95 protein-coding genes and 3 pseudogenes (1 of these 98 running past the window's edge) are annotated in these 113193 nt (G+C 61.8%); 36 read left to right on the top strand and 62 right to left on the bottom strand.

Features of this window, described 5'->3' with window-relative positions; all coding sequences use genetic code 11:
• Window positions 1–277 precede the first annotated feature (277 nt).
• From CQ002_RS13035 to ubiE, 9 genes are read right to left on the bottom strand one after another with little or no spacing between them, the layout of a single operon-like run.
• Complete coding sequence (locus CQ002_RS13035) at window positions 278–985, bottom strand: 16S rRNA (uracil(1498)-N(3))-methyltransferase (protein ID WP_069021397.1); 708 nt, start codon at window positions 983–985, stop codon at window positions 278–280.
• Window positions 982–1770: a twin-arginine translocase subunit TatC gene (tatC, locus tag CQ002_RS13030; RefSeq protein WP_034105958.1), complete on the bottom strand. Its 789-nt coding sequence runs from the start codon at window positions 1768–1770 to the stop codon at window positions 982–984. The genes CQ002_RS13035 and tatC overlap by 4 nt, the downstream gene beginning before the upstream one ends.
• Window positions 1767–2162, bottom strand: coding sequence for a Sec-independent protein translocase protein TatB (gene tatB, locus CQ002_RS13025; RefSeq protein WP_105161521.1), 396 nt, complete (start codon window positions 2160–2162; stop codon window positions 1767–1769). The genes tatC and tatB overlap by 4 nt, the downstream gene beginning before the upstream one ends.
• Window positions 2163–2172: 10 nt before the next feature.
• A complete protein-coding gene (locus CQ002_RS13020; RefSeq protein WP_034105955.1) occupies window positions 2173–2451 on the bottom strand; it encodes a twin-arginine translocase TatA/TatE family subunit in 279 nt (92 codons plus the stop codon).
• 26 nt (window positions 2452–2477) lie between these two features.
• Window positions 2478–2810: a phosphoribosyl-ATP diphosphatase gene (locus tag CQ002_RS13015; RefSeq protein WP_003209299.1), complete on the bottom strand. Its 333-nt coding sequence runs from the start codon at window positions 2808–2810 to the stop codon at window positions 2478–2480.
• A 2-nt stretch (window positions 2811–2812) separates the two neighbouring features.
• Window positions 2813–3205, bottom strand: coding sequence for a phosphoribosyl-AMP cyclohydrolase (gene hisI, locus CQ002_RS13010; RefSeq protein ID WP_012721796.1), 393 nt, complete (start codon window positions 3203–3205; stop codon window positions 2813–2815).
• A gap of 41 nt (window positions 3206–3246) precedes the next feature.
• Complete coding sequence (gene ubiB / locus CQ002_RS13005) at window positions 3247–4851, bottom strand: ubiquinone biosynthesis regulatory protein kinase UbiB (RefSeq protein WP_034105953.1); 1605 nt, start codon at window positions 4849–4851, stop codon at window positions 3247–3249.
• Window positions 4848–5471 carry an SCP2 domain-containing protein gene (locus CQ002_RS13000; protein ID WP_034105952.1) on the bottom strand — a complete coding sequence of 208 codons (624 nt, stop codon included), beginning with the start codon at window positions 5469–5471 and terminating at the stop codon, window positions 4848–4850. The genes ubiB and CQ002_RS13000 overlap by 4 nt, the downstream gene beginning before the upstream one ends.
• Window positions 5471–6241: a bifunctional demethylmenaquinone methyltransferase/2-methoxy-6-polyprenyl-1,4-benzoquinol methylase UbiE gene (gene ubiE / locus CQ002_RS12995; protein WP_003171186.1), complete on the bottom strand. Its 771-nt coding sequence runs from the start codon at window positions 6239–6241 to the stop codon at window positions 5471–5473. Before ubiE ends, CQ002_RS13000 begins: the two co-directional genes overlap by 1 nt.
• 144 nt (window positions 6242–6385) lie before the next feature.
• Between ubiE and CQ002_RS12990 the strand changes: the two genes are divergently transcribed.
• From CQ002_RS12990 to CQ002_RS12980, 3 genes are all read left to right on the top strand, one after another.
• Window positions 6386–6661 carry a polyhydroxyalkanoic acid system family protein gene (locus CQ002_RS12990; RefSeq protein WP_016979171.1) on the top strand — a complete coding sequence of 92 codons (276 nt, stop codon included), beginning with the start codon at window positions 6386–6388 and terminating at the stop codon, window positions 6659–6661.
• Window positions 6662–6766: 105 nt separating this feature from the next.
• Window positions 6767–7189 (top strand): phasin family protein, encoded by a 423-nt coding sequence (locus CQ002_RS12985; protein WP_034105950.1) that lies wholly within the window; start codon window positions 6767–6769, stop codon window positions 7187–7189.
• A gap of 12 nt (window positions 7190–7201) precedes the next feature.
• Window positions 7202–8176 carry a phasin family protein gene (locus CQ002_RS12980; protein ID WP_098465614.1) on the top strand — a complete coding sequence of 325 codons (975 nt, stop codon included), beginning with the start codon at window positions 7202–7204 and terminating at the stop codon, window positions 8174–8176.
• Window positions 8177–8263: 87 nt separating this feature from the next.
• On the opposite strand, the gene CQ002_RS12975 is transcribed toward CQ002_RS12980, so the two are convergent.
• The 6 genes from CQ002_RS12975 to CQ002_RS12950 all read right to left on the bottom strand — a co-directional run bounded on the left by CQ002_RS12975 (window position 8264) and on the right by CQ002_RS12950 (window position 14777).
• A complete protein-coding gene (locus tag CQ002_RS12975) occupies window positions 8264–8785 on the bottom strand; it encodes a fimbrial protein (RefSeq protein WP_034105948.1) in 522 nt (173 codons plus the stop codon).
• A gap of 19 nt (window positions 8786–8804) precedes the next feature.
• Window positions 8805–9764: a fimbrial protein gene (locus CQ002_RS12970; protein WP_034105947.1), complete on the bottom strand. Its 960-nt coding sequence runs from the start codon at window positions 9762–9764 to the stop codon at window positions 8805–8807.
• 58 nt (window positions 9765–9822) lie between these two features.
• Window positions 9823–12390 carry a fimbria/pilus outer membrane usher protein gene (locus CQ002_RS12965; RefSeq protein ID WP_105161522.1) on the bottom strand — a complete coding sequence of 856 codons (2568 nt, stop codon included), beginning with the start codon at window positions 12388–12390 and terminating at the stop codon, window positions 9823–9825.
• A 161-nt stretch (window positions 12391–12551) separates the two neighbouring features.
• Window positions 12552–13280, bottom strand: a complete 729-nt coding sequence (locus CQ002_RS12960; RefSeq protein WP_105161523.1) for a molecular chaperone — start codon at window positions 13278–13280, stop codon at window positions 12552–12554.
• A 47-nt stretch (window positions 13281–13327) separates the two neighbouring features.
• Entirely contained in the window at window positions 13328–14101 is a 774-nt protein-coding gene (locus CQ002_RS12955) for a molecular chaperone (protein ID WP_105161524.1), read from the bottom strand.
• A 94-nt stretch (window positions 14102–14195) separates the two neighbouring features.
• The gene (locus tag CQ002_RS12950; protein ID WP_034105939.1) at window positions 14196–14777 is read right to left on the bottom strand and encodes a fimbrial protein; all 582 of its coding nucleotides are present in this window, start codon (window positions 14775–14777) and stop codon (window positions 14196–14198) included.
• 314 nt (window positions 14778–15091) lie between these two features.
• Between CQ002_RS12950 and CQ002_RS12945 the strand changes: the two genes are divergently transcribed.
• Window positions 15092–15781 carry a response regulator transcription factor gene (locus tag CQ002_RS12945; protein WP_234010380.1) on the top strand — a complete coding sequence of 230 codons (690 nt, stop codon included), beginning with the start codon at window positions 15092–15094 and terminating at the stop codon, window positions 15779–15781.
• A gap of 39 nt (window positions 15782–15820) precedes the next feature.
• On the opposite strand, the gene CQ002_RS12940 is transcribed toward CQ002_RS12945, so the two are convergent.
• The 10 genes from CQ002_RS12940 to CQ002_RS12895 all read right to left on the bottom strand — a co-directional run bounded on the left by CQ002_RS12940 (window position 15821) and on the right by CQ002_RS12895 (window position 28632).
• The gene (locus CQ002_RS12940; RefSeq protein WP_034105937.1) at window positions 15821–16441 is read right to left on the bottom strand and encodes a TetR/AcrR family transcriptional regulator; all 621 of its coding nucleotides are present in this window, start codon (window positions 16439–16441) and stop codon (window positions 15821–15823) included.
• 27 nt (window positions 16442–16468) lie between these two features.
• Entirely contained in the window at window positions 16469–18151 is a 1683-nt protein-coding gene (gene phaC / locus CQ002_RS12935) for a class II poly(R)-hydroxyalkanoic acid synthase (RefSeq protein WP_034105934.1), read from the bottom strand.
• Between the two features lie 88 nt (window positions 18152–18239).
• On the bottom strand, window positions 18240–19085 hold the full coding sequence (gene phaZ / locus CQ002_RS12930) for a poly(3-hydroxyalkanoate) depolymerase (protein WP_025858688.1): 846 nt from the start codon (window positions 19083–19085) through the stop codon (window positions 18240–18242).
• A 98-nt stretch (window positions 19086–19183) separates the two neighbouring features.
• On the bottom strand, window positions 19184–20863 hold the full coding sequence (phaC, locus tag CQ002_RS12925; RefSeq protein ID WP_034105931.1) for a class II poly(R)-hydroxyalkanoic acid synthase: 1680 nt from the start codon (window positions 20861–20863) through the stop codon (window positions 19184–19186).
• A 249-nt stretch (window positions 20864–21112) separates the two neighbouring features.
• On the bottom strand, window positions 21113–21490 hold the full coding sequence (locus tag CQ002_RS12920) for a gamma-butyrobetaine hydroxylase-like domain-containing protein (RefSeq protein WP_034105929.1): 378 nt from the start codon (window positions 21488–21490) through the stop codon (window positions 21113–21115).
• A 131-nt stretch (window positions 21491–21621) separates the two neighbouring features.
• The gene (gene hslU, locus CQ002_RS12915; RefSeq protein WP_105161525.1) at window positions 21622–22959 is read right to left on the bottom strand and encodes an ATP-dependent protease ATPase subunit HslU; all 1338 of its coding nucleotides are present in this window, start codon (window positions 22957–22959) and stop codon (window positions 21622–21624) included.
• Between the two features lie 37 nt (window positions 22960–22996).
• On the bottom strand, window positions 22997–23527 hold the full coding sequence (gene hslV / locus CQ002_RS12910; RefSeq protein WP_003171209.1) for an ATP-dependent protease subunit HslV: 531 nt from the start codon (window positions 23525–23527) through the stop codon (window positions 22997–22999).
• A gap of 257 nt (window positions 23528–23784) precedes the next feature.
• Window positions 23785–24486, bottom strand: coding sequence for an SPOR domain-containing protein (locus CQ002_RS12905; protein WP_034105926.1), 702 nt, complete (start codon window positions 24484–24486; stop codon window positions 23785–23787).
• 1 nt (window position 24487) lies between these two features.
• Window positions 24488–26224: an arginine--tRNA ligase gene (gene argS / locus CQ002_RS12900; RefSeq protein WP_034105924.1), complete on the bottom strand. Its 1737-nt coding sequence runs from the start codon at window positions 26222–26224 to the stop codon at window positions 24488–24490.
• 188 nt (window positions 26225–26412) lie between these two features.
• Entirely contained in the window at window positions 26413–28632 is a 2220-nt protein-coding gene (locus tag CQ002_RS12895) for a primosomal protein N' (protein ID WP_034105922.1), read from the bottom strand.
• Window positions 28633–28847: 215 nt separating this feature from the next.
• On the opposite strand from CQ002_RS12895, the gene rpmE reads away from it, so the two are divergent.
• The 3 genes from rpmE (at window position 28848) to CQ002_RS12880 (ending at window position 31352) form a co-directional block, all read left to right on the top strand.
• Window positions 28848–29081: a 50S ribosomal protein L31 gene (rpmE, locus tag CQ002_RS12890; protein ID WP_005784030.1), complete on the top strand. Its 234-nt coding sequence runs from the start codon at window positions 28848–28850 to the stop codon at window positions 29079–29081.
• Window positions 29082–29095: 14 nt separating this feature from the next.
• Window positions 29096–29902 (top strand): thermonuclease family protein, encoded by an 807-nt coding sequence (locus CQ002_RS12885; RefSeq protein WP_105161526.1) that lies wholly within the window; start codon window positions 29096–29098, stop codon window positions 29900–29902.
• 181 nt (window positions 29903–30083) lie between these two features.
• Window positions 30084–31352 (top strand): malic enzyme-like NAD(P)-binding protein, encoded by a 1269-nt coding sequence (locus CQ002_RS12880; RefSeq protein ID WP_016979185.1) that lies wholly within the window; start codon window positions 30084–30086, stop codon window positions 31350–31352.
• Window positions 31353–31484: 132 nt separating this feature from the next.
• On the opposite strand, the gene CQ002_RS12875 is transcribed toward CQ002_RS12880, so the two are convergent.
• Window positions 31485–33944, bottom strand: coding sequence for a penicillin-binding protein 1A (locus tag CQ002_RS12875; RefSeq protein ID WP_371919452.1), 2460 nt, complete (start codon window positions 33942–33944; stop codon window positions 31485–31487).
• Between the two features lie 221 nt (window positions 33945–34165).
• Here CQ002_RS12875 and pilM point away from each other — a divergent pair, with 221 nt between their 5' ends.
• From pilM to hemE, 10 genes and pseudogenes are all read left to right on the top strand, one after another.
• Entirely contained in the window at window positions 34166–34819 is a 654-nt protein-coding gene (gene pilM, locus CQ002_RS12870) for a type IV pilus biogenesis protein PilM (protein WP_034105914.1), read from the top strand.
• Window positions 34816–35370 carry a PilN domain-containing protein gene (locus CQ002_RS12865; RefSeq protein WP_034105912.1) on the top strand — a complete coding sequence of 185 codons (555 nt, stop codon included), beginning with the start codon at window positions 34816–34818 and terminating at the stop codon, window positions 35368–35370. Before pilM ends, CQ002_RS12865 begins: the two co-directional genes overlap by 4 nt.
• Window positions 35367–36338: a pilus assembly protein PilP gene (locus tag CQ002_RS12860; protein WP_105161528.1), complete on the top strand. Its 972-nt coding sequence runs from the start codon at window positions 35367–35369 to the stop codon at window positions 36336–36338. Before CQ002_RS12865 ends, CQ002_RS12860 begins: the two co-directional genes overlap by 4 nt.
• A gap of 141 nt (window positions 36339–36479) precedes the next feature.
• Window positions 36480–37733 (top strand): annotated as a pseudogene (locus CQ002_RS12855) (type IV pilus secretin PilQ); the annotation flags it as partial.
• Between the two features lie 4 nt (window positions 37734–37737).
• Window positions 37738–38256 carry a shikimate kinase AroK gene (gene aroK, locus CQ002_RS12850; protein ID WP_034105907.1) on the top strand — a complete coding sequence of 173 codons (519 nt, stop codon included), beginning with the start codon at window positions 37738–37740 and terminating at the stop codon, window positions 38254–38256.
• A 125-nt stretch (window positions 38257–38381) separates the two neighbouring features.
• Window positions 38382–39482 carry a 3-dehydroquinate synthase gene (aroB, locus tag CQ002_RS12845; protein WP_105161530.1) on the top strand — a complete coding sequence of 367 codons (1101 nt, stop codon included), beginning with the start codon at window positions 38382–38384 and terminating at the stop codon, window positions 39480–39482.
• A 10-nt stretch (window positions 39483–39492) separates the two neighbouring features.
• Complete coding sequence (locus CQ002_RS12840) at window positions 39493–41052, top strand: SPOR domain-containing protein (protein ID WP_034105902.1); 1560 nt, start codon at window positions 39493–39495, stop codon at window positions 41050–41052.
• Window positions 41053–41401: 349 nt separating this feature from the next.
• The gene (gene gltB, locus CQ002_RS12830; RefSeq protein ID WP_034105896.1) at window positions 41402–45847 is read left to right on the top strand and encodes a glutamate synthase large subunit; all 4446 of its coding nucleotides are present in this window, start codon (window positions 41402–41404) and stop codon (window positions 45845–45847) included.
• A gap of 32 nt (window positions 45848–45879) precedes the next feature.
• Window positions 45880–47298, top strand: coding sequence for an FAD-dependent oxidoreductase (locus tag CQ002_RS12825; RefSeq protein WP_034105894.1), 1419 nt, complete (start codon window positions 45880–45882; stop codon window positions 47296–47298).
• Window positions 47299–47540: 242 nt separating this feature from the next.
• Complete coding sequence (gene hemE / locus CQ002_RS12815; protein ID WP_034105892.1) at window positions 47541–48608, top strand: uroporphyrinogen decarboxylase; 1068 nt, start codon at window positions 47541–47543, stop codon at window positions 48606–48608.
• Window positions 48609–48750: 142 nt separating this feature from the next.
• On the opposite strand, the gene CQ002_RS12810 is transcribed toward hemE, so the two are convergent.
• Window positions 48751–49965, bottom strand: coding sequence for an MFS transporter (locus CQ002_RS12810; RefSeq protein ID WP_371919451.1), 1215 nt, complete (start codon window positions 49963–49965; stop codon window positions 48751–48753).
• 184 nt (window positions 49966–50149) lie between these two features.
• Here CQ002_RS12810 and CQ002_RS12805 point away from each other — a divergent pair, with 184 nt between their 5' ends.
• Window positions 50150–51043 (top strand): LysR family transcriptional regulator, encoded by an 894-nt coding sequence (locus tag CQ002_RS12805; protein WP_034105888.1) that lies wholly within the window; start codon window positions 50150–50152, stop codon window positions 51041–51043.
• A gap of 152 nt (window positions 51044–51195) precedes the next feature.
• Here the strand turns inward: CQ002_RS12805 and CQ002_RS12795 are convergent, their stop codons facing one another.
• The 20 genes from CQ002_RS12795 to CQ002_RS12700 are packed head-to-tail and all read right to left on the bottom strand — an operon-like array spanning window position 51196 to window position 68561.
• Complete coding sequence (locus CQ002_RS12795) at window positions 51196–51645, bottom strand: hypothetical protein (RefSeq protein ID WP_034105886.1); 450 nt, start codon at window positions 51643–51645, stop codon at window positions 51196–51198.
• A gap of 26 nt (window positions 51646–51671) precedes the next feature.
• Window positions 51672–52898 (bottom strand): beta-ketoacyl-ACP synthase, encoded by a 1227-nt coding sequence (locus CQ002_RS12790; protein WP_034105884.1) that lies wholly within the window; start codon window positions 52896–52898, stop codon window positions 51672–51674.
• Complete coding sequence (fabG, locus tag CQ002_RS12785) at window positions 52898–53626, bottom strand: 3-oxoacyl-ACP reductase FabG (protein ID WP_105161533.1); 729 nt, start codon at window positions 53624–53626, stop codon at window positions 52898–52900. The genes CQ002_RS12790 and fabG overlap by 1 nt, the downstream gene beginning before the upstream one ends.
• The gene (locus tag CQ002_RS12780) at window positions 53623–54084 is read right to left on the bottom strand and encodes a hotdog family protein (RefSeq protein WP_034105880.1); all 462 of its coding nucleotides are present in this window, start codon (window positions 54082–54084) and stop codon (window positions 53623–53625) included. The genes fabG and CQ002_RS12780 overlap by 4 nt, the downstream gene beginning before the upstream one ends.
• On the bottom strand, window positions 54081–55247 hold the full coding sequence (locus CQ002_RS12775; RefSeq protein ID WP_034105878.1) for a beta-ketoacyl-[acyl-carrier-protein] synthase family protein: 1167 nt from the start codon (window positions 55245–55247) through the stop codon (window positions 54081–54083). The genes CQ002_RS12780 and CQ002_RS12775 overlap by 4 nt, the downstream gene beginning before the upstream one ends.
• Window positions 55244–55726, bottom strand: a complete 483-nt coding sequence (locus tag CQ002_RS12770; protein ID WP_105161534.1) for a hypothetical protein — start codon at window positions 55724–55726, stop codon at window positions 55244–55246. The genes CQ002_RS12775 and CQ002_RS12770 overlap by 4 nt, the downstream gene beginning before the upstream one ends.
• Window positions 55723–56457 (bottom strand): class I SAM-dependent methyltransferase, encoded by a 735-nt coding sequence (locus CQ002_RS12765; RefSeq protein WP_105161535.1) that lies wholly within the window; start codon window positions 56455–56457, stop codon window positions 55723–55725. Before CQ002_RS12765 ends, CQ002_RS12770 begins: the two co-directional genes overlap by 4 nt.
• Entirely contained in the window at window positions 56454–57701 is a 1248-nt protein-coding gene (locus CQ002_RS12760) for an NAD(P)/FAD-dependent oxidoreductase (RefSeq protein ID WP_105161536.1), read from the bottom strand. Before CQ002_RS12760 ends, CQ002_RS12765 begins: the two co-directional genes overlap by 4 nt.
• Window positions 57702–57734: 33 nt before the next feature.
• Window positions 57735–60047: an MMPL family transporter gene (locus CQ002_RS12755; RefSeq protein WP_098465628.1), complete on the bottom strand. Its 2313-nt coding sequence runs from the start codon at window positions 60045–60047 to the stop codon at window positions 57735–57737.
• The gene (locus tag CQ002_RS12750) at window positions 60037–60735 is read right to left on the bottom strand and encodes an outer membrane lipoprotein carrier protein LolA (protein WP_105161537.1); all 699 of its coding nucleotides are present in this window, start codon (window positions 60733–60735) and stop codon (window positions 60037–60039) included. Before CQ002_RS12750 ends, CQ002_RS12755 begins: the two co-directional genes overlap by 11 nt.
• Window positions 60732–61157: a thioesterase family protein gene (locus CQ002_RS12745; RefSeq protein WP_105161538.1), complete on the bottom strand. Its 426-nt coding sequence runs from the start codon at window positions 61155–61157 to the stop codon at window positions 60732–60734. The genes CQ002_RS12750 and CQ002_RS12745 overlap by 4 nt, the downstream gene beginning before the upstream one ends.
• Window positions 61150–62691 carry a histidine ammonia-lyase gene (gene hutH / locus CQ002_RS12740; RefSeq protein WP_034105865.1) on the bottom strand — a complete coding sequence of 514 codons (1542 nt, stop codon included), beginning with the start codon at window positions 62689–62691 and terminating at the stop codon, window positions 61150–61152. Before hutH ends, CQ002_RS12745 begins: the two co-directional genes overlap by 8 nt.
• A complete protein-coding gene (locus CQ002_RS12735; RefSeq protein WP_034105863.1) occupies window positions 62675–63610 on the bottom strand; it encodes a glycosyl transferase in 936 nt (311 codons plus the stop codon). Before CQ002_RS12735 ends, hutH begins: the two co-directional genes overlap by 17 nt.
• Complete coding sequence (locus tag CQ002_RS12730) at window positions 63607–64341, bottom strand: glycosyltransferase family 2 protein (RefSeq protein ID WP_069021345.1); 735 nt, start codon at window positions 64339–64341, stop codon at window positions 63607–63609. The genes CQ002_RS12735 and CQ002_RS12730 overlap by 4 nt, the downstream gene beginning before the upstream one ends.
• On the bottom strand, window positions 64334–66004 hold the full coding sequence (locus CQ002_RS12725) for an acyl-CoA synthetase family protein (RefSeq protein WP_105161539.1): 1671 nt from the start codon (window positions 66002–66004) through the stop codon (window positions 64334–64336). The genes CQ002_RS12730 and CQ002_RS12725 overlap by 8 nt, the downstream gene beginning before the upstream one ends.
• Window positions 66001–66546 (bottom strand): membrane protein, encoded by a 546-nt coding sequence (locus CQ002_RS12720; protein WP_034105857.1) that lies wholly within the window; start codon window positions 66544–66546, stop codon window positions 66001–66003. Before CQ002_RS12720 ends, CQ002_RS12725 begins: the two co-directional genes overlap by 4 nt.
• Window positions 66543–66797 (bottom strand): acyl carrier protein, encoded by a 255-nt coding sequence (locus CQ002_RS12715; RefSeq protein WP_034105855.1) that lies wholly within the window; start codon window positions 66795–66797, stop codon window positions 66543–66545. Before CQ002_RS12715 ends, CQ002_RS12720 begins: the two co-directional genes overlap by 4 nt.
• 9 nt (window positions 66798–66806) lie before the next feature.
• Window positions 66807–67076 (bottom strand): phosphopantetheine-binding protein, encoded by a 270-nt coding sequence (locus tag CQ002_RS12710; RefSeq protein WP_034105852.1) that lies wholly within the window; start codon window positions 67074–67076, stop codon window positions 66807–66809.
• A complete protein-coding gene (locus CQ002_RS12705; RefSeq protein ID WP_069021341.1) occupies window positions 67054–67866 on the bottom strand; it encodes a 1-acyl-sn-glycerol-3-phosphate acyltransferase in 813 nt (270 codons plus the stop codon). The genes CQ002_RS12710 and CQ002_RS12705 overlap by 23 nt, the downstream gene beginning before the upstream one ends.
• Complete coding sequence (locus CQ002_RS12700; protein ID WP_034105848.1) at window positions 67842–68561, bottom strand: beta-ketoacyl synthase chain length factor; 720 nt, start codon at window positions 68559–68561, stop codon at window positions 67842–67844. Before CQ002_RS12700 ends, CQ002_RS12705 begins: the two co-directional genes overlap by 25 nt.
• A gap of 347 nt (window positions 68562–68908) precedes the next feature.
• On the opposite strand from CQ002_RS12700, the gene CQ002_RS12695 reads away from it, so the two are divergent.
• Window positions 68909–69679, top strand: a complete 771-nt coding sequence (locus CQ002_RS12695) for a ParA family protein (protein WP_010213709.1) — start codon at window positions 68909–68911, stop codon at window positions 69677–69679.
• 245 nt (window positions 69680–69924) lie between these two features.
• On the opposite strand, the gene trxC is transcribed toward CQ002_RS12695, so the two are convergent.
• A complete protein-coding gene (trxC, locus tag CQ002_RS12690; protein ID WP_105161540.1) occupies window positions 69925–70359 on the bottom strand; it encodes a thioredoxin TrxC in 435 nt (144 codons plus the stop codon).
• A gap of 236 nt (window positions 70360–70595) precedes the next feature.
• On the opposite strand from trxC, the gene CQ002_RS12685 reads away from it, so the two are divergent.
• Window positions 70596–70883 carry a type II toxin-antitoxin system HigB family toxin gene (locus tag CQ002_RS12685; RefSeq protein ID WP_105161541.1) on the top strand — a complete coding sequence of 96 codons (288 nt, stop codon included), beginning with the start codon at window positions 70596–70598 and terminating at the stop codon, window positions 70881–70883.
• Between the two features lie 8 nt (window positions 70884–70891).
• Window positions 70892–71293: a type II toxin-antitoxin system HigA family antitoxin gene (locus tag CQ002_RS12680; RefSeq protein WP_069078677.1), complete on the top strand. Its 402-nt coding sequence runs from the start codon at window positions 70892–70894 to the stop codon at window positions 71291–71293.
• A 40-nt stretch (window positions 71294–71333) separates the two neighbouring features.
• Here the strand turns inward: CQ002_RS12680 and selO are convergent, their stop codons facing one another.
• The 5 genes and pseudogenes from selO to CQ002_RS28830 form a co-directional block, all read right to left on the bottom strand.
• A complete protein-coding gene (selO, locus tag CQ002_RS12675) occupies window positions 71334–72797 on the bottom strand; it encodes a protein adenylyltransferase SelO (protein ID WP_105161542.1) in 1464 nt (487 codons plus the stop codon).
• 48 nt (window positions 72798–72845) lie between these two features.
• On the bottom strand, window positions 72846–76184 hold the full coding sequence (mscK, locus tag CQ002_RS12670) for a mechanosensitive channel MscK (RefSeq protein ID WP_034105845.1): 3339 nt from the start codon (window positions 76182–76184) through the stop codon (window positions 72846–72848).
• A gap of 49 nt (window positions 76185–76233) precedes the next feature.
• Window positions 76234–77976 carry a potassium/proton antiporter gene (locus CQ002_RS12665; protein WP_105161543.1) on the bottom strand — a complete coding sequence of 581 codons (1743 nt, stop codon included), beginning with the start codon at window positions 77974–77976 and terminating at the stop codon, window positions 76234–76236.
• A gap of 217 nt (window positions 77977–78193) precedes the next feature.
• Window positions 78194–78793: pseudogene (locus CQ002_RS28835) on the bottom strand (methyl-accepting chemotaxis protein); the annotation flags it as partial.
• A 303-nt stretch (window positions 78794–79096) separates the two neighbouring features.
• Window positions 79097–79753, bottom strand: a pseudogene (locus CQ002_RS28830) (MCP four helix bundle domain-containing protein); the annotation flags it as partial.
• A gap of 343 nt (window positions 79754–80096) precedes the next feature.
• Between CQ002_RS28830 and CQ002_RS12655 the strand changes: the two are divergent.
• Window positions 80097–80327 carry a hypothetical protein gene (locus tag CQ002_RS12655; RefSeq protein WP_003209413.1) on the top strand — a complete coding sequence of 77 codons (231 nt, stop codon included), beginning with the start codon at window positions 80097–80099 and terminating at the stop codon, window positions 80325–80327.
• On the top strand, window positions 80324–80620 hold the full coding sequence (locus CQ002_RS12650; protein ID WP_034105842.1) for a cell division protein ZapA: 297 nt from the start codon (window positions 80324–80326) through the stop codon (window positions 80618–80620). The genes CQ002_RS12655 and CQ002_RS12650 overlap by 4 nt, the downstream gene beginning before the upstream one ends.
• 57 nt (window positions 80621–80677) lie before the next feature.
• On the opposite strand, the gene CQ002_RS12645 is transcribed toward CQ002_RS12650, so the two are convergent.
• The 4 genes from CQ002_RS12645 to putA form a co-directional block, all read right to left on the bottom strand.
• The gene (locus CQ002_RS12645) at window positions 80678–81055 is read right to left on the bottom strand and encodes a hypothetical protein (RefSeq protein WP_034105840.1); all 378 of its coding nucleotides are present in this window, start codon (window positions 81053–81055) and stop codon (window positions 80678–80680) included.
• Window positions 81056–81224: 169 nt separating this feature from the next.
• Window positions 81225–83027, bottom strand: a complete 1803-nt coding sequence (locus tag CQ002_RS12640; protein WP_105161545.1) for an acyl-CoA dehydrogenase — start codon at window positions 83025–83027, stop codon at window positions 81225–81227.
• Window positions 83028–83201: 174 nt separating this feature from the next.
• On the bottom strand, window positions 83202–83417 hold the full coding sequence (locus CQ002_RS12635) for a hypothetical protein (protein WP_034105835.1): 216 nt from the start codon (window positions 83415–83417) through the stop codon (window positions 83202–83204).
• Between the two features lie 214 nt (window positions 83418–83631).
• Window positions 83632–87585, bottom strand: a complete 3954-nt coding sequence (putA, locus tag CQ002_RS12630; protein WP_105161546.1) for a trifunctional transcriptional regulator/proline dehydrogenase/L-glutamate gamma-semialdehyde dehydrogenase — start codon at window positions 87583–87585, stop codon at window positions 83632–83634.
• A gap of 81 nt (window positions 87586–87666) precedes the next feature.
• On the opposite strand from putA, the gene CQ002_RS28155 reads away from it, so the two are divergent.
• The 4 genes from CQ002_RS28155 (at window position 87667) to CQ002_RS12615 (ending at window position 92435) form a co-directional block, all read left to right on the top strand.
• A complete protein-coding gene (locus tag CQ002_RS28155) occupies window positions 87667–87924 on the top strand; it encodes a hypothetical protein (RefSeq protein WP_146117465.1) in 258 nt (85 codons plus the stop codon).
• A 121-nt stretch (window positions 87925–88045) separates the two neighbouring features.
• The gene (gene putP / locus CQ002_RS12625) at window positions 88046–89530 is read left to right on the top strand and encodes a sodium/proline symporter PutP (RefSeq protein ID WP_034105830.1); all 1485 of its coding nucleotides are present in this window, start codon (window positions 88046–88048) and stop codon (window positions 89528–89530) included.
• A 203-nt stretch (window positions 89531–89733) separates the two neighbouring features.
• On the top strand, window positions 89734–91710 hold the full coding sequence (locus tag CQ002_RS12620) for a type VI secretion system tip protein VgrG (protein WP_105161547.1): 1977 nt from the start codon (window positions 89734–89736) through the stop codon (window positions 91708–91710).
• A gap of 35 nt (window positions 91711–91745) precedes the next feature.
• On the top strand, window positions 91746–92435 hold the full coding sequence (locus CQ002_RS12615) for a DUF4123 domain-containing protein (RefSeq protein ID WP_105161548.1): 690 nt from the start codon (window positions 91746–91748) through the stop codon (window positions 92433–92435).
• Here the strand turns inward: CQ002_RS12615 and CQ002_RS12610 are convergent.
• Complete coding sequence (locus CQ002_RS12610; protein ID WP_105161549.1) at window positions 92421–93698, bottom strand: O-acetylhomoserine aminocarboxypropyltransferase/cysteine synthase family protein; 1278 nt, start codon at window positions 93696–93698, stop codon at window positions 92421–92423. The two genes, CQ002_RS12615 and CQ002_RS12610, sit on opposite strands and share 15 nt — an antisense overlap.
• 252 nt (window positions 93699–93950) lie before the next feature.
• Here CQ002_RS12610 and CQ002_RS12605 point away from each other — a divergent pair, with 252 nt between their 5' ends.
• Window positions 93951–94787: a 23S rRNA (adenine(2030)-N(6))-methyltransferase RlmJ gene (locus CQ002_RS12605; protein WP_034105821.1), complete on the top strand. Its 837-nt coding sequence runs from the start codon at window positions 93951–93953 to the stop codon at window positions 94785–94787.
• Between the two features lie 95 nt (window positions 94788–94882).
• On the opposite strand, the gene msrA is transcribed toward CQ002_RS12605, so the two are convergent.
• The 4 genes from msrA to aceE form a co-directional block, all read right to left on the bottom strand.
• The gene (gene msrA, locus CQ002_RS12600) at window positions 94883–95530 is read right to left on the bottom strand and encodes a peptide-methionine (S)-S-oxide reductase MsrA (protein WP_034105819.1); all 648 of its coding nucleotides are present in this window, start codon (window positions 95528–95530) and stop codon (window positions 94883–94885) included.
• Between the two features lie 72 nt (window positions 95531–95602).
• Window positions 95603–98296: a bifunctional diguanylate cyclase/phosphodiesterase gene (locus CQ002_RS12595; RefSeq protein WP_034105817.1), complete on the bottom strand. Its 2694-nt coding sequence runs from the start codon at window positions 98294–98296 to the stop codon at window positions 95603–95605.
• 315 nt (window positions 98297–98611) lie between these two features.
• Window positions 98612–100258 (bottom strand): dihydrolipoyllysine-residue acetyltransferase, encoded by a 1647-nt coding sequence (aceF, locus tag CQ002_RS12590; RefSeq protein WP_034105815.1) that lies wholly within the window; start codon window positions 100256–100258, stop codon window positions 98612–98614.
• A gap of 11 nt (window positions 100259–100269) precedes the next feature.
• Window positions 100270–102915 (bottom strand): pyruvate dehydrogenase (acetyl-transferring), homodimeric type, encoded by a 2646-nt coding sequence (gene aceE / locus CQ002_RS12585; protein ID WP_034105812.1) that lies wholly within the window; start codon window positions 102913–102915, stop codon window positions 100270–100272.
• 383 nt (window positions 102916–103298) lie between these two features.
• On the opposite strand from aceE, the gene glnE reads away from it, so the two are divergent.
• The 8 genes in view from glnE to CQ002_RS12545 are tightly spaced (at most 54 nt apart) and all read left to right on the top strand, a layout consistent with a single transcriptional unit that may run on beyond the window.
• Window positions 103299–106238, top strand: coding sequence for a bifunctional [glutamate--ammonia ligase]-adenylyl-L-tyrosine phosphorylase/[glutamate--ammonia-ligase] adenylyltransferase (gene glnE / locus CQ002_RS12580; RefSeq protein ID WP_034105811.1), 2940 nt, complete (start codon window positions 103299–103301; stop codon window positions 106236–106238).
• Window positions 106239–106292: 54 nt separating this feature from the next.
• Entirely contained in the window at window positions 106293–107327 is a 1035-nt protein-coding gene (gene waaF, locus CQ002_RS12575; protein ID WP_034105809.1) for a lipopolysaccharide heptosyltransferase II, read from the top strand.
• Between the two features lies 1 nt (window position 107328).
• Window positions 107329–108390 (top strand): lipopolysaccharide heptosyltransferase I, encoded by a 1062-nt coding sequence (gene waaC / locus CQ002_RS12570; protein WP_034105807.1) that lies wholly within the window; start codon window positions 107329–107331, stop codon window positions 108388–108390.
• A complete protein-coding gene (locus CQ002_RS12565) occupies window positions 108390–109514 on the top strand; it encodes a glycosyltransferase family 4 protein (protein ID WP_034105804.1) in 1125 nt (374 codons plus the stop codon). Before waaC ends, CQ002_RS12565 begins: the two co-directional genes overlap by 1 nt.
• The gene (gene rfaP / locus CQ002_RS12560; protein WP_034105802.1) at window positions 109511–110317 is read left to right on the top strand and encodes a lipopolysaccharide core heptose(I) kinase RfaP; all 807 of its coding nucleotides are present in this window, start codon (window positions 109511–109513) and stop codon (window positions 110315–110317) included. The genes CQ002_RS12565 and rfaP overlap by 4 nt, the downstream gene beginning before the upstream one ends.
• Window positions 110317–111051, top strand: a complete 735-nt coding sequence (locus CQ002_RS12555; protein ID WP_034105800.1) for a lipopolysaccharide kinase InaA family protein — start codon at window positions 110317–110319, stop codon at window positions 111049–111051. The genes rfaP and CQ002_RS12555 overlap by 1 nt, the downstream gene beginning before the upstream one ends.
• Entirely contained in the window at window positions 111048–111800 is a 753-nt protein-coding gene (locus CQ002_RS12550) for a lipopolysaccharide kinase InaA family protein (RefSeq protein ID WP_069021305.1), read from the top strand. Before CQ002_RS12555 ends, CQ002_RS12550 begins: the two co-directional genes overlap by 4 nt.
• Window positions 111800–113193, top strand: the 5' portion of a protein-coding gene (locus tag CQ002_RS12545) for a lipopolysaccharide kinase InaA family protein (protein ID WP_105161550.1). Its footprint extends 43 nt past the window's final position; the window shows 1394 of its 1437 coding nt (coding positions 1–1394); its start codon is at window positions 111800–111802; the stop codon falls past the right edge of the window. Before CQ002_RS12550 ends, CQ002_RS12545 begins: the two co-directional genes overlap by 1 nt.

Genomic DNA, 113193 nt, shown 5'->3' with positions numbered 1-113193 from the left:
GCCCCAACACTCGGCACCTCGCCTAGGCTCGGTGTGCCCGTAATCCGACAGTGATTTGGGGGGCCGCCGCCACGCGCCCTCCATGGCGCGGGGCGGCTAAACCGGCATCCCTGCCGGTTTACCCCCCAAATCCCTGTCGAATTCCGGCCAGCGTGTTTGATGGGGCGCCTGAGATCAGGATCAAGAGCAAGAGCGGCTCGCTTCGCATCGTGGTTAGGGGGTGACAGCGTTGTGTAGATACCTGTGCTTAACGCCGGCTCCTGCAGGGGAGGTGGTGTTAGAACAGTCTCGCGAGCAGGGCGGTGACGGCGGTTTCGACGCGCAGGATGCGTGCACCGAGCTGCACGGGCTGTAATCCGGCTTTGGCCAGCAGGTCGACTTCGTAGGGGATCCAGCCGCCTTCCGGGCCGATTGCCAGTGTCACTGGCTCCTCCAGCCCACGTGGGCACGCGGGGTAATCGCCCGGGTGGCCGACCAGGCCCAGGGTGCCTTCGGTCATGGCCGGCAGGCGGTCTTCGACGAACGGTTTGAAGCGTTTTTCGATGACGATCTCGGGCAGAACCGTGTCCCGCGCTTGTTCAAGGCCGAGGATCAGTTGCTCGCGAATCGCCTCGGGCTCCAGGAACGGGGTTTGCCAGAAGCTCTTTTCGACCCGGTAGCTGTTGACCAGTACGACCTTGGGCACACCCATGGCGGCCACAGTCTGCAGCACCCGACGCAGCATTTTCGGGCGCGGCAGGGCCAGCAGCAGCGTCAGCGGCAGCTTGGCGGGCGGGGGCTGGTCGAAACTCACCTGCAGTTCGGCTTCACGGGCTTCCAGGCGCACGAGTTGCGCATTGCCCATCAACCCGCCGATGCGGCCGACGCGCAGGCTGTCGCCGACGGCCGCGCGGTGGACTTCCTGCATGTGCACCAGGCGCCTATCGCGCAGCACCACGCGGTCGGCCGCGATAAAGTCGGCCTCTTCCAGCAGCAGCAGGTTCACGGCTGGGTCGCTGGCGGCTGGTCGTCGTCGGGCTGGTCATCCGGGTGTTCGCCGCGCTTGCTGATCAAGCCGCTGAACAGGATGCCAATCTCGAACAGCATCCACATCGGCACAGCCAGCAATGTCTGGGAGAAGATGTCCGGCGGCGTGAGGATCATGCCGACCACGAAGCAGCCGATGATCACGTACGGACGGATCTTCTTCAGGTACTTCACGTCGACCACGCCGATCCATACCAGCAGTACCACGGCCACCGGGATCTCGAAGGCAACGCCAAAGGCGAAGAACAGCGTCATCACGAAGTCGAGGTAGCTGGTGATGTCTGTCATCATTTCCACCCCGGCCGGGGTGGCGGCGGCGAAGAACTTGAAGATCAGCGGGAACACCAGGAAGTAGGCGAACGCCATGCCGGTGTAGAACAGCAGGATGCTCGACACCAGCAACGGCACGGCGATGCGCTTCTCATGCTTGTACAGGCCCGGTGCGATAAAGCCCCATATCTGGTGCAGGATCACCGGGATCGCCAGGAACAGCGAGACCATCATGGTCAGCTTCAACGGCGTGAGGAAGGGCGATGACACATCGGTGGCGATCATCGTCGCGCCCGCTGGCAGATACTGGCGCAGTGGCGTCGAGACGAACGTATAGATCTGCTGGGTGAAGGCAAACAACCCGGCAAAGATGATGAAGATGGCCGCTACGCAACGCAGCAGGCGGGTACGCAGCTCGGTGAGGTGCGAGACCAGTGGCATATGCTGGTCGTTTTCCGGTTTATCAGCGCTCATGGGGCTCGCGGCGGCAATGTAGGGTCATGGGGCGCGGGCGACGCGGCAGGCGTCGGCGCAGGCTCGGTTGGCGCGGTTGGTGCCACGGGTGCTGCTTCAGTCGCGCCAGGCACGGCCACAGGCGCCGCCGGCTTGGCGGGCTCCTGCACGGGCGACAGGATCTTCCGTGCTTCCTGCTCCAACGACAGAATGTGTTCGTTGTGCAGTTGCCGGCGGATCTCGTCGGCACCGATTTCCCGTTCAACTTCCTGTTTGATGGCGTTGAAACTGCGTTTCAGGCGCCCGATCCATAGGCCGGCCGTGCGCGCGGCACCGGGCAGGCGTTCCGGCCCCAGTACCAGCAGGGCCACAAGGCCGACGAGGAGCAGTTCAGAGAAGCTGATACCAAACATTAGTCAGTGCTCACGAGTCTTTGCGGGTCGGCTCTTCGACTTTCTCAGCCTGTACGTCGAAGGTACGACGCTCGGTGATCGGCTGGGTGGCCTGGGGGTGCACAGGCTGCGCCGGCGGTACCGGGTTGGCGGCAGGTTCGGCGGGTTTTTCATCGTCGTTCATGGCTTTGCGGAAGCCCTTGATCGATTCGCCCACGTCAGTGCCCAGGTTCTTGAGTTTCTTGGTGCCGAACACCAGTACCACCACCACCAGAATGACGATCCAGTGTTTCCAGTCAAAAATGCCCATGCTGCAAATCCTCTAGTCTTAGTTATTCAGGCGGACGGGCGCGAGGCCTTCTCGGCATGCCCTGACAAGCCGAAGCGACGGTCCAGTTCATCCAGCACTGCCTGCGGATGCTGCCCCAGTTGGGCGAGCATGACCAGGCTATGGAACCATAGGTCGGCGGTTTCGTAGATGACATCGCTGCAGTCGCCGCTGATTTGCGCGTCCTTGGCGGCGATGATGGTCTCGACGGATTCTTCGCCGAGTTTTTCCAGGATCTTGTTCAAGCCCTTGTGGTACAGGCTGGCGACATAGGAGCTGTCGGCGTCCGCGCCTTTGCGGTCTTCGAGCACCTGTGCCACGCGGTTGAGGGTATCGCTCATGTCTAGTGTCCTGCCGAGTAGATGGCGTGCGGGTCTTTGAGCACCGGTTCCACAACCTTCCATTCGCCATTCTCGAATACGCGATAGAAGCAGCTGTGTCGGCCGGTGTGGCAAGCGATGTCGCCGATCTGCTCGACCTTGAGGATCACCACGTCGGCGTCGCAGTCGATGCGCATCTCGTGCAGGGTCTGCACGTGCCCGGACTCTTCGCCCTTGCGCCACAGTTTGCCACGCGAGCGTGACCAGTAGATGGCGCGCTGCTCAGTGGCGGTGAGGCTCAGGGCCTCGCGGTTCATCCAGGCCATCATCAACACGCGCCCGGTCTTGTAGTCCTGGGCAATGGCCGGCACCAGGCCGTCACTGTCCCACTTGATCTCGTCCAGCCAGTCTTTCATGTTCGGCTCCGGCAATTTGCGACAGTGTATAACCGGATTGGCTATCGACGCACGATCAGATAAACACCCACGGCGACCATGATACCGGCCGGCCAGTGGCCCAGTTGGTTCAGCGGGCCACCGATGGCCAGCATCACCCCTCCGACCAGGTGAGCAGCACCCAGCAGGCGCAGGAACCAGTCGTCTTTGGGCTTTTTCCAAGGCGGCGCCGGGTCCTTGGCGTGGGGCTGGGACATGCGCTCCAACAGGTCTCGGGTCATGTTGGCCAGGTGCGGCAGTTGTTCCATCTGGCTATGCAGGTTGCCCAGCACGGTTTTCGGGCTCATCCGCTCGCGCATCCAGCGTTCCAGGAACGGCTGCGCGGTGTTCCACAGGTCGAGGTCCGGGTACAGCTGACGGCCCAGGCCTTCGATGTTGAGCAAGGTTTTTTGCAGCAATACCAACTGCGGCTGCACTTCCATGTTGAACCGCCGCGCGGTCTGGAACAGGCGCATCAGCACCTGGCCAAAGGAAATATCTTTTAACGGTTTTTCGAAGATCGGCTCGCACACGGTGCGGATCGCCGCTTCGAATTCATTGAGCTTGGTTTCCGCCGGCACCCAGCCCGAATCGATGTGCAACTGCGCCACGCGGCGGTAGTCGCGCTTGAAGAAGGCGAACAGGTTGCGCGCCAGGTAGTCCTGGTCTTCCGGCGTCAGGCTGCCGACGATGCCGCAGTCGATCGCGATGTACTGCGGGCTCCACGGGTTGACGGTGCTGACGAAAATGTTGCCCGGGTGCATGTCGGCGTGGAAGAAACTGTCGCGAAATACCTGGGTAAAGAAGATCTCCACACCGCGCTCGGCGAGCATCTTCATGTCGGTGCGCTGGTCGGCCAGGGTCGCGAGGTCGGTGACCTGCACGCCGTAGATGCGCTCCATCACCAGTACTTTCGGACGGCACCAGTCCCAATACACTTGCGGCACGTACAGCAGTGGCGAGCCTTCGAAGTTGCGCTTGAGCTGGCTGGCATTCGCTGCTTCGCGCAGCAGGTCGAGTTCGTCGTAGATGGTTTTTTCGTAGTCGGCCACTACGTCCACCGGGTGCAGCAACCGTGCATCGGCAGAAAATCGCTCGGCGGCGCGGGCGAGGATGAACAGCCATGCCAGGTCCTGGCCGATGATCGGCTTGAGGCCGGGGCGGATCACCTTCACCACCACTTCTTCGCCAGTCTTGAGCTGCGCCGCGTGCACCTGTGCGACCGATGCCGAGGCCAGCGGGTCGACGTCGAAGCGGCTGAATACTTCGCTGATCTTCTTGCCCAGCTGTTCTTCAATGAGCTTCATCGACTGCTGGGAATCGAACGGTGGCACGCGATCCTGCAGCAGCATCAGCTCATCGGCGATGTCCTCGGGCAGCAGGTCGCGGCGTGTCGAGAGGATCTGCCCGAACTTGATGAAGATCGGCCCCAGGTCCTGCAGCGCCAGGCGCAGGCGCGCGCCACGGCTCAACGCCAGCTGTTTGCGCGGGAACCAGCGCCACGGCAGTACGTAACGTACCGCGAGCAGGAACCAAGGCAGGGGCAGGGCGAACAGCAGGTCATCGAGACGGTAGCGGATTACGACGCGCTGGATACGAAACAGACGGCGGACGGCGAGCAGCTTCATGCGTTATCGCTTGGATCAAGGGAACGGCTCAGGCGCTCGAAGCGTGCCTCGAGGCGTTCCAGGTCGATTTTGGCCTTGTCGAGTTCACGAAAGCGCGCTTGCGCTTCCCGCTGCCCGACCAGGGTGCGCGATTCTTCGCTCAGGTATTCGGCGAGGTTCTGGTTGAGGCTGGCGAACCCCTGCTGGTACCAGCGCGAGCGGCTGCGCAGGTGCCCGCTGATCAACTGGGTGGCCACCGGGCCGACCCAACGGGACAGCTCGTATTCCCAGTCCAGTTCCAGGTCTTGCAGCACGGCGGCCAGGTCCATCAGCACCGAACTGTCGCCTTCCAGTTCCACTTCGGCACCGTGCAGGATGGCAGTCTTGTTGCGGCTCAGGGCCAGGTGCAACAGGCTCGAAGCCGGCGCACGCAGGGTGCAGTCGGCTTCAGCGGCCCAGTCGCCCGCGAGCAGCAGGCCTTCATCGCTGGGCAGGATAAACAGCTGCAAGGCGGGGCTGCGGCAGTCGACGGCAATGATCTTGCCGTTGAGGTGCGCCAGCCGCGCCAGGGCTGTGCTGTCCAGGCGCAATACACGGTTGAGGCCGTGTTCAACGCTGGCGAGAAGACCTTTGAGCAACATCAGGGCTTGATGCCGCGGTGCAGGGCGACGATGCCCGAGGTCATGTTGTGGTAGGTCACGCGGTCGAAACCGGCTTCTACCATCATTGACTTCAGGGTTTCCTGGTCGGGGTGCATGCGGATCGACTCGGCCAGGTAGCGGTAGCTCTCGGCGTCATTGGTGATCAGCTTGCCCATCAATGGCATGAACGCGAAGGAGTAAGTGTCGTAGACCTTGGACATCAGCGCGTTGGTCGGCTTGGAGAACTCCAGCACCAACAAGCGGCCACCCGGCTTGAGGACGCGCAGCATCGAGCGGATCGCGTCTTCCTTGTGGGTCACGTTGCGCAGGCCGAAGGCGATGGTCACGCAGTCGAAGTGGTTGTCGGGAAACGGCAGCTTTTCAGCGTCGGCCTGCACGAACTCGATGTTGCCGGCCACGCCTTTGTCGAGCAGGCGGTCACGGCCGACCTTGAGCATCGAACCGTTGATGTCCGCGAGGACCACCTGGCCGGTCGGGCCGACAAGCTTGGAGAACTTGGCTGCCAGGTCGCCCGTGCCGCCGGCGATATCGAGTACGCGGTTGCCGGTGCGAACACCCGACAGCTCGATGGTGAACCGCTTCCACAGGCGGTGCATGCCGCCCGAGAGCACGTCGTTCATCAGGTCGTACTTGGCCGCTACGGAATGGAACACCTCAGCGACTTTTTCCGCTTTCTGGCTTTCCGGGACGTTCTTGAAGCCGAAGTGAGTGGTGGGTTCGGCATCGCTGCCTTTGCGCTGATCAGTCATATCGCTGTCACCAAAAGAGAATGCGGGACATGATAATCCCCAAGGCTTGCTTTGTCTTGGCAAGGCTGAAGGTAAGATGGGTGGTCACCGAGACCTTTTGCCGCATCGAAGGTATTCACATCCGTATAAAGAGGAGTCATTGCAATGGCCCGTATAACCGTTGAGCGTGCACATTCCCTGGGTAAAGAAGGGGCACGCGCAAAGGCCGACAAGTTGGCGCACAAACTCAAGGAGCAATATGGCCTGGAGCCGTCGTGGTCCGGTGATACCTTGAACCTCAAGCGTTCGGGGGTTAAAGGCACGGTCGTCGTCGCCGATGATTCGCTGCGCATTGATGTGGAACTGGGGCTGTTGATGTCGGCCATGAGTGGCACCATCAAGTCCGAAATCGAAAAAGCCCTGGATAAGGCATTGGCCTGATCCAAGTGTTCTTAGGGTGCCGATTCTAATTTTCCAGCCTACTTTGTGCCCAAGCCCTCAACTCCTGTGGGCCGTTCCTCCCCCCTATTCTGTGTGAGGTGCACCATGGCTAAAGTTATCCTGAAGAAAAAAATCGACGCCCAGACCACGACCTTGAGCGACGTTAAATCCTACGCCCGCAAGATCTGGCTGGCAGGACTGGGTGCCTACGCCAAGGTTGGAAGCGAGGGCAGCGATTACTTCAAAGAGCTGGTTAAGACTGGTCAACATGTTGAAAGTAAAGGCAAAAAAGTTGCAGTTGAACAACTTGAGGCCGCCAACAGTCAGATTGATCAAGTCAAGAGTAATGTCTCCTCTGTCAAAGGCCTGGTAGAAGTTCAGCTGGATAAAGTTGAAAAAGCTTTTGATACTCGTGTTGCCAGTGCCTTGAATCGAATCGGCATTGCGTCTAAACATGACGTTGAGACACTCTCTGCTAAGCTCGAAGAGCTGACGACATTGCTAGAACGTGTCGCGCGTAAACACTAAGGAGACATCGGGATGGCTGTTAAAAAGACTACTCAGAAAGAAGGCAGCTCGTGGGTCGGGGAAGTTGAAAAATATTCCCGTAAGATCTGGCTTGCTGGTTTAGGCGTGTACTCGAAGGTTAGCAGTGACGGCGGCAAGTACTTCGAGACTTTGGTCAAGGACGGCGAGAAGGCCGAGAAGTTGACCAAAACCACCGTGGGTAAAAAAGTTGAAGCGGCCAAGGCAACTGCCGGTTCCGCCAAGTCGAGTATTTCTGACACGTGGGGCAAGTTGGAAGAGACGTTCGACAAGCGCCTTAACAGTGCCATTTCGCGACTGGGCGTGCCGAGCAAGGCCGAGCTGAAAACGCTGCACAGCAAGGTCGATACCCTGACCAAGCAAATTGAAAAACTCACCGGCGCAAAAGTGGCTCCGGCGAAAACCGCAGCGGCCAAACCTGCTGCCAAGCCAGCCGCTAAAACCGCAGCGGCCAAACCTGCTGCAAAAACTGCCGCCAAGCCTCTGGTAAAAGCTGCCGCCAAGCCGGCTGCCAAACCTGCGGCCAAGGCGCCCGCCAAAGCGGCTGCCAAACCCGCCGCCAAGCCGGCCGCTAAAACGGCAGCGGCCAAACCCGCCGCCAAGCCGGCTGCCAAACCTGTAGCCGCTAAAGCTGCTGCCAAGCCTGCTGCTAAACCTGCAGCCAAGGCCGCCGCTAAACCCGCCGCCAAACCAGCGGCCAAAACCGCCGCCGCCAAACCCGCTGCCAAACCGGCGGCTGCGAAACCTGCAGCCAAGCCGGCCGCTGCCAAGCCTGCGGCAAAACCAGCCGCCGCGAAGAAACCCGCAGTGGCGAAAAAACCAGCAGCAGCCAAGCCTGCCGCTGCGGCAAAGCCTGCTACTGCTGCGGCGCCAACCACCTCGACAGCCAACTCGGTATCCGCACCGACTCCAGCTGCCGTGAACCCGACTGTAACGCCGGCAACCCCGACGCCATCCAGTCAGTCCTGATTGTCCAGGACCTGAGAAAATGCCCGGCCTGCAAAGGTCGGGCATTTTTTTTGCCTGCGCGCCGCCTGGCTGCTGCCTCAGGCCCTGTCAGTTGTAAGTGATCGAAACGGTAACGGCGCTGGCCAGGGTGCCGGCTGTGACGGTTGCACCGGTCTTGAAGTACGTTGCCCTGAGCGGCATCACGGCCTTGTTGCTGCTGGTCGCGATCGTACGGCTGCGTTGGGCGACAGTACCGTTTGCGGGGATGTCTGCAATGCCACGGTGCGACAGCCAGAGGCCCGTTCCCGCAGAGGTCCCCGTGTTGCTGAACATCGCGCCGTTGCCCACCGCGGGCGTACCCGTGAACAGGAAAATCACGTTACGAATATCCGACTCGCAATCGGCGGAAATGTCGAAGTCGAGCCCTCCCGCCGCGACGGCTGAGTCGAAGTCGGAAACCTTGACCGGCGGCAGTGTCACGCTACGGTTCGCGTCACCGGCGGCCAGGTTGCACGTGCCGGCGTTGACCTGGCCAACAAAGCGCAAGGTGCCCGTGGTGGCGGCCTGCGCGGCGTTACCAGCCAGGCCCGCGGTGATGGCCAGAAGAAGGGTAAGAGGTCGGATGTTCATCAGTCAGTCCTTGTTTTTTTCAGTTGTAGGTGATGTTGACAGTGGCGGTGCTGGCCAGCGTGCCTTGGCTGACCGTGCCGTTCCTGTGATAGGCGGCACCGAGGGGCAATACCGCACGATTGCCGGATACAACCAGCGTGCGTGTGTTGCCGTTGCCACCGGGGGTAATGGTCTGGCCAATGCCATTGATGCGTGAATACAGCCACAGCGCTATGCCGCCGGCAGTGCCGGTATTGGCAAAGAGCAGGTCATTGCCGGGCGCGGGGGCACCGGTGAATTGAAAGGTGACGTTGGAGGCATCGCTGCAATTGGCGGTCAGCTCGAAATGGTGTTCGCCCGCGTACACCGAGTCTCTTAGCGCGCTGGCTTGTATGGGGGGCAGTGTGAGGGTGCGGTTGACGTCGCCGGTCGCCAGGTTGCACGTGGCGGCGGGCCTGACGAAGCGTATGGCGTTGTTGATGTTCAGCCGGAAGATGCCTGCGGGTGGGCCGATATTGCGCATGCTGTGGCTCCAGATGGTGCCGGCAGGCACTACCCCGTCCGTGACCGGCCCGATTTTGATGAACCTCGCTTCTGCATTCGTGAAGATGGGATGCCTTCCGACAGGCAGTACGGTTTCACCGCTTGTGAACGCATAGAGGCTGGTCGATGGGCGGGCATCGGTGATCGTGATAAGGATGCCTACGCCTGGTGCTTCGGTGCGCCAGGCGTAGGGGGGCGTCGGTGTCTGCATCCCGTTGTAACGCCCGTAAATCGAGACCAGGGTACTGGTGGCGCAATTCATGAAGCGTCCGGGTACAACGCCGCTGAAGGCGGTGCGGGTGATCTCAGCGCCCACGGGAAGGCTGTCGGGTACGGTGATCGTGGCGGGCAGCCTGAGCTCATGGGTAGAGTTCATGTAACTGTCGCACGCCGCTTGAACAGTGCCCGGCAGGCTCAGCACGAGCAGTGCCGAAAGAAGTGTGGTGGACTGTTTCATCTTTATTCCTGCAATAAGAAATAGGGCGACAGCAGGCGCGTGGCGCGCCTGTGTCACATCAACCGCTCGTAGGGGTTACGCACGTGCCTGCGTCCAAGTGGCGCAAACGCGGGCTGCCATCAGCCAGCGACTGCGAATCCAGGCCGTATTGCAGCCGGCAGGAGGCGCTGGCATCCGCCCCCCACTTGACGGTTAATCGTCCCTGCGTGCGGGCGACGCGTACAAAGGCTTTGCCGCCCTGTCCGACAATGCCGACGCTGGCGCCGTCTTCGTCGAATACATCCGAACCGAACGGCAGGGCACCGCCGTCCTCGCGCAATGCCGTGATCAAGATGGCCTGGCCGCTGACGGTATCGAAGTGCAGTTTCACCACCGAGCCTGCGCGGGGCGCGACGTTCTGCGCGGCGGTCTTGAGCTCGACGTCCACCGACAAGTCCTTGGGGTCCAACTCGACCACGTTCTGGCGATACGGTGTGAGGTGCGGCACGATCGCATAACCATTCCCGCCGACTTGGGCGCCGTGGTTGCCGTTGATCCGCGCCCCCTGTGCATCCGATGCCTGGACGATGCCCAGGGTGTCGCCCAGCTCTGGGGCGAAGGTCACGCCGCCGGCGTGGACGACGACACCGCCGGTCATGCCGAAGGACGCCGCACGGTGCGAGTTGCTCTGCCCATAGCCGGCAGACAGCACGCCGTGGCTGGCCTGATACTTCATGTCGGCACTCGTGGCATTACCGCTACCTTGCGTGCGTGTACCGCCGACCCCATAGGTGAATTCGCTGCGTTCACCCAGGCTGCCGCCCAGGTTCACGCGCTCGCCACTGCTTTGATTGCCGCGATACGCTGCGCTGGTCAGGGTGGGCGCGCGTGCACCGCTGCCCAGCGGGAAGCTCAGGGACAGCTCCACTTGTTTGTCGACCCGATCGCTCAGCAAGTCCTTGGTGCGTTGTGCGCTTACGGTGTAGTGCAGGCCCTTCCAACTGCTGGTGTAACCCGTGGTAAAGGTCAGGTTGCCGCTTTTGCGGTTCCAGTAGTTTTGCGAGGAGCCCGTCAGGTACACCGAACCGTTGCCCAGGCTTTGGTTGAGGCTGATGTCCATCCGGTCCCGCAGGCGCGAGACGTTGTCCAGGTTGAGCCCGTCGATCGCGAGGCCGCGAACCCGTGCGGCGTCGGCCACGCTCAGGAAACCCTCCGTGGAGTAACGATAGGCACCCAGGGCAAAGTGAGTGCCGGTGTCGGTGAAGTTCTTGCTGTAGCGCAATTGGACGCTTCGTCCCTCACGGGCTTCGTGACCGGAAAGCTTTGCGCTCGAATTGGTCAGGTCGAGCGACAGCGCGCCCAACGGGGTATTGAACGCCGCGCCCACTAACTGCGACTGGTAGTCCTCGCCCACTACCGCGCCGGTGTAGCCGGTCAGCAGGTTGCTGAGGCCATGCTGGTAGGTCGCTTGCATCAACGTGGGAGGGTGACGCAGGCCAATCTCGTCCAATTGGCCGACACTCAGGGCATAGCGGCTATAGCCCGCGCGCAGGAGGTTGGCGTTGGCGGCGAACGGCACAATGAACTCTCGTTGGCGACCATCGGCCTCGGTGACCGTGACTGTCAGGTCGCCGCCATAGCCGGTGGGAAACAGGTCGTTGAGCACAAACGGGCCGGGGGCGACAGACACTTCATCCAGCAGTACGCCGCGTTGGCGTACAGTCACCCGGGCATTGGTCTCGGCAATACCCCGTACAACGGGCGCAAAACCGGTCTGGGAATCCGGCAGCATCCGGTCATCGCTGAACAGGCTGGCGCCGCGCAGGCGCACGCTGTCGAACAGTTCACCTGGGGTAAAGATCTCGCCGACCACCAACTGTGAGCGCAGTGGGCTCAGTTCGCGCTGTACGTAAGTGCTGCTGCTTTGGTATCCCGAACCGATCGCGGTGCGGCTGAAGCTACCATTGTGGCGCCAGTGCCACTCGCCCAGGTTGAGGCCGCTGTTCACCCCCAGGTAATGGGAGTTGATGGAGCGACCATTGGCCTGTGCCGCAAAGGTATTGGCGTTGTAGCGCACAAAGGCGGCATCGACTCCGCTGTCCCAGTGTTTGGGGTCCACGTATCCCCGTGCCTGGCGTGCCAGGTAGACCTGTGGAACCTGCAGCGTCAGGCGGTTTTCGCCAGGGTCGAATTGGCTGTGGCTGCCTGGCAGGTAACTCGCGACGTCTTCGCACGCTGCAAACGGCGCGGCGGCTGGCTGGTCGACTTCAGCAGGTTGATTCAGCGGTGCGTCCAAGTCGATGCCAAACCTGACCAGTGCTTCACGCTCAAGGCACATTTGCGCCGAGTCCCGGCCTTCGACCGCCACGAAGGACAAGGTCTCGCGCCCGATCCATTGGCCATTGAGGTAGACGTCGACACGGTAACTGCCGGGCAGCACGACGTTGCCTTGGCTGAACCTGGAAACATCAACCTGGTTGCCATTCGCACCGTTCGGAAAAAAGGCAGGGTTGAACTCGACATTCTCGACACCGTGGGCGGTCATGGCAGTGGCGCCACTGAGCAGCAACAGGCAACGCGCCGTTCGCACCCAACGATGGCCTGGTAATGACCGGATTCTTACGCTGGCGCGCATGTTCAAACTCATGTTTACCATTCCCAAAATAGGCACTGTCTGAATCCGGGCATAGGGAAGCCCTGCCCGGGTAAACGGGCATCAAACAACCGTGTTCATTGAAGTGAGTGATGGAGCCGGCATTGCCTGCAAAGGTGTTGGCCGGGTGCCGCGCAGGTCGCGTCTCTAGGCCGTCATGACGAGACCTTGGCGCTGTGTGCAGTCTTTACCCCGAAGTCGTCGAGCGTCTGGAACTCGACAGTGGCCGCACTGCCCGGTGGCGCCTTGAGATCGGGCAGTTCAAAGCGGTTGCGTGCACCGGGGGCCACCATGTTTTGCGCGCCAGATTTGGCAGCCTTGCGGGCGTGGCGTTGCTGCGACTCCAGCACGTCGATCTGCTCGAAGGTCACGTGATAAGGCGTGGGGTTGTAAACCTCCAGGATTTGGCCTTGCTCGCTGGCTGCGCGACGCCACTGCAGTTTGCCCGGCGCGTCTTCGACGCCGTAAGGCAGGTTGGGTGGGCGGAAGAACAGCTTGATGCGCGAGCGGAAAGCCAACTGCAATTGATTGCCTTGTTGGCCGCCCTGGGGTTGTGCGGGCACTTCCAGCAGGTTGAACCAAAACAGGCTTTCCTGTTCCGTCGGCAACTGCTCGCCGGTGTACGCAAGGCGCACGACCTGTTGTTTGCCAGGCTCCATGCGAAAGATGGGCGGCGTAGCCACGAAGGGAATGCCCGCCAGGTCCGGCGTGGAGTGCTCGTCACCGCTGTCCAGCCAGGCCTGGATCAGCACCGGTGCCTGGTTTTTGCTTTCAAGCCGGACCGTCACCTCCTTATCGTTCTGCGGGTAGATAATCCGGGTGTTGTTGATGACAACGCTCGCGTGTGCCAAGGCTGTACCCGATAACACGGCGACCAGTGCCATGCACTTGATCGATCGATGCGACAGTGAGAGTGCGTTCATGGGAAAGGTCATCTCGCGGCCGAAGAGGTAAGCATTGCCGAATGGCGCACGCGGGCACCGTAGTCGCTGACGGTGGTGAATTCGACCTTGGGTACGCCGTTGGGGCGATCGCGCAGCTGCGGCAGCGCAAACAGCTTCACCGCGCCAGCCGGCATCAACAGGCCATCGTTGGCCTCCTTGTTTGGCGCTTTGCTGAACCGTTTGCCGTCGCTCAGCAAGTCCACCGTCGTGACGGAAATATGGTACGGCGTGGGGTTGGTCGCTTGCAGCGCGTAACCCTGGCCATGGGGCACCAACTGCCATTGCAGTTTGGCCGGGGCGCTGCCTACCGGGTAGGGCAATGCACGCGGGCGCAGGAACACACGCAAGCGGGTGCGGAATGCCAGTTCCAGGTTGTTTTGCTCGGCATTGGCTGAGCGTGGTGGGACCTCCAGCACGTTCAACCAGTACAGGCTTTCGTGGTCAGTGGGCAGCTGTTCACCGACATAGCGCAGGCGCAAGGCCTGTTGCTGATGAGGCTCAATGCGAAAGATCGGCGGCGAAAGGGTAAACGGCGTTTGTGCCGTCTGCGGTGTCGAGTCCAGTTCGCCCGTGTCCAGCCAGGTTTGCACCAGCGCCGGTCGGTCGCCTTTATTTTCCAGGCGTACGACGACTTCTTGCTGTTCGGCGGGAAAGATTACGCGGGTGCCGTAAATGATCACCCCTGCGCGGGCCGGTGTCGCTTGCAGCGAGAGCAACCCCAGCGCACAGGTGGCAAGCGCGAGGCAGGCCATTCTCTTCATAGTGTCGCAAGTCTCTTCTAATCAGGGGTGGGACCTGCCCGGATGCGGCAGGTCCGTTGCATGTGCGGCCCGCTTGCGCAGGCCCGAATGCCCCTTAGTCGGCGTACACGACCATAAAGCCGACGCGCGTCTTGACTGCTCCTTCCGTCGCGGCACCGCTGGCGTACATCTGCGCAGCCAGGGGAATGATTGCCTGGTTATCGGCGATCACCACACCTTCCGATTTTTCGGTGTAGACGTTGATCGGCGAGCCGTTGCGGTTAGTCACTTCAACCTGGACGTTCTTGGCGTTGGTGGTGTCGGAGGGGTCATCGTAGCCATCGATGTTCAAGCGACCGGTCGCCACGTCAATGGCCGGGCTGGTAGGGTCGAACGCAACCATGGCGGTACGCCCGTTGGTGCAACTGCCTTCGCCTGGCGCGCCGATGCGAATGGTGAAGCCGGTGAGGTTGGCGCGGTCACCCGGGTTCGCCAGGCGCGCAGCGGAGACGCCACCCAGGTTGACGTCCTTGACCACCGCACCTGTGCCGGGCGCAGAGCCTTCAATGGTGCAGGTCACATCGTTGACCAGTCCGGTGAAGTTAATCGTGCCGTCATTGGCGGCGTGTGCGGTGTGCGATACAGCGGCGGCCAAGGCGGTAGCGGCCGCAAGGGCGGAGAGAGCGTTGAATTTCATAGTAGTCCCGATAGTGAATTGTCCGTGACCCGCCGTTTGAAGTTGCCAGTTGGCGGAGGTCTTAATGTGGGCCGGAACGTTAAGGCTCACTATAGAAATGCCACTAGATTTGCCTCGTGATTATTTGAAAAGAGTCTATTTGATTAAAATTAATTGTATTGACCGGCTGGGTAGGACGCGTCTGTAAGACGCTACTGAAAGATAAGGACTAATTTTTTTCCTGTGTTGAATCCAGGGTACCGCTGGGATATACCGAGCTCGTAATGAATAGAGAATGCTTGTGATGAGCGGTACTCACCTGTGCGGGTTTACGGATGCCTATTTCTTCCAATATGCACACCCTCATGTTGCTTGATGATCATGAGATGGTTAGACAGGGGATCGAATTAGGGCTGGAACAAGAGGCTGACCTCGAAGTCATCGGCTCTTTCGGCACGGGCAGGGAATTGCTGGAGGCGCTGGCCCGGCGACCGGTGGATATCGTCGTCATGGACTTCAGCCTGGGGCCGTCCGACCTCGACGGCCTGGGCCTGCTCCAGACCCTGGGCCGACGTTTCGCGCAGTGCAAGCCTATCGTCGTGACGTCGCACTACACGCCCGCAGCGGTTTCACTGGCGCTGAAGGCGGGATGTTGGGGGGTGTTGGGCAAGACCCAAACGTTGACAGAGTTAATCACGGCAATACGAATGGTGGCCCAAGGCTGTATTTATTTGCAGCCTTGTATGCTGTCGGCACTTCAGGGTATGCAGCCCACTTGCGATATGGCGAACACGCGCGCGAAGAGGGAACCCTGTGCTTCAACTCCAGCAACTACCTGCCTCACGCCCAAGGAACAGGAAGTGTTGCGCTGCTTTCTGGACGGGATGTCCGTCAGTTCAATTGCGGCAAAGTTTTCACGCAGTGCAAGTACGATCAGCACCCACAAGCAATCGGCTTATCGAAAGTTGGGTATCAAGAGCGATAGCGAACTGTTCAAATTCACCCGGCAGTTTGGAGCGTCGTGACGGGAGGTCGCTGTAGGCGTTACCCGCCGGCGTCGAGCGTCAATTAGTGTTGTCCAGATAACGCAGCGCCCACCGCTCCGTCGCCTGCCGCGCGGGCGGTAACAGATGCGGCGCTACCAGCATCATGATCTGGTACACCACCACCTGCACCTCGCCTTCGCGGTCGAGAATCCGCTGGTAATCGAGGGAAAACAGCAGGGTCAGGGTGATCTGTTCCACCAGTTGCCCCAGTGCCTGGGTATCGCTGACCAATTGCCCATCGGCTTTCAATCGCGCCAGCAAGGAGGCGAGCGTGCGCTTGAGCGCGGTCAGCAGGTTGCGAATCCCCTTGGCCAGCTTCGGCAGGCGCCCTGCCAGGTTTGACAGGTCCTGGAACAAAAACCGGTAATGCGCCATGCGCTCGACGATCAGGTGCAGGAACAGCCAGTAATCCTGGGCTTCCAGTTGCGCATCCGCTGGCGGGTCGAGCAGGGGCGCCAGTTCATTCTGGAAGCGCTCGAACAGCCCCAGTACCAGTGGCTCCTTGCCATGGAAGTGATAGTAGAGGTTGCCGGGACTGATCCCCATTTCATTGGCCACCTCCATGGTCGACACGTTGGGTTCGCCCTTCTGGTTGAACAACTGCAGGGCACATTCAAGGATACGGTCGCGCGTCTTCATCCAGTCTTCTTAATGGGATCGTTGAGCTCAGCGCACCCGCACATAGGTGCCTGGTGCTGCTTCCATCGGTGGGTAGTTCTGGTTGCCCAGGGCGGTAAGGGTTTCGCGTTGCACGCCCGAGCGCTGTTGCACCCACGCCAGCCACTGCGGCCACCAACTGCCTTCGACGTGATTGGCATCGTAGTACCAGGCCCGTGGGTCGCTGCTCAGCTTGAGGTTCTCGACATAGTTGGCCTTGGGGTTGCCCGGCGGGTTGAGGATGCTCTGGATATGCCCGCTGTTGGACAGCACGAAGCGCCTTTCGCCCCCCAGCAATTGGGTGGAGCGATACACCGCGTCCCACGGCGTGATGTGGTCGTTGATCCCGGCCACGCTGAAGCTGTCCACGTTGACCTTCTGCAAATCAATGGGCGTACCGCAGACTTCCAGGCCGCCGGGGTGGCTCAATGGGTTGTGCTTGAAGAAGTCCAGCAGGTCGCCATGCAGCGCGGCGGGCAGGCGCGTGTTGTCGTTGTTCCAGTACAGGATGTCGAAGGCCGGCGGCTCCTTGCCCAGCAGGTAGTTGTTGATCCAGTAGTTCCAGATCAGGTCATTGGGGCGCATCCAGGCGAACACCTTGGCCATGTCGCGGCCATCCAGCACGCCTTGCTGGTAGGAACGGCGCTTGGCGGCTTCCAGGGCTTGTTCGTCGACGAACAACGTGGCGGGGCTGTCGATCTGGCTGTCCAGCAAGCTCACCAGGTAACTGGCGCTGGAGATCCGCCGCAGTTGGCGCTTGGCTTGCAGGTGGCCTTGCAGGGCGGCGATGGTCAGGCCGCCAGCGCAGGCGCCCATGAGGTTGACCTCGCGGGCGCCGGTGATGGCCCGGCAGACATTGAGGGCTTCTTCCAGCGCCGCAACGTAGGTGGACAGGCCCCATTCGCGATGCCTCACATCCGGGTTGCGCCAGCTGACCATGAAGGTCTGCAGGCCGTTTTTGAGGGCGTACTGCACAAAGCTGTTGGCCGGGCTCAGGTCGAAGATGTAGTACTTGTTGATCTGCGGCGGCACGATCAGCAGCGGCTTGGCGTACTGTTTTTCGCTCATGGGCTTGTACTGGATCAGCTCCAGCAGCTCATTGCGAAACACCACTGAGCCAGGCGTCGTCGCGACCGTCTTGCCCACCTCGAAGGCGTGCTTGCTGACCTGGCGCGGCAGGCCGTTGTTGTGCAGCAAATCCTCGAACAGGTTGCTGGCGCCGCGTACCACGCTGTTGCCGCCGGAGTTGAGCAGTTCCTTGATCGCCAAGGGGTTGAGCAAGGTATTGGAGGGGGATACGGCATCATTGAGCAGGGCGAAGGCAAAATGGGCACGGGCGCGATCATCGGCACTCATTGAGCTGTCATCGATCCAGTGCCGCGTTTGTTTCTGCCAGCTCAAATAGGCTTGCAGGCTGCGGCGGTACAGCGGGTTGAGGGCCCAGGTGGGGTCGGTGAAGCGACTATCGTGGGGGTTGGGTGCATGCACCGTCTCACCCAGCAGCACGCGGCCCAACTGGCCACCCAGGGCCAAGGCGTGGCGGGCAGTGTGCAGGGGGTTGCGCAAACCGTGGGCGGCGACGCTGCGTAGGGTCGACAGCAAATCTCGACCGCGCAGGCCGGTAATCGCATTTTGCGCATTGATGAACGCGGCAGGGGTGGGCGCCGGGTTCGTCACGGGTCTTTCTCGCATGAGCCAACACTCCTTCGTCAAGCCATCAACAGGCACGCCAATTCAGAACCATAGTCGGTTCTCGGCAAGTTGCGCGGCGGTGTGGTCCCTACACCGCAGGTCGTGGGTGAATCACGGCCCGCAAGCGCTCCTCCTCGAGAAATTTCATGATGATCGGTGCAACGGCTTCGGCCCGGGTGATCAGGAACAGGTGGCCGTCATCGATGATGTGCAGCTGTGCGTTGGGGATGCGCCAGGCGAGCATGCGCATATTGATCAGCGGGATCAGTGGGTCGTCGTCCCCCGCCAATACCAGCGTGGGTTGGCGGATCTTGTGCAGCCAATGAATGCTGGTCCAGCCCAGCCCCGCGAACAATTGCCAGTAATAGCCCAACTTGCCCGCCGAGCGCACTTTGCTCGCGTGTTCGGCGGCCAGTTTCGAATCGCGGCGGAACGAGCCGCCGTAAATCATCGGCGCGATCCGCACCACATGGGACGGTTGGATATAGCGGCGAGGGCTGGCCATCAGCCATAACACCTTGGGCTTGCCCGGCACCATGACCGCACCCGCCGCCGTGGCTGCGAGGATCAGTTTTTTACAACGCTCCGGGTAGTCGTAGGCAAACTGCTGCGCCAACGCGCCCCCCCAGGACACCCCCACCGCATTCACCTGGCCATAGTCCAGGTAATCGAGCATACGAGCGGTGAGCTTGGCCAGGCCGGGAAAGCGGTATGGCCGGTTCGGTGTCGACGAACCACCCACGCCGGGCACATCGAAGGCGATCACTTCAAGGTCCGGGTCCAGCGCCTGGACGAACGGAAACACCAGCTCAAGGTTGGCGCCGATGCCGTTGAAGATCAGCAACGGCGTCAAGTGAGGCTTGCCCGGGCGTACCGCCGTGCGGATGGTCTGGCCATCCAGGTCGATGGTACGGAAGATGAACGGTTGCGGCATGCTCAAGCCCTGTGAAGTGGTGCAGCCGGAGTGAGACCAGTGTGGGAGCACGCCCGCTCACACAGTTGATCCCATTTCAATCAAAAAAATGTCTGTTGTTATCGTTCATGGACATAAGTCCCCGGCGCCGCTTCCGCTGCGGCGTACGTTTTGTTACCTAATGTGGTAGGCGCTTTCTTCAATTTGCCCGCCCGCTCCGCCTGCCACGCCTGCCAGTGCAGCCACCACGAATCCGTGTGCTTGGTCGCATTCTCCTGCCACTCAAGCGGTTTGCCCGCCAGGCTGTCGCTGGTCTGGTAGCGTGCCTTGGGGTTGCCCGGCGGGTTGAGGATGCTCTGGATGTGCCCGCTGCTGGACAGTACAAACTCCACCTTGCCACCAAACAACTGCGCTGACTTGTAGCAGGATTGCCACGGCGTGATGTGGTCGTTGGTGCCGGCCAATGAGTAGATATCGGCGGTGACTTGCTTGAGGTCGATGGGGGTGCCGCACACTTCCAGGGCATTGGCACGCACCAGCGGGTTGTTTTTGAACAACTCGATCAGGTCGCCGTGGAAGGCGGCCGGCAAGCGCGTGGTGTCGTTGTTCCAGAACAGGATGTCGAACACCGGGGGCTCGTTGCCCAGCAGGTAGTTATTGACCCAGTAGTTCCAGATCAAGTCGTTGGGGCGCATCCAGGCAAACACCTTGGCCATGTCGCGACCTTCGAGCACGCCCGCCTGGTAGGAATGGCGCTTGGCCGCTTCCAGGGTCTGCTCGTCGACGAACAGCGCCACCTGGGTGTCCAGGGTGGTGTCCAGCACACTCACCAGCAGGGTCAGGGCGTTGACCTTTTTCTCCCCCAGCGCCGCGTAGTGGCCCAGCAGAGCGGTGCAGGTGATGCCGCCGGAGCAAGCGCCGAGCATGTTCACATCTTTGCTGCCGGTAATCGCCGTGACCACGTCGACCGCTTCCTTGAGCGCTTCGATATAAGTCGACAGGCCCCATTCGCGCTGGGCCTTGGTCGGGTTGCGCCAACTGACGATGAATGTCTGCTGGCCATTGCGCAGGCAGAAGCGCGCCAGGCTCTTCTCCGGGCTCAGGTCGAATACGTAGAATTTGTTGATCTGTGGCGGCACCACCAGCAGTGGGCGTTCGTGCACTTGCTCGGTGATCGGCTTGTACTGGATCAGCTCCAGCACGTCGTTGCGAAACACCACCGCGCCTTCGGTAGTACCCAGGGTCTTGCCCACTTCAAAGGCGCCCATGTTGACCTGGCTCGGCATGCCGCCGTTGTGCACCATGTCCTTGGCCAAGTGTGACAGGCCATCGAGCAGGCTCTTGCCGCCGGTCTCAAAGAAACGTTTGACCGCCGCCGGGTTGGCCGCGCTGTTGGTGGGGGCCATGGCCTCGGTCATCAGGTTGATCACGAAGTGGCCACGGCTGATGTCCTGTTCCGACAGGTTGCTGTCGCCGATCCAGTCGTGCAGTTCCTTGCGCCACGCCAGGTAGGTTTGCAGGTAGCGCTTGTAGAGCGGGTTCTGGCTCCAGGCCGGGTCGTTGAAGCGACGGTCATCGCCGTCCGGCACCAGCGCGGATTTGCCGAACATTACATTCTTCAGTTCGACGCCAAAGTGGGCGACGTGCTTGACGCTGTGCAACGGTTGCTTGATGGCTTGGGTCAGCACCATCTTCGCCGAGGCGAGTAAATCCTTTTTGCGTAACGCGATGATCGGGTTGAGCCCCAGGGTGTTTTCCGAGGCCTGGCGTTTCAAGTCATCGTTATTCTTGTTACTCATCTACGACGCTCCATTGTCCGAAAGACGAGTACCGGGTACCGCTGCGCACCAAGTTTCGATACACAACACAAGCCTGGTACTGCGACTCGGGTGACCGTTGATACCGCATCGTCAAATGCAGGGAACTTGCCAGTTCCATTGGTTACCCGAGTTTAATTTTTTTCGCAAGCGGGCCAATCGTTGACCACGAGAGAGGGCATTCAAGCAGATGAAATTAGAAAATGCCCTCTAAAGAGCGAGAGGCCTGGACTAGAGCATTAGCCGCACGACCGACTCACTCGGATCGCGAGTCTTGCCGGCTGCTTTGAGCTCCGCCAGGTAATCAGCCCACAGGGCGTCCTGACGCACGGCCAACTGATAGAGGTAGTCCCAGGTGAACAGTCCGCTGTCATGCCCGTCGTCGAAGGTCAATTTCAGTGCGTACTGGCCGGCCGGTTCAACCTGGGTCAACCGCACGTTGAGCTTGCCGAATTGCAGGATGGGTTTGCCGTGGCCCTGGACCTCGGCGGACGGCGAGTGGGTGCGCAGCAGTTCGGCGGGAAGTTGGTACACCTCGTCGGGCCCGTAGGTAAGGCCGAGGGTGTTGGAGGTTTTGTGCAGGTTTACAGCGGTGGGGAATTTGGACATTGATAATAATCCTGAAGAAACCGGCTCAAAAATGTGGGAGCTGGCTTGCCTGCGATAGCGGTGTTGAATTCACCCTAGCTATTGCCGTCAAGCCAGCTCCCACATTAAAGCAAAGCGGTCCTGTGTGAGGCTTACAGGATATAACGAGACAGATCTTCGTTCTGCGCCAATTCGCCCAAGTGGCTGTTGACGTAGTCAGCGTCGATCTTGATCACTTCGCCATTTTGCGCCCCGGCCAGGTCGCCAGCACTGAAGGACACTTCCTCCAGCAAACGCTCCAGCAGGGTGTGCAGGCGACGCGCACCGATGTTTTCGGTCTTCTCGTTGACCTGCCAGGCGATCTCCGCCAGGCGCTTGATGCCGTCCGGTTGGAATTCGATGCCCAAGCCTTCGGTTTTCAACAGCTCACGGTACTGCTCGGTGAGCGAGGCATGCGGTTCGCTGAGAATGCGCTCGAAGTCGCCTGGGGTGAGCGCCTTGAGCTCCACGCGAATCGGCAGGCGGCCTTGCAGCTCCGGCACCAGGTCGCTTGGCTTGCTCAGGTGGAACGCACCGGAGGCGATAAACAGGATGTGGTCGGTCTTGACCATGCCCAGCTTGGTGTTCACGGTGCAGCCTTCGATCAGCGGCAGCAAATCGCGCTGTACGCCCTCACGGGACACGTCGACGCCACCGGAGCTGCCGCGCTTGGCCACCTTGTCGATCTCGTCGATAAACACGATGCCGTGCTGCTCGACCGCTTCCAGTGCCTTGGCCTTGAGTTCTTCCTCGTTGACCAGGCGCCCGGCTTCTTCGTCGCGCACCAGTTTCAGCGCTTCCTTCACCTTGAGCTTGCGGCTTTTCTTCTTGCCCTTGCCCATGTTGGCGAACAGGTTCTGCAGCTGGCTGGTCATTTCTTCCATGCCAGGCGGTGCGGAAATATCGACGCCGGAGACTTCGGCGACTTCGATCTCGATTTCCTTGTCGTCCAACTGGCCTTCACGCAGGCGCTTGCGGAACAGCTGGCGGGTGTTGGAGTCCGAGGCCGGCGCGGCGTCTTCGTTGAAGCCCATGCGAGCCGGTGGCAGCAGGGCATCGAGGATACGTTCCTCGGCGGCGTCTTCGGCGCGGTGGCTGACCTTGGTCATTTCCTGTTCGCGCAGCAGCTTCAGGGCGGCGTCGGCCAGGTCACGAATGATCGACTCGACATCGCGGCCCACGTAGCCGACTTCGGTGAACTTGGTGGCTTCGACCTTGATGAACGGCGCGTTGGCCAGCTTGGCCAGGCGACGGGCGATTTCGGTTTTACCGACACCGGTCGGACCGATCATCAGGATGTTCTTCGGCGTTACTTCAACGCGCAGTTCTTCCGGCAGTTGCATCCGGCGCCAGCGGTTACGCAACGCAATGGCAACGGCGCGCTTGGCATCGTCCTGGCCGATGATATGGCGGTTGAGTTCATGGACGATTTCGCGGGGAGTCATGGACATAGTGTTTGGCGGCCTCAAGCGGGAATAAGCCTATGGCTTACTCGGCGAGGTCCTGCTCCTCAATGGTCTGGTTATGGTTGGTGAACACGCAGATATCACCGGCGATGCCCAAGGCGGTCTCGACGATTTCGCGGGCCGACAGGTCGGTCTTCTTCAACAGCGCGCTGGCTGCCGCCTGGGCGTAGCCACCGCCGGAACCCATGGCGATCAGGCCATGCTCAGGCTCAACCACATCGCCGTTGCCGGTGATGATCAGGGAAGCGTCTTTGTTGGCGACGGCCAGCATGGCTTCCAGGCGGCTGAGGGAGCGGTCGGTGCGCCATTCTTTGGCTAGTTCGACCGCGGCGCGCACGAGGTGGCCCTGATGTTTCTCAAGCTGGCCTTCGAAGCGCTCGAAGAGGGTGAAGGCGTCGGCGGTGGCGCCGGCAAAGCCTGCGAGAACCTGGCCGTGGTACAGGCGACGCACTTTCTTGGCGTTGCCTTTCATCACGGTATTACCCAGGGAAACCTGGCCGTCGCCGCCCATGACGACTTTGCCGTGGCGACGTACTGAAACGATGGTGGTCAAGGGGAGAGTCTCCACGCAGCGGGGCGAAAATGCCCTGATGGAAACTGATATGGGGATGGTGAGGGGGATTTCAACCGTAGGACGGGGGGGCGGACGAGTGGCGATTGTGTGCCGGGCTCGATTTTGAGCACGAACAAAATCAAATGTGGGAGCGGGCTTGCCCGCGAAAGCGGAATATCAGTCAAGGAATCTGGCGACTGATGGACCGCATTCCCGGGCAAGCCCGCTCCCACATGGGTTCCTCTGTGTTCGCTGAATCAGCGGCTCTGGCGTTGTTGTAACAACAGGTTGCTAAAGCCCGCGCCGGCCAATTGTTTCTGCGCCACGGTCAGCTGTTCGCGGTTGCTGAACGGCCCCACCAGCACGCGGTACCACGTCGCATCCTTCACGGTGCCGGACTCTACCGTCACCGACTGGCCCAGCAGGATGATCTGCGCACGCACGCGATCGGCATCTGCCTGTTTCGGGAACGAGCCCGCTTGCAGGAAGAACTTGGTCACCGGTGCTGCCTTGGTTTCGGCAACCGGCGGTGCTGGCGGCGGGGTAATCCCGGCCAGCGCGGCCTGGGCTCGCGCCGTGTCGATTTTCGCCGCCTCTGCAGGCGTGACCGGTGTGGTCGGCACCTGTGGTGTCGGCAGGGTTTTCTCCGGCACGGCATCGGGCGGCACGATCACTTCCGATTCCGGTAGCAACGTATAGAAGTCGTATTTCGGCTTCACCGGGGCGGTCGGGCTCGGCGCAGTCTTGTTGGCTTCGGCCATCTTCGTGGCCTTCTGCTGTTCTTGCTTGACCCGTTTGACGTCATCGCCCTGGCCTGGATCCAGTTTCATCAGGAACACGATAAACGCGCCGACGGTGAGGCCGATGGCCATCCACAACCAGCCCGGAATCGGCTTCTTCGCCGGGGCCTGGTAGCGGCTGGCGCCGCGCTTGGGTGCAGGTTTTTTCTTGGCAGCCAACTTACATACGCTCCAGAGTTTCCAGGCCCAACAATTCCAGGCCTTGCTTGAGGGTCCGTCCAGCCAGTGCGGCGAGGCGCAGGCGGCTTTGCTTCTGGGCTTCGTCGTCGGCGGTCAGGATCGGGCAGTTCTCGTAGAAGCTGGAGAACAGGCCGGCGACTTCGTACAGGTAGGTGCACAGGATGTGCGGCGTGCCTTTCTCGCCGACGCTGTTCAGCACTTCGCCGAATTGCGCCAGCTTGGCGGCCAGCTCTTGCTCGTGCGCAGCCTCCAGGTTGATCTGGCCTTCGACTTCGCTGAAGTCCTTGCCCAGCTTGCGGAACACGCCGGCCACACGGGTGTAGGCGTACAGCAGGTACGGCGCGGTGTTGCCTTCGAAGTTGAGCATCAGCTCGAAGTTGAAGCTGTAGTCGCTGGTGCGGTGCTTGGACAGGTCGGCGTATTTCACTGCGCCAATGCCCACCACGCGAGCGATGTTGCGCAGGTCGGCCTCGGCCAGTTCCGGGTTCTTTTCCTTCACTAGGTTGTAGGCACGTTCCTGGGCTTCGGTCAGCAGGTCGATCAGCTTCACCGTGCCGCCGTCGCGGGTCTTGAACGGGCGGCCATCGGCGCCGTTCATGGTGCCGAAGCCCATGTGTTCCATGTGCATCGGGTGGGTGACGAAACCGGCGCGGCGCGCCACTTCGAACACCTGCTGGAAGTGCAGGGCCTGGCGCTGGTCGACGAAATACAGCGCGCGATCCGCCTTGAGTACACCGCTGCGGTAGCGCACGGCCGCCAGGTCGGTGGTGGCATACAGGTAGCCGCCATCGGCCTTGACGATGATCACCGGCAGCGGCTCGCCGTCGGCAGTCTTGAACTCTTCGAGGAACACGCATTGCGCGCCATTGCTCTCGACCAGCAGGCCAGCGGCCTTGAGGTCGTTGACCACGTTGATCAAGTCGTCGTTATAGGCGCTTTCGCCCATTACGTCGGCCATGGTCAATTTGACGTTGAGCAGTTCGTAGATTTCCTGGCAGTGCGACAGGGAAATCTCACGGAAACGGCCCCACAGTTCCAGGCATTCCTGATCGCCGGCCTGCAGCTTGACCACCAGGCCACGGGCGCGGTCGGCGAATTCTTCGGATTCGTCGAAGCGCTTCTTGGCCGCGCGGTAGAAGTTTTCCAGGTCCGACAGCTCGTTGCTGGTGATCGGGTTCTCTTGCAGGTAAGCCATCAGCATGCCGAACTGGGTGCCCCAGTCGCCCACGTGGTTCTGACGGATCACGGTGTCGCCGAGGAACTCCAATACGCGCGCCACGCCGTCACCGATGATGGTGGAGCGCAGGTGGCCCACGTGCATCTCTTTAGCCAGGTTGGGTGCCGACAGGTCGATGGCCACGCGCTGCAGCGGGCCGGCCTTGCGCACGCCGATCTTGGCGTCGGCCAAGGCGGCATCCAGGCGGGAAGCCAGGGCCTGGGTGTTCTGGAAGAAGTTGATAAAGCCCGGGCCGGCGATTTCGGCCTTGGTCACACTCTCGTGGGACGGCAGCGCAGCGATGATTTTTTCTGCCAGGTCCCGCGGTTTCATGCCGGCAGGCTTGGACAGCATCATCGCGATGTTGCTGGCGAAGTCGCCGTGGGTCTTGTCGCGGGTGTTTTCCACCTGGATCGCCGGCGTCAGGCCTTCAGGCAACACACCTTCGTTGACGAGTTGGGTGAGGGCTTGTTGGATCAGCTGGCGAATGGTGTCTTTCATGGTGTTCTCTTTCGACCGCAAGCGGCGGCGCGCGATGCGCAGGTGGAAAAACTGGGCATTATCCGTGGCGAGGGCGGGCTTGCCAACCGTTCAGACCAGATGGCGGACCTGCGGGCCTTCGCTGGCAGGACAACTTTCGTCCCTTTCCCTTTGCAGGCGCCGGCAAGCCGGCGCCTGCAAAGGGCGGGTTAGTATAAATCTACCGGGTCTACGTCCAGCGACCATCGCACTTGCCGGCCGCTGGGCATTTGCTCCAGGGCAAGCAACCAGCTACTTAATAGCCGATGCAGGGGCGCGCGGGAGGTTGCCTGCAAGAGTAGCTGAGCACGATAGCGCCCGGCGCGGCGTTCCATGGGGGCGGGCACCGGGCCAAGCAGTTCGATGCCGCTCAGACCCAGTTCGCCAAGCAAACGTTCGGCGGCGCTGCAGGCTTCATCCAGGAAACCTTCGGCCTGCCCCGGCTTGTGAGCCTCGGCGCGCAGCAAGGCCAAGTGGGAAAACGGCGGCAGGCCGGCGGCGCGGCGTTCGCTCAACGCTTGTTCGGCGAAGGCGAAGTAGCCTTGCTCTGTCAGCTGAATGAGCAGCGGATGGTCGGCCAGGTGCGTCTGGATAATCACCCGGCCTGGTTCCTCGGCGCGGCCTGCGCGGCCAGCGACCTGCACGATCAACTGCGCCATGCGTTCACTGGCGCGAAAGTCTCCGGAGAACAGCCCACCATCGGCATCCAGGATCGATACCAGGGTTACCCGTGGAAAATGGTGCCCCTTGGCTAGCATTTGCGTGCCGATAAGAATGCACGGCTGGCCTTTCTGGATGGTGGCGAACAGCTGGTTCATCGCATCCTTGCGCGACGTGCTGTCGCGGTCAACGCGCAGCACCGGATAATCCGGAAACAGGATGCCCAGGCGCTCTTCGGCCCGCTCGGTGCCTGCGCCTACCGGACGCAGGTCGACTTTGCCGCACTGCGGACAGTGGCGCGGCACGCGTTCCACATGGCCGCAGTGATGGCAGCGCAGTTCGCCGTAGCGCTGGTGCACGGTCATGCGTGCGTCGCAGCGCTCGCATTCGGACATCCAGCCGCAATCGTGGCACAGCAAGGTCGGTGCAAAGCCGCGGCGATTGAGGAATACCAGCACCTGTTGGCCGGCGGCAAGCGTCTGGCCGATGGCTTGTTGCATTGGCCCGGAAATACCGCTGTCCAGTGGGCGGCTCTTGACGTCCAGGCGCAGGAACCGTGGTTGCTTGGCGCCGCCCGCGCGCTCGTTGAGGCGCAGGAGGCCATAACGGCCGGTGTAGGCATTGTGCAGGCTTTCGAGGGATGGCGTGGCCGAGCCCAGCACGATCGGGATGTCTTCCTGGCGTGCGCGTACCAGCGCCAGGTCGCGGGCGTGGTAGCGCAGGCCTTCCTGCTGTTTATAGGAGCCGTCGTGCTCCTCGTCGATGATGATCAACCCAGGGTTTTTCATCGGTGTGAACAGTGCCGAACGCGTGCCGATAATAATGTCGGCCTCGCCGTCCCGCGCGGCCAGCCACGACTCCAGGCGCTCACGGTCGTTGACGGCCGAGTGCACCAGGGCGATGCGTGCGTTGAAGCGCTGTTCGAAGCGCGCCAGGGTCTGCGGGCCCAGGTTGATCTCGGGGATCAGCACCAGGGCCTGTTTGCCGGCTTGCAGGGTCTCGCGGATCAATTGCAAATAGACTTCGGTCTTGCCGCTGCCGGTGACGCCAGCCAGCAGGAACGCGTGGAAACTGTCAAAGCCTGCGCGAATGGCTTCGTACGCGGCGCGTTGCTCAGGGTTCAGCGGCAGTTCCGGCTGGGCCAGCCAGTGTTCGTGGCGAGCGTCAGGCGCGTGCTTGCGGATTTCCACCTGCACCAGTCCCTTGGCCAGCAGCAGGTCGAGGCTGTCTTTGCTCAGCATCAGCTTGCTCAATAGCTGGTGCGCCACGCCATGGGGGTGCTGCGCCAGCGTGGCCAAGGCCTCACGCTGGCGCGGGGCGCGAGCGATGCGCGGGTCGTCGAGACGCGCGCCGGGTACCGTCGACCAGAAACGTTCCTGGCGCGCTTCGGCCAGTTCGCCCTGGCGCAGCAGTACCGGCAATGCCCAGCTTAGGGTATCGCCCAGGCTGTGTTGGTAATACTGGGCAGTCCACAGGCACAGCTTGAACAGTGCCGGCGGCAGCGGTGGGGTGGCATCGAGGATGGCCAGGGCGGGCTTGAGTTTCTCGGCCGGCACTTCGCTGTGGTCAGCGACTTCGACCAGAATGCCGATCATCTCTCGACGCCCGAACGGCACGCGCACGCGCATGCCCGGCTGCAACTGCGCCCGCAGCACGCCAGCCGGGGCCCGGTAATCGAACAGGCGGCGCAGGGGCGAGGGCAGGGCTAGGCGCAAAATGGCGTCGGGCACGCGAGGGGTCTCATATAAAGGCAGGCGGTGGCGCAGGGGCGGGAGCCTAGCAGACAGGGGAGGGCTTGGGTATGCCACGGTTTTCTGATGAAAGGAGGTTTTCAGCCGGAAGCGCCGCTTGCGCGATTGAAAAGGTCTGGTAGAATCCGCGGCCTAATTACGTGCGGTATTCGACAATAGTGTCGAGTGGCGGCACGCTAGCCCGAGGAAGTGCCATGAAAGCCGATATCCATCCAGCGTACGAAACCATCGAAGTAACCTGCAGCTGCGGCAACAAGTTCGAAACTCGTTCGAACCTGTGCAAGCCACTGGGTACTGACGTATGCAACGAGTGCCACCCGTTCTACACCGGTAAGCAGAAAACTCTGGACACCGGCGGCCGTGTACAGCGCTTCGCAGATCGCTTTGGTGCTTTCGGCAAGAAGCCTGCTGCTACTCCAGCAGAGTAAGGCTCAAAAGCCTTATGGGCTTTTGCCAGCTGTTGAAAAAGGCGTCCCTTGTGGGCGCCTTTTTTGTGCCTGGCATTTGGCTTTCAGTCGCCCAGGCCGACGTGATCTGCCCTGTGCCGACCGCCCCGGCCAAGGTGGAGGTGCAGCGTGTGGTGGATGGCGATACGGTGCGCCTCACGGATGGCCGCAGCGTGCGGATGATCGGCGTCAATGCACCGGAAACCGGCAAGCGTGGCCGCCCCGACGAGCCTTACGCCGTTGCTGCCCGCCTGCGCTTGCAGGCCTTGGTGGACGCCAGCGACCGTCGCGTCGGCCTGGTAGCAGGGCGCGAGAGCAAGGACCGCTACGGCCGCACCTTGGCCCACCTCTACGGCGCAGATGGAAAGAATCTTGAGGCGCAACTGCTGGCCGAAGGCTTGGGGTTTCAGGTGGGTGTCGCGCCCAATGTCGATCTGGTCGCCTGCCAGCAGGCCGCTGAAAACAGCGCCCGTGACGCGCGGCTGGGCCTGTGGCGGCAATCACCTGTACAGCGCGTGGCGCAGCTCAAGCAGTCCGGCTTTGCGTTGGTCGGCGGCCGGGTCAGCAAGATCGAACGCAATCGCGGTGGGGTCTGGATCGAATTGCACGGCTCACTGGTATTACGCATTGCACCCGCGCTTGTCCCACAATTCGACGCCGCATGGCTCAGTGGTCTGCAAGGCATGCCCATCGAGGCCCGTGGGTGGGTGCAGGATCGCGCCCGGCGTGGCGGCCTGAAAAACGGTCAGGCACGTTGGTTGCTACCACTGACCGACCCCAGCATGCTCAAATCGACGCATTGACAAAAAATTGTAGACATTTTTTTAGTCGATTGTGAACAGTTAAGCCCTTGTATCCCGTGGCCTTAGACCAAAGTACGGCACTTTGGGGCCTTGACACCTGTGACTGCCCAGTCTTGTAGGGACTTTGCGACACGCGTATCCTCGGCGGTCCGTCGACCAACAGTAAAAGCGGAATGCCGATATGTCTGATTTGAAAACTGCCGCTCTCGAATATCATGCCCATCCTCGTCCAGGAAAGCTGAGTGTAGAGCTCACCAAGGCCACTGCTACCGCCCGCGACCTGTCGCTGGCCTACAGCCCTGGTGTTGCCGAGCCCGTACGTGAAATCGCCCGCGACCCCGAACTGGCGTACAAGTACACCGGCAAAGGCAACCTGGTTGCAGTGATTTCCGATGGCACCGCGATTCTTGGCCTGGGTAACCTCGGCCCATTGGCTTCCAAGCCAGTCATGGAAGGTAAAGGCGTGCTGTTCAAGCGCTTTGCCGGCATCGACGTTTTCGACATCGAAGTCGACTCCGAAAGCCCGCAGGCTTTCATCGACACGGTCAAGCGCATTTCCATCACCTTCGGTGGCATCAACCTGGAAGACATCAAGGCACCTGAGTGCTTCGAGATCGAAAAGGCCTTGATCGAGCAGTGCGACATTCCGGTATTCCACGATGACCAGCACGGCACCGCGATCGTTACCGCGGCCGGCATGATCAACGCCCTGGAAATCGCTGGCAAGACCCTGGCTGACGCACAGATCGTCTGCCTGGGCGCCGGCGCTGCGGCCATCTCCTGCATGAAGTTGCTGGTGAGCATGGGCGCCAAGCTGGAAAACATCTTCATGGTCGACAGCAAGGGCGTGGTCCAGTCCGAGCGTACCGACCTGAACCAGTACAAGGCGATGTTTGCCCACGCGACTGACAAGCGCACCCTGGCTGACGCCCTCGACGGTGCAGACGTGTTCGTCGGCCTGTCCGGCCCGAACCTGCTGAGCGCCGAAGGCCTCAAGTCCATGGCGGCCAACCCGATCGTGTTCGCCTGCTCCAACCCTGATCCAGAGATCTCTCCGGAACTGGCTCACGCCACCCGTAGCGACGTGATCATGGCGACCGGCCGCTCGGACTACCCGAACCAGGTCAACAACGTGCTGGGCTTCCCGTTCATCTTCCGTGGTGCCCTGGACGTTCGCGCCAAGCGCATCAACGAAGAGATGAAAGTAGCGGCCGCCAACGCCCTGCGTGAACTGGCCAAGCTGCCGGTGCCACAGGAAGTGTGCGACGCCTACGGCGGTATCAAGCTGGAATTCGGTCGTGAGTACATCATTCCGAAACCCATGGATAAGCGCCTGATCACCCTGATCTCGGATGCCGTGGCCAAAGCCGCCATCGAGACCGGCGTGGCCACCCTGCCCTATCCGAAGCACTACCCACTGCAAAGTGTGGATGATGTGTTCAACGGCTAAGCCGTTGTAGCGCACCAACAAAAAGCCCCGGCTCTCACGAGTCGGGGCTTTTTGTTGGGGGGGCGATAAGCGTCAAGCCTGCGCAGCAGCAACTGTGGGAACGGGCTTGCCCGCTCCCACATTCGGTCTGCGTTAGAACAGGTCGATCGGCGCCGCCTCATCCGCTGGCAGCGGGCTGCCCGGTGCTACGCCATTGCCCAGCTCGTTGACCGATGGCGGCGTGTCTTCGCTCTTGAACAGTTCGAAGTACGCATTCGGGGTGCTTGGCGAGGCGGCGCGGCCGCTGACCGGGTCGATGCGCAGGCTGAGGATGCCTTCCGGTTCCGGCTGCGTATGCGGCGGTTTGTCCTTCAAGGCCGCGCCCATGTAGCTCATCCAGATCGGCAGCGCGACGGTACCGCCGAACTCGCGGCGGCCGAGGCTCTCCGGCTGATCGTAGCCGGTCCACACGGTGGTCACGTAGTCGGCGTTGTAGCCAGAGAACCAGGCATCCTTGGACTCGTTGGTAGTACCGGTCTTGCCGGCGATGTCCGGGCGGTTCAGCGCCAGTGCGCGGCGGCCGGTACCTTTCTTGATCACGTCTTCCAGGATGCTGTTGAGAATATAAGTGGTACGGCCGTCGACAATGCGCTCGGCAACCGCGGGCGCCTGGGGCTCGGCCGGGGTGTTATTGGCGGCCGGCGTGGTGCCTGGGGTCGGCTCGATGGTGATGCCGCCATTGCTCGGCGCCGCCAGGCCATCGGTCGCCGCCACGCCATTCACCACATCACCCGGCACGCGTGGCGGGTTGGCGGTGAACAGGGTGTCGCCGTTGCGGCTTTCGATCTTGTCGATCAGGTACGGCGCGATCTTGTAGCCGCCATTGGCAAAGGTACTCCAGCCCGTGGCGATTTCCATCGGCGTGAGGGTCGCGGTGCCCAGGGCCAGGGACAGGTTTGGCGGCAGGTCCGATTTGGCGAACCCGAAGCGCGTCATGTAATCGATGGTCTTGCCGACGCCCATCGCCTGCAGCAGGCGAATCGACACCAGGTTGCGCGATTTATACAGCGCCTCGCGGATACGGATCGGGCCGAGGAAGGTGTTGGTATCGTTCTTCGGGCGCCAGACCTTGTCCAGGTACTCGTCCACAAACACGATCGGTGCATCGTTGACCAGGCTGGCGGCGGTGTAGCCGTTGTCCAGCGCAGCGCTGTAGATGAACGGCTTGAAGCTCGAGCCTGGTTGGCGCTTGGCCTGGGTGGCACGGTTGTAATTGCTCTGTTCGAACGCGAAGCCGCCAACCAGGGCGCGGATCGCACCGTTCTGCGGGTCCAGCGACACCAGTGCACCTTGGGCCAGCGGCACCTGGCTGAATTTGAGGCTGTCGTCTTTCTGGCGTTGCACGCGGATCAAATCACCCACCTGCGCGACGTCCGATGGCTGCTTGGGCATCGCCCCCATGCTGTTGGTGTTCAGGAACGGCCGCGCCCATTTCATGCTGTCCCACGCCACATGGGCTTCACCGGTGCGGGTCAGCACCTGCAGGCCGTCTTTCTTCACTTGGGTAACGATGGCGGGTTCCAGGCCGCTGATCGGGCGTTGCTTGCTCAGCTCGGTGGTCCAGGCGCTCAGCGTCTTGCCCGGCAGGCGCGATTCAGGGCCTCGGTAGCCATGGCGCTGGTCGTAGGTGATCAGGCCGGAGTGCACCGAGGTATTGGCGATTTCCTGCAGGTCGCTCGGCACGGTGGTGGTCACGCGGAAACCTTCGGTATAGGCCTCGCTGCCGTAGCGGCCGACCATCTCGGCACGCGCCATTTCGGCGATATAGGGTGCGTTCACTTCCGGCGTCGGCACGTGGTAGCTGGCGTTCAGCGGTTCGGCGATGGCGCTTTCGTAAGCGGCTTGGTCGATCTTGCCCAGCTTGTACATGCGCCCCAGGATCCAGTCGCGGCGTTCTTTACTGCGCGCCGGGTTGGCCAGGGGGTTGAAGCGTGAAGGGGCTTTTGGCAGGCCGGCGATCATGGCCATCTGCGCCAGGCTGGCGTCACGGATGGACTTGCCGTAATAGACCTGAGAGGCCGCTTCGATCCCGTATGCGCGGTTGCCCAGGTAGATCTTGTTGACGTACAGCTCGAGGATCTCGTCCTTGGTCAACTGGCGCTCGATCTGCAGGGCCAGGAGGATTTCAGTGGCCTTGCGCGAAAAGCTGCGTTCGCTGGTGAGGAAGAAGTTCTTCGCCACCTGCATGGTGATGGTGCTGCCGCCGGATTGAATGTGTCCGCTTTTTACCAATTGAGTGGCTGCACGCACCAGGCTGCTGGGGTCAACGCCATAGTGGTTGGCAAAATTATCGTCTTCGGCCGAGAGCAGGGCACTGATGAAATTGGGTGGAATATCGGCAAAACGGATCGGTGTGCGGCGCATTTCGCCGAACTCCGCGATCAGTTTTTCATCGCTGCTGTAGACCCGCAAAGGAATCTGCAACTGGATACTTCTGAGGGCCTCTACCGAGGGCAAACCCGGACTAAGGTAGAGGTAGGCCCCGCTGAGCACGAGCAGCAGCCCGCAAACGATGGCGACAATGGAGTACCCGAAAAACTTCAGCAGACGAATCAAGGCTTTTGGATTTCCAGAGAAAAGAATGGGTTAGGCGTCGGGGCATGCATGGCAAACGATGGATCGACCCGAGCTGCAGATAAAAAGCGGGAAAAAACGCTGGGCATTAAAGCATTTTTCGACTTCGGGCGTCATTCGCACCTGCTCAACAAGTCGACCGAATGCATGGCGCCCAGCGGCAATCAGGCGGTAAGACAGGCAAAGTTTTAGGGAGTTTTATGAGAAAGGGATTTTTCACGCGCAAAGTCGACACGCTGCTGGGCGTCGACATCAATGACACCACCATTCGGCTGGTGCAGCTGGGCTGCTCGGCGTCAGGCTACAACGTCCAGGCCTACGTCACGCAGGCACTGCCTGCGCACACGGTGGTCGACAGCACGCTTCTCGATCTTGATGGCGTGGGGCGCGCGCTGCGCAGTGCGTTATCGCGGTTGTCGACATCGGCCCGAGGCGCTGCCGCTGCCGTGGCTGGGCCCTCGGTGATCACGCGGATGATCGAGATGGAGGCCGGGCTGACTGACGATGAGATGGGCTGGATGATCCAGATGGAGGCAGACCAGTACATTCCCTATCCTCTGGATGACGTGGCCATCGACTTTCAAGTGCGCGGGCCAAGCGCACTGGACCCCGGCCGTATCGAGGTGCTGTTGGCGGCGTGCCTGAAGGAACAGGTCGAAGCCAGGGAGACGGTTTTGGCTCTGGCCGGGTTGGTGCCGAGGGTGGTCGATGTCGAAGCGTTTGCATTGGCGCGCGCTTGCAGTCAGGATTTCGCCAGCTTCACGCCGAGCGATCGAGTCGATGGTGCACAATGGGCCGTGGATGCCCAAGGGATGGGAGTTGCTTGCGGGTTGGCCCTGAGGAGTTTCGCTTGAAGACACGAATCAACCTATTGCCTTGGCGCCAGGCGCTGGCAGAGCGGCGACGCAAGTATTTGCTGGCGGGTTTGCTCGCGTTCGCCTGCGCGGCGCTCGCAGCCGTGTGGCTGGCGGACCAGGTGATCGACCAGGCAATCGACCGGCAGGTGACTCGCAATGACCATCTGGGCAAGGAGATCAACGGCCTGGATTCACGCATCAGGACCATCGATGACCTGCAGGAGCGGAGCCAGCAGTTGGCGCAGCGCATGAAGGTCGTGCAAGACCTGCATGACTCTCGCTCCTCCGGTGCCCAGTTGTTGGACCAGTTGGCGCGCGCCGTGCCAGACGGCGTGCACCTGCATGAAGTGGTGGCGAAGGGTGACACGGTGAGTATCAGCGGCAGCGCAGAGTCCAGCCAGGATATCGCCCAGTTGATGCGCCGCCTCGAGGCGGCGGAAGGTGCCCATTCCACTCGACTGCAACATGTGCGCACAGATGGCGCGCGCGGCAACAACGAATTCCAGCTGATGGTGCGTCAGGGAGAGTCCTCCGAGGCTCAACCTTGAGCCTGCCAAGGCTCGATCTTTCTGCACTTACTCACAACGCTGCAAAATGGCCCCTACCAGGCAAGGCCCTGTTGGGCTGCGCGTTGGCGGGCGTAGTGTTTGTGGTGGGCGACTTCATTTACCTGAGCCCGTCGCGGCAACGGTTGCACGGGGTCGAGGCGCAGGAAGTGGTCCTGCAGCAGCAAGTCGTCCAAAAGGCTTCCCTGGTTGCCACCCTTGAGGTGCGTGCGCAGCCACTCCAGCTCATGCAGGCCAAGGCCGATGCACTGTTGCAGGCATTGCCGGGTGCGTCCGAGATGCCTGGCTTGCTGGACGACCTCGCGCGCTTGGCACTGGCCAATGGCTTGTGGGTCGAAAGCGTCACCCCGCTGGATGAGCAGGCTCGACCGTTCTATCACGAGCAGCCTGTGCAGCTCGGCTTGACGGGGGCTTACCACGACCTGGCAACGTTCCTGAGCGGCCTGGCCGGGCTCGCGCGCATCGCCACGGTGCACGACGTTGCCTTGCGCCGTGATGGCAAGCTGCTGCGTCTTGATCTGCTGGCCAAGACCTACTGGCAGGCGCAGCAAGGCGTTGGCCTGGGCGGGCGGGGCTTGCAAGGGCAGGCTTTTGTGTATGACTCCTCCGGTCTGCGCGATCCTTTTCAACGGCTTGCCGTCCAGGTCGAACATTCGCCTGGCCGGCCTGCCCGGGCGCCGGATCTCACCCGATCGCGTGGAGCCCTGGAAGGCCTTGCAATGGACCAGTTCGAAATGGTCGGCACGCTGTCCCGTGGCGTGCGGGCGTTCGTCCTGCTGCGTGCGGCAAACACGGTGTATCGGCTGGCGGTCGGTGACTACCTGGGGCCGGACCATGGACGGGTCACGGCCATCCATGAGCGTCACGTCGAACTGGTCGAGCTGTTCCCCGATGGTCAGGGTGCATGGCTGGAGCGCCCGCGGATCCTGGTGTTAAACGTCAACTCATAACGGAATCAAGCAATGAAAAGGACCTTCTCGTCCTTCGGTGTGGCGCTATGGATAGCGTTCACGGCACCGATGGCTGCTGCTGTACCCAATCGTGTAGACCTGATCCAGTTGCCACCCCCTGGCAACGCCACGTCGAGCGTCTACTCGGGTGACAAGCTCAACCTCAACTTCCAGAGCATCGAGTTGCGCACGGCGTTGCAGCAAATTGCCGACGTGGCAGGCCTCAACCTTGTGGCGAGTGATGAAGTGCAGGGGGCGATCACCCTGCGCCTCAAGGATGTGCCCTGGGACCAGGCGCTGGACCTGGTGCTGCAAGCCAAAGGCCTGGATAAGCGATTGAAAGCCGGCGTATTGCTGGTCGCACCCGCCGAAGAGTTGGCCGCGCGCGAGCTGCTGACCCTGGAGTCGCGCAAGCAAATGGCCGAATTGGCGCCGTTGCGTCGGGAGCTGTTGCAGGTCAATTACGCCAAGGCGGCGGACCTGGCCAAGTTGTTCCAGTCGGTCACGGGCCTGGAGGGTGTGACCGATGAGCGTGGCTCGGTGGCGGTCGATGATCGCACCAACAACATCATCGCCTACCAGACCGTCGAGCGACTGGAAGAGCTGCGGCGGATCGTGGCGCAGCTGGATATTCCCGTGCGCCAGGTGATGATCGAGGCGCGGATTGTCGAGGCCAATGTCGATTACGACAGAAGCCTGAGTGCGCGCTGGGGTGGGCGACTCAATCGTGGCCACTGGGGCGCTGGCGGCATTGCGAAGCCTTCGCCTGAGGGGGCTGAGCCCTCTGAGAACCCGCCCAGCTCGCCGTTTGTCGACCTGGGGTCGCTGACCGGCACCTCCGGCCTGGGCATCGCCTTTATCACCGACAACCTGCTGCTGGACCTGGAACTCACCGCCATGGAAAAAACCGGCAACGGCGAAATCGTCTCGCAACCCAAGGTCGTCACTTCCGACAAGGAAACCGCACGCATCCTCAAGGGCACCGAGATCCCCTATCAGGAATCCAGCTCCAGCGGCGCCACGTCGGTGTCGTTCAAGGAGGCGTCGCTGTCGCTGGAGGTGACCCCGCAGATCACCCCCGACGATCGCGTGATCATGGAGGTCAAGGTCACCAAGGATGAGCCCGACTACCTGAACAAGCTCAATGACGTGCCGCCGATCAAGAAAAACGAGGTCAACGCCAAGGTGCTGGTCAAGGATGGCGAGACCATCGTCATCGGCGGGGTTTTCTCCAATACCCAAAGCAAAGTGGTAGATAAAGTGCCATTTTTGGGCGATGTGCCGTATCTTGGCCGCCTTTTCCGGCGCGATGTGCTGGCGGAGAAAAAATCCGAGCTGCTGGTATTCCTGACTCCGCGTATTATGAATAACCAGGCGATTGCTGTGAGTCGTTGATTCTGTGCGAAATTTGATTCTTGTAGGACCGATGGGGGCTGGAAAAAGCACCATCGGCCGTTTGCTGGCCAAAGAGCTGCGCCTGCCGTTCAAAGATTCCGACAAGGAAATTGAATTGCGCACGGGTGCCAATATCCCATGGATCTTCGATAAGGAAGGCGAGCTGGGCTTTCGTGACCGTGAGCAGGCGATGATTGCCGAGCTGTGCGGTTGCGATGGCGTGGTGTTGGCCACTGGCGGTGGCGCAGTGATGCGTGATGAAAACCGCCGCGCGCTGCATGCCGGTGGTCGGGTGGTTTATCTGCATGCGTCGGTCGAGCAGCAGGTGGGCCGCACCGCCCGTGATCGCAATCGCCCGTTGCTGCGCACCGCCGACCCGGCAAAGACCTTGCGGGACCTGCTCACGCTGCGCGATCCGCTGTATCGGGAAATCGCCGATCTGGTGGTAGAAACCGATGAGCGGCCACCTCGGATGGTAGTCCTCGACATTCTTGAACGCCTGCAACGGCTGCCACCCCGTTAAAGCCAGGCCCGAAATGCGCTATTCTCGGCGGCGCGCCATTGCCCTCCAGGGTGTGGCGTAGAGCCATCAGGTGATGTCAGGTCTTGGCGTTGCCGGTCGTCACTACATCTTCAACGCGGGGACACATGCAGACACTTAAGGTCGATCTAGGCGAGCGCAGCTACCCGATCCATATTGGCGAGGGTCTGTTGGACCAGCCCGAATTGCTTGCACCGCATATTGCCGGGCGGCAAGTGGCGATCATCTCCAACGAAACGGTCGCGCCGCTGTATCTTGAGCGTCTGAGCCGCAGCCTGGCGGCGTATTCCGTGATCTCCGTGATCCTGCCCGACGGCGAAGCCCACAAGAACTGGGAAACCCTGCAACTGATCTTTGATGGCTTGCTGACTGCACGCCATGACCGCCGCACCACGGTGATCGCCCTGGGCGGCGGTGTGATCGGCGACATGGCCGGCTTCGCAGCGGCCTGTTACCAGCGTGGCGTGGACTTTATCCAGGTGCCGACCACCTTGCTGTCCCAGGTCGATTCGTCGGTGGGCGGCAAGACGGGCATCAACCATCCGCTGGGCAAGAACATGGTGGGCGCGTTCTACCAGCCCCAAGCCGTGCTGATCGACACCGCGACCCTGAACACCTTGCCGCCGCGCGAGTTGTCGGCGGGCCTGGCGGAAGTCATCAAGTACGGGTTGATCTGCGACGAACCGTTCCTGGCGTGGCTGGAAGCACACGTCGACGCACTGCGCAACCTCGACCAGGTGGCACTGACCGAAGCCATTTCCCGTTCCTGCGCCGCCAAGGCGCTGGTGGTAAATGCCGACGAACGGGAGTCCGGCGTACGGGCCACCTTGAACCTGGGCCACACCTTCGGGCATGCGATCGAAACGCACATGGGCTATGGTGTGTGGTTGCATGGGGAAGCCGTAGCGGCTGGCACTGTGATGGCATTGGAGATGTCGCAGCGCCTGGGTTGGATCAGCGCTCAAGAGCGTGATCGTGGCATCCGCCTGTTCCAGCGCGCCGGTTTGCCGGTCATTCCGCCTGAGGAGATGACTGAGTCGGACTTCCTCGAACATATGGCGATAGACAAGAAAGTGATCGACGGTCGACTGCGACTGGTGCTGCTGCGCCATATGGGCGAAGCGGTCGTGACCGACGATTATCCGAAAGAGATTTTACAGGCCACGCTGGGAGCGGATTACCGCGCCCTGGCCCAGCTTAAAGGTTAATAAGATCGCGATGACTAGTTTGCATGCCGACGAGGCGTTCCTCGGCCATTACCAGTTGAGCCACGACCCCTTTGCTCCACGGGTGCCTGGTTTCAAATTTTTCCCGGCCCAGCGCAAGCCCGTGCTCGGCCAGTTGCACCACCTCGCACGCTACAGCCAGCTGCTGCTGGTCGTGACCGGGCCGCTGGGCAGCGGTAAAACCCTGTTGCGCCAGGCCTTGGTCGCCAGCACCAACAAGCAATCGGTGCAGAGCGTGGTGGTGTCGGCGCGTGGTGCCGGCGATGCTGCGGGCGTGCTGCGTCAAGTTGCGCAGGCGCTGGACGTGTCCACTGCGGAGCCGAACGCGATCCTCAAGCAGGTCGTGCAGCTGGGCCTGACCGGTCAGGAAGTCTACCTGCTGGTGGATGACGCCGAGCAGCTCGACGAATCCGCCCTCGAAGCGCTGCTGGCGCTCGCAGCGGGTACGCCGGAAGGTCGCCCGCACGTGTTCCTGTTCGGTGAGTCGTCGTTGATCGCTGAGCTTGAGCAGATCAGCGGTGAGCAGGAGCTGTTCCACGTCATCGAGTTGCAACCGTACGAAGAGGAAGAAACCCGCGAATACCTGGCTCAACGCCTGGAAGGCGCAGGGGCGGGCATCGAACTTTTCTCCGCACAACAGATCTCTGATATTCACGAAAGCTCCGACGGCTGGCCTGGCACCATCAACCAGGTCGCCCGCGATGCCATGATCGAAGCCATGATTGCCAGCCGCTCTGCGGTCAAGCGTCCAAAGATGGGGTTCACTATGCCTAAGAAACACGTATTGGCTATTTCCGCCGTTGTCGTGGTCGCTGTCGCCGCCGCCTGGTTGATCCCGGGTCGCAGCAAGGCACCGACGACTGCTGGCGCGCCAACCGAACAGGCGCAGTTGCCACTGGGCAAGCCCACGCCAAACGTCGAATTCGCCAACTCTGGCCAACCGACCAACCTGCCGATGGTTGGCCAGCCGGTCATGCGTGGTCCCCTTGCCGAAGAAGCCGGCGGCATCTCCGAAGGTGACGACGGCGTGCCGGTGGAAGGCTCCAGCGCCACACCGCCAACCGTGACCACTACTGCACCTCCAGCAGGCGTGCCAGCGGGCCAGCCCGCTGCCAAGCCGACACCTGCGCCTACGGTGGCCACTGCCAAGCCGGCGCCCGTGACCAAGCCGGTTGCGCCTGCGCCAGCCGCCAAGCCTGCCCCTGCACCGGCTGCCAAACCTGCCGAGAAGCCAGCCGCCACCGTTGCCAAGGCGGGCGCCGCTGGCAGCAGCTGGTACAGCAGCCAGCCTACCGGTAATTTCGTGGTGCAGATCCTCGGCACCAGCTCCGAAGCCAACGCCCAGGCGTTCGTGAAAGAGCAGGGCGGCGAGTACCGTTATTTCAAGAAAGTGCTCAACGGCAAGCCTCTCTACGTGATCACCTACGGCAACTTCTCCAGCCGTGCCGCAGCTGATTCTGCGATCAAAACCTTGCCAGCGAAGGTCCAGGCTGGTAAACCTTGGCCACGCACTGTTGCCAGCGTTCAACAAGAACTCGCAACAACTCGCTGAAGATCCGGCGGCCTTACCCAGGCCGCCCTCCCGGCACCTCAAAAAACTACAACAGCGTGCAGCCCTGAAGGCCGCGCGCTTTGTGGTGTCTGCGTCACAGTAGCTTTTGAGTCGTAGCGGTCAGAATTAAAAAAGTTTTGACTAGCACAGCATATCGCTTTAAACCTTTCATAAATGCGACATAGATTTGCGACATTTCGTCGCTAAATTTGTGAGCGTCTGTGTCGGTGTGTACAATGACCTCCCTTTTGCCCCCGCTAAGCCGGCGTACGTTCGGCGTGGAAGGTAACCGGTTGAATTGAAAAGAAATTTGCCTCGATATAAGAGGCAGCCTGGTGAGAAAGTGTCTATGAAAGCAGGTCTGTACCAACCCGATGAATTCAAGGATAACTGCGGTTTCGGCCTGATAGCCCATATGCAGGGCGAGCCCAGTCATACCCTTTTGCAAACGGCCATCGAGGCCCTGACCTGCATGACCCACCGCGGTGGGATCAACGCCGACGGCAAGACCGGTGACGGCTGCGGCTTGCTGATTCAAAAGCCCGACCAGTTCCTGCGCGCTGTCGCAAAAGAACAATTTGCTGCCGACCTGCCCAAGCAGTACGCCGTGGGCATGGTGTTTTTCAACCAGGACCCGGTCAAGGCCGAAGCGGCTCGCGAGAACATGAACCGCGAGATCCTGGCTGCCGGCCTGCAACTTGTCGGCTGGCGCAAAGTACCAATCGACACCAGCGTGCTCGGCCGCCTGGCCAATGAGCGCCTGCCGCAGATCGAGCAAGTGTTCATCGCAGGCGAAGGCCTGAGCGACCAGGACATGGCGATCAAGCTGTTCACCTCGCGTCGTCGCTCGTCCGTGGCCAACGCCGCCGACACCGACCACTACATCTGCAGCTTTTCGCACAAGACCATCATTTATAAAGGCCTGATGATGCCGGCGGACTTGACCGCCTTTTATCCAGACCTGAGCGACGAGCGCCTGCAAACCGCAATCTGCGTGTTCCACCAGCGCTTCTCCACCAACACCCTGCCGAAATGGCCGCTGGCCCAGCCGTTCCGCTTCCTCGCCCACAACGGCGAGATCAACACCATCACCGGCAACCGCAACTGGGCCGTGGCCCGTCGCACCAAGTTCGCCAACGACCTGATGGACCTCGAAGAGCTCGGCCCGCTGGTCAACCGCGTCGGTTCCGACTCCTCCAGCATGGACAACATGCTCGAGTTGATGGTCACCGGTGGCATTGACCTGTTCCGTGGCGTGCGCATGATCATTCCGCCCGCGTGGCAGAACGTCGAGACCATGGACCCGGATCTGCGTGCATTCTACGAGTACAACTCGATGCACATGGAGCCGTGGGACGGCCCGGCCGGCGTGGTCATGACCGACGGCCGCTACGCGGTCTGCCTGCTCGACCGCAACGGCCTGCGCCCGGCGCGTTGGGTGACCACCACCAATGGCTTCATCACCCTCGCCTCGGAAATCGGCGTGTGGAACTACAAGCCGGAAGATGTCATCGCCAAAGGCCGCGTAGGCCCTGGCCAGATCCTGGCCGTGGACACCGAAACCGGTCAGATCCTCGACACCGATGCCATCGACAACCGCTTGAAGTCGCGTCACCCGTACAAGCAATGGCTGCGCAAGAACGCCCTGCGCATCCAGGCGACCATGGAAGACAACGACCACGGTTCGGCTTTCTATGACGTCGACCAACTCAAGCAGTACATGAAGATGTACCAGGTCACGTTCGAAGAGCGCGACCAGGTGCTGCGTCCGCTCGGTGAGCAAGGCTACGAGGCCGTCGGCTCCATGGGCGATGACACGCCAATGGCCGTGCTGTCCCAGCGCGTGCGCACGCCGTACGACTATTTCCGCCAGCAGTTCGCCCAGGTGACTAACCCACCGATCGACCCGCTGCGCGAAGCCATCGTGATGTCCCTGGAAGTCTGCCTCGGTGCCGAGCGCAACATCTTCCAGGAGTCGCCAGAGCACGCTTCTCGCGTGATCCTCAGCTCGCCAGTGATTTCACCGGCCAAGTGGCGCTCGTTGATGACCCTGGAGCGCCCGGGTTTCGACCGCCAGATCATCGACCTGAACTACGACGAGAGCCTCGGCCTTGAAGCCGCTGTGCGCAACGTCGCCGACCAGGCCGAAGAAGCTGTGCGCGCCGGCCGCACCCAGATCGTGCTGACCGATCGCCATATTGCCCCAGGCAAGCTGCCGATCCACGCCTCCCTGGCCACCGGCGCGGTGCACCACCGCCTGACCGAGAAAGGCCTGCGTTGCGACTCCAACATCCTCGTGGAAACGGCCACCGCCCGTGACCCACACCACTTTGCGGTGTTGATCGGCTTCGGCGCCTCGGCGGTGTACCCGTTCCTCGCGTACGAAGTGCTGGGCGACCTGATCCGTACCGGTGAAGTGCTGGGCGACCTCTATGAGGTGTTCAAGAACTACCGCAAGGGCATCACCAAGGGCCTGCTGAAGATCCTGTCGAAGATGGGCATCTCCACCGTCACCTCCTACCGTGGCGCGCAGCTGTTCGAGGCCATCGGCCTGTCGGAAGAAGTGTGCGAGCTGAGCTTCCGTGGCGTGCCGAGCCGCATCAAGGGCGCGCGTTTCGTCGACATCGAAGCCGAACAGAAAGCCCTGGCAGCCGAAGCGTGGAGCGCGCGCAAGCCGATCCAGCAAGGTGGCCTGCTCAAGTTCGTGCACGGTGGCGAATACCACGCGTACAACCCGGACGTGGTCAACACCCTGCAAGCCGCTGTGCAGCAGGGCGACTACGCCAAGTTCAAGCAATACACCGCGCTGGTGGATAACCGCCCGGTGTCGATGATCCGCGACCTGTTCCAGGTGAAGACCCTGGACACGCCGATGGACATCGCCGAGGTCGAGCCGCTGGAATCGATCCTCAAGCGCTTCGACTCCGCGGGTATTTCCCTTGGTGCCCTGTCGCCTGAGGCCCACGAAGCCCTGGCCGAAGCCATGAACCGCCTGGGTGCGCGTTCCAACTCCGGCGAAGGCGGTGAAGACCCGGCGCGCTACGGCACGATCAAGAGCTCGAAAATCAAGCAGGTGGCGACCGGCCGTTTCGGCGTAACCCCGGAGTACCTGGTCAACGCCGAAGTGCTGCAGATCAAGGTGGCCCAGGGCGCCAAGCCCGGTGAGGGCGGCCAATTGCCGGGCGGCAAGGTCAACGGGCTGATCGCCAAGCTGCGGTATGCCGTGCCGGGCGTGACCCTGATCTCGCCTCCACCGCACCACGACATCTACTCGATCGAAGACTTGTCGCAGCTGATTTTCGACCTGAAACAAGTCAACCCGCAGGCCCTGGTCTCGGTGAAACTGGTAGCAGAAGCCGGCGTGGGCACCATTGCCGCCGGCGTGGCCAAGGCCTATGCCGACCTGATCACCATCTCCGGCTACGATGGCGGCACCGGCGCTTCGCCGCTGACCTCGATCAAGTACGCCGGTGCGCCGTGGGAGCTTGGCCTCGCCGAGACGCACCAGACCCTGCGTGGCAACGACCTGCGCGGCAAAGTTCGCGTGCAGACCGACGGTGGCCTGAAAACCGGCCTCGACGTAATCAAGGCCGCGATCCTCGGCGCTGAAAGCTTCGGTTTCGGTACTGCGCCAATGATCGCCCTGGGCTGCAAATACCTGCGCATCTGCCACCTGAACAACTGCGCCACCGGCGTCGCCACTCAGAACGAGAAGCTGCGCAAGGATCACTACATCGGCACCGTCGACATGGTGGTGAACTTCTTCACCTACGTTGCCGAAGAAACCCGTGAGTGGCTGGCCAAGCTGGGCGTGCGTTCCCTCGAAGAGCTGATCGGGCGTACCGACCTGCTGGATATCCTCGAAGGCCAGACTGCCAAGCAGAACCATCTGGACCTGACGCCGCTGTTGGGCAGCGACCATATCCCGGCAGACAAGCCACAATTCTGCCAGGTGGACCGCAACCCACCGTTCGACAAAGGCCTGTTGGCCGAGAAGATGGTCGAGATGGCTGCCTCCTCGATCAACGACGCCAGCGGTGGCGAATTCGCCCTGGATATCTGCAACTGCGATCGTTCCATTGGCGCACGCATCTCTGGCGAAATCGCGCGCAAGCACGGCAACCAGGGCATGGCGAAAGCGCCGATCACTTTCCGCTTCAAGGGCACTGCGGGCCAGAGCTTCGGCGTGTGGAACGCTGGCGGCCTGCACATGTACCTGGAAGGCGACGCCAACGACTACGTGGGCAAGGGCATGACCGGCGGCAAGCTGGTGATCGTTCCGCCTAAAGGCAGCGTCTACAAGACCCAGGACAGTGCCATCATCGGCAACACCTGCTTGTACGGCGCCACCGGTGGCAAGCTGTTCGCCGCGGGTACGGCCGGTGAGCGTTTCGCCGTGCGTAACTCCGGTGCCCACACCGTGGTGGAAGGCACCGGCGATCACTGCTGCGAGTACATGACCGGGGGCTTTGTCGCGGTACTGGGCAAGACCGGTTACAACTTCGGTTCGGGCATGACTGGCGGTTTTGCCTACGTGCTCGACCAGGACAACACCTTCGTCGACAAGGTCAACCACGAGTTGGTCGAGATCCAGCGGATCAGCGGCGAAGCCATGGAGTCCTACCGGAACCACTTGCAGCACGTGCTGGACGAGTACGTCGAGGAGACCGGCAGCGAATGGGGTCGTAACCTCGCCGAAAACCTCGATGATTACCTGCGTCGTTTCTGGCTGGTCAAGCCCAAGGCTGCCAACCTGAAATCGTTGCTTTCCAGCATCCGTGCCAACCCGCAGTGATATGCGCCTGAAGAGTTTGATGAGGTTTTAACATGGCTGAACGTCTGAATAACGACTTCCAGTTCATCGATGTCGGGCGCAAAGATCCGAAGAAGAAACTGTTGCGTCAACGCAAGAAAGAGTTCGTGGAGATCTACGAACCCTTCAAACCCCAGCACTCGGCCGACCAGGCCCACCGCTGCCTGGGGTGCGGTAACCCGTATTGCGAATGGAAGTGCCCGGTGCACAACTTCATTCCCAACTGGCTGAAACTGGTGGCCGAGGGCAACATCCTCGCCGCCGCCGAGCTGTCGCACCAGACCAACACCCTGCCGGAAGTCTGCGGCCGGGTGTGCCCGCAAGACCGTCTGTGCGAGGGTGCCTGCACCCTCAACGACGGCTTTGGCGCGGTGACCATCGGTTCGGTGGAGAAGTACATCACCGACACCGCGTTCGCCATGGGCTGGCGCCCGGACATGTCCAAGGTCAAGCCGACCGGCAAGCGTGTCGCGATCATCGGCGCGGGCCCTGCGGGCCTGGGCTGTGCCGACGTGCTGGTACGTGGCGGCGTGACCCCGGTGGTGTTCGACAAGAACCCGGAAATCGGCGGCCTGCTGACGTTCGGTATTCCCGAATTCAAGCTGGAAAAAACCGTACTGAGCAACCGTCGTGAAGTCTTCACCGGCATGGGTATCGAGTTTCGTCTCAATACCGAAATCGGCAAAGACATCACCATGGAGCAACTGCTCGAAGAATACGATGCCGTGTTCATGGGCATGGGCACCTACACCTACATGAAGGGCGGCTTTGCCGGTGAGGACCTGCCGGGCGTGTATGACGCGCTCGACTTCCTGATCGCCAACGTCAACCGCAACCTGGGCTTTGAAAAGTCGCCGGAAGACTTCGTCGACATGAAGGGCAAGAAGGTCGTGGTGCTGGGCGGTGGCGACACCGCGATGGACTGCAACCGTACGTCGATCCGCCAGGGCGCCAAGTCGGTGACCTGTGCGTATCGCCGTGACGAAGCCAACATGCCGGGCTCGCGCAAAGAGGTGAAGAACGCCAAGGAAGAAGGCGTGAAATTCCTCTACAACCGTCAGCCGATCGCTATCGTCGGTGAAGATCGCGTCGAAGGTGTGAAGGTGGTCGAGACCCGTCTGGGCGAACCAGACGCCCGTGGCCGTCGCAGCCCCGAGCCGATCCCGGGCTCCGAAGAGATCATCCCGGCCGACGCCGTGGTCATCGCCTTCGGCTTCCGTCCAAGCCCGGCGCCGTGGTTCGAGCAGTTCCAGATCCAGACCGACAGCCAGGGCCGCGTCGTCGCCCCGGAACAAGGCCAGTACAAGCACCAGACCAGCAACCCGAAAATCTTCGCCGGTGGCGATATGGTGCGCGGTTCTGACCTGGTGGTAACGGCGATCTTCGAAGGCCGTAACGCCGCTGAAGGGATCCTGGATTACCTGCAGGTCTGATCCTGATCCCGCGTTGAAGTGGGGTGAAAATGTGGGGGCGGGCTTGCTCGCGAATACGGTGTATCAGTCACTCGATGTGTCGACTGACCCACCGCTTTCGCGAGCAAGCCCGCTCCCACATTCGTTTGGCAGTGCTTTCATGTCCGCGACAAATTGACCCGATAGACAAAAGGCACGGCGCATTCCGTGCCTTTTGCGTCGCTCTCTGAGAAAATGCCCGCACTTTTTTTGCGGATGCCGACATGACTGCCCTCAAGAACGACCGTTTCCTTCGTGCCCTGCTCAAGCAACCTGTGGACGTCACCCCTGTGTGGATGATGCGCCAGGCTGGTCGCTACCTGCCGGAATACCGCGCCAGTCGCGCCAACGCCGGCGATTTCATGAGCCTGTGCATGAACCCGGAGTTCGCCTGCGAAGTCACGATGCAGCCGCTGGACCGCTACCCACAACTGGATGCGGCCATCCTCTTCTCCGATATCCTCACTATCCCTGACGCCATGGGCCAGGGCCTGTACTTCGAAACCGGCGAAGGCCCGCGTTTCAAGAAGGTGGTCAGCACCCTGGCTGATATCGAAGCCCTGCCGATCCCTGACCCACACAAAGACCTTGGCTATGTGATGGACGCCGTCAGTACCATCCGCCGCGAGCTTAACGGCCGCGTGCCGCTGATTGGCTTCTCCGGCAGCCCATGGACCTTGGCCACCTACATGGTCGAAGGCGGCTCGTCGAAAGACTTCCGCAAGACCAAGGCCATGCTCTACGACAACCCGCAAGCCATGCACCTGTTGCTGGACAAGCTGGCGCAGTCGGTCACCTCCTACCTCAACGGCCAGATCATGGCCGGCGCCCAAGCGGTGCAGATCTTCGACACCTGGGGCGGCAACCTCTCGGCGGCGGCGTACCAGGAGTTCTCCCTGGCCTATATGCGCAAGATCGTCAGCGGCCTGATCCGCGAACACGAAGGCCGCAAGGTGCCGGTGATCCTGTTCACCAAGAACGGCGGCCTGTGGCTGGAAAGCATCGCCGATGCCGGTGCCGATGCACTGGGCCTGGACTGGACCTGCGATATCGGCGATGCCCGTCGCCGTGTGGGTGACAGAGTCTCGCTGCAAGGCAACATGGACCCGACTGTGCTGTACGCCAAGCCGGAGGCGATCCGCACCGAAGTCGGCCGCATCCTGGCCAGCTACGGCAAAGGCACCGGGCATGTGTTCAACCTGGGCCATGGCATCACCCCGGAAGTGAACCCGGAGCACGCCGGCGCCTTCCTGCGTGCGGTGCACGAACTGTCTGCGCAATACCACGAGTAATAAAAGAGCCCGGCTTGATGCCGGGCTTTTTAATGGCTGAACACAAATCAAAATGTGGGAGCTGGCTTGCCTGCGATAGCGGTGTTGGATTTACCACCGGCATCGCGGGCAAGCCAGCTCCCCCATAAAAAACAGTGGTGCCTCAGGCCTTCACATTCCCCAACGGCGGCAACTTCGCCAACCTCAACGCCACCAGCAACGCCCCAATCAACAGCGCCACGATAAACGCCCCAATCCCGTTCCACCCGGCAAAGTGCCAGAAGAACCCGCCCGCCGTCCCCGCGATACTCGACCCCACGTAGTAGCAGAACAGGTACAGCGACGATGCCTGCCCCTTCGCCTTGACCGCGCGGCGGCCGATCCAGCTGCTGGCCACCGAGTGGGCGCCGAAGAAGCCAAAGGTAAAGATCAGCATGCCCGGCACCACCAGCCACAGTGGGGTGAACAGAGTCAGTGCCATGCCAGTGAGCATCAGCACGATGGTGCCCCACAGCACGCGGCGGCGGCCGAGGCGGTCGGCCAGGGAACCGATTTTTGCCGAGCTGTAGATACCCGAGAGGTACACCAGCGACAGCAGGCCGACCACGGCCTGGCTCAGGTCGTAAGGATCGGCCAGCAGGCGATAGCCGATGTAGTTGAACATCGTCACGAACGCGCCCATCAGCAGGAACGCTTCAAGGAACAACCACGGCAGGCCCGCGTCCTTGAAATGCATGACAAAGCCCTCCACCAGGCTACGAGGCTTGAGGCTGCTGGCGCGGAAGTTGCGCGATTCGGGGAGGATTTTCCAGAACACCGTGGCCGCGATCAGTGCCAGGGCGCCGATGATCAGCATTGCGGTGTGCCAGCTGACGAAGTCGATCAGCACGCCGATGATCAGGCGCCCGCTCATGCCGCCAATCGCGTTGCCGCCGATATACAGGCCCATGGCCAGGCCGATGTGCTGCGGGTGGATCTCTTCGCTCAGGTAGGTCATGGCCACGGCTGCCAGGCCGCTCAGTGACAGTCCCACCAGTGCGCGCATCAGCAGGATACCTTCCCAGGTCGGCATCAAGCCGCTGGCGATGGTCGCCAGCGCGGCGCAGAACAGGGCGGACACCATCACCGGCTTGCGCCCAAGGCTGTCGGAGATCGGCCCTGTGATCAGCAAGCCACACGCCAGCATCGCCGTGGCCACTGACAGGATCAGGCTGCTTTGCGCCGCATTGATGGAAAATTCGTGGGACAGCGCTGGCATCATCGGCTGCACGCAATACAGCAACGCGAAGGTGGCGAACCCGCCCGAGAACAGCGCCAGCACCGTACGCATGAACATCGGTGTGCCTTTTTCGATGTACGCGTCGTTGAGCTGGGCCACGACCTCATCGAGCGCAGTGGGCGGGACGTCTTGAGCGAGTGGAGCGACAGCAGCTTTCACGGGGACCTCGGGGGGGAAGAGCGTGCCAGGACCGGCAATGCAAAAAAGAATATAGCTCCCTAATGATTCTTTCCAATATATTGTTCGACCTGTTTGATAGCTTTAACGACCTAATGAGGCTTGCATGGAATTGCGTCACTTGCGGTACTTCATTGCCGTCGCCGAAGAGCTGCATTTCGGCCGGGCCGCGCAGGTGCTGGGCATCTCGCAACCGCCGCTGAGCCAGCAGATCCAGGCGCTGGAGCAGGAGGTGGGCGCGCGATTGTTTGAACGGACCAATCGTCGGGTCGAGCTGAGCGAAGCGGGGCGCTTGTTTCTGCAAGAGGCACGGCTGGTGCTGGCGCAAGTCGACAAGGCCGCGGATGTAGCGCGCCGGGCGCAGTTGGGTGAGCTGGGCGAATTGAAGATTGGTTTCACCTCGTCGGCACCGTTCAACTCCAGCATTCCCCAGGCGATCTTTGCGTTTCGCCAGGCGTTCCCGGCGGTGCACCTGAATCTGCAGGAAATGAGCAGCACCGAAGTGGCTGAGTCGCTGGTCGATGAGTCGATCCAGGTAGGGCTCATGCGCCCGCTGCCGTTGCCGGATTCGCTGAGTGTGGTCGAGCTGATGCGCGAGCCGCTGGTGGCCGTGTTGAATGCCGGTCACCCGTTGGTGGAGGGCAGTGAGCGCGGTTTGCACCTGGCGCAATTGGCGCAGGAACCGTTCGTGTTTTTTCCGCGAACCTACGGCAGTGGGCTCTATGCCCAGTTGCTCAACCTGGCGCGTGATGCCGGCTTCAGCCCGCACTTTGCCCAGGAAGCGGGGGAGGCGATGACCATCATTGGCCTGGTGGCGGCGGGCCTGGGCGTGTCGGTGCTGCCGGCGTCATACCAGCGCATACGCATCGATGGCGTGGTATATCGCACGCTGCTGGACCCGGAGGCGGTGACGGCCGTGTGGCTGGTGCAGCGCAAGGGCGCGCAAACGCCCATGGCGAAGGCGTTCGTGGAGTTGCTCACGCGCAAGGCTGCTCAGTAACAACCGCGCACCTCGAAACGAAGCAGGTCGATGTGGGAGCTGGCTTGCCTGCGAGAGCATCCCCCTGGTGTACCTGATGCACCGAGGCACCCGCATCGCAGGCAAGCCAGCTCCCACCTTTAATCTCTATCATCCCTGGCGAGCGGTGAAATTCAGTTCTGCTTCGAAGTCCCCGTCTGCTCAAACAACTGCGCCGCCGTGCCCGCCTCATTCGCGCCATTGCCGCGCAGACCCGCCATGATGTCACTGTCCAGGTTGTTCACCCAGCGGTTGTAGTTGCGATGGATCTTGCCGTCCTTGTAGCCCAGCTCGCGGCTGTCGCGGTAGGTGATGGCGTAGCTGTTGCGCGTGTAGGTGATGTCGATGGCCGCGTAATACTGGTTGCGCACGGTGATCTCGGCCTGCACCCGTTGCGGGCTCAGGCGTTGAACCGTCCATTCGCGTTTTTGCAGGGCGTTGACGATCACCGTTTTCATTTTTTCTTCGCTGACCTGAGCATTGGCCGGAAGGTCGTGCTGGGTATTGAGTACCGGTTTGCTGGTGCAGCCAGCGGCGGTCAGCAAGGCCAGGGTGATAAGGGCAGCGCGAAGCAAGGAAGACATTCCGTTTTCTCCAATCGATTAAAAAGTCAGGACCAGCGACGAAAGATCAACGACGTGTTGACGCCGCCAAAGGCGAAGTTGTTGTTCATCACGTAGTCGTGGTGCATCTCGCGAAAGCCACCCTGCAGATAGTCCAGTTCGCCACACTGTGGGTCGACGGTGTCGAGATTGAACGTGTGCACGTACTGGTCGCGGTTCATCATCTCGATGCTGAACCATGATTCCAAAGCGCCGCAGGCGCCCAGGGTGTGGCCGAGGAAGCTTTTCTGCGAACTGATAGGCATGCGACTGCCGAACAGGCTGCTGGTCGCCAGCGTTTCGGCGATGTCGCCCTGGTCGGTGGCGGTGCCGTGACCGTTGACGTAGCCAATCGCCGAGGGCTCCAGCCCGGCGTCTTCCAGGGCCAGCTCCATCGCGCGGCGCATGGTTTTCTGCTCCGGACGGGTGGTGTGCTGGCCGTCGGCGTTGCTGCCAAAGCCGACGATCTCGGCGTGGATATGCGCACCGCGCGCCAAGGCATGTTCCAGCTCTTCGAGCACCAGCATGCCACCGCCTTCACCGATCACCAGGCCGTCGCGGCCGCTGTCATAGGGCCGTGGGCTGGTTTGCGGGGCGTCGTTCTTCAGGCTGGTGGCGTAGAGCGCGTCGAACACCATCGCTTCGGTGGGGCAGAGCTCTTCGGCCCCACCGGCGAGCATCAACGGCAGGCGCCCGAACTTGATCGCCTCATACGCATAGCCGATGCCCTGGCTGCCGCTGGTACAGGCGCTGGAGGTGGGGATCAGCCGACCGGTCAGGCCAAAGAAGATGCTGATATTCGCCGCAGTGGTGTGCGGCATCATGCGCACGTAGGAGTTGGCATTCAGCCCCTCTGCGACCGAGTTCAGCAGCATGTTGCCGAATGCCTTGATCTCGTCGGTGCTGCCGGTGGACGAGCCACACGCCACACCCATGCGCCCGTCCTTGATCGACTCGTCGCCGAGCAAGCCCGCGTCCTGCAACGCCTGCTCCGCTGCCCAGACCGCCAGGCGCGAGACCCTGCCCATGCTGCGCAGCTGCTTGCGTGTCCAGTGGGGGGGCACGACAAAGTCGTCGATCGGCCCGGCCAGGCGCGTGTTCAATTCGGTGAAGCGGTCCCACTCGTCCATGCGCCGGATACCGCTGCGGTTGGCGCGGAAGTTGGCGGCGATGGTGTCCCAATCGCTGCCCAGGGAAGTCATGCCGGCCATGCCGGTGACGACGACGCGTTTCATCAGCACAGGCCCCCATTCACGGCCAGCACCTGGCGCGTGATGTAGCCAGCCTCGGCCGACATCAGGAAATTCACCGCGCCGGCGACTTCTTCCGGTGTGCCCATGCGCTGCGCAGGGATCATCTTCATCAGTTCTTCCACCGGCACGTTTTCATCCAGCATCGCCGTGTCGATCAAGCCGGGGGCCACGCAGTTGACGGTGATCTTGCGCTTGCCCAGCTCGATGGCCAGGGCTTTGGCTGCGCCAATCAGGCCAGCTTTGGAGGCGCTGTAGTTGACCTGGCCGCGGTTGCCGATCAGCCCGGAAACCGAGGTGATACAGACGATACGCCCGGCCGCGCGACGACGAATCATCGGCATCATCACCGGGTGCAGCACGTTATAGAAACCGTCGAGGTTGGTGCGCATCACCACGTCCCAATCGTCTTCCGACAAGGCAGGGAACGCACCGTCACGGGTCAGGCCGGCGTTGAGCACCACGCCGTAATAGGCGCCATGTTGCTCCACATCCGCCTCGAGGATTTGCTTGCACGACGCGCGATCCGCCACATCGAATTGCAGCACCCGCGCCTTGCGGCCCAGGGCTTCAACTTCGGCCTGCACCGCATTCGCTTCGGCACGGCCGTTGCGGCAATGCAGCACGATGTCATGCCCGGCCTGGGCCAGGCGCAGCGCGATGGCGCGGCCGATACCACGGCTGGAGCCGGTGACCAGTACGGATTCAGTCATGGCGTTACGTCCTTCGATTCTTCTAAATAGTTGGCCGCCTGGGGCGGTCGAAATACATTCAAGCGGGCGCTGGCCTGGATACCCGTGCCGGTCAGGTGGCATTCGAACACACCCATGCCGTTGTCGTCTTCCAGGGAGCGCAGGCCATGGATGTTCAGCTCGGCGCCTGCCGGGAAGCACTCCACGTTGCACTCGAACTTGCGTGTGCCGAGCAGGAAGCCGAGCTCCACGGCTTCACCTTTCTGGCGCGCGTGGCAACCGGCGTAGGCGGCGACGCTTTGCGCCATCAACTCGATGCCGACCCAGGCCGGCAGGCTGCCGTCCGGGCGGTTGAACAGGCCGCCAGGCTTGACGGTGGTGCGGGTATGAACGTGCTCTTCATCGAACGACAGCACCTGGTCGATCAGGATCATGTCGCCCCCATGGGGCAGCAGTTCGGCGAGTGGCCAATCGATCATGGGGCCTCTCCGATTATCAGGCTGACATTGTTACCGCCGAAGGCAAACGAATTGCTCATCAGGCAGCGCTTTTCCAGGCTGGTGCCGGCGGTGGCCCATTGCAAGGCGGGCAATGCGGGGTCGGCCTGGCCGTCCCACACATGCGGTGGCACCCGGTCGTGAACCAGGCTCAGCCAGCAGAACGCCGCTTCCAGCGCGCCGGCTGCACCCAGGGTATGGCCGCTCATGGGCTTGGTCGACGAGCAGGCCACGCCTTGCGGGAACAGGTTGGCGACAGCCAGGCTTTCCATGGCGTCGTTATGCTGGGTGGCAGTACCGTGCAGGTTCAGGTAACCGATCTGCGCAGGCTGCAATCTGGCGCTGGCCAGGGCCTTGCGCATGGATTGCAACGCGCCTTTGCCGGTGGGTTCGGGCGCTGAAATGTGGTGCGCATCGCAACTGGCGCCGCTGCCCAGCAGGGCGATGGGCGCTGCCTCCTTGCTCATCAGGAACAGCACGGCCGCTTCGCCGATGTTGATGCCGTTGCGGTTCACCGAAAACGGGTTGCAGCGCTCGTTCGACACCGCCTCCAGTGAGCTGAAGCCGTTAAGCGTCAGCTTGCACAGGCTGTCGACGCCGCCGCAGATCACGGCATCGCACACGCCCAGGTCCAGCAGGCGCTGGGCACTCATCAACGCGCGGGCGCTGGAGGTGCAGGCGGTGGAGATCACATAGGCCGGGCCGCTCAGTTGCAACCAGTCGGCGAGGAAGTTCGCCGGCGCGCTGAGTTCCTGCTGCTGGTAGTCGTAGTCGCCAGGGAACTGGTTTTCCCGCAGAAAGTGAGCGATGCCACGGCTGGCTTCGTCGATACCCGACGTGCTGGTGCCGAGCACGACGCCAACCCGTGACGCGCCGTAAGTGTGGATCGCCTGGCGGATCTCGCTTTCGATCTGCAACGCTGCTTCCAGCAACAACTGGTTATTGCGGCTGCTTTGCTGGCCCAGCTCAACGGGAATGGTTGCCAGTTCGCCCTGTACACCGGCCACCGGCAACACGCGTTCCGGCACCCAACCGCTTTCGGCACGCATGCCGGAACAGTCACCGGCAAACAGGCTGCGGCTGACCTCGGCTTGGCCACGGCCCAGGGCGCAGATCACGCCCAGGGCGTTGAGGTAGGCGGTCATCGGGCCGCTCCTAGGGGGGTGATGCGGTAGCTCAACGGCTGCCCGGTGATGTTCACACTGAAGACCTCAGACGATTGATACACGATCTGCCAATGGCCCGGCAGGGTGCGCGTCAAGTCCATTGCCTGCGCGCTGGGGTACAGTGCGCGCACATCAGCCGGCGAGGTCAACGCAAACAGCAACGCGGCAAACAACTCGCGCGCCTGCGGGTTGGGCGGCAGCAAGCCGTCGGCCTGCCATTGGCCATTGACCAGCTTTTGCCGGGCTTGGGGGATGCCCAGCGGGTCCATCATCGACCAGCGAATGCCGCCGTCTTCGCGCTGGATCACCAGCAGCCAGTCCTGGCTCTGGCCGTCAGCCAGGCGCTGCACATGCAGTTGCAGTGGCAAGGCCAGGGCCGGTGCTTTTTCGGGCAGTGGCGGCTGGCTGGCGCAGGCGCTCAGCAGCAACAGGCAACCCATCAACAGCTTGCGCATCATGGGGCGGAGCTCGCCAAGGGTTTGCGCGCTACGCAGTTAACCAAGGTTTCTTCGCGCTGGCCCACCGGTGGCGCCTTGCGCAGGCCCCAGCGTTCGAGCAGGCCGAAGTCGCTGGAGCGGCTCCACCACAAGTAGGGGTACGAGACGTTCTGCGGGCCGAATTCAAAACCCTGCTCGCGGAGCATCTGCAGGTATTCTTCGGCGCTTTTCTGCACATGCATCGGGTGGCGGAACAGCCAGCGGATCACCCAGGTGTCGATGTAGGCTTCGGTGGATTCGGCGAACAACAAATAGCCGCCCGGCTTGAGCACACGGTAGAACTCGTTGAGCGCGCGATGCTGTTCAACCAGGTGGTGGAAGGTCTGGTGGCAGAACAGGATATCGACGCTTTCGTCCGGCACTGGCAGGGTGGCGCAGTCGCTGCCGACCAGCTCGATGGCCAAGCCCTGGCGCGCCGCTTCTTCACGGCTCAGTTCCAGGCTGTGAGGGTCGGCGTCCACACCGATCAGGCGTGCGGGGGCAAACACCTGCTGCAGCAGTGTGAAGGACTTGCCCTGGCCGCAGCCGGCGTCCAGCAGCACCGGCGCTTCTGGCAAGGGCTCGGTGAACAGGCTGCGCAGGTCGTTGATCGCCACGCGCAACACGCGGTGTTGCCAGGTGTGGCTGCGCAGGAACCATAAGCCGAACCTGGTTTCTTCGACGTAATTTTTACTCAAGTACTGACTGCTCACGCTGCATCCCCTGCACAGATTTCCGACAGCATCCGCAACCGTCGCTTGGGCTCGCTCACAAACGGGTTGCGTTCATCCCACGCATAACCGGCGAGGATCGAGCTGATCATCCGGCGAATCTCCGGCGAACTGCCCGGATGGAAGATCACATCCTGGAAGGTGCCGGCATACCAGCCTTCGACGTAGCAGCGGAAGGTGTCGACGCCGCGCTTCAGGGGGTCGGCAAACTCGGTTTGCCAGTCCACGGTTTCGCCGTTGAGCTGACGATGCAACACGCCGGCCGCCATACTCGCCGAACGCATGGCGATGGTTACCCCGGAGGAAAATACCGGATCAAGGAATTCCGCCGCGTTGCCCAGCAACGCAAAGCCTGGCCCGTGCAGGCTCTTCACGTTGGCGGCGTAGCCGCCGATGGTCCGCGCCGGCGTATCCCTGACGGCGTTTTGCAGCACACCGCACAGGCTTGGGGTTTCATCGATAAAGCCGCGCAGGCAAGCGTCGAGATCGCTGTCGCGGCCGTCGAAATGCTCTTTGGCCGCGACCACGCCCACCGAGCTGCGACCGTTGCTGAACGGGATGGTCCAGAACCAGATATCGCGCTTGGTAGGATGAGTGGTCACCAGGATCTTGGTGCGGTCGAAGCCTGGGTGTTCGATACGGTCTTCTACGTGGGTGAACACTGCCTGGCGCACCGGAAAGTCCGACGGCACGTCCAGCTCCAGCAGGCGCGGCAGCACGCGGCCGTAGCCGCTGGCGTCGAGCACGAACTTGGCCTTGAGGTGGTATTCGCTGCCGTTCTCGCGGCGTACGTGCAGGTAGCGGGACTCGCCCTTGAAATCCACGCCGATGATGGTTTCGCCATAGCGGATATCCACCCCTTGTAGCGCCGCCTGGTCCGCCAGCAGCTTGTCGAACTCGCCGCGCTGAACCTGGTAGGTGGTGGGCTTGCCGTTGCTGAAGGTGTCACCGAAATCAAACGCGCTGTAGCGCTCGCCCCAGGCGAACGCGGCACCGGTTTTCACCTGGAACCCCGCCGCCTGCACGGCATCCAGCATGCCGGCTTCTTCAATGAAGTCGATGCAGTGGGACAGCAGGCTTTCGCCAATCGAGAATCGCGGGAAATGCTGGCGCTCGATGATCAATACATCATGCCCTTTGCGCTTTAACAGCGCGGCGGCGATTGCCCCGGACGGACCGGCACCAATCACCACCACCTGGCGACGTTCCATTTCAACTGTAGGCACGAGGGCTCCTTGCCGCATGGGCGATAATCATATTCATAAGGCGTGTTTCTGTTGCCCGGCCCATGGCGCCAGCATAAAGCTGAATGCCAGGCCCAGGCTGACCGATAAGCCGAAATTGCTCACCGCCGGCGTGCTGGACACCGCCAGAAGGCCAAACGACAACCAGGTCGTGAGCGCCGCCAACAAGGTGCCCAGGAGGCTGACTGCAGGGCCGCCGATCTGCTCGCGCATCAAGATTGCGTAGTCAACGCTGATGGCCGTGACCAGCAGCAGGCCGAACAGGCTGAACAAGGTCAGCGGTTGGCCCAGCCAGCCGAGGCTGGCCAGGCTGCACAGTGCCGCCAACAGCGGCAGGGCGACAATGCGCAAGGCCCCGCCGAAACCGAACGGCAGGATCAGCAGCAGCACGATCAGCACGCAGGACATCAACTTCAATTCGGCGGCGCTGATCTGTGTGTCGGCAAATACCCGGTTCAAGTCGCCCAGGCGGTCCACCAGTGTTACTCCCGGCAAATCCAACGCTTGCACCCGCAGCAGCGCCGGGTTGTTCAGACCTTGCAGGCTGACCATCGCGGCCACCCCGCCGTCCACCGGGCCAAGCCACAGGGTGCGCCAGGGTTCGGCCAGTGGGCCTGCCAGTGCGGCGTCGATATCTTGCGTGGGCAACGCTTGCAACTGAGCGACTTCGGCGTGCAGGGCGCTGGCGGGCACGCCGAGGTCCAGCAGTGGCTGCCAGTGTTGCGCCAGTCGGTTGAGGGCATCGCGCAACTGTTGTTGCTCGGCGGGTAGGCTGACCAGTTGGTTGAGTGCCAGGTAGCCCTGGAGTTTGTCCATATTCACCAACTGATCCAGGCGTTGCCCCAGGGCGCTTTGACGCTCCAACAGCTGTTGCTGGTTGTCTGCCCGCACCAGGAAGAACTGGCTGGTGGGTTGGAATCCGGTAATGCGCGCCACGGCTTGTGCTTCTTGCAGTAATTGCGGCGGCGCGCCGATCCATTGGCGGATATCGTTTTTGCTGTTCAAGTGCCACAGGCCACCCGCGCAAAACAGCAGCAGCAACGCCAGCAGCGCCGGGCTGGGCACGCGCTTGAGCAACGAAGCACGCACCAGCCACAGGCATTCAGCGATGCGCAGCGGCCATTGCGCCGGGCGCAGTTCGACGCCTTTGAGCAGCGCCGGCAACAGGCACACCGCGCACAGGTACGCACCGACCAGGCCGGCGGCAGAGAACACGGCAATCTGGGTCAGTGCCGGGAACGGTGTCCAGGCCAGCGCCAGGTAGCCGATGCAACTGGTGGCCAGGCTCAGGCTCAATCCGGGCAGCGTCAAACGCAACGCCGGCCAACTGCGCCATGGGCTCATGCTCCAGCTTTTCGACAAGTAGTGCAGCGGGTAATCCACCGCCACGCCGATCAGGCTGGAACCTAATACCAGGGTCATTACATGCATATGGCCGAACAGCGCCACACAGGCCACCGCCCCGAACAGCATGCCCACCAGCACCGGTACGAACGCCAGCAGCACCCGCCAGCGTCGGAACGCCAGCAACAGCAACAGCAGGATGCCGAGGGTAGCGCCGCCGCCCACCCAAGTGATTTCCCGCGTGGCCTGCTGCTGCCCATTCGCGGCGTACAGCAAGCCGCTGGCGGCGAGCACGTGTGCACCTTGCCCGCTGGCCTGCTCGCGGCTGGCCTGGAGCAGGTCGGCCACCTGCAGCGGCAGTTTCATGTCGAAGGCGTTGCCAGTGGTGCGCGCGCGCAGTAGCACCCAGCTTTTGCCGTCGGCATCGGCGATCAACGCGCCGCTGCCGATATCCAGTTGCACCGAGCCGTGCTGCGGCTGGCTGTTCTGGATGCGTCCGGTCAGGCCCAGCCAGTCGTCCTGGCTCGGCACCAGGCTGAACCCGGTGAAGGGGTCGAACAGCGCTTGTACGCGCTGCTGGATAAACGCGTCGGGCTGTTCGATCAGTTGTTCGCGGTCCTTGGCCGAGAGCATCGCCAGGCGGCCGCGCAGCAATTGCTCACGCAGTGCCGGCAGGTCGGCTTGCAGGTTCCATTGCACCTTTTCGAACAGCCCGCTGGCCTGCCAGCGCTCGCCCAACTGTTGCGCCACGGCCAGCGCCTGCTGGCGGTCGGTATGGCCTACCAGCACCAGCATCTCGCGGTTCAGTGGTGCTTGCATGCGCTGTTCGGCTTGCAGTTCCAATGGGTCCGGCGTGCTGCCCGGCACCAGTTCCATCAGGTTGGCCGACAAGGGCGCGCCGTGGCGCCACTGCCAGCCGGCCAGGGCCAGCACGGCCACCAGCAGGATCAGGAACAGGCGCGGCAGCAGGCGTTCACTGGGCAAAGTCGTGTTGCTCCGCGTCGCTCAAGGGCTGGGTGGCGGTGCTGTCCTGCATGCGCAGCACGGTGCTGTCGCCCTGCGTTTCCAGCAGTTCGATGTTCTGCACCAGGTCGCCACCGTCGATATTGATCTGGGTAAAGACTTGCTTGAGCAGCAGCGAGCGCGGGACCAGCGTCAACTTCCATTGCTTGGCCTCGCCTTGCAGCTGCAATTCGAAGTCACGCTGCAAGCCACTGCTGTCGCCCTGCAGCACGGCGAGGAAGAGGCGGTTCTGTTCGGCGCCGGCGCTCTTGTTCGGCAGCAGTTGCCAGCCGCTGGCGTCACGCCGGGCAATGCCCTGGGCGCTGATGCGGTAGTCCTGTTGCAGCGGGGTTTTCAGCAGCCACAACAGGCCATGGTCCTTGGCGAGTACGAAGGTGCCTTTGCTGACCAATGGCTGGGGCAGGGCACGCAGGTGTTTCTCCTGGGTGAAGTGGCCGTGGATCACTGAAGGTTTTGCAAGCTGGTCGCTCAATTGCTGCAAGTCGAAGGCATGCGCGCTTGAACTAAGCAGCAACCCGATTAAGGTGGCAGCGGCGGTGCGACGATTCAACTTGCCCGCGAAAAACTTGAGAGCGCCGCGCAGTGTCAGGCGACCCGCGTTACCGTTGACGATTTTCGCCGGCGAGCCGGCTCCCACAGGGGATCTCATTTCAAGGCTCTCTCTACGGCGTCTGTGAATATCTTGGGGGAGGCCAGCTGCATGTCGCGAGTGGCGATTTCCACCGCCACCTGCACGGTGGTGGCACGGGTCAGGCGCTCGCCGCTGACGAGGTCGGTGATCAGGTAGTTGACCTTCAAGCGGTTCTCCCACTCCACCAGGCTGGCGCGCACGTTGATGGTCTGGCCGAACACAGCGCCGCGCACGTAGCGCAGTTGCATGTCGATCACCGGCCAGGCATAGCCCGATTCGAGCATTGCCGTGTAGTTATGGCCGATCTTGTCGAGCAGCGCGCAGCGCGCCACCTCCAGGTACTTCACATAATGCCCGTGCCATACGACGTTCATGGTGTCGACGTCGAAAAACGGCACGAGGATTTCAGTGTCGCTGTGGAATACGCCCTGGCTACGCATGCAGCCTCCAGTGTTGCTCGGCAATGCGTTGCAGGCACAGGCGCAGCTCGCCCTCCAGGGCGCGGTCTTCGATGACCGGCGGGAAGTCCTTGGCCAATTCTTCATGCATCGCTGCCAGGGCCGGCGGCAAGGGGCGCGCGTCCTCGGCCTGGGCCCGCAGCCACACACCCTGGTTGGCGGCGAGCAAGGTCGCGGCGGCGACTTGCTCGGTCAGCTCCAATACGCGGATCGCATCACGAGCGGCGATGGTGCCCATGCTGACCTTGTCCTGGTTATGGCACTCGGTGGAGCGCGAGAACACGCTGGCCGGCATGGTGTTTTTCAAGGCTTCGGCGGTCCAGGCGCTGGTGCCGATCTGCACTGCCTTGAAGCCGTGGTTGATCATCGCGCGCTCGGCCGGGGCGCCGGACAGGTTGCTCGGCAGGCCGTGGTTGTAACGCACGTCCACCAGCAGTGCGAGTTGGCGGTCAAGCAGGTCGGCGACGTTGGCGACCAGGGTCTTGAGGCTGTCCATGGCGAAGGCGATATGCCCGCCGTAGAAGTGCCCACCATGGAGTACGCGCTCTTCCTCGGCGTCAATGATCGGGTTGTCGTTGGCGCTGTTCAATTCGATCTCGATGAACGAGCGCAGCCAGTTCAGGCTGTCAGCCAGCACGCCGAGGACGTGGGGCGCACAACGCAGCGAATAGCGGTCCTGCAGGCGATGCAGGGGCGCGGTCGGTGCGTCGATCGCCAGGTCCTTGCGCAGCCAGGCAGCCACCTGCATCTGCCCGGGGTGCGGTTTGGCGGCGAACAGGCGCTCGTCGAAGTGTTCCGGGTTGCCTTGCAGCGCTACCACGTTCATCGCCGTGATGCGCGTGGCCAGTTGCAACAGGTAGTCGGCGCGGGCGAAGGCCAGGCACGCCAGGCCGGTCATCACGGCAGTGCCGTTCATCAGCGCCAGGGCTTCCTTGGGGCGCAGCACCAGGGGCTCCCAGTTCAGTTCACGGTGCACGTCGGCCGCTGTGCGGCGTTCGCCACGGAACATCACCTCGCGTTCGCCGGACAGGGTTGCCGCCACGTAGGAGAGTGGCGTCAGGTCACCGCTGGCGCCTACCGAGCCTTCCTCCGGGATCAGCGGCAGTACGTCGTGTTCGAGGAACGCCTGCAAGCGCTCCAGCAACTCCACGCGCACCCCTGAAACGCCGTGGCACAGCGACTGCAAACGCGCCGCCAGCACCGCCCGGGTGGCCTGGGCATCGAGTAACTTGCCCAGGCCGCAACCATGGAAGGTGTACAGATGACGCGGCAGGGCCTCGACGTGCTGCAGCGGCACCGCTACTACGCAGGAGTCGCCGTAGCCGGTGGTCACGCCGTAGATCACGCCTTCCTTGTCCAGCAGCGAGTCGAGGAACTGGGCGCCCTTGGCAATACGCTGGCGATAGGCGGCGTCGCCCTGCAATTGGGTCGGCGCCTGGCGGTTGGCCAGGGCCAGTACGTCTTCGATGCGCAAGGCGCGTTCGCCAAAGGTTACCGGCTCAAGATGCGTCGTCATCGGTCTTCCAGAAAGGGTAAAAGTTGAACCATTGTTGGGGCGCTTCCAGGCAGAACTGGCCCAGGCGTGCGGCATAGCGCGCGGTCCACTGGGCTATGACCTGCTCGCGGGTGTTGCGTTTCCATTCGATCAGCGGCGTGAACGGTTCGATAGTCAGGCGATAGCGGCTTTCGTGCTTGAGGCACATCAGCAGGTTCACCGGGCATTTGAGCAAGCCGGCCAGCAACCAGGGGCCCTGGGGGAAGGCGGCGTCATGGCCGAGGAAATCCACGCGCACCGTACGCCCGCCATGCAGCGGCACGCGGTCGCCGGCGATGGCCAGCCACTCGCCGTCGTCAAGGCGCTGGCTGAGCAGCAGCATGGTGGCCGGGTCCAGCTCGCTGACCTGGATCAGGCGCAAGTGGGTGGCGCCGGCTTCGCCCAGCAGGCGGTTGAATTGTTCGGCGTGCTTGGTGTGCACCAGCACGTTCATGGTGACCTGTTCACCGATCTCGGCGAGGGCACGGCACACTTCGAGGTTGCCCAGGTGCGCGCCCACCAGCATCTGCCCGCGTTCGCCACGCAGTTGCCCGCGCAATTGCGCCGGGTCGTTGATCTCGATCTGTTCCAGGCGAAGCTTGCCGTTCCACACGTCGAGTTTGTCCAGCAGTGAGTCGGCAAACGCCATGAACTGGCCGAAGACTTTCCAGTGAGTGGGGCGCAGCTCATCGCGCCCGCTCCAGTCGGCCAGGCGCTGCTGGTAGTGCCAGGCACTCTGGCGTGCGGTGCGGCCGAACAGGAAAAAGTACAGCACGATGCCATACAGGACCGGGCTCAACACGCGGCGCCCGAGGACCTTGGCGGCGAAGGCGGTGAGTTTCATCAGCCAGTAGCTGCCGCGTTCCTCGCGATCGGCCCAGTGCTTGGTGCTGTCATTCATGCTTGCCACCGTCGCCACAGGATCATCGGCGCGCGGACCAGCATGCCGAAGAACAACCGGGTGTGCATGGCCGAGATGCGCACGTTGTCGCGGAACAAGCGAAAGTGTGACAAGCCGTCTGCCGGGTAATGCACCTGGGTCGGCAGCCAGCGCATCGGCTGGTTGCGCCAGGCCAGGCGCACCAGTATGTCGGAGTCGAAATCCATGCGCGTGCCGATGTAGGCCGAGTCCATCAGCGCCAGCACCGGTGCCAGCGGGTATACGCGAAAGCCACACATCGAGTCGCGGATTTGCAGCGACAGGGTGTTGATCCACACCCACACGTGGGTCAGGTAGCGCGCGTACAAACGGCCTTTGGGCACGCTGTCATCGTATTCGGGGTAGCCACAGATGATGGCGTCGGGGTGCCTGCGCGAGGTGTCGATAAAGGTCTCGACTTCGCGCAAGTCATGCTGGCCGTCGGCGTCGACTTGCAGGGCATGGCTGAAGCCCTGGCGTGCGGCCTCTCGGAACCCGGCCATCACCGCACCGCCCTTGCCCTGGTTGTTCGGCAAGGTCAGCAGGGTGACGTTGTCCAGGGTCGCCAATTGCGCGAGTACGGCGGCGCAGGCCGGGCTGCTGCCGTCGTCGACCAGCAGGCAAGGCAGACCACTGCCCAGCAGGCTGCGGACCACGGCCGGGACGGCGGCTTCGTGGTTGTAGACCGGAATCAGGGCACAGGGGTTATGCATGTTGGGCCACCAACTGAATCCGGCCGCTGGAGCAGGCCGCGACACCATTGCGATAGGCGAAATACAACTTGCCGCGTTGCGCATCAAAGCGCAGGTGCAGTTCGATTGCATCGCCAGGACGCACCAGTTGCTGGAACTTGAGCACTTCCATGCCGGCAAAGGTCGGCGGCAGGTCCAGCCATTGCTGGCCCAGGTTGAACGCCCATTCCACCTGCACCACCCCCGGCAGCACCGGCGTGACCGGGAAGTGCCCGCTGAAATACGCCAGGTCCGGCGGCACGCTCAGTTGCAAGGTCCATTCGCCGTCGGCTTCGACGTGCTCCAGCACTTCCGGCGCCTTCGGCCGGGCTGCCAGCAACAGCGCCTCGACGTCGGCCTGGGGCAGTTTGCCTTGGCTGTTCAGGGGCAACTGTCTCAGCAAGCGCCAGCGCCGGGGCAATGCCAAGGCTTCGCAATGTTGGCTCAAGTGGTGGCGCAGGGCCTGGGTGAGCGCGCGTCGGCCCTGATTGCGCAGGGCATGCAGGCCCTCGTCGCTCAGCACCACCAGCGCGCCAAGAGAGGCGCGGTTTTCCTGCACCACGCCCAGGCGGGTTTCCGCGACCCACGGGTGCGCCATCAGCGCGTGTTCCAGCATGGGCAGGGAGATGCGTTTTTCTTCCAGCTTGACGATGCGATCCAGGCGGCCCAACAGCTCGAAACGGCCATCGGCATGAATGCGTGCCGCGTCGGCGGTTTGTTCGACATGCCCCTCAGGCAGGTAAGGCGAGGCGATGCGCAGGGCGCCCTCGGCATCCTGGCTCAGTTGCACATCGGCAAACGGCTGCCAGGGTTGTGCGCCTTGGCGCCAGGCAATGCCGCCGGTTTCCGAGCTGCCGAGGATCTCTGTCGGCCATTGCTGCAAACGGTCGTATAGGCTGGCGGCGGCGTCTACGGGCAGTGCGCCGCCGGATGAAAACACCCGCGACACCTGGCTCAGCGCGGGCCAGTCGAGGTTGTCACCCATGCGCTTGAGCAACGCCGGACTGGCGACCCAGGCGAATTGCGGGTGTTCGCGGCTGGCGCGCTGCAAGTCTTCGGGGAAGGCCAGCTGTTGGCGAACAAAGGTGCGGCCGGCGCACAGCGGCCAAAGCACCCGGAACAGCAGGCCGTAGATATGCTGGGTGGCGACGCTGCCAATGATGCAGGCGTCCTTGAGGTCCGGCCCCCACAGGGTTTCCAGGGCCTCGACCTCGTTGGCCAGTTGGCGCAGGGTCTTGTCGATGCGCTTGGGTTCGCCGCTGGAGCCGGAAGTGCACAGGCTCAATTGGCAGGTGTCCAGATCAAGCGCGGCAGCGCTCAGCGGCGCCTGGTACAGCGCATCCAGGTCCGCCGCTTCGGTCAGCCAGGCATCGACGGCTTCATCCCAGCGTTGGCGGGTCTGAGGTTGCAAATCGGCGGGCAGCAGCACGCTGACCCCGGCCCGCCAGGCGCCCAGTAGCGCAATTGCCAGCAGGCCTGCATCTTCCAGGTACACGGCCAGGCGCCGGATACCGCGGGCCTGCAAGCCTGCCGCCAGGCTCAGGGACTGCTCGCGCAACTGCGCGTGATTCATGGCAGGTTCGGTGGTGACCCAACGCTGTTCCAGCGGCTCGAGCAGCAAGTGCTCAAGTTTCAACCCATTCATACGCGGCCTCGAACCCTTTGTCGTACCAGCCATTCCACGGCAAACAACAGCCCCATCAGCCCGTAGGCGATCAGGCCGTTGTACAACGTCCACCAGCCCAGCGGCGCCCACAGGGTGAGGGCGGCGGCAAGCAGGCCATTACACAGAAAAAACACGCTCCATACCACGGTCACCCGGCGGGTATACACGATGACATGAGGCGGCAACACGGGCTCAGTCATGCGTGCCAGGCGCTCGACCACCGGCGGGCCGTACTTGAGGCTCAAGCCGAACAGCGCCAACATGAACGCACTGACCAGGCTCGGGTACCAGCGCAACAGGCGGGGGTCATCGAACCAGGCCAGCAGCAGGCAAAACACGATCACCGCCAGCGCCATCCAGCGACTGCCGGGGCGTCGCACACCGGTCAGTGCACGCAGCAGCCACAGGCCGCCCAGCAGCAGGCCGAATTGCCAAGGCGCAAAGTGCTCGGTGCCGTAATACACCGCAAAGGGGTACAGCAGCCCCGCCAACAGCAGGCCGAGGCCGATCAGCCGGCTCATGCGGCGGGCTGGACCAGACGGTACACCGCCTCAACCACGTCGCTCACCGTGCGCACCGCCTTGAATTCCTCGGCGGCGATCTTCTTGCCGGTCTGGCGCTTGATATGGTCGATCAAGTCGACGGCATCGATGCTGTCGATTTCCAGGTCCTGGTACAGGTTGGCGTCAAGGGTGACGCGTTCCGGCGGCAGTTCGAACAGTTCTACCAAGGCGTCGCGCAGGGTGTTGAAAATTTCGTCACGAGTTTGCATGGTCCGGTCTCAAGCTGCCTGTCTAGCCGTGACGAACGCCGCAAGGCTGGCCACGTTGGTGAAGTGATTGCGGGTATCCTTGGCGTCGGCATCGATCTTGATGCCGTACTTTTTCTGGATCGCCAGGCCCAGCTCCAGGGCGTCTACCGAATCCAGGCCGAGGCCTTCGCCGAACAGGGTTTGCTCGCTGCCGATGTCGTCTACGCCGATGTCTTCCAGGCCCAGGGCCTCGATGATCAGCGTCTTTATGTCGTGCTCAAGGCGGTGTTGGTCGCTCATCTTCGGCGAGCTCCTTAATGAAATAGTGATGCAGGTAATCGTTGAGCTTGCGTGAGGCCTGGGGCGCGGGGCCCAGTGTTGCGAACGCCTGTGGTTCTATATCGGCACCCACGCGCAAACTGAAGTGCACGCGGCGTTTAGGGATGCGATACCAGGGTTCGGCCTTGGTGAGGGTCGTGGGGCTGACCTTGATCACCACGGGGGTGATGATTGTCGCACCGCGCAGTGCAATCGCGGCACCGCCGCGATGAAAGGCAGGCGCCGCGCCGGGAGGGGTGCGGGTGCCTTCCGGAAAGATGATCAGTGTCTGGCCACCGCGCAGGGCATCGGCGGCGGCATCGAGCATTTCGGCGCTGCCGTCGTTGCTGATGTAACCGGCGTCGCGCACGGGGCCTCGCGTGAAGGGGTTTTGCCACAGGCTCTGCTTGACCACGCAGTTGGCCTGGCGCACCAGGCCAATCAGGAACACCACGTCGATCAGCGACGGGTGGTTGGCGATAATCATCTGTCCCGGCCGCCCGAGCTTTTCTGCACCTTCGACGCTGAAGGTCAGCACGCCGGCGCGCTGCATCAGGCGAATAAAGAACCAGAACAGCCAACTGATCGTGTGGCGAGCGCGGCGTCGGTGGTTGGCTGCGTCGCCTGGCAGGCAGCTGAGCAACGGAAACACCAGCAGGCGCAGGCACAGCCCGCCGAACCCGAACAGCGCAAAGCTGGCAGCGGTGGCGAACAGGCGCCAGTAATAGGCGTCCCGTGGTTTGTCGTTCACGGCTTGCGTTGCCAGTTCCATACTCGGTTCTTCCAGGCATGTTGGCAGGCGACCTGTTCGGTGAGCAGGGTGCGCAGCAGGTTCAGGGCGTGGGGCCACTGGGTTTGAGTGGGTTGGACAGTGCCGCGGCCCAGTTCCAGCTGCCACTCGTCGCCCGGTGTCAGCAACAGGCCGAGGGCATAGGGAAAGGGCACGTCGACGATCCAGCTGGCGTAAGCCTCGGGCGGCTGCTCTTCAGTGATCACCAGCAACACCGCCGGTGCGCCTTCGTTGAGCAGCGCGGCGGCTTCGAGCATGCCGTGTTCCAGGCCATCGCCGACGGCAGCGAGGGCGGTCATTTCGCTGGTTTCATTGCGCAGGATCGACCACAGGCCAATCACCGCGTTGTGCACCGACAGGCTGAACTGGGTGGGCGACAGCGGCTGGTCGTTGGCCAGGTCGCTGAGGATGTCGAGGGTGCGCGGGGTCTCGCCATGCCGGGAAATGAACACCAGCGGCAGGTCCTGCAGGCCCTCGGCCAATGGCCAGCCGACGCTGAAGGCCATGCGCGCCAGGCGGCTCAGGCGGCGACGCTGCATGGCTGGCAGGAATGACACATCCGGGGCGGCATCACTTGCGGGCAGCAGCACCGGGGCCTGGCACCAGGCGTGCCAGTCGTCCACGCTCTCGAGCCCTGGGGCCCAGGCGCGCCATTGGGCGATGTTGAAAGTGATCACTGAGAAGGTATCCCGCCCCTGCGGGCTTCCATGTGCGGTTTTTGGCCCCGAATACCGGGACAGGGAGCAATAGCCGAATGGCGCGCATTATCCCGGTGCCGTGGGGTTCTAGCAAACATTGGTAAAGAATTGTGCATCGCCAATTACAAAATAGTTGGAAGAATTTACAGATTGTCCTTTACCACGGACGTGATGCATTGTCGGACCGTTCTTTTTAATCTGTCGCTTGCGTATGACAGACAGGTCGCCGATGGCCTGTGATGCAGGAGTGCATGGATGAACGAGGTAGCTAACAGGCGCTTTTGCCCTCTACACTCGGACATTCATTGATACACGGAGGTTTTTCCATGCGGCGCGTGGTGTTCAATCAGAAAGGCGGCGTGGGCAAGTCCAGCATCGCCTGCAACCTGGCGGCAGTCAGTGCCAGCGAAGGCTATCGAACCCTGTTGGTGGACCTCGATGCACAAGCCAACTCGACCCAGTACCTCACCGGGCTGACCGGTGACGATATACCGATGGGCATTGCCGAATTTTTCAAGCAGACCCTGTCTTCCGGACCGTTCTCGAAGAAAAACCGGGTGGATATCTACGAGACGCCCTTCGACAACCTGCACGTGATCACGGCCACCGCCGAATTGGCGGACTTGCAGCCCAAGCTCGAGGCCAAGCACAAGATCAACAAGCTGCGAAAGCTGCTGGATGAATTGAGTGAAGATTACGATCGGATTTACCTGGATACGCCGCCGGCCTTGAATTTCTACGCGGTTTCGGCGCTGATTGCTGCAGATCGCGTACTAATTCCTTTCGATTGCGACAGTTTCTCGCGCCAGGCCCTCTATGGCCTGCTGGCCGAGATCGAGGAACTGAAGGAAGACCACAACGAAGGCCTTGAAGTGGAAGGCATCGTGGTCAACCAGTTCCAGGCGCGGGCGAGTCTGCCACAGCAGATGCTGGAAGAGTTGATTGCCGAGGGCCTGCCAGTGTTGCCGGTGTACCTGGCCAGCTCGGTGCGTATGCGCGAGTCGCACCAGGAGAACAAGCCCCTGATCCACCTGGACCCACGGCATAAACTGACGCAGCAGTTTGTGGAGCTGCATAACCTGCTGGAAAACGCGTGACCTGAAACGCAAAAAAAAACCTGTGGGAGCGGGCTTGCCCGCGAAGGCGGTATGTCAGTCAGAACATCTGTTACTGATACACCGCCTTCGCGGGCAAGCCCGCTCCCACATTTTTGATTGCGTTTCGGCAGATGGGTGTGTCCCACAGAGTCTGTAGGACGGGTCTGGCCTTGCGGCCATACAGCACGTACGCAGCGCCGGTTGTATCTCCACGGCCATCCACCCATTGAGTGGGCTGGCCGTATTTACACGCCCTGGCTACGCAACCAGCTCATTAACTGCGGCAAGGGAAACGCCCCGCTTTGGCGCGCCACTTCACGGCCGTTCTTGAACAGAATCAAACTGGGAATCGAACGAATGCCCAGCTGTGCCGACAGCTGCTGGTTGGCCTCGCTGTCCAGCTTGGCCAAGCGGCACTTGCCTTCTAGCTGCCCAGCCGCCTGCTCAAACACCGGCGCAAACGACTTGCACGGCCCGCACCACTCGGCCCATACATCCACCAGCAACGGCAGGTCGCCCTTGATCTGGCTGGCGTAGTCGCCTTGTTTCAACTCAAAAGGCCTGTTCAGTAAGACGGGTTGTTTGCAACGCCCACACTTCGGCGCATCACCCAGGCGTTCGCCGGGGATGCGGTTGAGGCCGTTGCAGTGGGGGCAGGGGATTACAAGAGGTTCGGACATGGTGAGGCTCCAACGACAGCAGTCAGTGGAGCTCAATGTGGAGTCGGGCGCAGGTGTTATCAAGTTCTAAGCGACGTTGCATATGCTCACAGATTTTTGCGCGTCGATTGCGCGTGCCTATCTAGGCTGTGAAAGCGTGTTCGACAAGGCACCACCGGTCCGATCGGCTCTATAGCAAATTGCGATAGTCAGCGTTCGAGTTTAACCTTCATAGCAAGATGCGATAGGGATGTTGCATGCGAGTGATCAGTGCGAAGCAAATACGAAATGCCAAGGAAAAATGGCCTCACTCAGCGAGTGCTCTGGATGAGTGGCATCGTAAGGTCAAAGTCATCAGCCCTGAAGATTTTGCGACGTTGAGAGCAGTTTTCACTGCTGTGGATAAAGTTGGGGCACTGCATGTGTTCAATATTGGAGGTAACAAGCTCCGCCTTGTTGCCATCGTGCGCTATCGAATGCAGCGCCTCTATATCCGGCATATTTTGGACCATCGTGAATACGACAAGGGTAAATGGAAGGAGTAATGGGAAAAATGAGTGTATTGATCGAGCAAGTCGCCGAGCATTGGCAGTTCGTGTCCCCCTTGTTGCGTAAGCCGAAAACCGAGGCTGATTACGATCTGTTGGTAGAGGCGCTCGACGAATTGCTGGATATCGTGGGGGAAGATGAAACCCATCCGCTGATGGGGCTGGTCGATATCATCGGTGACTGGGTTGAGGCCTACGACTTAGAGCATTGGCCAATACCTGAGGCGAGCGGAGTTGATGTACTGCGGTCAATGATGCAGGAGCATGGTTTGACGCAAAGTGATCTGCCTGGCGTAGGCGCTCAATCGGTTGTCTCAGAAATCCTGAGTGGAAAACGCCAGCTGAACGTTCGGCAGATTCGTTGGCTGGCAGAGTTCTTCAAGGTGCCAGTGGACATGTTCATCTGATCATGACCAAGACGGTGGGCGATCTTCTGGATACGGGTCCTTAAGACGAACAACTAATTTCCAAATGCTTCCCCCAATCCGGCGGCCGCTGTGCGTATCGCTCCATCCCCGCTTGTTCCTCAAACGGCTTGGAAAGCGCCTCGTGCAACTGCCGCACCTCGCTGTAATCGCCGGATTCGGCGGCAGCGATAGCGTTCTGTGCCAGGTAGTTGCGCAGGATATACAGCGGGTTCACCGCGTGCATCCGCGCACGACGCTGTTCCTCGCTGTAGTCACCATCCCGTGCAACACGCGCCTTGTACTGCTCGGCCCAGGCATCGAACCCGGCCGGGTCGACGAAGTCATCCCGCAGCCGCGTCACGGCCAGCGCAGCCGGCTCATCCCCCAGGCGACGGAAGAACAGGGTGTAATCCACGCCGCTATTCTGCATCAGCTTCAGTAGGCGCTCCACCAGTGCCTGGTCATCGTCCTCGGCGGTGGTCAGCCCCAAACGGCGGCGCATCAGGTCCAGGTAGTTGGCCTGGTACAGCGGCAGGTAGAGGCCGAGCGCTTCCTTCAAGGCGTCGACGCTGATGAACGGCGTCAACGCCTGCGCCAGGGCGCTGAGGTTCCACTGGCCGATCGGCACCTGATTGCTGAAGGAGTAACGCCCTTCATGGTCGGAATGGTTGCAGATGAAGTGCGCGTCAAAGTCATCCAGGAACGCGAACGGTCCGAAGTCGAAGGTGATGCCGAGGATCGACATATTGTCTGTGTTCATCACGCCGTGGCAAAAGCCATAGGCCTGCCACTTGGCGATCAGTTCGGCATTGCGCTCGACGATTTCGCGAAACATGGCCAGGTAGGGTTCAGGCTGTTCGCGGCACTCGGGGTAGTGAAGGTTGAGCACGTGTTCGGCCAGTTTAGCCTGTTGCTCGGGTTTCTTGGTGTAGTAGAAGTATTCGAAATGACCAAAGCGGATATGGCTGTGTGCCATGCGCAGCACCATCGCCCCGCGCTCCTGCTTCTCGCGCCAAACGGGCGTGTCGGAGCCAATGACGCACAGCGCGCGACTGCTGGGGATGCCCAGCGCGTGCAACGCTTCGGAGGCCAGAAACTCACGGATCGACGAACGCAACACGGCGCGCCCGTCGCCCATGCGTGAATAAGGTGTCATCCCGGCGCCCTTGAGGTGCAGGTCCCAGTGTTCTCCGGCCTCGTTGTACACCTCACCCAGCAACAACCCACGGCCATCGCCCAGTTGCGGGGTGTAGCCGCCGAACTGATGCCCGGAATAGACCATTGCCCGCGGTTCCGCTTCGGCCCACAGCTTGTGACCGCCGAACAGCTCGGCGAACACCGGCGTTTCGGCAACGGCGGGGTCGAGGTCGAGCAGGGCCATGGCGGCCTCGCTCGCCACCACGAGGCGCGGTGCGTCGAGGGGCTCAGGCAATACGTGGGTTGAGAATGCGTCGCCTAGGCGTGCGAAGCGGTTGTCGAAGGTCAGTTCGTCGAGGGCTTTCACCGGCCATCTCCAGCAGAATGTCCGAGCATTCTGCTGGGGATAGCGTCGTTAGTCGAGTTTGCTCGGCGGTGGTTCCTGCACGCCACCGTCGTTGGCGGGCTTGGCCGGAGTATCGACCTCCACCAATTTGTATTCCTGGCCATGAAGGTTCTTGAGGTAGACCTCCATCTGGCGGAACGAGATGTTGATGTGCTCTTTCTTGAACTCGCGATTGATAAAGCGGTTCACCTCGTCGATTACCGGGTTGCGGTCGCCCAGGTCGCGCACGTGCATGCGCAATTCGTGGTCGAGGGTGCTTTCGCCGAAGTTGAGGAAGTACACATGCGGCTCCGGCTCCTTGAGTACGCGCGGGTTGTCGCGGGCGGCCTTGAGCAGCAATTCCTTCACGCGGTCCAGGTCGGAGCCGTAGTCCACGCCGAGTTTGAGCGTGACCCGGGTAATGGTGTCGGTCAGCGACCAGTTGATCAGTTGCCCGGTGATGAAGGTCTTGTTCGGGACAATGATGTCCTTGCGATCAAAATCGGTGATCGTGGTGGCGCGGATGCGGATCTTGCTCACCGTGCCCGACAGGTTGCCGATGGTGATGGTGTCGCCAATGCGCACCGGGCGTTCGAACAGGATCATGATCCCGGAGATGAAGTTGGCGAAAATCTCCTGCATGCCGAAGCCCAGGCCCACTGACAGCGCGGCCACCAGCCATTGCAATTTGTCCCAGCTCACGCCCAGCGTGGACAGGGTCGACACGAAGCCCACGCCAGCGATGATGTAGGACAGCAACGTGGTGGTGGCATAGGCACTGCCTTGTGCCAGGTCCAGCTTGGACAGCACCAGCACTTCCAGTAGACCAGGCAGGTTGCGCGCCAGCGCGAAGGTAATGCCGATGATGATCAGCGCACCGAGCAAGTCGCCGATGCTGATGGGCACCATGCTGATATTGGCGCCGGTGCCGCTGGTGTATTCGTACAAGGTGACGTTGTCGAGGTAGGAAAATACCGAGATCAGGTCCGACCACACCCAGTACAGCGCCGCGATAAAGCCGCCGAGCAGGGCCAGGCGAATCAGGCGCATGGACTGTTCGTTGACTTGCTCGATGTCCAGGGTCGGCTCTTCGATCACCGCTTCGCCGTCGCCGGCTTCCTTGGCGGCCTGGCGTTTGGCCAGGGCACGCGCATAGGCCAGGCGGCGGGCGGCAACGCCCAGGCCGCGGACGAAGGTGGCTTCGATCACCAGCCAGAACATCAACAGGTACAGGGTGTTGATCAGTCGGTCGCTGAGCTTGAGCGCGGTGTAGTAGTAGCCGAAGCACACGGCGATAAACAACGCGATGGGCAGCGCGGTGAACATCAGGCCCACGGCTTTGCGGAACAGCGAGGCCTTTTCATGGGTTGGGCTGTGCAGCAGCAGGCGACCCAGCAGCCAGGCCATCAGTGCGTAGCAGGTCAGTACCACGCCGATGCCCAGCACGTCGTCGGCGAGTGCCGCCGGTTGGTGCTCGGCAATCGCCACCACGGCCACCAGGGCCAGCACCACCAGCCCGAGCTTGCGTACCCAGCCCTGCAGGAATTCGACCTGGGGTTTCTCCCAGCGAAAGTGCAGTTCGGCCACGCCGCCCGGCGCCAGGATGCGGTAGGCGGTGTAGAACACCAGCCACGCCTGGGCGATCTGCAGCAGCGCAGCGCCCAGGTTGGCATTTTGCCCACGGGCGTCGATTTGCAGCGCGTAGCCGCACAGCGCCAGGCCCAGGGACACCGGCATTGCCAGCAGGATATTGATCAGGATGGCCTGGGGCGTGTGCCACTGGCTGTCGCGCTTGAAGTGGCCGATGTCCAGGTGGACCTTATTCAGGCGCTGGTACAGGTTTTTGCGTCGCCACAGCAGCGCACCGATCAACAGCAGCAGGGGCAGGAACAGCAGCGGGCGTTGGGTCAGGCCGTCATACAGTTCGCTGACGCTGGAGGCCCAGGGCAGGGTGGCGACTTGCTTGCTCAGGTGCGCCGGCACCGTCTCCAGCCATTCGGTATCCAGCGGTTTGTTGCTGGGGATCCAGAACATCTGCTCATCCAGCGTCGCCCGCAGGGTCGTGGCAGTGCTGAGCAGTTGTTTCTGGTTCAGTTGCAGGGTGATGGATTCGTTGAGCAGCGCGCTCAGCTCGCGGCTCAAGCGTTCCAGCAGATCGCTGCGGGTAATCGCCAGTTCCAGCAGGGTGCGGCGCAATTGCGGGGTGACATCTTCCGGCGACTGGTTTGCCAGCAAGTTATCCACATAGGTGCTCGGCGAGCTGATCAGTTCGCGCTGCTGGTTGACCTCGAACTGGTACAGGCGAATGTTGGCGATATCGTCCGCCAGGTCGCGGTCCACAGTCAGGCGCGGCAGGGCCTGCTTCTGTTTGTAGAGAATCTTGGACAGCAGCAGGCTGCCTTTGAGCACGTTGATCTGCTCGTCCAGGGCTGAATCGCTCTGGGTCACGGTGTCGAGCTGCTGCTTGGTCTGCAGGTTTTTCTGGGTCAGGTCGTTGAGGCGGTCGGTGCTTTTGAGCAGGTAGTCGGACAGCTTCAGGTTCGCTGCGCTCTCGGTGGCCAGCAAGCTGCTGCCGCCGGCCTTTTGCGCTTCGATGGACTGTTGGGTCACCGTCTGTTGGGACTGGGCCAGGCGCTTCTGATTGATCAGGGTCTGCAGGTCCTGGATCTCTTGTTCCAGGCGTGCAGTTTTCTCCATCACCAGGTCGTGCTGGCTGTTGCCCAGGTCTTGCAGTTGACTGTTGCCGGCCAGTTCCTGGCGACGCAAGGGGATCAGTGCGTTCAGCGCCGCGAGTTCGGCATTGAGCTGGTTACGCTGGTCGCCGCTGAGGGTTTTACCGTTGTCCTTGCCGGCCTTGAGGATCGAATTGATCTGCAGGATGCGCGTCTGGCTGCTGCTGATTTCGGTCTGGGCGCGCTCGGGGCGGGTCTGGGCGGCGATGGAGAGGCTGTTGGCGTCGGCCAGTTCTTTTTGCAGGTCGCCTTGCTGGGTGGTGCGTTGCACCAGCAATTGCTCGAGCTGCGGCACCGGCAGGGTGGCGTAGCGCTGGGCGACCGGGATGACTTTGGTCGCCTTGAGCCGCGTCAGCTCGCGCTGGTTGTCGCCGGTCTGGCGCGGGGCGTCCTCCAGCTGGCGCTTGAGGTCGACCAGGCGCTGCTCGTACTCCTGCTTGTTGCCCAGGTACGTCAGGGTCTGTTGCAGGATCGTCTGCAGCGCCTTCATGTCGGCGTCGGGCAGCTTGCGATCGGGCAGCTTGTCCAGGGTTTGCTGGATGGCATCGGCGCTGGGCGGGTCGGCCGCGTGAACGGTGCCGACACAAAGGGTCAGGCCCAGCAGGGCAGTGGCGAGAAAAGTGCGCAGGGTTGGCATAGAGACCGGTCGAGCAAAGTGAAAAATCGGGGCAACGTCGCCCCGCAGTTTAGAGGAAGAGTCCGGGGCCCGGGCGACTTCCTTCGGGGAATCTGACGCCCACTTTGCCGATCTTGTTCCCGTCCATGACCGCGACGGTCCAGATGGTGTTGTTCCACTCCACCTGGTCGCCGACGATGGGGGCGCCGCCGACTTTCTGGGTGATGAAACTGCTCAGCGGCATGTCCGGGTCGATGCCCTCTAGTTTCAGGCCGTACAGGGCGGAGACCGCGCCCAGCTGGGCATCGCCTTCCAGTACGAAGTCGCCGAAGAAACGCAGGTCGAGGCCACGTTGCGGCGCCTGGCTGAACAGTTTGCCCAGGGCTGGAAGGTTGTGTTCGTGGCCGATCACGCAGAGCAGGTCGCCGACTTCCAGCACGGTACTACCCGACGGATGGAGCAGTTGCTGGCCACGGAACAGTGCCGCAATCCGCGTGCCTTCGGGCATTTTCAACTCGCGCAGGGCGGCGCCGATGCACCACTTTTCCGCCCCCAGGCGGTAGACGAACAGCTCCCACTCGCTGGTGACATGGACTTCCAGGGCAGCCCGGGAAATCGGCGCCGGGTCCGGCGGTACGGTGACCTTCAGCAGCTTGGCCACCCACGGCAGGCTCGTGCCCTGCACCAGCAGCGACACCAGCACGATAAAGAACGCCAGGTTGAAATACAGCTGCGCATGGGGCAGCCCGGCCATCAGCGGGAACACCGCCAGAATGATCGGCACCGCGCCCCGCAGGCCGACCCAGGCGATAAAGGCTTTTTCGCGGCCGTGGAATGCCTTGAAGGGCAGCAGGCCGACCATTACCGACAATGGCCGTGCAAACAGGATCATCCACAGCGCCAGGCCCAGGGCTGGCAGCGCGATGGGCAGCAAGTCATGGGGCGTGACCAGCAGGCCCAGCACCAGGAACATGCCGATCTGCGCCAGCCAGGCCATGCCGTCGAGCATATGCAAAATGCCATGTCGGCTGCGCACCGGGCGGTTGCCGATCACCAGGCCACACAGGTACACGGCGAGGAAGCCGCTGCCGTGCAGGGCGTTGGTCAGGGCGAACACGAACAGGCCGCCGGCGATCACCAGGATCGGGTACAGGCCGGTGGCCAGGTTGATGCGGTTGACCATCTGCAGCATCAGCCAGCCGCCACCCAGGCCGACCATGCCGCCGATGCCGAACTCGCGCACCAGGTGGGTCAGCAGGCTCCAGTGCAGGCCGGTCTGGCCGTTGGCAAGCATGTCGATCAACGTGACAGTGAGGAACACCGCCATGGGGTCGTTACTGCCGGATTCGATTTCCAGGCTGGCGGTGACGCGTTCGTTCAGGCCCTTGCCGCCGAGCAGCGAGAACACTGCCGCGGCGTCGGTTGAGCCGACAATTGCGCCGATCAATAAGCCTTGGATGATGTTGAGGTCAAACAGCCAGGCCGCCGCCATGCCGGTGAGGCCGGTGGTAATCAACACCCCCACCGTGGCCAGCGACAACGCCGGCCAGAGTGCCACGCGAAAACTCGCCACCCGGGTGCGCAACCCGCCGTCGAGCAGGATCACGGCCAGGGCGAGGTTGCCCACCAGGTAGGCGGTTGGGTAGTTGTCGAAGATAATGCCGCCGCCATCGACGCCGGCGACCATGCCCACGGCCAGGATGATCACCAGGATCGGGATGCCCAGTCGGGACGAAAGGGAACTCACCAGAATGCTCGCACTCACCAGCAACGCGCCGATCAAGAACAGGCTGTTGATGGTCGTCGCATTCAAAGGCAGTACTCCATGAGCAAACAAGACGGGGCGCAAACTGACCATGCAGTCTGCGTGCCAGCGATTCTAACCTGTTGAATTGCGGTGCTGTCAAAAAGCTTTTAAGGCGCGCACTCATCCAATGTGGGCGCTGGCTCGCCTGCAATGCAGGCACCGCGGTGGGTCAGGCTCACCGAGGGTGCGCCATCGCAGGCAAGCCAGCGCCCAGAGGAATCGCCTATAGCCGGAAGCGCCCGACCATGCCATTCAAATCCACCGCCAGGCGCGACAGTTCGCTGCTCGCCGCGCTGGTCTGACTGGCACCGGTCGCCGATTGCACCGACAGGTCACGGATATTCACCAGGTTGCGGTCAACTTCCCGTGCCACCTGGGCCTGCTCTTCCGCCGCGCTGGCAATCACCAGGTTGCGCTCGTTGATTTCGACGATCGCGGTGTTGATGGTGTCCAGCGACATTCCGGCGCCTTTGGCGATGTTCAGCGTCGACTCCGCCCGTTCGGTGCTGTTACGCATCGAATCCACCGCGTGCTCGGTGCCGGCCTGGATGCTGCCGATCATCCGCTCGATTTCGCTGGTCGACTGCTGGGTACGATGGGCCAGTGCGCGCACTTCGTCGGCCACCACCGCAAAGCCACGGCCGGCTTCACCGGCGCGCGCCGCTTCGATGGCGGCGTTCAGGGCCAGCAGGTTGGTCTGGTCGGCCAGGCCACGAATCACGTCCAGCACCTTGCCGATATCGCGGGACTCATTGGCCAGGTCACCGATGAGGGTGGCGGTGGCTTGTACGTCGCCGCTCATGCGTTCAATGGCGCTGACGGTTTCCTGCACCAAATCCCGCCCGTCACCGGCGGAGGTGGTGGCGTTGCGCGAGGCTTCTGACGTGCTGACCGCATTGCGCGCGACTTCTTCCACGGCGCTGGTCATCTCGTTCACCGCTGTGGCGGCTTGTTCGATTTCGTTGTTTTGCTGGGTCAGGCCGCGAGCGCTTTCGTCAGTGACGGCGTTTAGCTCTTCGGCGGCCGAAGCGAGCTGGGTGGCCGAGCCGGCGATGCGTTGCAGGGTGTCGCGCAGCTTGTCCTGCATCTTGGCCATCGCCGCCAGCAGGCGTCCGGCTTCGTCGTTGCCGTCGACCTTGATCGGGCGGGTCAGGTTGCCTTCGGCCACTTCTTCCGCTGCTTCCAATGCCTGGGAAATGGGCAGGGTGATGCTGCGGGTCAGCAGCCAGGCGAACAACACGGTCAGCAACGTGGCGATTACCAACAGGCTCACCACCATATTGAAGGCCGTGTTGTATTGGTCTTCGGCGTCCTGATTGGTGGCCAGGGCCATTTTGTTGTTGAGCTCCAGCAGGCGCGTAAGCACGGCATTGACCTGCTCGGAGTTGCTGAGCAATTCGGTGTTGAGCATTTTGCGCAGATCGTCGACCTGATTGGCCTGCGAGAGGCTCTTCATGCGCTCTTCAATCTGATGGTACTGACCGAGCAGGCGCACGTATTCGTCGTAGGCCGAACGCTCTTCAGCCCCCTCGATGAGTTTTTCGTAAACGGCCTGGGCGGTACGGATCTGCTGGTTACGCAGCTCGAAGGCTTCCAGGGTTTTTTGCTGGACCTCCGGCTCGCGGTTGGTCAGCAGGCGGTACGACAAAACCCGCAGGCGCAGGGTCAGTTGGGTGAACTCATCGAGGGCGCGAATGCTCGGCACGCTGGACAGCGTGATGTCTTCCGTGGCGGCGCGTATCTTGCTCATCTGATTGAGGGCGAACACACCGAGAAACAACATCAACGCGCCAATCAACGCAAAGCCGAGGAAGGCCCTCGGAGCGATATTCATATTACGAAGCGACATGCGGGAATCCTGGGGGAGAGCGCGATCCGTGCGGCCATGAGACGGTCTGTCCCTCTCTATCGGTCGTACGACTAAAGTCTAAAGGGGCCTGTGCGTTTTTGTCGCATCTGACGAGGGGCTTGGCCGATTCAGGAACCAGATCGGGTAAATGCAGTCACTAAGGCTCGAAAGTGCGGCCCGGCCCTTAAAAAACGGGCTGCGCGCCGGGGATAACCCTGGCATCCGAGGTGAATTTTCTTTATCGTCACCGCCCTTTGAAAAAGTCAGAGAAATCAAAATGTTAGAAGCATCCCTCAGCCAACTGGAACAACTGGTCAGCGACCTGGTACAGCAGAATCAGGATCTACTGGGCACCAACGAGTCCCTCAAGGCCGAACTGGCGCGTGCCAAGGATGAGAACGACAGCCTGCAACTGAACCTGATGGAACAGGAAGAGAAGCAAGGCGCCACTGCCGCCCGTATCCAGGCACTGGTTGAGCGTGTAAGCGCAGGACCTGTCAGCGCATGAGTGAAGGGATAAAGGTCGTTTCGATTCTCGGAGAGGATTACTCGATCAAGGCACCGGCCGGAGAAGAAAAAACCCTGATGCACGCGGTAACCCTGCTCAAGGCGTCCCTTGCCACCACCAAGAAAAAGTACCCGACCCTGATCGGTGACAAATTACTGGTGCTGGCGGCGCTGAACCTGTGCGCCGAGCAGATCGAAATGCAGCAGGCTCACCAGCAGGAACTCGACCGTTACCAAGAGCAAGTCAGCGCCACGGTCGAGGTGATTTCCAAGGCGATTGGGCAGGGGGATTGAAAGCTGGCTGGAAGCAATACTCCCGTATTGCTAGGCCAGCCAGAATAAGTGTGAGTGTCACTGAATGAAGATTCCGACTTTCAGCTGCCCCCCGGACATGGGGCGGTAATATTTCCCTGTGACCTTCCACGCCTTGCCCTGCCGGTCGACGTAGTCGTCTCCCGGGGCGATTGTCAGGAGGTATTCGTGGGTGTCGGCTGTCAGTTCAGGTGGGATTGGTAGCGCGAGATGGTTTTTTTTGCCGGCTGGCCTGTTGGTAGGCAGCGCGATGACCACCTCAATGTCGTAGTCATAGTCTTCTGATGTGATGATGTATTTCTTGCTCGTGACCTCGTGCTTCACACCGCCTTGTTCCCAGAGGTCACCGCGTTTTATGTAGATATCTTCAACGTATTCTCCGATGTATTTCCCGCTAGACCGGCTTTCTTGGCTCATTTTCAGTGCTCCTAGTGCGTTTTTGAGCAGGCGACTACCTGCCGCTTTCCCGTAATACGGAATTGCTCGCTCGGGTTCACTGAACTTAAGTGTTAGAAAGTGATTTGGCACCTGTCATAGTTGACAGGTGCCGACGCCCGGTCACTGGGTACTTTATCGCTGGAGGTGCTTAGAACCACGCATCCTGCATGCCCAGGCACGTATCATCGCGTGCCTCCAGAAGCGCCAGTTCATGATGGCAGCCTGGTACTTCCCAGGTCAGGAAGTAGCGCGCGGCCTGGAGCTTGCCTTTATAGAACGCCACATCCGCCGCATTGCCCCTGGCCAAGCCCTCTTCGGCGCGAATCGCCTGCTCCAGCCAGCGCCAGCCAATCACGGTATGGCCGAACACCTTCAGGTACAGAGCCGAGTTCGCCAGGCTGCTGTTGACCTTGCCCTGGGCGAGATCTGTCAGCAGGCCGAGGGTGACGCTTTGCAAACGGTTCACCAGCTGTTCCAACGGTTCGCGCAGCGCCGTCAGCGACGGGTATTGCTGGGCGCGTGCGCCCGTCTCGGCGATCAACCGAATCAGCTGTTTCAAGCCTGCGCCGCCGTTCTGCGCGAGCTTGCGTCCCAGCAAGTCCAGGGATTGGATACCGTGGGTGCCTTCGTGGATCGGGTTCAGGCGGTTGTCGCGGTAGTACTGCTCCACCGGGTATTCACGGGTATAGCCGTGGCCGCCGAGAATCTGGATCGCCAATTCGTTGGCTTTGAGGCAGAACTCTGAGGGCCAGGATTTGACGATGGGCGTGAGCAGGTCCAGCAGCTCATGGGCGTGCTTGCGCTCATCCTCGGTCTCCAGCGTGCTGGTGTCGTCAAACAGTCTTGCGGCATACAAACCCAGGTCGAAAGCCCCTTCAACATAAGCCTTCTGGGTCAGTAGCATGCGCTTGATATCGGCATGCTGAATGATCGATACCGGTGCGGTGCTGGGGTCCTTGCTGTCCGGTAAACGGCCTTGCGGACGTTCGCGCGCGTATTCCAGTGAATAGAGGTAGCCAGCGTAACCGAGCATTACCGCGCCCATTCCGACACCGATGCGTGCCTCGTTCATCATCTGAAACATGCAGCTCAACCCTTGGTGAGGTTTTCCCACCAGGTAGCCGATGCAATTGCCGTTATCGCCGAAATTAAGCGCCGTGGACGTGGTGCCGCGCCAACCCATCTTGTGGAAAAGCCCGGCCAGCAGCACGTCGTTGCGCTCGCCCAGGCTACCGTCATCGTTGACCAGGAACTTGGGCACGATAAACAGTGAAATGCCCTTCACTCCGGCCGGTGCATCCGGCAGCTTGGCGAGGACCATATGCACGATGTTTTCCGACAGCGAGTGGTCGCCGCCAGAAATGAAAATCTTATTGCCCTTGAGCCGATAAGTGCCGTCAGCAGCTGGCTCGGCGCGCGTACGAATATCCGACAACGATGAGCCGGCATGGGGCTCGGTCAGGGCCATGGTGCCGAAGAATCGGCCTTCGATCATCGGTTGCAGGAAGCGCTGTTTCTGCTCCTCGGTGCCGAAGCTTTCGATCAGGTTGGCGGCGCCCATGGTCAGGAACGGGTAGGACGTCGAGGCCGCGTTGGCCGACTGGAAGTGCGCGAAGCAAGCCTGGGACAGCAAAGTCGGTAGCTGCATGCCTCCGGCCTCGAAGCTGCGGGCGGCGTTGAGGAAGCCGGCTTCGAGGAAAGCATCCACGGCCGGCTTCACTTCCGGAATCAGAATGGCTGCGCCGTTTTCGTAGCGCGGTTCGTTTTCGTCGTTCTTGCGGTTATGGGGCGCGAAATGCTTTTGCGCGATGTGGCGGGCCGTGCTGATGGCCGCATCGAACGTTTCGCGATTGTGCTCGGCAAACCGCTCACGCTGGGTCAGGCCCTCGGCATCGAGGACTTCGTACAGCTCGAAAGCCAGATTGCGGGAACTGAGCAGCATCTCGGACATGGCGGCTTACCTTTTTTGAAGTGAGCCGAGTCTAGGCGCGGGATGGGTGCGGTGAACAGGATGATTGATGAGGGTGATGGAGGGCTAGAAAAAGGAGCTGTCGATGATAAGTGCCAGCTCCCCGAAGCGACTTTCTGCCAGCACCGATCAGTCGGAGCGCGTGGTCCGCTTGATTCAATCGGTCAGAATCTCAATCGCAAACTCATTTGGATCGTTAGTACTGCGATTCCAACGCTTGCTGACGATCACGCGAGTGACAGGGCTGCCGGTCTGGTGGCTCGTTAATTTGTCGCCGATCTGCGCATTGAGCAAGAACTCCCGGGTGTTGAAAGTCTCGACAATCTCCACATCGTTAACGATTGAAGTGAGTTTTTCCGTCTTGTTGACCATGTCTTTTCTCCATTAAGGGGTATGTAGCCCGAAAACAGCGAACGTCCATTCAGGAATGAAAAGCCTAAGTCACCTCAAGGTGTATGCCTACTGTCAGAAATAACAGGATGGGGACCGGATGTGGGAGCGGGCATGCCCCCCGATAGCAGTGGTTCGGTCAACTTATCTCTAGCTGACACACCGCTATCGGGGACAAGCCCTCTCCCACAGGCAGTTAGCCGATAGTCATCAAACTGGCGTTACCGCCGGCAGCAGCGGTGTTAACGCTCAGCGCACGCTCGATCACCAGGCGCTCCAAGGCAATTGTGGTCTCGCCTTGGGACAAACCATGTACCCCGACAATCGCGCCACCACGCTGGGCCACTTGCTGGCACACCGCACGCAGTTGGTCGGAATCACCGTGGTGCAGGACTGCGTCGAACACCACCTCGTCCTTGGTCCAGTCGGCAACCCGCTTGATCTTCGCCTGAATGTCCTTCGGCAGGCGTGGGAACAAGGCCTTGGTCAGGTCAGTTTCCGGCCAGACCGCCGAACCGCCGACGGCCAATACCGCCGCCAACTGAGTCAGCAGATCGCCTTCCACGTCCGCCAGGCACAGTACGTGCTCGCGAGGCAGGATGGCGTAGCTGTTGCGCTCGCCGGTGGGGCCGGCCAGTTGGCGAGTGATACCGCTCTGGGATTGAGCGGCGAATTGGCTGCACACGGCGCTCAATTCGCTGAACTGATTGCTGTCGGCCCAGGTTTTCAGGGCGGTCAGCGGTTGGCTCATGGCGTCACGCAGGCGTACGTCCGGTGCCGCCAACTTGTCGCCGCGGACGAAGGATTGCTCGATCGCATCAGTAGGACGGGTCGACAGCAGGCGGTACAGGTACAGCGGGCCACCGGCTTTCGGGCCAGTACCCGACAGGCCTTCGCCGCCGAACGGTTGCACGCCGACCACGGCACCGACGATGTTGCGGTTCACGTAGACGTTACCGGCATTGACGTTGTCGATCACCTTGGCGATGGTCTCGTCGATGCGGGTGTGCACGCCCAGGGTAAGGCCATAGCCGGAGGCGTTGATCTGGCCGATGAGCTGGTCGATCTCCTTGCGCTTGTAGCGCACCACGTGCAGAACGGGGCCGAAGATTTCACGCTGCAGTTCGTCGAAGCTTTCCAGTTCGATCAACGTCGGCATCACGAAGGTGCCGCGCTTGATCTCCTCACCGTCGGCAATCGCCACCTGATACACAGTGCGGCCTTTGTCGCGCATGGCCTGGATGTGTTTCTCGATACCGGCCTTGGCTTCAGCGTCGATCACCGGGCCGATGTCGACGGACAGGCGCTCCGGGTTACCCAGGCGGCATTCTGCCATGGCGCCCTTGAGCATTTCGATCACGCGGTCTGCCGAATCTTCCTGCAGGCACAGTACGCGCAGGGCCGAGCAACGTTGGCCGGCGCTGTCGAAGGCCGAGGACACCACGTCGATGACCACTTGTTCGGTGAGTGCCGAGGAGTCGACGATCATTGCGTTCTGGCCGCCGGTTTCGGCGATCAGCGGGATCGGACGGCCCTGGGCGTCCAGGCGGCCGGCGACGTTGCGTTGCAGCAAGCGCGCGACTTCGGTGGAGCCGGTGAACATCACGCCTTTGACGCGATCATCACCTACCAGGCGGGCACCGACTGTTTCGCCCTGGCCCGGCAGCAGTTGCAGCACGCCTTCCGGAATGCCGGCTTCGAGCAGGATGCGCACGGCTTGGGCGGCGACCAGCGGGGTTTGTTCCGCCGGCTTGGCCAATACCGGGTTACCGGCGGCCAGTGCAGCAGCCACTTGACCGCTGAAAATCGCCAGCGGGAAGTTCCACGGGCTGATGCAGACGACCGGGCCCAGTGGGCGGTGGGCGTCATTGGTGAAGTCGTTGCGTGCCTGCACCGCGTAATAGCGTAGGAAGTCCACGGCTTCGCGCACTTCGGCGATGGCGTTGGCGAAGGTCTTGCCGGCTTCGCGGGCCAGCAGGCCCATCAGCGGTTGGATCTCGCCTTCCATCAGGTCGGCAGCACGTTCCAGGATCGCGGCGCGCTCGGCGGGCGGAGTGGCCTGCCAGATCGGACCGGCGCTGATGGCGCACTGGATGGCGTTGTCGACGTCCTCGACGGTGGCTTCCTGCACGTGGCCGACCACATCACGCAGGTCGGACGGGTTCAGCACCGGCGTTGCAGGTTGCTCGCTGGTGGCGCAACCGAGCATCGGCGCCGCTTTCCAGTTGTTGTGGGCAGTGGCCAGCAGGGCGCAGGACAGCGAGGCCAGGCGATGTTCGTTGGCCAGGTCGATACCGGCCGAGTTGGCGCGGTCGCTGCCATACAGGTCGCGCGGCAATGGAATGCGCGGGTGTGGCAGGCCGAAGCCGCCTTCCAGCGTGGCCATTTGCTCGATGCTGGCCACTGGATCGGCCACCAGCTCCTGGATCGAGATGGACTGGTCGGCGATGCGGTTGACGAACGAGGTGTTCGCACCGTTTTCCAGCAGGCGACGAACCAGGTAAGCCAACAGGGTTTCGTGGGTGCCGACCGGTGCGTACACGCGGCACGGACGGTTCAGCTTGCCATCGGCAACCTTGCCGACAACTTGCTCGTAGAGCGGCTCGCCCATGCCGTGAAGGCATTGGAACTCGTACTGGCCGGGGTAATAGTTCTGACCAGCAATATGGTAGATGGCCGACAAGGTGTGGGCATTGTGCGTGGCGAACTGCGGGTAAATGACTTCCGGCACCGACAGCAGTTTGCGTGCACAGGCAATATAGGAAACGTCGGTGTAAACCTTGCGTGTGTACACCGGGTAGCCTTCCAGGCCTTCGACCTGGGCGCGCTTGATTTCGCTGTCCCAGTACGCGCCTTTTACCAGGCGGATCATCAGGCGATGGCGGCTGCGACGCGCCAGGTCGATCACGTAGTCGATCACATACGGGCAACGCTTCTGGTAGGCCTGGATCACGAAACCGATGCCGTTCCAACCGGTCAGTTGCGGCTCGAAGCACAGGCGCTCAAGCAGGTCCAGGGACAGCTCCAGGCGATCGGCTTCTTCGGCGTCGATGTTCAGGCCGATGTCGTATTGCTTGGCCAGCAGGGTCAGGGACAGCAGGCGTGGGTACAGCTCGTCCATCACGCGCTCGTACTGCGCGCGGCTGTAGCGCGGGTGCAGCGCCGACAGCTTGATGGAAATGCCCGGGCCTTCATAAATCCCACGGCCGTGGGAGGCTTTGCCGATCGAGTGAATGGCTTGTTCGTACGAGGCCAGGTACTTCTGCGCATCGTGCTCAGTGAGTGCGGCTTCACCGAGCATGTCGTAGGAATAGCGGAAGCCTTTTGCTTCGAACTTGCTCGCGTTGGCCAGGGCTTCGGCGATGGTTTCGCCGGTGACGAACTGCTCGCCCATCAGGCGCATGGCCATGTCGACGCCCTTGCGGATCATCGGCTCGCCGCTCTTGCCGATGATGCGGCTCAGGGACGAGGTCAGGCCGGCTTCATTGTGGGTGGCGACCAGTTTACCGGTCAGCAGCAGGCCCCAGGTCGCGGCGTTGACGAACAGCGACGGGCTGTTGCCCAGGTGCGGCTGCCAGTTGCCGGTGCTGATCTTGTCGCGAATCAGCGCGTCGCGGGTGCCTTTGTCCGGGATACGCAGCAGCGCTTCGGCCAGGCACATCAGGGCCACGCCTTCCTGGGAAGACAGCGAAAATTCTTGCAGCAGGCCCTGAACAATCCCGGCACGGCCGCCAGCGCTTTTCTGATTGCGCAGTTTTTCGGCAATCGAGGCCGCCAGCTTGTTAGTGGCTTCGGCCATCGGCGCCGGCAGGCGGGCCTGCTCGATCAGCATGGGCACCACTTCCGGCTCCGGGCGACGGTAAGCGGCAGTGATCGAGGCGCGCAGCACGGATTGCGGCAGGATGCTCTCGGCGAACTCCAGGAAGCACTGGTGAGCATGATCGGCCTGGACTTCGCCAGCGTCGTCAGTGTCCTTGCTGCTCAAACCATTGAGCTCGGTCAGGGTTGCACCACCCTCCAGTTTCTCCAGGTAATTGAAAATCGCCTGCTTGATCAGCCAGTGCGGCGTGCGATCAATGGAGGTCGCGGCAGCCTTGAGGCGCTCGCGGGTCGGGTCGTCAAGTTTGACCCCAAGGGTGGTCGTAGCCATTTTGTTATCCTCATGGGTGCCACTACCGAGTGGCATTAGCTGGCGGCAAGATTAGCTTTGCGCTAGCAGAGGTGCAACCGGGTGCAACCCATTTTCTTCATGATTTTTTCGATCGTGATCGGGAAAAAAACTGACCATCGACGGAATCCGCTTCGCCTTGGTGCATTTTCTTCTGAGATCAGCCGTTCTTGCTCCGAAAAGGAGCAAAAACACGGTGTTTTGCGCAAAACACACGTAGGTGCAACTTATTCCCAAGAAACTGGTTGCACCTTATTTGCTTTGTTGAATAGCATTCGCGCCCAAGGTGCAACCGGCTTATCGGCTCGGTTCATCGGCTGACGGCTTTCCTGGGGAAACGTCAGTCATAAATGCGCGGCACGCAGCTACGTCTACCTACTTCCAATAGGTGGCTGGCTGACAGACCGCCGCTACATAAAAACAAAGCCAGGGCGTCACTCTTATGAGCGTAAGTAATCCAACCCTGATCACGTTCGTGATCTACATCGCAGCAATGGTGCTGATCGGCTTCATGGCCTATCGCTCCACCAACAACCTTTCCGATTACATCCTGGGCGGTCGCAGCCTCGGTAGCGTGGTGACTGCCTTGTCGGCCGGCGCTTCCGATATGAGCGGCTGGTTGTTGATGGGCCTGCCGGGCGCAATCTACATGTCTGGCTTGTCGGAAAGCTGGATCGCCATTGGCCTGATCGTCGGTGCCTACCTCAACTGGCTGTTCGTCGCCGGTCGCCTGCGGGTACAGACCGAGCACAACGGTGATGCCCTGACCCTGCCGGATTACTTCTCCAGCCGTTTCGAAGATAAGAGCGGCCTGCTGCGGATCATCTCCGCAGTCGTAATCCTGGTGTTCTTCACCATCTATTGCGCATCCGGCATCGTGGCCGGTGCCCGCCTGTTCGAAAGTACCTTTGGCATGTCCTACGAGACTGCCCTGTGGGCCGGCGCAGCAGCGACAATCGCCTACACCTTCGTCGGTGGTTTCCTGGCAGTGAGCTGGACTGACACGGTACAAGCCACGCTGATGATCTTTGCGCTGATCCTCACGCCGATCATCGTGTTGTTGGCCACCGGTGGTGTCGACACTACCTTCCTGGCGATCGAAGCCAAGAACCCTGACAACTTCAACATGCTGAAGAACACCACCTTCATTGGCATCATTTCGCTGATGGGCTGGGGCCTGGGTTACTTTGGCCAGCCGCACATCCTCGCGCGCTTCATGGCGGCGGATTCGGTGAAGTCGATCGCCAACGCGCGTCGCATCTCCATGACCTGGATGATCCTGTGCCTGGGCGGCACCGTGGCGGTGGGCTTCTTCGGTATCGCCTACTTCTCGGCGCACCCGGAAGTCGCGGGTCCGGTCAACGAGAACCACGAGCGCGTGTTCATCGAACTGGCCAAGTTGCTGTTCAACCCATGGATTGCCGGCGTGCTGCTCTCGGCCATTCTGGCCGCGGTGATGAGCACCCTGAGCTGCCAGTTGCTGGTGTGCTCCAGCGCCCTGACCGAAGACTTCTATAAAACCTTCCTGCGTAAAAACGCCTCCCAGATTGAGCTGGTGTGGGTCGGTCGCCTGATGGTGCTGGTGGTGGCGCTGATCGCTATCGCCATGGCCGCCAACCCGGAAAACCGCGTGCTGGGCCTGGTGAGCTACGCCTGGGCGGGTTTCGGCGCCGCGTTCGGCCCTGTGGTGCTGATCTCGGTGATCTGGAAAGGCATGACCCGCAACGGCGCACTGGCCGGTATCCTGGTTGGCGCGATCACAGTGATCGTGTGGAAACACTTTGAATTGCTGGGCCTGTACGAAATCATCCCAGGCTTCATTTTCGCCAGCCTGGCGATCTACTTCGTGAGCAAGATGGGCGCACCGACGGCAGGTATGGTCGAGCGTTTTGATGCAGCGGAAAAAGACTACAATCTCAACAAGTAATTCGTTGGGCGTTAAGCGCCTGATGAGTTGAAAGAAGGCCCGCGTCCTACGGATAGCGGGCTTTTTTTTGCGTGCGTTTTACGCCGCTCCGAGGAGGATTCCGACGCGCCTGTGTAGGGTTTTACTGATTTGTCTGGCGCGTGCTCGGCAGCCTGGAGCAGTGATGCAAAATCGGCGCTCCACCCCTCGCAGAGAAACACCGGATGTTCGCTCCTGCCAATCAAAGTCTCTTCACCCTGTCCCTCGATGGAGAACCCAGTGAACTCAAGGTCTTCGAGTTCCGTGGGGTTGAATCCATCAGCCAGCCCTATCGTTTTGAGCTCGAGCTGGTCAGCGAGCAAGCCGACCTTGACCTGGAGGGCTTGCTGCATCACCCGGCGTATCTCGGCTTCGATGATCACGGCCAGGGTGTTCATGGCCTGGTCTACCGGGTGGCACAGGGCGATTCTGGCCGGCGCCTGACGCGTTACCAGATGACGCTTGTGCCTCAGCTTGCCTACCTGGCGCACAGCAGCCACCAGCGGGTTTTCCAGCACAAGACCGTGCCGCAGATTGTTGCGCAAGTACTGGAGGGGCAGGGCATCCAGAGTGATCGCTTCGAATTCCAACTCAGCGGCGCCTACCCCGAACGCGAGTATTGCGTGCAGTTTGGCGAGACAAATCTGGCGTTCATCCAGCGACTTTGCGCGCAGTTGGGCATTCACTATCACTTCCAGCATTCGACCGAGGGGCATTTGCTGGTGTTTGGTGATGACCAGACGGTCTTTGCCCAGGCCGACCGGCCTACGCCGTATGCCCCCGGTTCCGGAATGGTGGCGGATACCGCGGCTATCAAGCGCTTTGCGGTGCACGTGCAGACCCGCACAACCGCAGTGAACCTGCGCGATTATGACTTTCGCAAACCAGGCCTGGCGCTGGAAAGTGCAGTGGTTGGCGAGCAATTGCCGAAGCTTGAAGTGCAGGGTTATCCCGGCCATTTCAGCGATCGCGCCCATGGTAAATACCTCGCGCAGCGGGGCCTGGAGCGGCATCGCAGCGACTACTGCATCGCGCGTGGCAAAGGTGATGAACCGGCATTGGCCAGTGGCCGGTTCCTCAAGCTGAGCGGTCACCCACGCGGTGAATGGAATGACCTGTGGCTGGTCACGCAAGTGACCCACGAGGGCAAGCAACCGCAGGTGCTGGAAGAGGCGGTGACCGAGGTGGCAGGCGCGGATTTTCACCAGGGTTATCGCAATGAGTTTGTCGCCGCGCCGTGGGATGTGATCTTTCGCCCACCCCTGGATGAGCAGGCGCGCCCGGTGATCTCGGGTTATCAACATGCCGTGGTCACCGGCCCCGCCAACAGCGAGATCCATTGCGACGAGTATGGCCGGGTCAAGGTGCAAATGGCCTGGGATCGCGTCGGTGAGCATGACGATCATGCCAGCTGCTGGCTGAGGGTTGCCAGCGGTTGGGCGCATGATCGCTATGGTTCGGTGCTGATCCCGCGAGTCGGCATGGAAGTGCTGGTGGGCTTCGTCAATGGCGACATGGATATGCCGCTGGTGATGGGTTGCTTGCCCAACGCGGCGACCCAGGTGCCCCTCGATCTGCCGGCGGACAAGACCCGCAGTATCTTGCGCAGCCAGAGTAGCCCAGGCGGCGGTGGCTATAACGAGCTGCGCATCGAGGATCGCAAGGGGGCCGAGGAAATCTACCTGCGTGCCCAGCGGGACTGGACCCAACATGTGTTGCACGATCACAGGGTGACAGTGGGCGGCGAGTCGCACCACGAACTGCAAGGCCAAGAGCAGCGCATCACCCACGGCAACCGCTTCACCGACCTCAAGCAGGACGATCACCTGGTGGTGAGTGGCTCGCAGCAGATGCGTGCCGGGCAGTCGATCCACATAGGTGCAGGGCAAAGCGTTGTTATCGATGCGGGGGCGACGGTCACGCTTCAGGCCGGTGGGCAGTCGATCACGCTGTCTGCCGGCGGCATTTTCAGCAGCGTACCGATTCAGTTAGGTGGTTCGCCCGTACCCGCGGCGGCGCCATTGATGCCTGGGCTCAAGGAAGCGTTGCTGGCTGTTATTCCAGCCCCCCTCAGCCGAGTGCAAGTGGCCAGCCTGAAGCGCAACGCGCCGTTTTGCGAAGAGTGCGAACGTTGCAGGAACGGCCAATGCAACCTCACCTGAGTTCCATCTTGGGGCTTTGACCTTAAAAGGACTTGATGCCGATGTTACCCACCTTGCTTGCTGGTGAAAAAATCTTTGCGGTCATGGGGGCTGCCAGTGAGGCCAGGCCCTTGGAGGCTTGGCGTACGCTCGTCGGTGGAGCCCCGCCGCGTCCCGTTTGGGCCGGTACGGCCTATGCGACATGGGAGGAGGTGATGCCCTACGTGGGGGTCGTTGAGCCGGGCAGTCCTTTCCTCGAATGGGCCGCTTCCACTGACGCTACCGATTGGGGGTGGCTGGCTCTATCGTCCAGCCCATTGGAGGAGGTGGTTGCACACCTGCAAAGCCTGACCAAGGTGCATCTGCCCGATGGCCAGGCGGTGTTTTTGCGCTTTTGGGACGGGGCGCAGTTTCTGCCGGTCATCCAGCAGTGGGGTGCTGAAATATTGCCGGTTTTCAAGCACTACCTGGTTAATGGCCATTCGCTGACAGTTGTAACGGGGCCGGTCACTGCCGCCAAGGCGAGTCCATGGTGGCGAGTGCCTGCGGCGTTAGTGGAGCACCTGGCCGAGCAGTCGCCGCAGACCCTCATCCACAACCTGCTGCAATGGCTCGAAGAACAACGCCCCGACCTTCACACCGCCTTCGCAGCGACGACCTTGCAGCACAAGGTCGCCTACTTCATGCGCGGCCCGAATATCAGCTATCAGGCGCTGGCCGAGGCCCTGGCCTCAGAGCTGGGTTGATCCCAGTGCCTGCTGCAGGTCTTCGATCAGGTCTTCGATCGCCTCGATGCCCACCGACAGGCGAATCATTTCCGGCTTCACACCGGCCTTGGCCTGTTCCTGCTCGTTCATCTGCCGGTGCGTGGTGGAGGCGGGGTGGCAGGCCAGGGACTTGGCATCGCCGATGTTCACCAGGCGCTTGAAGATCTGCAGGGCGTCGTAGAAGCGCACACCGGCTTCATAACCGCCTTTGAGGCCGAACGAAAGGATTGCCGACGGTTTGCCTTGCACATATTTCTGCGCCAGTTCGTGGTGTGGATGGTCTGGCAGGCCGGCGTAGCTGACCCATTCCACATCGGTGTGCCCTTGCAGGAACTGCGCGACTTTCAGGGCGTTTTCAGTGTGACGCTCCATGCGCAACGCGAGGGTTTCCAGGCCTTGCAGCAGCAGGAACGCGTTCATCGGAGCCAGCGCGGCGCCCGTGTTACGTAGCGGCACGGTACGGGCGCGGGCGATAAAGGCGGCCGGGCCGAACTTTTCGGTGTAGACCACGCCGTGATAGGCCGGCTCGGGCAGGTTGAGGCCGGGGAATTTCTCCGGGTAATCGGTCCAGGGGAAGGTGCCGCTGTCGACGATCACGCCGCCCAGGGCGTTGCCGTGGCCGCCGATGTATTTGGTCACCGAGTGCACGACGATATCGGCGCCGAACTGGATCGGCTTGCACAGGATCGGCGTGGCCACGGTGTTGTCCACCACCAGCGGCACGCCACGGGCATGCGCGACGTTGGCGAGCGCTTCGATGTCGATGATATTGCCCGCGGGGTTGCCGATGCTTTCGCAGTAAACCAGCTTGGTGTTGTCATCGATCAGTTCGGCAATGGCCTCGGCAGAGTCATCGCGGGCGAAGCGCACGTCGACGCCAAAGCTGGGCAATAAATGCGCGAACAACGTGTAGGTGCCGCCATAGAGCTGTGGGGTGGTGACGATATTGTCGCCGGCACGGGTGAGGGTCTGGATCGCATAGTGGATCGCCGCGCTGCCCGCCGACACCGCGAGGGCGGCAATACCGCCTTCGAGCGCGGCGATGCGCTGCTCCAGCACGTCGTTGGTGGGGTTCATGATGCGTGTGTAGATGTTGCCGGGCACGTCCAGGTTGAACAGGTCGGCGCCGTGCTGGGCGTTGTCGAATTCGAAGGCGACGTTCTGGTAGATCGGCACGGCCACGGCCTTGGTGGTCGGGTCCGATTTGAAGCCGTGGTGCAGTGCAATGGTGGCGTCTTTCATGGTGGTTTTTGACCTCCCTGGATGTGTTGAGCGCCCATTTGACCGTGTAGGCGCGGGCGTGCCGGCGATAGCATCACCGCGGAACATGGGTAATACCCCGTCGCCTGCATGGCGGGCAAGCCCGATCCCACCTAACCCGCTAGACCGTTTTCGGTGAGGCTCCTGCGTTTGCGACATAAGCACCGCCCGGCACGCCGCCCTGCACCAAAGCCTCGGTAAAAGGTAAACTTCGCCCCCTGCGCAGGAGCAACCATGAATTATCGTCACGCCTTTCACGCCGGCAACCATGCCGATGTCTTCAAACACCTGACCTTGACTCGCCTCATCGCCTTGATGTCGCGCAAGGAACAGCCGTTCGCCTACCTCGACACCCATGCCGGGATCGGTCTGTACGACCTGCAGGGCGACCAGGCCAACCGCACGGGTGAGTACCTGGAAGGCATCGCCCGCCTTTGGGGCGAACGCGACCTGCCACCGCTGACCGCCGACTACATGCGCGTGCTGCACGAGATGAACCCGGATGGCGAGTTGCGCTACTACCCCGGTTCACCGGAGCTGGCACGACGCCTGACGCGCCCTCAAGACCGTGTTTTGCTCAATGAAAAACATCCGGAAGACGGCGTGCTGCTCAAGGACAACATGAAGGGTGATCGCCGCGTCAAAGTGCACCTGGGCGAAGGCTGGCATGTACCGCGTGCCCTGCTGCCGGTGCCGGAAAAGCGCGCGTTGATGCTGATCGATCCGCCGTTCGAGAAGCTCGACGAAATGCAACGCTGTGCCGCGTCCCTGAAGGAAGCCGTAGGTCGCATGCGCCAGACCGTCGCGGCCATCTGGTACCCGGTAAAAGACCAGCGCATGCTGCGTCGTTTCTACCAGGACCTGGCCGGCACCGGTGCGCCGAAGTTACTGCGCGTGGAATTGCTGGTGCATCCACTGGACACCCCCAATACCCTGACCGGCTCGGGCCTGGCGATCGCCAACCCGCCGTGGGGCCTGGAAGAGGAACTGCGCGAGTTGCTGCCATGGCTGTCCAAAAAGCTTGGGCAGACCCAGGGTGGGTGGCAGATGGATTGGCTGATCGCTGAGTAACGGGTGGTCTATCAAGGCGCTATCGCGGGCAAGCCCGCTCCCACATGGAGACGCGATCAAATGTGGGAGCGGGCTTGCCCGCGATGCTTTTAGCGTCAGATCGGGCAGGTCACGCCTGTGCCGCCAATTCCGCAATAACCCTGCGGATTCTTCGCGAGGTATTGCTGGTGGTACGCCTCGGCGAAGTACACCGTCGGTGCCTCTTCGATTTCGGTGGTAATCACACCCAGGCCGGCCTTCGTCAATTCACCTTGATAGGCCTCTGCACTGGCCTTCGCCGCCGCCAGTTGCTCGGGCGTGGTCGCGTAGATCACTGAGCGGTACTGGCTGCCGATATCGTTGCCCTGGCGCATGCCTTGGGTCGGGTTGTGCAGTTCCCAGAACATCTTCAGCAGATCTTCGTATTTCACTTTGGCCTGGTCATACACCACCAGCACCACTTCACTGTGGCCGGTGAGGCCCGAGCAGACTTCTTCATAGGTGGGGTTAGGCGTGTAGCCGCCGGCGTAGCCGACCACGGTACTCACCACGCCATCGCGCTGCCAGAAGCGGCGCTCGGCGCCCCAAAAGCAGCCGAGGCCGAAGATCGCAAAGCCGACGTCATCAAGGAACGGGCCGAGCAGCGGGTTGCCGTTGACGAAGTGAGTCTCTGGCAGCGCCATCGGCGTTTCACGGCCAGGCAGAGCTTGTTCTTGAGTAGGCAGCACGTTTTTGTTCACCAGAATTTCCGAGCGCAAGACCATGATCAGTCCTCTCAGTCAGATTGAGTTGGGTAAGAATTCAGACAGCCAGTGTGCCCGAGTGTTACGACGCTGTCAGGCGATTGGCCCGCGCGGGTAGCGTTTAAGCATCGCCAGCAGCTCTGCACCGGGGATCGGCCGGTCGAACAGGTAACCCTGGCCCACATCACAACGGTGCCGGCGCAGGAATGCCAGTTGCTCGGCGGTCTCGATGCCTTCGGCGACCACCTTGAGCTTGAGGTTGTGGGCCATGGCGATCACTGCGGAGGTGATTTCCATGTCGTCCTGGTTATCCGGGATTTCGTGGATAAAGCTGCGGTCGATCTTGATGATGTCGATGGGGAATTTTTTCAAGTAACTCAGCGACGAGTAACCGGTGCCGAAGTCGTCCATGGCCAGGGTCAGGCCAAAGCTTTTCAACTGATCCAGTTGCAGCCGCGTGTCTTCAGTGGCCTCCAGCAGCAAGCCTTCGGTCAGCTCCAGCTCCAGCAGGTTGGCGGGCAGTTGTTCTTCCTTGAGGATCGTGGCAATCGAAGCGACGAGGTCCGGGTCGGAGAACTGCTTGGGCGACAGGTTGATTGCCACCTGGAGGTTGCCCATGCCTGCGGCGGTCAACTGCCGGCTCATGCGGCAAGCCTGGCGCGCGATCCATTTGCCGATGGGGATGATCAGGCCGGTCTCTTCAGCCACGCTGATGAATTGGTCGGGGCGGATCATGCCCTTTTCCGGATGATTCCAGCGCAGCAGGGCTTCCATGCCCAGCAGGCGACCGCTGCGCAGGCACAGCTTGGGCTGGTAGAACACGTCCAGCTCGTTCTGGGTGAGGGCGCGGCGCAGGTTGTTCTCGACGAACAGCTTGTAGCTGGCCTCGGCATTCAGCGCCTCAGTGAACACTTGTACCTGGTGTTTACCGTTGGCCTTGGCCTTGTGCAGTGCCAGGCCGGCGTTGCGCATCAGGGTCTGTGGGTCGCGACCATGCAATGGCGCGCAGGCCAGGCCCACGGAACCGGTGACGCTGATCAATTGGTTGTCGACGAACATCGGCTTGTCGAGGGTCGCCAGCAGTTGGCTGGCCACCTGCTGGCCGCTCTCCAGGTCGGTGTCATCGAGCAACACCGCAAACTCGTTACTGGCAAAACGCGCCAGGCTGCCGCTGGCACTCAGGCTGTTACGCAAACGGCGCGCCAGGCTGATCAGCAGTTTGTCGCCGGTCTGGTGGCCGAGGCTGTCGTTGATGCGCTTGAAGTTGTCGATGTCCACCAGCAACAGGCTGATCGGGCTGTCGCTGTCACGGGCAAAGCGTTCGTCGAGGTTGCGGATGAACGCCGGGCGGTTGCCCAGGTTGGTCAGGTTGTCGGTGTAGGCCAGGCGCTCGATGCGCTGCTGGGCCAGCTTGGTCTGGGTGATGTCTTCGTAGATGCCGATGTAGTGCGTCAGCTCACGGTTGTCGCCGTACACCTTGGAAATCGACAGCTGGCCCCAGTAGGGTTCCAGGTTCTTGCGCCGGCTCTTGAATTCGCCCTGCCAGCTGTTGCTCTTGGCCAGGCTCGACGGCGCATCGAAGAGCAATTCGCTGAGGTTCTCCAGCGCCGGCAATTGGGCCAGGCGGTGGCCGTGAACCTCTTCGGCGCTGTATTGGGTGATCGCGGTAAAGCTTGGGTTAACGTACTCCACCACACCGTCGCAGTTGACCAGCAGAAAGGCGTTGGCGCTTTGTTCCACGGCTCGCTGGAACAGGTGCAGGGCGCTGGTGGCGGTGCGGCGATTGTGGTTGTTGATCACTTGCGCGAACTGGTCGGCCAGCTCGCCGGCAAAAGCAATCTCATCGGCCTGCCAGGCGCGCGTGCTGCCGCTTTGCTCCAGGCACAACACACCTACCACCTGGCCGTCGACGCGAATGCTGGCGTCCAACATGGCGTGGATGTCCTTGGCGCGCAGGTTGTCGGCCATTTCACGGGTGCGTGGGTCCCGCATCGCGTTGGTGGCGTCGATGGCCCGGCTGGTGTGCAGGGCTTCGAGGTAATCCGGGAAGCAGCTTGCATCGATGGGTTCGGGCAAGTGGTGCTGCTGGTTGTCGCGGTGGTAGGCCGAAATCGGCACCAGGCGCTGGCCTTCCAGGTTCCAGATGCTGGCGCAGTCGATCTGGTAGATATCGCACGCGCTGCGGGTGATCAGCTCGGCGGCTTCTTGCAGCGAGTTATTGGTGGTGTAGCGATGGCGGGCCAGCAGCAGGATCAGCTCCTGTTGGGCACGCACCCGCTCCAGGTGCTGCAGCTGTTCCTGCTGGGCGCGCTGGTTGAGCTCCAGGGCGATCTGCAGGCGGCTGTTCTGGTTCTCCAGGTCCGCCGTAGGGGCTGTGGTAGGGATTTCACTGAATAGGCCATCGACCACCATCAGGTAGCCGCGCAACAGGTGGCGATTGTGTTGTTTGTAGGCTTCGCCCATTTCCAGCAGGCTCAGCGGGCCGTCGCTGGTGTGCAGGGTGTAGCGCACCAGGTAGTGAGGGCTCTGGGTCAGTTGCTGCTGGATGGTGTCGTGCAGCTCATAGCGCGCCTGGGGCTCCATCAAGCTGGCGTAGGGAGTGCCGATCAGGGCACACAACTCCACCGCCGGCAGGCCGAATTGGCGCTCGCAGTTGGGGTCGAGGTAAAGGAGCGCCCAGCTTGCCTCATTAAGCCGCTCGAAACGCAGCATACCGAGGCGCGAAGGCACCGGTAACTGCGTCACTACCTCGGCCGCCATTCGGGCGACATCGGGTTGGCTTTTCATGGGGGAGACTCACTTGAAATAACGCGCACGGCGCCGGGCTCACGCCCTCTTTTCTGTTGCCTGCGGCAAGGTTGCATCATGCGGCGCGGGCTGACAAGAGAGGATGAAGGCTAAGTGCTATAAGGGGGTTATCGGCCGCGAGAGGGATTTCTACAGTCGAGGTGATGGAAGGTGTACAAACCTGTTTTGCGTGTCCAGCTTCCTGCGCGAAACCAGGCAAAAAAAGCCCCGCCAAGTGGCGGGGTTGAGGTACGAGCGTGGCGCTCGAAAATCGTTGCAGCCAGGCCTCCCCGGTGAAGAGGAGGCCCCTGCGGCTTACAGCAGGATAGTGCGGATATCGTTCAGCAGTTGGCTCAGGCGCTGCGTGAAGCGTGCAGCTGCGGCGCCGTTGATCACGCGGTGATCGTAGGACAACGACAGTGGCAGCATCAGCTTCGGCTGGAACGCTTTACCGTCCCACACAGGCTGGATAGTGGCCTTGGACACACCCAGGATCGCCACTTCCGGCGCGTTGACGATTGGCGTGAAGCCAGTGCCGCCAATGTGACCGAGGCTGGAGATCGTGAAGCATGCGCCCTGCATATCGTCCGGGGTGAGCTTCTTGTCGCGGGCCTTGGCAGCCAGTGCAGCAGCCTCAGCGGCGAGCTGCAGCAGGCTCTTCTGGTCGACGTTCTTGATGACCGGTACCAGCAGGCCGTCCGGGGTGTCGACCGCAAAGCCGATGTGCACGTACTTCTTGCGAATGATCGCCTTGCCGCTTGGTGCCAGGGAGCTGTTGAAGTCCGGCAGTTCCTTGAGCAGGTGCGCGCAGGCCTTGAGCAGCAATGGCAGCACGGTCAGTTTCACGCCAGCCTTCTCGGCCACGGCTTTCTGCGCAACGCGGAAAGCTTCCAGGTCGGTGATGTCGGCCTGGTCGAACTGAGTCACGTGCGGGATGTTCAGCCAGCTGGCGTGCAGACCTGCCGCGCCGATTTGCATCAGGCGGGTCATCGGCACTTCTTCGATTTCACCGAAGCGGCTGAAGTCCACGGTGCGGATCGGCGGAATACCCGAACCACCGGTAGCGCCGCCGGCAGCAGGCGCTTCCTTGGCTTTCTGCATCATGGCTTTGACGTAAACCTGCACGTCTTCCTTCAGCACGCGACCGTGAGGGCCAGTGGCCGACACAGCGCTCAGCTCGACGCCGAACTCACGGGCCAGCTGACGCACGGCAGGGCCGGCGTGAACCTTGGCACCGCTTGGCGCTGGAGCGGCAGCAGCAGGGGCCGCAGCAGCCTCGGCTTTGGCAGCCGGTGCCGGGGCGGCAGCGGCCGGAGCCGCCTCAGCCTTTGCAGCCGGTGCAGCAGCGGGTGCTGGAGCAGCAGCAGGCGCAGCGCCTTGTACTTTCAGCTTGAGGATGAAGTCGCCAGTGCCGACTTCGTCTTCCAGCTTGACCGCGATGCTTTCCACCACGCCGGCAGCCGGCGAAGGGATTTCCATGGAGGCCTTGTCGGACTCCAGGGTGATCAGCGACTGGTCGGCTTCGACGGTATCGCCGACCTTGACCAGCAGCTCGATGATCTTGGCCTTGCCCGACGAACCGATGTCCGGGACGTGAATGTCCTGGACAGTGGCGGCGGCAGGTGCAGCGGCCGGGGCGGGAGCCGCCTCGGCAGCAGCAGGTTTTTCAGCGGCAGGCGCGGGTGCAGCAGCGGCAGCAGGGGCTGCCGCAGGGGCCGCATCAGCGGCACCTTCGATTTCCAGCTCCAGCAGTTCGTCGCCTTCTTTCAGGCGGTCGCCCAGCTTCACTTTCAGGCTCTTGACCACGCCAGCCTTGGGAGCAGGAATTTCCATGCTCGCCTTGTCCGATTCCAGGGTCAGGATGCTCTGGTCGGCTTCGACGGTGTCGCCGACCTTCACAAACAGCTCGATTACTTCACCTTCACCGCTGCCGATGTCAGGTACGCGAATGAGTTCGCTCACAAAAAGTCTCCTCAGCAGTCCAGTGGGTTGCGTTTTTCCGGGTTGATCCCGAACTTGACGATAGCGTCTGCCACTACCTTAGGTTCGATCTCACCACGGTCAGCCAAGGCTTCCAGGGCTGCCAACACCACGAAATGACGGTCGACTTCGAAGAAGTGACGCAGCTTCTTGCGGCTGTCACTGCGGCCGAAACCGTCGGTGCCCAGGACTTTGAATTCCTTGGACGGGACCCACTGGCGAATTTGTTCAGCAAACAGTTTCATGTAGTCGGTCGACGCGATCACCGGGCCTTTACGGCCGGTCAGGCACTCTTCGACGAAGGTGCGCTGTGGCTTCTGGCCAGGGTGCAGGCGGTTGTGACGCTCTACGGCCAGGCCGTCGCGACGCAGTTCGTTGAAGCTGGTAACGCTCCATACGTCAGCACCGACATTGAATTCGTCACGCAGGATCTTCGCCGCTTCACGCACTTCGCGCAGGATGGTGCCGGAGCCCATCAGCTGTACGTGGTGTGCCGCTTCCTTGGTGTCTTCTTCGAGCAGGTACATGCCCTTGATGATGCCTTCCTCGACACCGGCCGGCATGGCTGGCTGCTGGTAGGACTCGTTCATCACGGTGATGTAGTAGAAAACGTCCTGCTGCTCTTCGGTCATCTTCTTCATGCCGTCCTGGATGATCACCGCCAGCTCGTAGCCGTAGGTTGGATCAAAGGTGCGGCAGTTCGGGATGGTGGCAGCCAGGATGTGGCTGTGACCGTCTTCGTGTTGCAGGCCTTCGCCGTTCAGCGTGGTACGGCCGGCGGTGCCGCCGATCAGGAAGCCACGGGTACGGCTGTCGCCTGCTGCCCAAGCCAGGTCGCCGATACGCTGGAAGCCGAACATCGAGTAGAAGATGTAGAACGGCAGCATCGGCTGGTTGTGGCTGGAGTACGAAGTACCGGCAGCGATGAAGGAGCTCATGGCGCCCGCTTCGTTGATGCCTTCTTCGAGGATCTGGCCCTTCTTGTCTTCCTTGTAGAACATCACCTGGTCTTTATCGACTGGCTCGTAGAGCTGGCCGACAGAGGAGTAGATGCCCAACTGACGGAACATGCCTTCCATGCCGAAGGTACGGGCTTCGTCCGGGATGATCGGGACGATGCGCGGGCCGATGTCCTTGTCCTTGACCAGTTGCGCGAGGATCCGCACAAAGGCCATGGTGGTGGAGATTTCACGGTCGCCCGAGCCATCCAGGATCGCCTTGAGGGTATCCAGTGGCGGGGTCGGCACGCTGAAGCTGTTGGCGCGACGCTGTGGCACGAAACCACCCAGTGCGGCGCGGCGCTCGGCCAGGTAACGGGCTTCGGCGCTGTTCGGCTCTGGCTTGAAGAACGGCAGGTTCTCCAGCTCTTCGTCCTTGACCGGGATGTCGAAGCGGTCGCGGAACAACTTCAGGCTGTCGACGTCGACTTTCTTGGTGTTGTGCGCAGTGTTCTTCGCTTCGCCGGCACCGGTGCCATAACCCTTGATGGTCTTGGCCAGGATGACAGTCGGTTGCTCTTTGTGATTGACCGCTTCGTGGTACGCCGCGTAGACCTTGTACGGGTCGTGGCCGCCACGGTTGAGTTTCCAGATCTCGTCGTCGGACAGGTCGGCAACCATCGCCTTGAGTTCAGGCGTGTTGAAGAAGTGTTCACGAACGAACGCGCCGTCTTTGGCCTTGTAGTTCTGGTACTCGCCGTCGATGACTTCGTCCATGCGACGTTGCAGGATGCCGTCGACGTCCTTGGCCAGCAGTGGGTCCCAGAAACGGCCCCAGATGACTTTGGTTACGTTCCACTGGGCACCGCGGAACACGCCTTCGAGTTCCTGGATGATCTTGCCGTTGCCGCGAACCGGGCCGTCGAGGCGCTGCAGGTTGCAGTTGATGACGAAAATCAGGTTGTCCAGCTTCTCGCGGCCAGCCAGGGAGATGGCGCCCAGGGATTCCGGCTCGTCACACTCGCCGTCGCCCAGGAAGCACCAGACTTTCTGCTTGCCTTCAGGGATGAAGCCACGGGCTTCCAGGTACTTCATGAAACGTGCCTGGTAGATCGCCTGGATCGGGCCCAGGCCCATGGATACAGTCGGGAACTGCCAGAAATCGGGCATCAGCCAAGGGTGCGGGTACGACGACAGGCCGTTACCGTCCACTTCCTGGCGGAAGTTGTTCATGTGTTCTTCGGTGATGCGGCCTTCCATGAACGCACGGGCGTAGACGCCTGGCGAGGTGTGGCCCTGGAAGTAGATCAGGTCGCCGCCGTGTTCGTCGGTCGGGGCCTGGAAGAAGTAGTTGAAGCCGATGTCATACAGGGTTGCGCTGGAAGCGAAGCTGGAGATGTGACCGCCCAGGTCCGAATCTTTCAAGTTCGTGCGCATTACCATCGCCATGGCGTTCCAACGTACCAGCGAGCGAATGCGGCGTTCCATGAACAGGTCGCCAGGCATGCGTGCTTCGTGGGTAACGGGAATGGTGTTGCGGTATGGCGTAGTGATGGCGTAAGGCAGTTGCGAGCCGCTGCGGGTCGCAAGTTCGCCCATACGGGTCATCAGGTAGTGAGCACGGTCTTCGCCTTCTTTGTCGAGAACCGATTCCAGGGCGTCCAGCCATTCCTGGGTTTCGACGGGATCGAGGTCTTGCATGGCTTGCTCCAGGGCGGAAAGGCTACCAGAATCGGTTGCCTGAAGTTTGCGACTGGCCTTGTGGGCAGACGACATAAATTCTTGGATGGCCGAAGGTTGCTTCGGCGTCCTGTAGTTTTACTACAAATCGTCGGCCATTTCAGCCTTTCGAATGTATATACGAGTAGTAAAACTACACAAGACTGAGCGTATGGCTCGGTCTGGCTGGTGAGCATAATCGTTATTGTTGATCTTTTGCGAACAAGAAAAGGTGAAAGTTTGATGTTGGCTGCCAAAATGAAATTAATTTCAGCTATTTCTAACCTTTGTTCGACAGTCCTTCACCGAGCGTGGTTCTTGCGTTCACAGCAACACGCCATTTACACGCCGATCAAGGATAGACCATGAGCCTTCCAACACTGGCTGAATTACCCGCCATTCTCTTGCCAAAAGCCCAGCGGGCCGAGCAGTCATTTCGTGACGCAGTGGCCGCGCTGGACGACGATCATGGACTTTCTGCGTGGACGCCGCAACGGTGGGCCGACTTCGTCCGCGTGTGTGGAGCCAGTGATTTCGTCATTGAACAGAGTGTTCGTGACCCTTTGATGTTGCTGGAGCTGGTGGCCTGGGGCGAGCTGGACCGCGGCTTCGCGCCCGGCGAGCTGTGTGGGCAAATAGCTGGTGCCGTGCAACAAGCCGAAACAGAAGACGAGCTGGGTCGTGTACTGCGTCGCCAGCGCACACGCCAGCAAGTGCGCATCATCTGGCGCGACCTGACCCGCCAGGCGGACCTGGTGCAAACCTGTCGTGACCTCTCCGATATGGCGGACGCCAGCATCGACCAGGCCTACCAGTGGCTGTACCAGCGCCACTGCGTGCAGTTCGGCACGCCTACCGGGCGGCGCAGTGGCGAGCCGCAGCACATGGTCATCCTCGGCATGGGCAAGCTCGGTGCGGTGGAGCTGAACCTCTCGTCCGATATCGACCTGATCTTCGCCTACCCCGAAGGCGGCGAAACCGTGGGCGTCAAACGCTCCCTGGACAATCAGGAATTTTTTATTCGCCTTGGTCAAAAACTGATCAAGGCCCTCGACCCGATGACCGTCGATGGCTTCGTGTTTCGCGTCGACATGCGCCTGCGTCCCTACGGCTCGGCGGGCGCGCTGGTGCTCAGCTTCAACGCGCTGGAGCAGTACTACCAGGACCAGGGCCGCGACTGGGAACGCTACGCGATGATCAAGGCACGGGTCGTTGCCGGCGACCAGGTAGCGGGCGCGCAACTGCTCGACATGCTCCGGCCATTCGTCTACCGCCGTTATCTGGACTTCTCCGCCATCGAAGCGCTGCGCACCATGAAGCAATTGATCCAGCAAGAAGTGCGGCGCAAAGGCATGGCCGACAACATCAAGCTGGGCTCGGGTGGTATCCGCGAAGTGGAGTTCATCGCCCAGGCATTCCAGCTGATCCATGGCGGGCGCGACCTGAGCCTGCAGCAGCGGCCGCTGCTCAAGGTACTCGGTACCCTGGAGGGCCAGGGCTACCTGCCGCCCGCTGTGATTGCCGAATTGCGCAATGGCTACGAATTCCTGCGTTACACCGAGCACGCTATCCAGGCGATAGCCGACCGCCAAACACAAATGCTGCCCGATAGCCCGGAAGACCAGGCGCGCATTGCCTTTATGCTGGGGTTTGCCGACTGGGCGGCTTTCCATGAGCGCCTGATGTACTGGCGCGGTCGTGTGGACTGGCATTTCCGCCAGGTGATTGCCGATCCTGATGAAGAAGAGGGCGAAGAAAGCGAATTGGTAGTGGGCGGTGAGTGGTTGCCGCTGTGGGAAGAGTCCCAGGACGAAGACGCCGCCTGTCGCCAATTGGCCGAGGGCGGCTTCAGCGACGCGACCAAGGCTCTCAAGGCGCTGGCCGGACTGCGCAACAGCCCGCAACTGCGCGCCATGCAGCGCCTGGGCCGCGAACGGCTGGATGCGTTTATCCCGCGCCTGCTCGCCCAAGCGGTCGAGCACGCCAACCCGGACCTGGTGCTGGAACGCGTGCTGCCATTGGTGGAGGCCGTCGCCCGGCGTTCCGCCTACCTGGTACTGCTCACGGAAAACCCCGACGCCTTGCGTCGCCTGTTGACCCTGTGCGCCGCCAGCCCGTGGATCGCCGAGCAGATCACGCGTTTCCCGCTGCTGCTCGACGAATTGCTCAACGAAGGCCGCCTGTTCAAACCGCCGTTGGCGCCGGAGTTGGCGGCCGAGTTGCGCGAGCGCCTGACGCGCATCCCGGAAGACGACCTCGAGCAACAAATGGAAGCCTTGCGTCACTTCAAGTTGGCCCACCGCCTACGCGTCGCCGCCTCGGAAATCGCGGGCAGCCTGCCGTTGATGAAGGTCAGCGACTACCTCACCTGGCTCGCCGAGGCGATTCTCGAGCAAGTGCTGGCCCTGGCCTGGCGCCAGACCGTCGCGCGCCACGGCTCGCCGCAGCGGTTGGACGGCACCCTGTGCGATCCCGGGTTCATCATTGTCGGTTATGGGAAAGTCGGCGGGATCGAACTGGGGCATGGTTCGGACCTGGACCTGGTGTTTATCCATGATGGAGATCCCCAGGCGGAAACCGACGGCGCCAAGCCCATCGACGGCGCGCAGTTCTTCACGCGCCTGGGCCAGCGCATCATTCATTTGCTGACCACCCAGACCAACTCGGGACAGCTGTATGAAGTGGACATGCGCCTGCGACCTTCCGGTGCCTCCGGGCTGCTGGTCAGTTCCCTGGGGGCGTTTGATCGTTATCAACAAAATGAAGCCTGGACCTGGGAACATCAGGCCCTGATCCGCGCCCGGGTGCTGGTGGGCAGCCGGGATGTGGGCGAGGCATTCGAGCAGGTACGGGCTAAAGTATTGGGGCGCGAACGGGACCTGGTGAAGCTGCGCCAGGAGGTCAGTGAGATGCGCGCCAAGATGCGTGACAACCTGGGCACCAAGGGCACGGCGGCCGGCACCGGCGCCAATGCCTTCGAAGCCACGGCGCTGTTCGACCTCAAGCAGGATGCCGGAGGTATCGTCGATATTGAATTTATGGTGCAATACGCGGCTTTGGCGTGGTCTGCGCAACATCCTTCGTTGCTGCGCTATACCGACAATATCCGCATTCTGGAAGGCCTGGAGCAGGTAGGCTTGATGCCCGCCGCCGACGCCCATCTGCTGCGCGAGGTGTATAAGGCCTACCGTTCCGCTGCACACCGCCAGGCCTTGCAGAACGAGGCCGGTACGGTAGCCGGGGATCAGTTCGCCGACGAACGGCGCCAGGTGATGCGAATCTGGCAGGAGCTGGGGTTGAGCTGAAACACTATTACGGCGGGGAGGCATAGGCCTCCCCGCATCGTTTGTGGAAACTACATGAATATTCTGATCGTTGGGCCCAGTTGGGTCGGTGACATGGTGATGGCGCAGACACTGTTCCAGTGCCTGAAGCAACGTCATCCCGACTGCCAAATCGACGTGCTCGCCCCTGAGTGGAGCCGGCCGATCCTTGAGCGCATGCCCGAGGTGCGCAAGGCCTTGAGCTTCCCGCTCGGCCACGGTGCCCTGGAACTGGCGACCCGCCGTCGCATCGGTAAATCCCTGGCGGGTGCTTACGACCAGGCGATCCTGCTGCCCAACTCGCTCAAATCCGCACTGGTGCCGTACTTTGCCGGCATCCCCAAGCGCACCGGCTGGCGTGGCGAGTTTCGCTACGTGCTGCTCAATGACGTGCGCACGCTGGACAAGGCCCGCTACCCACTGATGATCGAACGCTTCATGGCCCTGGCCTACGCGCCGGGCGCCGAGTTGCCCAAGCCGTACCCGCGCCCGAGCCTGCAGATCGACCCGCTGAGCCGCGACGCCGCCCTGGCCAAGTTCGGCCTGACCCTGGATCGCCCGGTATTGGCCTTGTGCCCCGGCGCCGAGTTTGGCGAGTCCAAGCGCTGGCCGTCAGAGCACTACGCCAAGGTCGCCGAGACCAAGATCCGCGAAGGCTGGCAGGTGTGGCTGTTTGGTTCGAAGAAGGACCACCCCGTGGGTGAGGACATTCGCCAGCGCCTGATCCCTGGCCTGCGCGAAGAAGCCGTGAACCTCAGTGGCGACACATCCCTGGCCGAGGCCATCGACCTGCTGTCCTGCGCCGATTCGGTGGTGTCCAACGACTCCGGCCTGATGCACGTGGCCGCAGCGCTGAACCGCCCCTTGGTGGCGGTGTACGGTTCCACCTCGCCGGGCTTCACCCCGCCGCTGGCCGACCAGGTCGAAGTGGTGCGCCTGGGCCTGGATTGCAGCCCGTGCTTTGATCGCACCTGCCGTTTCGGTCACTACAACTGCATGCGCCAATTGCTGCCGCAGCCGGTGAACGAAGCCTTGCAGCGGTTGCAAGGCTCTGTGGTCGAGGTCCGATAGTTTGCGCGTACTGGTAATCAAGACCTCATCCCTGGGCGACGTGATCCATGCCTTGCCGGCGTTGACCGATGCCGCGCGGGCGATCCCCGGCATTCAATTTGACTGGGTGGTGGAAGAAGGCTTCGCCGAGATTCCCACCTGGCATCCGGCGGTGGACAAGGTGATTCCGGTGGCGATCCGCCGCTGGCGCAAGAACCTCTGGCAGACCCTCAAGAGTGGCGAGTGGCGACGTTTCAAGCAGCGCATCCAGTCGACCAAATACGACTTGGTGATCGACGCCCAGGGCCTGCTCAAAAGCGCCTGGTTGACCCGCTATGTAAGGGCTCCCGTCGCTGGCTTCGACAAAAACTCTGCGCGTGAGCCGTTCGCGGCGCGCTTCTACTCCCGGCGCCTGGCCGTGGCCCGTGGGCAACACGCGGTGGAGCGTCTGCGCCAGTTGTTCGCCGTTGCGCTCGGCTATGACTTGCCCAAGGGCTTGGGCGACTACGGTTTGAGCGTCGACAAGCTGCTCGGCCTGCCGCCCAAGAAACCGTTCGTACTGCTGTTGCATGGCACCACCTGGGACACCAAGCACTGGCCCGAAGCCTACTGGCGTGAACTGGCCGAGCGCATGGGGCGCCTGGGCGTGGACGTGAAGTTGCCCTGGGGCAATGCCGATGAAAAAGCCCGCGCCGAACGCCTGGCCCAGGGCCTGCAAAACGCCGAAGTGCTGCCCAAATTGAACCTGGCCGGTGTCGCCCGTGTACTGGCCGGTGCCCGCGCCTGTGTGGCGGTGGACACCGGCCTCGGCCACCTGGCCGCCGCGCTGGATGTGCCGACCATTTCCCTGTTCGGCCCAACCAACCCGGGCCTCACCGGTGCCTACGGCAAGGGCCAGATTCACTTGGCCAGCGACTTCCCCTGCGCGCCGTGCCTGCAAAAGCACTGTACCTATCAACCGACAGCCGACGACTTGCGTCGGTTCGACATCAAGCGCGAGTCGCCCCTATGCTTCACGCGCTTGAACCCTGAGCGTGTGGCCAGCCGACTGAGCACGTTGTTATTGGCTGAGGAGCTGCACTGATGCAACTGGCTTTTGTTCTATACAAATATTTCCCCTTCGGTGGCCTGCAGCGCGATTTCATGCGCATCGCCCTGGAGTGCCAGCAGCGCGGCCACCAGATTCGTGTCTACACGCTGATCTGGGAAGGTGATATCCCGCCCGGCTTCGAAGTGCTGGTGGCACCGGTCAAGGCATTCTTCAACCACCGGCGCAACGAGAAACTCAGCGCCTGGATGGCTGCCGACCTGGCCAAGCGCCCGGTGGACCGCCTGATCGGGTTCAACAAAATGCCCGGGCTGGACGTGTATTACGCCGCCGACGGCTGCTTTGAAGACAAGGCGCAAAACCTGCGCCACTCGCTGTACCGCTATTTCGGTCGCTACCAGCACTTTGCCGAGTACGAACGTGCGGTGTTTGCCAAGGATGCCAAGACCGAAGTCCTGATGATTTCCGAAGTGCAGCAGCCGCTGTTCATCAAGCATTACGACACGCCGCTGGAGCGCTTCCACCTGCTGCCGCCGGGCATTGCCCAGGATCGCCGCGCACCGCCGAATGCCGCCGAGATTCGCGAGGGTTTCCGCAAGGAGTTCAACCTGGGCGACGACGACCTGCTGCTGGTACAAATCGGTTCGGGCTTCAAGACCAAGGGCGTCGATCGCAGCCTCAAGGCCGTGGCCGCGTTGCCGTCCGAGCTGAAAAAACGCACGCGACTGTTTGTAATCGGCCAGGACGACCCCAAAGTATTCCAGCTGCAAAGCGCGACGCTGGGGCTTGGGGACAACGTGCAGTTCCTCAAGGGCCGCAGCGATATCCCGCGTTTCCTGCTGGGCGCCGACCTGTTGATCCACCCGGCGTACAACGAGAACACGGGCACTGTGTTGCTCGAAGCCCTGGTGGCCGGGTTGCCGGTGCTGGTCTCGGCCGTGTGTGGGTATGCCCACTACATCGCTGAAGCCGACAGTGGCCTGGTGCTGGATGAGCCGTTCGAACAGCACCAGCTCAACCAGTACCTGACGCACATGCTCACCGACACTGCACAGCGCGCGGCGTGGAGCCGCAATGGGTTGGCCTACGCCGAGACGGCCGACCTCTACAGCATGCCGCAGCACGCTGCGGATGTGATTCTGGCGGAGCCAAAACGATGAAGTTGATTCTTGCCGAACCGTTCAAGACTTTGTGGGCCGGGCTTGATGCCTTTGCCGAAGTCGAGAAACTGCAAGGTGAAGTATTCCGTGAACTGGCAGCACGTCGCACCCTGCGCACCGAGGTCGACGGCCGTCCGTATTTCGTGAAGATCCACCGTGGCATCGGCTGGGGCGAAATCTTCAAGAACCTGATCACCGCCAAGTTGCCGGTGCTGGGTGCCGGCCTTGAGTGGTCGGCGATCCATCGCTTGCAGGCGCTCGGCGTGCCGACCATGACCGGCGTGGCCTTCGGCGAAAAAGGCAGCAACCCGGCGGACCAGCACTCGTTCATCATCACCGAAGAATTGGCGCCGACGCTCAGCCTCGAAGACGTCACCCTCAACTGGGTCGCCGAGCCGCCCGCGCCTGCGTTGCGTCACGCCCTCACGGCCGAGTTGGCGCGCATGGTCGGCGACATGCACCGGGGGGGCGTCAATCATCGCGATTGCTACCTGTGCCACTTCTTGTTGGACACCTCGAAACCCATCGACGCGAACAGCATCAAGCTGTCGGTGATCGACCTGCACCGCGCTCAACTGCGTGCCCACCTGCCGTTGCGCTGGCGCGACAAGGACCTGTCCGCGCTGTACTACTCGGCGCTGGACATTGGCCTGACCCGTCGCGACAAGCTGCGCTTCCTCAAGGGCTATTTCCGCCAGCCGTTGCGCCAGATCCTGGCCGAGCAATCGGCGTCGTTGAGCCTGATGCAGCGCAAGGCCGACAAGCTGTATGCGCGCAAGCAACGCTACGGGGATGCGATCTGATGGCGGGTTGGAACCTGGAACCTGCCTACGCCAACCTGGCGGTTGATTTTGGAAGCCTCGAAGCGGTATTCGCCCTGCAAGGCGAGCGACTGACCCGCGACCCGTTGTCGGAGGTGATCCGGGTAGAGCGGGGCGGGGTTAATTACTACGTCAAGCGCTACACCGGCGCCGGCAAGGGCCTGCGGCGTTACCTGGGCAAGCCGCGAGTCAAGTCCGAATGGCAGAACCTCAAGCGTTTCGCCAAGTGGGGCATCCCCACCGCTGACGTCGTGGCCTGGGGCCTGGAACGTAAAGGCCTGGCCTATGAGCGAGGGGCGATGATCACCCGCGAGTTGCCGAAAACCGAAGACCTTTCGGTGCTGGCCGAGCGTAATGATGCGCGCCTGCGCGATCCCAAGTGGGTTGACGCGGTGAGCCGCCAGCTCGCCGAATACACCCGCACTATGCACGATCACCGCTTTACCCATAACGACTTGAAGTGGCGCAACCTGCTGATCGATGACCAGTCCACGCTGTACCTGATCGATTGCCCCAACGGTGATTTCTGGCGCGGGTTCTGGCTCAAGTACCGTATCACCAAGGACCTGGCCTGCCTGGACAAGGTGGCCAAGTATCATCTGTCTGCCACCCAGCGCCTGCGCTTCTACATGCAATACCGTCAGCGCCGGCACCTGAGTGCATCGGACAAACAGCGTATTCGCCACGTGGTGAAGTTTTTCGAGGGACGCGAATGAGTGATTTCCTGGCGGCTGAAGACCGTGCGCTGCTGGAGCGCAACGGCCTGGCCACGTTCGATGCCCTGTGGGCCAAGCAGCTGGACGCGGTCGACGAGCCCAATACCAGCCGTGGTGGCTGGAGCAGTGTGTTTCGCCTTGAGCTCGACGGCCACGGCTACTACCTCAAGCGCCAGAGCAACTACCTGACGCGCAGCTTGCACCGTCCTTTTGGCGAGCCGAGCTTTTCCCGTGAATTTCGCAATATCAGCCGTTATCGCAAGCTTGGTATCCCCGCGTTGCAGGCAGCGTTCTACGGCGAGCGCAAAGTCGGCGGCGAGTACCGTGCGATGCTGCTTACCCGCGCGCTGGACGGCTGGAATGACCTGGACTCCTTGCTGGAGCAGTGGCCGCAACTGAGCGAGGCCCAGCACCGTGCGATCCTGCTGGCCTGCGGCCAACTGGCACGCCGACTGCACAGCGTCGGCCAGGTGCATGGCTGTTTTTATCCCAAGCATATTTTCCTGCAAGCGACCGGTGACGGTTATGCCGCGCAGTTGATCGACCTGGAGAAAACCCGCCCGCTGTTGTTCGGCTGGCGTGATCGGGTCAAGGACCTCGAACCCCTGCTGCGCCGTGCACCGCAGTGGTCGGACGCGCAGGTGCGTCAGCTGTTGGCCGCCTATCTTGATCAGCCTGAAGACAGCGCGCTGGTCGCGAGTTGGCTGCAGCGGTTGACGGCGCGGCGTAGCCACAAGGAGAAACGCTGATGCGCCTGTCCGAGCTAAAAAGCGCCGGCCGCGCTCCGAGCTTGCCCCTTACCCTTGACCTCGCGGATGCCGCAGGCCCCGGCCAACTGCAGCTGTTGAGTTTGCTGCGGGTGTTGCCGGGCGAGCGCTATGTCGGCGCAGCGGTGTGGCGCGGGCGTCCGGTATTGGCCAAATTGTTGGTGGGCAGCAAGGCGGCGCGGCATTTCCAGCGTGAGCTCAGTGGCGTGCGCCTGCTGGCCGAGCAAGGCCTGACCACGCCGTTATTGCTGGCCGATGGCTTGCAGGAAGGCGAGGGCGGCTGGCTGCTGTTCGAATTTATCGAGGGGGCCGAAAGCCTGGCGGATGCCTGGCAGGCCGTCGAAAGCTTGCCGCCGTTGGCTGACGAACAAACCGCCGTGCTTGCCGAAGCGCTGGGCGCGATCGCACAGATGCACACCAAGGGGTTGTGGCAGGAAGACCTGCACCTGGACAACCTGCTGCGCCAGGACGGCAAGCTGTACCTGATCGATGGTGCCGGGATCCGCGTCGAAGAGGCGGGCAAGCCGTTGTCGCGCAACCGTGTGCTGGAGAACCTCGGGGTATTTTTCGCCCAGTTGCCAAAAAACCTCGAGCCGTTCACCGAAGAACTGCTGGTGTACTACCTGCTGAGCAACAGCGAGCATGCCCTGCCGCTGGAGGCCTTGGAGAAACAGGTGCGCAAGGTCAGCGCCTGGCGCCTCAAGGACTTCTTGAGCAAGGTCGGCCGCGACTGCACGCTGTTCAGCGTCGTGCGCGGCGCGTTTGCCTTGCGCGCGATCCGTCGCGAAGAAGAGCCGGCAATGCTGCCCGTGCTGGAGCAGGCCGATACGCTGCTGGGCCAGGGGCATCTGTACAAGACCGGTGGCGCCGCCAGCGTGGCCAAGGTCGAGGTGGCGGGTCGGCCGCTGGTGATCAAACGCTACAACATCAAGGGCTTCGCCCATTGGCTCAGACGTTTCTGGCGCCCTAGCCGTGCCTGGCATTCCTGGCGCGAAGGCAACCGCCTGGCGTTCCTCGGTATCGCCACGCCCAAGCCGCTGGCCGTGCTGGAGACGCGCTTTTTCTGGCTGCGTAGCCGCGCCTACCTGATCACCGAATACCTGCCGGGCCCTGACATCATCGAACGCTTCGCGCCGTACGTTGAAAACGGTGCTGCGCCAGAAAACGAACTGCAGGCGCTTGATCGCCTGTTTGCGAACCTGATCCGCGAGCGCATCAGCCATGGCGACTTCAAGGGGCATAACCTGTTCTGGGACAAAGACCGCTGGTCGCTGATCGACCTTGATGCGATGTGCCAACACACCTCTGCCGCCAGCTTCGCCCCGGCATACGCCAAGGACCGTGCGCGGTTCATGCGTAACTGGCCTGAAGGCAG

Origin of the sequence: Pseudomonas sp. MYb13 (assembly GCF_002980075.1) — a bacterium.
GTDB classification, from domain to species: Bacteria; Pseudomonadota; Gammaproteobacteria; order Pseudomonadales; family Pseudomonadaceae; genus Aquipseudomonas; species Aquipseudomonas lurida.
Note: the sequence above shows the minus strand (reverse complement) of the source record. Positions and strands in the feature narration are given on the sequence as shown.

What these genes read in the sequence shown, in the direction of transcription:
- CQ002_RS12610 (WP_105161549.1), bottom strand. Translation starts at nt 93,698, where the DNA reads ATGAAAGACGCCACCATTGCACTGCACCACGGCTTCAAATCGGACCCG.
- CQ002_RS12965 (WP_105161522.1), bottom strand. Translation starts at nt 12,390, where the DNA reads ATGAGTTTGAACATGCGCGCCAGCGTAAGAATCCGGTCATTACCAGGC.
- fabG (WP_105161533.1), bottom strand. Translation starts at nt 53,626, where the DNA reads ATGACTGAATCCGTACTGGTCACCGGCTCCAGCCGTGGTATCGGCCGC.
- CQ002_RS12920 (WP_034105929.1), bottom strand. Translation starts at nt 21,490, where the DNA reads ATGTCCAAATTCCCCACCGCTGTAAACCTGCACAAAACCTCCAACACC.
- CQ002_RS12595 (WP_034105817.1), bottom strand. Translation starts at nt 98,296, where the DNA reads ATGAAAAGCCAACCCGATGTCGCCCGAATGGCGGCCGAGGTAGTGACG.
- CQ002_RS13020 (WP_034105955.1), bottom strand. Translation starts at nt 2,451, where the DNA reads ATGGGCATTTTTGACTGGAAACACTGGATCGTCATTCTGGTGGTGGTG.
- CQ002_RS12695 (WP_010213709.1), top strand. Translation starts at nt 68,909, where the DNA reads ATGCGGCGCGTGGTGTTCAATCAGAAAGGCGGCGTGGGCAAGTCCAGC.
- CQ002_RS12650 (WP_034105842.1), top strand. Translation starts at nt 80,324, where the DNA reads ATGAGTGAAGGGATAAAGGTCGTTTCGATTCTCGGAGAGGATTACTCG.
- CQ002_RS12780 (WP_034105880.1), bottom strand. Translation starts at nt 54,084, where the DNA reads ATGATCGATTGGCCACTCGCCGAACTGCTGCCCCATGGGGGCGACATG.
- hutH (WP_034105865.1), bottom strand. Translation starts at nt 62,691, where the DNA reads ATGACGACGCATCTTGAGCCGGTAACCTTTGGCGAACGCGCCTTGCGC.
- CQ002_RS12985 (WP_034105950.1), top strand. Translation starts at nt 6,767, where the DNA reads ATGGCTAAAGTTATCCTGAAGAAAAAAATCGACGCCCAGACCACGACC.
- CQ002_RS12955 (WP_105161524.1), bottom strand. Translation starts at nt 14,101, where the DNA reads ATGAAGAGAATGGCCTGCCTCGCGCTTGCCACCTGTGCGCTGGGGTTG.
- CQ002_RS12680 (WP_069078677.1), top strand. Translation starts at nt 70,892, where the DNA reads ATGAGTGTATTGATCGAGCAAGTCGCCGAGCATTGGCAGTTCGTGTCC.
- CQ002_RS12805 (WP_034105888.1), top strand. Translation starts at nt 50,150, where the DNA reads ATGGAATTGCGTCACTTGCGGTACTTCATTGCCGTCGCCGAAGAGCTG.
- CQ002_RS13015 (WP_003209299.1), bottom strand. Translation starts at nt 2,810, where the DNA reads ATGAGCGATACCCTCAACCGCGTGGCACAGGTGCTCGAAGACCGCAAA.
- CQ002_RS12615 (WP_105161548.1), top strand. Translation starts at nt 91,746, where the DNA reads ATGCCGATGTTACCCACCTTGCTTGCTGGTGAAAAAATCTTTGCGGTC.
- CQ002_RS12750 (WP_105161537.1), bottom strand. Translation starts at nt 60,735, where the DNA reads ATGAGATCCCCTGTGGGAGCCGGCTCGCCGGCGAAAATCGTCAACGGT.
- putP (WP_034105830.1), top strand. Translation starts at nt 88,046, where the DNA reads ATGAGCGTAAGTAATCCAACCCTGATCACGTTCGTGATCTACATCGCA.
- CQ002_RS12975 (WP_034105948.1), bottom strand. Translation starts at nt 8,785, where the DNA reads ATGAACATCCGACCTCTTACCCTTCTTCTGGCCATCACCGCGGGCCTG.
- CQ002_RS12635 (WP_034105835.1), bottom strand. Translation starts at nt 83,417, where the DNA reads ATGGTCAACAAGACGGAAAAACTCACTTCAATCGTTAACGATGTGGAG.
- putA (WP_105161546.1), bottom strand. Translation starts at nt 87,585, where the DNA reads ATGGCTACGACCACCCTTGGGGTCAAACTTGACGACCCGACCCGCGAG.
- phaZ (WP_025858688.1), bottom strand. Translation starts at nt 19,085, where the DNA reads ATGCCGCAACCGTTCATCTTCCGTACCATCGACCTGGATGGCCAGACC.
- CQ002_RS12950 (WP_034105939.1), bottom strand. Translation starts at nt 14,777, where the DNA reads ATGAAATTCAACGCTCTCTCCGCCCTTGCGGCCGCTACCGCCTTGGCC.
- CQ002_RS12550 (WP_069021305.1), top strand. Translation starts at nt 111,048, where the DNA reads ATGAGTGATTTCCTGGCGGCTGAAGACCGTGCGCTGCTGGAGCGCAAC.
- CQ002_RS12885 (WP_105161526.1), top strand. Translation starts at nt 29,096, where the DNA reads ATGGGCTTTTGCCAGCTGTTGAAAAAGGCGTCCCTTGTGGGCGCCTTT.
- rfaP (WP_034105802.1), top strand. Translation starts at nt 109,511, where the DNA reads ATGAAGTTGATTCTTGCCGAACCGTTCAAGACTTTGTGGGCCGGGCTT.
- CQ002_RS12640 (WP_105161545.1), bottom strand. Translation starts at nt 83,027, where the DNA reads ATGTCCGAGATGCTGCTCAGTTCCCGCAATCTGGCTTTCGAGCTGTAC.
- CQ002_RS13000 (WP_034105952.1), bottom strand. Translation starts at nt 5,471, where the DNA reads ATGTTGCTCAAAGGTCTTCTCGCCAGCGTTGAACACGGCCTCAACCGT.
- CQ002_RS12880 (WP_016979185.1), top strand. Translation starts at nt 30,084, where the DNA reads ATGTCTGATTTGAAAACTGCCGCTCTCGAATATCATGCCCATCCTCGT.
- CQ002_RS12605 (WP_034105821.1), top strand. Translation starts at nt 93,951, where the DNA reads ATGAATTATCGTCACGCCTTTCACGCCGGCAACCATGCCGATGTCTTC.
- CQ002_RS12565 (WP_034105804.1), top strand. Translation starts at nt 108,390, where the DNA reads ATGCAACTGGCTTTTGTTCTATACAAATATTTCCCCTTCGGTGGCCTG.
- waaF (WP_034105809.1), top strand. Translation starts at nt 106,293, where the DNA reads ATGAATATTCTGATCGTTGGGCCCAGTTGGGTCGGTGACATGGTGATG.
- CQ002_RS12775 (WP_034105878.1), bottom strand. Translation starts at nt 55,247, where the DNA reads ATGACCGCCTACCTCAACGCCCTGGGCGTGATCTGCGCCCTGGGCCGT.
- CQ002_RS12825 (WP_034105894.1), top strand. Translation starts at nt 45,880, where the DNA reads ATGGCTGAACGTCTGAATAACGACTTCCAGTTCATCGATGTCGGGCGC.
- ubiE (WP_003171186.1), bottom strand. Translation starts at nt 6,241, where the DNA reads ATGACTGATCAGCGCAAAGGCAGCGATGCCGAACCCACCACTCACTTC.
- CQ002_RS12720 (WP_034105857.1), bottom strand. Translation starts at nt 66,546, where the DNA reads ATGAGCCGGCTGATCGGCCTCGGCCTGCTGTTGGCGGGGCTGCTGTAC.
- rpmE (WP_005784030.1), top strand. Translation starts at nt 28,848, where the DNA reads ATGAAAGCCGATATCCATCCAGCGTACGAAACCATCGAAGTAACCTGC.
- tatC (WP_034105958.1), bottom strand. Translation starts at nt 1,770, where the DNA reads ATGAGCGCTGATAAACCGGAAAACGACCAGCATATGCCACTGGTCTCG.
- CQ002_RS12840 (WP_034105902.1), top strand. Translation starts at nt 39,493, where the DNA reads ATGACTAGTTTGCATGCCGACGAGGCGTTCCTCGGCCATTACCAGTTG.
- gltB (WP_034105896.1), top strand. Translation starts at nt 41,402, where the DNA reads ATGAAAGCAGGTCTGTACCAACCCGATGAATTCAAGGATAACTGCGGT.
- CQ002_RS12710 (WP_034105852.1), bottom strand. Translation starts at nt 67,076, where the DNA reads ATGAGCGACCAACACCGCCTTGAGCACGACATAAAGACGCTGATCATC.
- CQ002_RS12735 (WP_034105863.1), bottom strand. Translation starts at nt 63,610, where the DNA reads ATGAATGACAGCACCAAGCACTGGGCCGATCGCGAGGAACGCGGCAGC.
- CQ002_RS12620 (WP_105161547.1), top strand. Translation starts at nt 89,734, where the DNA reads ATGTTCGCTCCTGCCAATCAAAGTCTCTTCACCCTGTCCCTCGATGGA.
- pilM (WP_034105914.1), top strand. Translation starts at nt 34,166, where the DNA reads ATGAGAAAGGGATTTTTCACGCGCAAAGTCGACACGCTGCTGGGCGTC.
- aceE (WP_034105812.1), bottom strand. Translation starts at nt 102,915, where the DNA reads ATGCAAGACCTCGATCCCGTCGAAACCCAGGAATGGCTGGACGCCCTG.
- CQ002_RS12940 (WP_034105937.1), bottom strand. Translation starts at nt 16,441, where the DNA reads ATGAAGACGCGCGACCGTATCCTTGAATGTGCCCTGCAGTTGTTCAAC.
- CQ002_RS12960 (WP_105161523.1), bottom strand. Translation starts at nt 13,280, where the DNA reads ATGGCACTGGTCGCCGTGTTATCGGGTACAGCCTTGGCACACGCGAGC.
- CQ002_RS12945 (WP_234010380.1), top strand. Translation starts at nt 15,092, where the DNA reads ATGCCTATTTCTTCCAATATGCACACCCTCATGTTGCTTGATGATCAT.
- CQ002_RS12715 (WP_034105855.1), bottom strand. Translation starts at nt 66,797, where the DNA reads ATGCAAACTCGTGACGAAATTTTCAACACCCTGCGCGACGCCTTGGTA.
- msrA (WP_034105819.1), bottom strand. Translation starts at nt 95,530, where the DNA reads ATGGTCTTGCGCTCGGAAATTCTGGTGAACAAAAACGTGCTGCCTACT.
- CQ002_RS12725 (WP_105161539.1), bottom strand. Translation starts at nt 66,004, where the DNA reads ATGAATGGGTTGAAACTTGAGCACTTGCTGCTCGAGCCGCTGGAACAG.
- trxC (WP_105161540.1), bottom strand. Translation starts at nt 70,359, where the DNA reads ATGTCCGAACCTCTTGTAATCCCCTGCCCCCACTGCAACGGCCTCAAC.
- CQ002_RS12705 (WP_069021341.1), bottom strand. Translation starts at nt 67,866, where the DNA reads ATGGAACTGGCAACGCAAGCCGTGAACGACAAACCACGGGACGCCTAT.
- CQ002_RS12645 (WP_034105840.1), bottom strand. Translation starts at nt 81,055, where the DNA reads ATGAGCCAAGAAAGCCGGTCTAGCGGGAAATACATCGGAGAATACGTT.
- CQ002_RS12555 (WP_034105800.1), top strand. Translation starts at nt 110,317, where the DNA reads ATGGCGGGTTGGAACCTGGAACCTGCCTACGCCAACCTGGCGGTTGAT.
- CQ002_RS12970 (WP_034105947.1), bottom strand. Translation starts at nt 9,764, where the DNA reads ATGAAACAGTCCACCACACTTCTTTCGGCACTGCTCGTGCTGAGCCTG.
- tatB (WP_105161521.1), bottom strand. Translation starts at nt 2,162, where the DNA reads ATGTTTGGTATCAGCTTCTCTGAACTGCTCCTCGTCGGCCTTGTGGCC.
- mscK (WP_034105845.1), bottom strand. Translation starts at nt 76,184, where the DNA reads ATGCCAACCCTGCGCACTTTTCTCGCCACTGCCCTGCTGGGCCTGACC.
- hslU (WP_105161525.1), bottom strand. Translation starts at nt 22,959, where the DNA reads ATGTCCATGACTCCCCGCGAAATCGTCCATGAACTCAACCGCCATATC.
- CQ002_RS12990 (WP_016979171.1), top strand. Translation starts at nt 6,386, where the DNA reads ATGGCCCGTATAACCGTTGAGCGTGCACATTCCCTGGGTAAAGAAGGG.
- glnE (WP_034105811.1), top strand. Translation starts at nt 103,299, where the DNA reads ATGAGCCTTCCAACACTGGCTGAATTACCCGCCATTCTCTTGCCAAAA.
- CQ002_RS12730 (WP_069021345.1), bottom strand. Translation starts at nt 64,341, where the DNA reads ATGCATAACCCCTGTGCCCTGATTCCGGTCTACAACCACGAAGCCGCC.
- CQ002_RS12770 (WP_105161534.1), bottom strand. Translation starts at nt 55,726, where the DNA reads ATGATGCGCAAGCTGTTGATGGGTTGCCTGTTGCTGCTGAGCGCCTGC.
- phaC (WP_034105931.1), bottom strand. Translation starts at nt 20,863, where the DNA reads ATGAGTAACAAGAATAACGATGACTTGAAACGCCAGGCCTCGGAAAAC.
- argS (WP_034105924.1), bottom strand. Translation starts at nt 26,224, where the DNA reads ATGAAAGACACCATTCGCCAGCTGATCCAACAAGCCCTCACCCAACTC.
- CQ002_RS12655 (WP_003209413.1), top strand. Translation starts at nt 80,097, where the DNA reads ATGTTAGAAGCATCCCTCAGCCAACTGGAACAACTGGTCAGCGACCTG.
- phaC (WP_034105934.1), bottom strand. Translation starts at nt 18,151, where the DNA reads ATGCGAGAAAGACCCGTGACGAACCCGGCGCCCACCCCTGCCGCGTTC.
- ubiB (WP_034105953.1), bottom strand. Translation starts at nt 4,851, where the DNA reads ATGAAGCTGCTCGCCGTCCGCCGTCTGTTTCGTATCCAGCGCGTCGTA.
- hemE (WP_034105892.1), top strand. Translation starts at nt 47,541, where the DNA reads ATGACTGCCCTCAAGAACGACCGTTTCCTTCGTGCCCTGCTCAAGCAA.
- CQ002_RS12790 (WP_034105884.1), bottom strand. Translation starts at nt 52,898, where the DNA reads ATGAAACGCGTCGTCGTCACCGGCATGGCCGGCATGACTTCCCTGGGC.
- CQ002_RS12745 (WP_105161538.1), bottom strand. Translation starts at nt 61,157, where the DNA reads ATGCGTAGCCAGGGCGTATTCCACAGCGACACTGAAATCCTCGTGCCG.
- CQ002_RS12795 (WP_034105886.1), bottom strand. Translation starts at nt 51,645, where the DNA reads ATGTCTTCCTTGCTTCGCGCTGCCCTTATCACCCTGGCCTTGCTGACC.
- CQ002_RS12980 (WP_098465614.1), top strand. Translation starts at nt 7,202, where the DNA reads ATGGCTGTTAAAAAGACTACTCAGAAAGAAGGCAGCTCGTGGGTCGGG.
- CQ002_RS12685 (WP_105161541.1), top strand. Translation starts at nt 70,596, where the DNA reads ATGCGAGTGATCAGTGCGAAGCAAATACGAAATGCCAAGGAAAAATGG.
- aroB (WP_105161530.1), top strand. Translation starts at nt 38,382, where the DNA reads ATGCAGACACTTAAGGTCGATCTAGGCGAGCGCAGCTACCCGATCCAT.
- hisI (WP_012721796.1), bottom strand. Translation starts at nt 3,205, where the DNA reads ATGAAAGACTGGCTGGACGAGATCAAGTGGGACAGTGACGGCCTGGTG.